The 112,820-nt window shown below is 73.2% G+C and carries 103 protein-coding genes, 3 tRNA genes and 2 pseudogenes (1 of these 108 running past the window's edge); 63 read left to right on the top strand and 45 right to left on the bottom strand.

Annotated features, from left to right (window positions below):
• Positions 1-2,921, top strand: the 3' portion of a protein-coding gene (locus DSZ44_RS04670) for a PDDEXK-like endonuclease domain-containing protein (protein ID WP_181424535.1). The gene continues 1,303 nt to the left of window position 1, outside the view; only the last 2,921 of its 4,224 coding nucleotides appear in the window; the start codon falls outside the window, past its left edge; it ends in the stop codon at positions 2,919-2,921.
• 29 nt (positions 2,922-2,950) lie between these two features.
• A complete protein-coding gene (locus DSZ44_RS04665; RefSeq protein ID WP_146237480.1) occupies positions 2,951-3,187 on the top strand; it encodes a hypothetical protein in 237 nt (78 codons plus the stop codon).
• A 4-nt stretch (positions 3,188-3,191) separates the two neighbouring features.
• On the opposite strand, the gene mscL is transcribed toward DSZ44_RS04665, so the two are convergent.
• Complete coding sequence (mscL, locus tag DSZ44_RS04660) at positions 3,192-3,596, bottom strand: large conductance mechanosensitive channel protein MscL (protein WP_110851452.1); 405 nt, start codon at positions 3,594-3,596, stop codon at positions 3,192-3,194.
• A gap of 170 nt (positions 3,597-3,766) precedes the next feature.
• Positions 3,767-4,429, bottom strand: coding sequence for an SAF domain-containing protein (locus DSZ44_RS04655; protein ID WP_146237479.1), 663 nt, complete (start codon positions 4,427-4,429; stop codon positions 3,767-3,769).
• Between the two features lie 141 nt (positions 4,430-4,570).
• On the opposite strand from DSZ44_RS04655, the gene DSZ44_RS04650 reads away from it, so the two are divergent.
• Positions 4,571-7,174, top strand: coding sequence for a penicillin acylase family protein (locus DSZ44_RS04650; protein WP_110851450.1), 2,604 nt, complete (start codon positions 4,571-4,573; stop codon positions 7,172-7,174).
• A gap of 117 nt (positions 7,175-7,291) precedes the next feature.
• Here the strand turns inward: DSZ44_RS04650 and DSZ44_RS04645 are convergent, their stop codons facing one another.
• The gene (locus DSZ44_RS04645) at positions 7,292-7,936 is read right to left on the bottom strand and encodes a 5-formyltetrahydrofolate cyclo-ligase (protein ID WP_110851449.1); all 645 of its coding nucleotides are present in this window, start codon (positions 7,934-7,936) and stop codon (positions 7,292-7,294) included.
• A gap of 87 nt (positions 7,937-8,023) precedes the next feature.
• Between DSZ44_RS04645 and DSZ44_RS04640 the strand changes: the two genes are divergently transcribed.
• Genes DSZ44_RS04640 through DSZ44_RS04625 form a run of 4 tightly spaced genes read left to right on the top strand, consistent with a single transcriptional unit; the run spans position 8,024 to position 11,910 of the window.
• Positions 8,024-8,986: a UTP--glucose-1-phosphate uridylyltransferase gene (locus DSZ44_RS04640; protein ID WP_110851448.1), complete on the top strand. Its 963-nt coding sequence runs from the start codon at positions 8,024-8,026 to the stop codon at positions 8,984-8,986.
• Positions 8,983-10,197, top strand: a complete 1,215-nt coding sequence (locus DSZ44_RS04635) for a molybdopterin molybdotransferase MoeA (protein WP_110851447.1) — start codon at positions 8,983-8,985, stop codon at positions 10,195-10,197. Before DSZ44_RS04640 ends, DSZ44_RS04635 begins: the two co-directional genes overlap by 4 nt.
• Positions 10,197-10,808 carry a GNAT family N-acetyltransferase gene (locus tag DSZ44_RS04630; protein ID WP_110851446.1) on the top strand — a complete coding sequence of 204 codons (612 nt, stop codon included), beginning with the start codon at positions 10,197-10,199 and terminating at the stop codon, positions 10,806-10,808. Before DSZ44_RS04635 ends, DSZ44_RS04630 begins: the two co-directional genes overlap by 1 nt.
• A gap of 10 nt (positions 10,809-10,818) precedes the next feature.
• A complete protein-coding gene (locus DSZ44_RS04625) occupies positions 10,819-11,910 on the top strand; it encodes a hypothetical protein (RefSeq protein WP_146237478.1) in 1,092 nt (363 codons plus the stop codon).
• Positions 11,911-12,020: 110 nt separating this feature from the next.
• Here the strand turns inward: DSZ44_RS04625 and DSZ44_RS04620 are convergent, their stop codons facing one another.
• Positions 12,021-13,244, bottom strand: coding sequence for an arginine deiminase (locus DSZ44_RS04620; RefSeq protein WP_110851444.1), 1,224 nt, complete (start codon positions 13,242-13,244; stop codon positions 12,021-12,023).
• A 148-nt stretch (positions 13,245-13,392) separates the two neighbouring features.
• Here DSZ44_RS04620 and DSZ44_RS04615 point away from each other — a divergent pair.
• A tRNA-Ala gene (locus tag DSZ44_RS04615) sits at positions 13,393-13,465 on the top strand.
• Between the two features lie 84 nt (positions 13,466-13,549).
• On the opposite strand, the gene DSZ44_RS04610 is transcribed toward DSZ44_RS04615, so the two are convergent.
• Positions 13,550-14,533 carry an NAD(P)/FAD-dependent oxidoreductase gene (locus DSZ44_RS04610; protein WP_110851443.1) on the bottom strand — a complete coding sequence of 328 codons (984 nt, stop codon included), beginning with the start codon at positions 14,531-14,533 and terminating at the stop codon, positions 13,550-13,552.
• 83 nt (positions 14,534-14,616) lie between these two features.
• On the opposite strand from DSZ44_RS04610, the gene DSZ44_RS04605 reads away from it, so the two are divergent.
• Together DSZ44_RS04605 and DSZ44_RS04600 are read left to right on the top strand one after the other, a co-directional pair.
• On the top strand, positions 14,617-15,177 hold the full coding sequence (locus tag DSZ44_RS04605; protein WP_110851442.1) for a helix-turn-helix domain-containing protein: 561 nt from the start codon (positions 14,617-14,619) through the stop codon (positions 15,175-15,177).
• Between the two features lie 167 nt (positions 15,178-15,344).
• Positions 15,345-16,982, top strand: coding sequence for a catalase (locus tag DSZ44_RS04600; protein WP_110851441.1), 1,638 nt, complete (start codon positions 15,345-15,347; stop codon positions 16,980-16,982).
• Between the two features lie 70 nt (positions 16,983-17,052).
• Here the strand turns inward: DSZ44_RS04600 and DSZ44_RS04595 are convergent, their stop codons facing one another.
• The gene (locus DSZ44_RS04595) at positions 17,053-18,069 is read right to left on the bottom strand and encodes a cation diffusion facilitator family transporter (RefSeq protein WP_110851440.1); all 1,017 of its coding nucleotides are present in this window, start codon (positions 18,067-18,069) and stop codon (positions 17,053-17,055) included.
• On the bottom strand, positions 18,066-18,536 hold the full coding sequence (locus tag DSZ44_RS04590) for a transporter substrate-binding domain-containing protein (RefSeq protein ID WP_110851439.1): 471 nt from the start codon (positions 18,534-18,536) through the stop codon (positions 18,066-18,068). Before DSZ44_RS04590 ends, DSZ44_RS04595 begins: the two co-directional genes overlap by 4 nt.
• Positions 18,537-18,657: 121 nt before the next feature.
• On the opposite strand from DSZ44_RS04590, the gene DSZ44_RS04585 reads away from it, so the two are divergent.
• The 3 genes from DSZ44_RS04585 to DSZ44_RS04575 are packed head-to-tail and all read left to right on the top strand — an operon-like array spanning position 18,658 to position 20,665.
• A complete protein-coding gene (locus DSZ44_RS04585; RefSeq protein ID WP_110851438.1) occupies positions 18,658-19,227 on the top strand; it encodes a TetR/AcrR family transcriptional regulator in 570 nt (189 codons plus the stop codon).
• On the top strand, positions 19,206-19,916 hold the full coding sequence (locus DSZ44_RS04580; RefSeq protein ID WP_258369222.1) for an ABC transporter ATP-binding protein: 711 nt from the start codon (positions 19,206-19,208) through the stop codon (positions 19,914-19,916). Before DSZ44_RS04585 ends, DSZ44_RS04580 begins: the two co-directional genes overlap by 22 nt.
• On the top strand, positions 19,913-20,665 hold the full coding sequence (locus DSZ44_RS04575) for an ABC transporter permease (protein ID WP_110851437.1): 753 nt from the start codon (positions 19,913-19,915) through the stop codon (positions 20,663-20,665). Before DSZ44_RS04580 ends, DSZ44_RS04575 begins: the two co-directional genes overlap by 4 nt.
• 22 nt (positions 20,666-20,687) lie before the next feature.
• Here DSZ44_RS04575 and DSZ44_RS04570 read toward each other — a convergent pair whose 3' ends face one another.
• From DSZ44_RS04570 to DSZ44_RS04540, 7 genes are all read right to left on the bottom strand, one after another.
• The gene (locus tag DSZ44_RS04570; RefSeq protein ID WP_110851436.1) at positions 20,688-21,713 is read right to left on the bottom strand and encodes a diacylglycerol/lipid kinase family protein; all 1,026 of its coding nucleotides are present in this window, start codon (positions 21,711-21,713) and stop codon (positions 20,688-20,690) included.
• Positions 21,714-21,758: 45 nt separating this feature from the next.
• Complete coding sequence (locus tag DSZ44_RS04565) at positions 21,759-22,346, bottom strand: tetratricopeptide repeat protein (RefSeq protein ID WP_110851435.1); 588 nt, start codon at positions 22,344-22,346, stop codon at positions 21,759-21,761.
• 108 nt (positions 22,347-22,454) lie between these two features.
• Entirely contained in the window at positions 22,455-22,967 is a 513-nt protein-coding gene (locus DSZ44_RS04560; protein ID WP_110851434.1) for a mycothiol transferase, read from the bottom strand.
• Positions 22,964-23,887 (bottom strand): glycine betaine ABC transporter substrate-binding protein, encoded by a 924-nt coding sequence (locus DSZ44_RS04555; RefSeq protein WP_110851433.1) that lies wholly within the window; start codon positions 23,885-23,887, stop codon positions 22,964-22,966. The genes DSZ44_RS04560 and DSZ44_RS04555 overlap by 4 nt, the downstream gene beginning before the upstream one ends.
• Positions 23,884-24,582, bottom strand: a complete 699-nt coding sequence (locus DSZ44_RS04550; RefSeq protein ID WP_110851432.1) for an ABC transporter permease — start codon at positions 24,580-24,582, stop codon at positions 23,884-23,886. Before DSZ44_RS04550 ends, DSZ44_RS04555 begins: the two co-directional genes overlap by 4 nt.
• On the bottom strand, positions 24,579-25,259 hold the full coding sequence (locus tag DSZ44_RS04545) for an ABC transporter permease (RefSeq protein ID WP_110851431.1): 681 nt from the start codon (positions 25,257-25,259) through the stop codon (positions 24,579-24,581). Before DSZ44_RS04545 ends, DSZ44_RS04550 begins: the two co-directional genes overlap by 4 nt.
• Positions 25,259-26,074 carry an ABC transporter ATP-binding protein gene (locus DSZ44_RS04540; protein ID WP_110851430.1) on the bottom strand — a complete coding sequence of 272 codons (816 nt, stop codon included), beginning with the start codon at positions 26,072-26,074 and terminating at the stop codon, positions 25,259-25,261. Before DSZ44_RS04540 ends, DSZ44_RS04545 begins: the two co-directional genes overlap by 1 nt.
• A gap of 227 nt (positions 26,075-26,301) precedes the next feature.
• Between DSZ44_RS04540 and DSZ44_RS04535 the strand changes: the two genes are divergently transcribed.
• Both DSZ44_RS04535 and DSZ44_RS04530 read left to right on the top strand, forming a co-directional pair.
• The gene (locus tag DSZ44_RS04535; protein WP_110851429.1) at positions 26,302-27,747 is read left to right on the top strand and encodes a dihydrolipoyl dehydrogenase family protein; all 1,446 of its coding nucleotides are present in this window, start codon (positions 26,302-26,304) and stop codon (positions 27,745-27,747) included.
• Between the two features lie 173 nt (positions 27,748-27,920).
• Positions 27,921-29,282 (top strand): alpha-amylase family protein, encoded by a 1,362-nt coding sequence (locus DSZ44_RS04530; protein WP_110851428.1) that lies wholly within the window; start codon positions 27,921-27,923, stop codon positions 29,280-29,282.
• Between the two features lie 118 nt (positions 29,283-29,400).
• Here the strand turns inward: DSZ44_RS04530 and DSZ44_RS04525 are convergent, their stop codons facing one another.
• From DSZ44_RS04525 to DSZ44_RS04510, 4 genes are read right to left on the bottom strand one after another with little or no spacing between them, the layout of a single operon-like run.
• Positions 29,401-30,690 carry a D-arabinono-1,4-lactone oxidase gene (locus DSZ44_RS04525; RefSeq protein WP_110851427.1) on the bottom strand — a complete coding sequence of 430 codons (1,290 nt, stop codon included), beginning with the start codon at positions 30,688-30,690 and terminating at the stop codon, positions 29,401-29,403.
• Positions 30,691-30,712: 22 nt separating this feature from the next.
• Entirely contained in the window at positions 30,713-31,300 is a 588-nt protein-coding gene (locus tag DSZ44_RS04520; protein WP_110851426.1) for a methylated-DNA--[protein]-cysteine S-methyltransferase, read from the bottom strand.
• Positions 31,297-31,785 carry an RNA polymerase sigma factor gene (locus DSZ44_RS04515; RefSeq protein ID WP_110851659.1) on the bottom strand — a complete coding sequence of 163 codons (489 nt, stop codon included), beginning with the start codon at positions 31,783-31,785 and terminating at the stop codon, positions 31,297-31,299. The genes DSZ44_RS04520 and DSZ44_RS04515 overlap by 4 nt, the downstream gene beginning before the upstream one ends.
• A gap of 39 nt (positions 31,786-31,824) precedes the next feature.
• Positions 31,825-33,645: a dolichyl-phosphate-mannose--protein mannosyltransferase gene (locus DSZ44_RS04510; RefSeq protein WP_110851425.1), complete on the bottom strand. Its 1,821-nt coding sequence runs from the start codon at positions 33,643-33,645 to the stop codon at positions 31,825-31,827.
• Between the two features lie 42 nt (positions 33,646-33,687).
• On the opposite strand from DSZ44_RS04510, the gene rsmI reads away from it, so the two are divergent.
• Positions 33,688-34,611 (top strand): 16S rRNA (cytidine(1402)-2'-O)-methyltransferase, encoded by a 924-nt coding sequence (gene rsmI, locus DSZ44_RS04505; protein ID WP_110851424.1) that lies wholly within the window; start codon positions 33,688-33,690, stop codon positions 34,609-34,611.
• 168 nt (positions 34,612-34,779) lie between these two features.
• Here rsmI and DSZ44_RS04500 read toward each other — a convergent pair whose 3' ends face one another.
• Positions 34,780-35,268 carry a universal stress protein gene (locus tag DSZ44_RS04500; RefSeq protein WP_110851423.1) on the bottom strand — a complete coding sequence of 163 codons (489 nt, stop codon included), beginning with the start codon at positions 35,266-35,268 and terminating at the stop codon, positions 34,780-34,782.
• An 88-nt stretch (positions 35,269-35,356) separates the two neighbouring features.
• On the opposite strand from DSZ44_RS04500, the gene DSZ44_RS04495 reads away from it, so the two are divergent.
• A complete protein-coding gene (locus DSZ44_RS04495; protein WP_110851422.1) occupies positions 35,357-35,932 on the top strand; it encodes an isochorismatase family protein in 576 nt (191 codons plus the stop codon).
• A gap of 3 nt (positions 35,933-35,935) precedes the next feature.
• On the opposite strand, the gene DSZ44_RS04490 is transcribed toward DSZ44_RS04495, so the two are convergent.
• Entirely contained in the window at positions 35,936-36,340 is a 405-nt protein-coding gene (locus DSZ44_RS04490; protein ID WP_146237477.1) for a PH domain-containing protein, read from the bottom strand.
• A 204-nt stretch (positions 36,341-36,544) separates the two neighbouring features.
• Here DSZ44_RS04490 and metG point away from each other — a divergent pair, with 204 nt between their 5' ends.
• The 9 genes from metG (at position 36,545) to DSZ44_RS04445 (ending at position 48,485) form a co-directional block, all read left to right on the top strand.
• Positions 36,545-38,347 carry a methionine--tRNA ligase gene (gene metG, locus DSZ44_RS04485; RefSeq protein WP_110851420.1) on the top strand — a complete coding sequence of 601 codons (1,803 nt, stop codon included), beginning with the start codon at positions 36,545-36,547 and terminating at the stop codon, positions 38,345-38,347.
• Entirely contained in the window at positions 38,344-39,258 is a 915-nt protein-coding gene (locus tag DSZ44_RS04480) for a TatD family hydrolase (protein ID WP_110851419.1), read from the top strand. Before metG ends, DSZ44_RS04480 begins: the two co-directional genes overlap by 4 nt.
• 174 nt (positions 39,259-39,432) lie before the next feature.
• Positions 39,433-40,485, top strand: a complete 1,053-nt coding sequence (locus DSZ44_RS04475; RefSeq protein WP_146237476.1) for a resuscitation-promoting factor — start codon at positions 39,433-39,435, stop codon at positions 40,483-40,485.
• Positions 40,486-40,702: 217 nt separating this feature from the next.
• Positions 40,703-41,980 carry a resuscitation-promoting factor gene (locus DSZ44_RS04470; RefSeq protein WP_110851417.1) on the top strand — a complete coding sequence of 426 codons (1,278 nt, stop codon included), beginning with the start codon at positions 40,703-40,705 and terminating at the stop codon, positions 41,978-41,980.
• A 115-nt stretch (positions 41,981-42,095) separates the two neighbouring features.
• Positions 42,096-42,992 (top strand): 16S rRNA (adenine(1518)-N(6)/adenine(1519)-N(6))-dimethyltransferase RsmA, encoded by an 897-nt coding sequence (gene rsmA, locus DSZ44_RS04465; RefSeq protein WP_110851416.1) that lies wholly within the window; start codon positions 42,096-42,098, stop codon positions 42,990-42,992.
• A complete protein-coding gene (locus DSZ44_RS04460) occupies positions 42,989-43,912 on the top strand; it encodes a 4-(cytidine 5'-diphospho)-2-C-methyl-D-erythritol kinase (protein WP_110851415.1) in 924 nt (307 codons plus the stop codon). Before rsmA ends, DSZ44_RS04460 begins: the two co-directional genes overlap by 4 nt.
• Before the next feature lie 126 nt (positions 43,913-44,038).
• A complete protein-coding gene (locus DSZ44_RS04455; RefSeq protein WP_110851414.1) occupies positions 44,039-45,208 on the top strand; it encodes a Na+/H+ antiporter NhaA in 1,170 nt (389 codons plus the stop codon).
• 37 nt (positions 45,209-45,245) lie between these two features.
• A complete protein-coding gene (locus DSZ44_RS04450; protein WP_110851413.1) occupies positions 45,246-47,033 on the top strand; it encodes an ABC-F family ATP-binding cassette domain-containing protein in 1,788 nt (595 codons plus the stop codon).
• Positions 47,034-47,114: 81 nt separating this feature from the next.
• Positions 47,115-48,485 carry an FAD-binding oxidoreductase gene (locus DSZ44_RS04445; protein ID WP_110851412.1) on the top strand — a complete coding sequence of 457 codons (1,371 nt, stop codon included), beginning with the start codon at positions 47,115-47,117 and terminating at the stop codon, positions 48,483-48,485.
• Here DSZ44_RS04445 and DSZ44_RS04440 read toward each other — a convergent pair.
• The 4 genes from DSZ44_RS04440 to DSZ44_RS04425 all read right to left on the bottom strand — a co-directional run bounded on the left by DSZ44_RS04440 (position 48,482) and on the right by DSZ44_RS04425 (position 51,924).
• Positions 48,482-48,979 carry a MarR family winged helix-turn-helix transcriptional regulator gene (locus DSZ44_RS04440; RefSeq protein WP_110851411.1) on the bottom strand — a complete coding sequence of 166 codons (498 nt, stop codon included), beginning with the start codon at positions 48,977-48,979 and terminating at the stop codon, positions 48,482-48,484. The two genes, DSZ44_RS04445 and DSZ44_RS04440, sit on opposite strands and share 4 nt — an antisense overlap.
• A gap of 116 nt (positions 48,980-49,095) precedes the next feature.
• Entirely contained in the window at positions 49,096-50,319 is a 1,224-nt protein-coding gene (locus tag DSZ44_RS04435; RefSeq protein ID WP_110851410.1) for an ABC transporter permease, read from the bottom strand.
• On the bottom strand, positions 50,316-51,236 hold the full coding sequence (locus DSZ44_RS04430; protein ID WP_110851409.1) for an ABC transporter ATP-binding protein: 921 nt from the start codon (positions 51,234-51,236) through the stop codon (positions 50,316-50,318). Before DSZ44_RS04430 ends, DSZ44_RS04435 begins: the two co-directional genes overlap by 4 nt.
• Positions 51,237-51,309: 73 nt before the next feature.
• A complete protein-coding gene (locus DSZ44_RS04425; RefSeq protein WP_110851408.1) occupies positions 51,310-51,924 on the bottom strand; it encodes a TetR/AcrR family transcriptional regulator in 615 nt (204 codons plus the stop codon).
• Positions 51,925-52,048: 124 nt separating this feature from the next.
• Between DSZ44_RS04425 and DSZ44_RS04420 the strand changes: the two genes are divergently transcribed.
• From DSZ44_RS04420 to pth, 6 genes are all read left to right on the top strand, one after another.
• Positions 52,049-52,120: transfer RNA gene (locus DSZ44_RS04420), tRNA-Gln, on the top strand.
• A 177-nt stretch (positions 52,121-52,297) separates the two neighbouring features.
• Positions 52,298-53,845 carry a bifunctional UDP-N-acetylglucosamine diphosphorylase/glucosamine-1-phosphate N-acetyltransferase GlmU gene (glmU, locus tag DSZ44_RS04415; protein WP_373681231.1) on the top strand — a complete coding sequence of 516 codons (1,548 nt, stop codon included), beginning with the start codon at positions 52,298-52,300 and terminating at the stop codon, positions 53,843-53,845.
• A complete protein-coding gene (locus DSZ44_RS04410) occupies positions 53,842-54,822 on the top strand; it encodes a ribose-phosphate diphosphokinase (RefSeq protein ID WP_110851406.1) in 981 nt (326 codons plus the stop codon). Before glmU ends, DSZ44_RS04410 begins: the two co-directional genes overlap by 4 nt.
• A gap of 283 nt (positions 54,823-55,105) precedes the next feature.
• The gene (locus tag DSZ44_RS04405; RefSeq protein WP_146237475.1) at positions 55,106-56,023 is read left to right on the top strand and encodes a type IV toxin-antitoxin system AbiEi family antitoxin; all 918 of its coding nucleotides are present in this window, start codon (positions 55,106-55,108) and stop codon (positions 56,021-56,023) included.
• Positions 56,024-56,232: 209 nt separating this feature from the next.
• A complete protein-coding gene (locus DSZ44_RS04400; protein WP_258369221.1) occupies positions 56,233-56,853 on the top strand; it encodes a 50S ribosomal protein L25/general stress protein Ctc in 621 nt (206 codons plus the stop codon).
• 64 nt (positions 56,854-56,917) lie between these two features.
• Positions 56,918-57,511: an aminoacyl-tRNA hydrolase gene (pth, locus tag DSZ44_RS04395; protein ID WP_110851404.1), complete on the top strand. Its 594-nt coding sequence runs from the start codon at positions 56,918-56,920 to the stop codon at positions 57,509-57,511.
• 3 nt (positions 57,512-57,514) lie between these two features.
• On the opposite strand, the gene DSZ44_RS04390 is transcribed toward pth, so the two are convergent.
• A complete protein-coding gene (locus DSZ44_RS04390) occupies positions 57,515-58,135 on the bottom strand; it encodes an L-threonylcarbamoyladenylate synthase (RefSeq protein WP_110851403.1) in 621 nt (206 codons plus the stop codon).
• Between the two features lie 145 nt (positions 58,136-58,280).
• On the opposite strand from DSZ44_RS04390, the gene mfd reads away from it, so the two are divergent.
• From mfd to DSZ44_RS04340, 11 genes are all read left to right on the top strand, one after another.
• On the top strand, positions 58,281-61,874 hold the full coding sequence (gene mfd / locus DSZ44_RS04385) for a transcription-repair coupling factor (protein ID WP_110851402.1): 3,594 nt from the start codon (positions 58,281-58,283) through the stop codon (positions 61,872-61,874).
• 202 nt (positions 61,875-62,076) lie between these two features.
• The gene (locus DSZ44_RS18190; RefSeq protein ID WP_181424534.1) at positions 62,077-62,235 is read left to right on the top strand and encodes a hypothetical protein; all 159 of its coding nucleotides are present in this window, start codon (positions 62,077-62,079) and stop codon (positions 62,233-62,235) included.
• Positions 62,236-62,334: 99 nt separating this feature from the next.
• The gene (locus DSZ44_RS04380) at positions 62,335-62,886 is read left to right on the top strand and encodes a hypothetical protein (RefSeq protein WP_110851401.1); all 552 of its coding nucleotides are present in this window, start codon (positions 62,335-62,337) and stop codon (positions 62,884-62,886) included.
• The gene (locus DSZ44_RS04375; protein WP_258369219.1) at positions 62,883-63,542 is read left to right on the top strand and encodes a nucleoside triphosphate pyrophosphohydrolase; all 660 of its coding nucleotides are present in this window, start codon (positions 62,883-62,885) and stop codon (positions 63,540-63,542) included. Before DSZ44_RS04380 ends, DSZ44_RS04375 begins: the two co-directional genes overlap by 4 nt.
• 79 nt (positions 63,543-63,621) lie before the next feature.
• Positions 63,622-64,896 carry a phosphopyruvate hydratase gene (gene eno, locus DSZ44_RS04370; protein ID WP_110851656.1) on the top strand — a complete coding sequence of 425 codons (1,275 nt, stop codon included), beginning with the start codon at positions 63,622-63,624 and terminating at the stop codon, positions 64,894-64,896.
• Positions 64,897-65,003: 107 nt separating this feature from the next.
• Complete coding sequence (locus tag DSZ44_RS04365) at positions 65,004-65,642, top strand: FtsB family cell division protein (RefSeq protein ID WP_110851400.1); 639 nt, start codon at positions 65,004-65,006, stop codon at positions 65,640-65,642.
• Between the two features lie 39 nt (positions 65,643-65,681).
• Positions 65,682-66,209, top strand: coding sequence for a DUF501 domain-containing protein (locus DSZ44_RS04360; RefSeq protein ID WP_110851399.1), 528 nt, complete (start codon positions 65,682-65,684; stop codon positions 66,207-66,209).
• Positions 66,206-67,138, top strand: coding sequence for a Ppx/GppA phosphatase family protein (locus DSZ44_RS04355; protein ID WP_110851398.1), 933 nt, complete (start codon positions 66,206-66,208; stop codon positions 67,136-67,138). The genes DSZ44_RS04360 and DSZ44_RS04355 overlap by 4 nt, the downstream gene beginning before the upstream one ends.
• A 38-nt stretch (positions 67,139-67,176) precedes the next feature.
• Positions 67,177-67,971 (top strand): uracil-DNA glycosylase, encoded by a 795-nt coding sequence (locus DSZ44_RS04350; protein WP_110851397.1) that lies wholly within the window; start codon positions 67,177-67,179, stop codon positions 67,969-67,971.
• Between the two features lie 31 nt (positions 67,972-68,002).
• A tRNA-Leu gene (locus tag DSZ44_RS04345) sits at positions 68,003-68,076 on the top strand.
• Positions 68,077-68,390: 314 nt separating this feature from the next.
• The gene (locus DSZ44_RS04340; protein ID WP_258369218.1) at positions 68,391-69,791 is read left to right on the top strand and encodes an NAD(P)/FAD-dependent oxidoreductase; all 1,401 of its coding nucleotides are present in this window, start codon (positions 68,391-68,393) and stop codon (positions 69,789-69,791) included.
• Positions 69,792-69,887: 96 nt separating this feature from the next.
• Here DSZ44_RS04340 and DSZ44_RS04335 read toward each other — a convergent pair whose 3' ends face one another.
• Entirely contained in the window at positions 69,888-70,748 is an 861-nt protein-coding gene (locus tag DSZ44_RS04335) for an ABC transporter permease subunit (RefSeq protein ID WP_110851395.1), read from the bottom strand.
• Positions 70,745-71,695: an ABC transporter ATP-binding protein gene (locus DSZ44_RS04330; RefSeq protein WP_110851394.1), complete on the bottom strand. Its 951-nt coding sequence runs from the start codon at positions 71,693-71,695 to the stop codon at positions 70,745-70,747. Before DSZ44_RS04330 ends, DSZ44_RS04335 begins: the two co-directional genes overlap by 4 nt.
• A gap of 254 nt (positions 71,696-71,949) precedes the next feature.
• Between DSZ44_RS04330 and DSZ44_RS04325 the strand changes: the two genes are divergently transcribed.
• Together DSZ44_RS04325 and DSZ44_RS04320 are read left to right on the top strand one after the other, a co-directional pair.
• Entirely contained in the window at positions 71,950-72,834 is an 885-nt protein-coding gene (locus DSZ44_RS04325; RefSeq protein ID WP_110851393.1) for a Bax inhibitor-1/YccA family protein, read from the top strand.
• A gap of 91 nt (positions 72,835-72,925) precedes the next feature.
• Positions 72,926-73,897 (top strand): acetylxylan esterase, encoded by a 972-nt coding sequence (locus DSZ44_RS04320; RefSeq protein WP_110851392.1) that lies wholly within the window; start codon positions 72,926-72,928, stop codon positions 73,895-73,897.
• A 44-nt stretch (positions 73,898-73,941) separates the two neighbouring features.
• Here the strand turns inward: DSZ44_RS04320 and DSZ44_RS04315 are convergent, their stop codons facing one another.
• Entirely contained in the window at positions 73,942-77,031 is a 3,090-nt protein-coding gene (locus DSZ44_RS04315) for an efflux RND transporter permease subunit (RefSeq protein ID WP_110851391.1), read from the bottom strand.
• A gap of 78 nt (positions 77,032-77,109) precedes the next feature.
• On the opposite strand from DSZ44_RS04315, the gene DSZ44_RS04310 reads away from it, so the two are divergent.
• Both DSZ44_RS04310 and DSZ44_RS04305 read left to right on the top strand, forming a co-directional pair.
• Positions 77,110-77,622 carry a MarR family winged helix-turn-helix transcriptional regulator gene (locus DSZ44_RS04310; protein WP_110851390.1) on the top strand — a complete coding sequence of 171 codons (513 nt, stop codon included), beginning with the start codon at positions 77,110-77,112 and terminating at the stop codon, positions 77,620-77,622.
• A 9-nt stretch (positions 77,623-77,631) separates the two neighbouring features.
• Positions 77,632-78,036 (top strand): FKBP-type peptidyl-prolyl cis-trans isomerase, encoded by a 405-nt coding sequence (locus DSZ44_RS04305; protein WP_110851389.1) that lies wholly within the window; start codon positions 77,632-77,634, stop codon positions 78,034-78,036.
• A 104-nt stretch (positions 78,037-78,140) separates the two neighbouring features.
• Here the strand turns inward: DSZ44_RS04305 and msrA are convergent, their stop codons facing one another.
• Entirely contained in the window at positions 78,141-78,830 is a 690-nt protein-coding gene (gene msrA / locus DSZ44_RS04300) for a peptide-methionine (S)-S-oxide reductase MsrA (RefSeq protein WP_110851388.1), read from the bottom strand.
• Between the two features lie 149 nt (positions 78,831-78,979).
• Between msrA and DSZ44_RS04295 the strand changes: the two genes are divergently transcribed.
• Together DSZ44_RS04295 and ilvA are read left to right on the top strand one after the other, a co-directional pair.
• A complete protein-coding gene (locus DSZ44_RS04295; protein ID WP_110851387.1) occupies positions 78,980-80,335 on the top strand; it encodes an AI-2E family transporter in 1,356 nt (451 codons plus the stop codon).
• Positions 80,332-81,549, top strand: coding sequence for a threonine ammonia-lyase (ilvA, locus tag DSZ44_RS04290; RefSeq protein ID WP_110851386.1), 1,218 nt, complete (start codon positions 80,332-80,334; stop codon positions 81,547-81,549). Before DSZ44_RS04295 ends, ilvA begins: the two co-directional genes overlap by 4 nt.
• A 57-nt stretch (positions 81,550-81,606) precedes the next feature.
• Here the strand turns inward: ilvA and greA are convergent, their stop codons facing one another.
• Both greA and DSZ44_RS04280 read right to left on the bottom strand, forming a co-directional pair.
• Positions 81,607-82,092, bottom strand: a complete 486-nt coding sequence (gene greA, locus DSZ44_RS04285) for a transcription elongation factor GreA (RefSeq protein ID WP_110851385.1) — start codon at positions 82,090-82,092, stop codon at positions 81,607-81,609.
• A 175-nt stretch (positions 82,093-82,267) separates the two neighbouring features.
• Positions 82,268-82,684 (bottom strand): DUF4307 domain-containing protein, encoded by a 417-nt coding sequence (locus DSZ44_RS04280; RefSeq protein ID WP_181424533.1) that lies wholly within the window; start codon positions 82,682-82,684, stop codon positions 82,268-82,270.
• A 95-nt stretch (positions 82,685-82,779) separates the two neighbouring features.
• Here DSZ44_RS04280 and mca point away from each other — a divergent pair, with 95 nt between their 5' ends.
• Complete coding sequence (gene mca / locus DSZ44_RS04275; protein ID WP_373681225.1) at positions 82,780-83,652, top strand: mycothiol conjugate amidase Mca; 873 nt, start codon at positions 82,780-82,782, stop codon at positions 83,650-83,652.
• Positions 83,649-83,888, top strand: coding sequence for a hypothetical protein (locus DSZ44_RS04270; protein ID WP_110851383.1), 240 nt, complete (start codon positions 83,649-83,651; stop codon positions 83,886-83,888). Before mca ends, DSZ44_RS04270 begins: the two co-directional genes overlap by 4 nt.
• A 1-nt stretch (position 83,889) precedes the next feature.
• On the opposite strand, the gene trhA is transcribed toward DSZ44_RS04270, so the two are convergent.
• Entirely contained in the window at positions 83,890-84,588 is a 699-nt protein-coding gene (trhA, locus tag DSZ44_RS04265) for a PAQR family membrane homeostasis protein TrhA (RefSeq protein ID WP_110851382.1), read from the bottom strand.
• 143 nt (positions 84,589-84,731) lie between these two features.
• Here trhA and DSZ44_RS04260 point away from each other — a divergent pair, with 143 nt between their 5' ends.
• Together DSZ44_RS04260 and phoH2 are read left to right on the top strand one after the other, a co-directional pair.
• Positions 84,732-85,493: an isoprenyl transferase gene (locus DSZ44_RS04260; protein WP_110851381.1), complete on the top strand. Its 762-nt coding sequence runs from the start codon at positions 84,732-84,734 to the stop codon at positions 85,491-85,493.
• 170 nt (positions 85,494-85,663) lie between these two features.
• Positions 85,664-87,142, top strand: a complete 1,479-nt coding sequence (gene phoH2 / locus DSZ44_RS04255) for an RNA 5'-3' helicase PhoH2 (RefSeq protein ID WP_373681224.1) — start codon at positions 85,664-85,666, stop codon at positions 87,140-87,142.
• Positions 87,143-87,317: 175 nt separating this feature from the next.
• On the opposite strand, the gene DSZ44_RS04250 is transcribed toward phoH2, so the two are convergent.
• Complete coding sequence (locus DSZ44_RS04250) at positions 87,318-88,229, bottom strand: carbohydrate kinase family protein (RefSeq protein ID WP_110851380.1); 912 nt, start codon at positions 88,227-88,229, stop codon at positions 87,318-87,320.
• A complete protein-coding gene (locus tag DSZ44_RS04245) occupies positions 88,226-88,441 on the bottom strand; it encodes an exodeoxyribonuclease VII small subunit (protein ID WP_110851653.1) in 216 nt (71 codons plus the stop codon). Before DSZ44_RS04245 ends, DSZ44_RS04250 begins: the two co-directional genes overlap by 4 nt.
• 144 nt (positions 88,442-88,585) lie before the next feature.
• Here DSZ44_RS04245 and adhE point away from each other — a divergent pair, with 144 nt between their 5' ends.
• A complete protein-coding gene (gene adhE, locus DSZ44_RS04240) occupies positions 88,586-91,276 on the top strand; it encodes a bifunctional acetaldehyde-CoA/alcohol dehydrogenase (RefSeq protein ID WP_110851379.1) in 2,691 nt (896 codons plus the stop codon).
• Positions 91,277-91,298: 22 nt separating this feature from the next.
• Here the strand turns inward: adhE and xseA are convergent, their stop codons facing one another.
• Positions 91,299-92,534 (bottom strand): exodeoxyribonuclease VII large subunit, encoded by a 1,236-nt coding sequence (gene xseA, locus DSZ44_RS04235; RefSeq protein WP_110851378.1) that lies wholly within the window; start codon positions 92,532-92,534, stop codon positions 91,299-91,301.
• Positions 92,531-93,163: a GNAT family N-acetyltransferase gene (locus DSZ44_RS04230; RefSeq protein WP_110851377.1), complete on the bottom strand. Its 633-nt coding sequence runs from the start codon at positions 93,161-93,163 to the stop codon at positions 92,531-92,533. Before DSZ44_RS04230 ends, xseA begins: the two co-directional genes overlap by 4 nt.
• A gap of 154 nt (positions 93,164-93,317) precedes the next feature.
• Between DSZ44_RS04230 and DSZ44_RS04225 the strand changes: the two genes are divergently transcribed.
• From DSZ44_RS04225 to DSZ44_RS04200, 6 genes are all read left to right on the top strand, one after another.
• On the top strand, positions 93,318-94,355 hold the full coding sequence (locus DSZ44_RS04225) for a 4-hydroxy-3-methylbut-2-enyl diphosphate reductase (protein WP_110851652.1): 1,038 nt from the start codon (positions 93,318-93,320) through the stop codon (positions 94,353-94,355).
• Between the two features lie 86 nt (positions 94,356-94,441).
• A complete protein-coding gene (locus DSZ44_RS04220) occupies positions 94,442-96,097 on the top strand; it encodes an AMP-binding protein (RefSeq protein ID WP_110851376.1) in 1,656 nt (551 codons plus the stop codon).
• A gap of 97 nt (positions 96,098-96,194) precedes the next feature.
• On the top strand, positions 96,195-97,823 hold the full coding sequence (locus DSZ44_RS04215) for a peptide ABC transporter substrate-binding protein (protein ID WP_110851375.1): 1,629 nt from the start codon (positions 96,195-96,197) through the stop codon (positions 97,821-97,823).
• Between the two features lie 21 nt (positions 97,824-97,844).
• Positions 97,845-98,771, top strand: a complete 927-nt coding sequence (locus DSZ44_RS04210) for an ABC transporter permease (protein WP_110851374.1) — start codon at positions 97,845-97,847, stop codon at positions 98,769-98,771.
• A complete protein-coding gene (locus DSZ44_RS04205) occupies positions 98,764-99,738 on the top strand; it encodes an ABC transporter permease (protein WP_110851373.1) in 975 nt (324 codons plus the stop codon). The genes DSZ44_RS04210 and DSZ44_RS04205 overlap by 8 nt, the downstream gene beginning before the upstream one ends.
• Positions 99,735-101,429 carry a dipeptide ABC transporter ATP-binding protein gene (locus DSZ44_RS04200; RefSeq protein ID WP_258369214.1) on the top strand — a complete coding sequence of 565 codons (1,695 nt, stop codon included), beginning with the start codon at positions 99,735-99,737 and terminating at the stop codon, positions 101,427-101,429. The genes DSZ44_RS04205 and DSZ44_RS04200 overlap by 4 nt, the downstream gene beginning before the upstream one ends.
• 41 nt (positions 101,430-101,470) lie before the next feature.
• Here the strand turns inward: DSZ44_RS04200 and DSZ44_RS04195 are convergent, their stop codons facing one another.
• The 4 genes from DSZ44_RS04195 to DSZ44_RS04180 all read right to left on the bottom strand — a co-directional run bounded on the left by DSZ44_RS04195 (position 101,471) and on the right by DSZ44_RS04180 (position 104,952).
• Positions 101,471-102,682 (bottom strand): DNA recombination protein RmuC, encoded by a 1,212-nt coding sequence (locus DSZ44_RS04195; RefSeq protein WP_110851372.1) that lies wholly within the window; start codon positions 102,680-102,682, stop codon positions 101,471-101,473.
• Positions 102,683-102,722: 40 nt separating this feature from the next.
• Positions 102,723-103,295 (bottom strand): PH domain-containing protein, encoded by a 573-nt coding sequence (locus tag DSZ44_RS04190; RefSeq protein ID WP_110851371.1) that lies wholly within the window; start codon positions 103,293-103,295, stop codon positions 102,723-102,725.
• 33 nt (positions 103,296-103,328) lie between these two features.
• Positions 103,329-103,670 (bottom strand): cupin domain-containing protein, encoded by a 342-nt coding sequence (locus DSZ44_RS04185; RefSeq protein ID WP_110851370.1) that lies wholly within the window; start codon positions 103,668-103,670, stop codon positions 103,329-103,331.
• 178 nt (positions 103,671-103,848) lie between these two features.
• Positions 103,849-104,952: a DUF418 domain-containing protein gene (locus DSZ44_RS04180; protein ID WP_110851369.1), complete on the bottom strand. Its 1,104-nt coding sequence runs from the start codon at positions 104,950-104,952 to the stop codon at positions 103,849-103,851.
• 81 nt (positions 104,953-105,033) lie between these two features.
• Here DSZ44_RS04180 and DSZ44_RS04175 point away from each other — a divergent pair, with 81 nt between their 5' ends.
• Together DSZ44_RS04175 and ychF are read left to right on the top strand one after the other, a co-directional pair.
• Positions 105,034-106,683, top strand: coding sequence for a gamma-glutamyltransferase (locus DSZ44_RS04175; protein ID WP_110851368.1), 1,650 nt, complete (start codon positions 105,034-105,036; stop codon positions 106,681-106,683).
• A gap of 168 nt (positions 106,684-106,851) precedes the next feature.
• Positions 106,852-107,937: a redox-regulated ATPase YchF gene (ychF, locus tag DSZ44_RS04170; protein ID WP_110851650.1), complete on the top strand. Its 1,086-nt coding sequence runs from the start codon at positions 106,852-106,854 to the stop codon at positions 107,935-107,937.
• Between the two features lie 324 nt (positions 107,938-108,261).
• On the opposite strand, the gene DSZ44_RS04165 is transcribed toward ychF, so the two are convergent.
• Together DSZ44_RS04165 and DSZ44_RS04160 are read right to left on the bottom strand one after the other, a co-directional pair.
• Entirely contained in the window at positions 108,262-108,672 is a 411-nt protein-coding gene (locus DSZ44_RS04165) for a (R)-mandelonitrile lyase (protein WP_110851367.1), read from the bottom strand.
• Entirely contained in the window at positions 108,656-109,573 is a 918-nt protein-coding gene (locus tag DSZ44_RS04160; RefSeq protein ID WP_110851366.1) for a helix-turn-helix transcriptional regulator, read from the bottom strand. The genes DSZ44_RS04165 and DSZ44_RS04160 overlap by 17 nt, the downstream gene beginning before the upstream one ends.
• A gap of 176 nt (positions 109,574-109,749) precedes the next feature.
• Between DSZ44_RS04160 and DSZ44_RS04155 the strand changes: the two genes are divergently transcribed.
• The gene (locus DSZ44_RS04155) at positions 109,750-110,769 is read left to right on the top strand and encodes a zinc-dependent alcohol dehydrogenase family protein (RefSeq protein ID WP_110851365.1); all 1,020 of its coding nucleotides are present in this window, start codon (positions 109,750-109,752) and stop codon (positions 110,767-110,769) included.
• 207 nt (positions 110,770-110,976) lie between these two features.
• Here DSZ44_RS04155 and DSZ44_RS04150 read toward each other — a convergent pair.
• The 3 genes and pseudogenes from DSZ44_RS04150 to DSZ44_RS04140 all read right to left on the bottom strand — a co-directional run.
• Positions 110,977-111,183 (bottom strand): annotated as a pseudogene (locus tag DSZ44_RS04150) (integrase core domain-containing protein); the annotation flags it as partial.
• Positions 111,184-111,199: 16 nt separating this feature from the next.
• Positions 111,200-112,276, bottom strand: a complete 1,077-nt coding sequence (locus tag DSZ44_RS04145) for an IS110 family RNA-guided transposase (protein WP_110851364.1) — start codon at positions 112,274-112,276, stop codon at positions 111,200-111,202.
• 219 nt (positions 112,277-112,495) lie between these two features.
• Positions 112,496-112,820: pseudogene (locus DSZ44_RS04140) on the bottom strand (transposase); the annotation flags it as partial.

Below are 112,820 nucleotides of genomic sequence, written 5' to 3'. Positions count from 1 at the left end.
GCGCCGAGCTCGTCTCCGTGCGTGAGCGGCTCGCCGCCTACGTCAGCGCCCTGCACGCCGCGCGCCAGCCCTGGGGCTGCTCGGCGCACGCCGCCCTGCTCGCCCTCGCCGAGCTGACGGCCGCCCGGCCGGGGCCGCGCACCGAGGTCCGGCTCCCCGCCGGCACGGTCCGCGAGCTCGCCGGTGACCGCCGTGAGCACGCCCGCGAGCGTCTGGTCCGCGCCGCGTCGCTCGGGGCCTTCGACCTGCGCCCGCACGACACACCCTGGTACGGCGCGCGGCTCGACAGCGCCGACGCCGCCGTCCAGGCCCTGGAGCGCACCCAGCGGCTCACCGGCACCGAGCTGCCACGGGTCCTCGCGGACGTCGAGCGCACCACCCGCGAGACCGGCCTCACCGAGGCCGGGACCCTGCGCGGGTGGCTCGAGCAGCTCGAGATGCTCGACGGTGTCCGCTCCGCGCTCGACGTCTTCGTCCCGCAGGTCTTCGAGCGTTCCGCCGCCGACATGGTCATCGCCACCGCCACGCGCGCGTGGCGCAAGGAGCACGGCGTCACGATGTCGTGGGGCACCCGGCGGCGGCTGCGCAAGCAGGCCAAGGACCTGCTGCGTCCCGGCCGTCCCGTGACCGATCTGCACGCCGAGCTCGTCCACGTGCAGGAGCAGCGCGAGGTGTGGCGCCGCCACTGCCCCACGGGCGGCTGGCCCCGACTTCCCGAGGCCCTGTCCGAGATGGCTCGCCACGCGCGCGCCGTCGAGGCGGACGTCCTCGCCCTCCAGGACGTCGTAGGCCCCGGCGCGGGCAAGCCCGACCTCCTCGAGCTGCCGCTGGCCGACCTCGCCGCGCTCATGGCGGCCCTCGGGGGCGACGGCGAGGCGGTCCGCCTCATGCCTGAGCGCACCGCGGTGCTCGCGGACCTCGAGGCCCTCGGCCTCGGCGAGCTCGTCGCCGACCTCACCGAGCGGCGTGTCGTCGCGGCCCTCGCCGGCGCGGAGCTCGACCTCGCCTGGTGGACCTCGGTGCTCGAGGAGATCCTGCGCACCGACCCCGCGCTCGCCGGCTACGACGGGCCGGGCCTCGTCGCCCTGGCCGAGCGGTTCCGCGAGCTCGACGCCTCCCACGTGCGCACGCTGCCCGGCCCGGTCCGCCGAGCGGTCGTCCGGCGGCTGCGGGCCCTCGTGCGCGACCGCCGTGACGAGGCCGCGCAGCTGGAGGCCGAGCTCGGCACCGGCGTCGACCTGCGGCGCACCTACGCCCGCCACCCCGAGCTCCTCGGTGCGGTCCGGCCCGGCTGGGTGGTGCCACCCGTGCTCGTGCCCCAGCTCCTGCCGCCCACGCGCAGTGTCGACCTCGTCATTCTCGACGGCGTTCACCACCTGCCCACCGAGCAGGCCGTCGGCGCGATCACCCGCGGCGGCCAGGTCGTGCTCGTGGGGGACTCCCGCCGCGGCGGTGACGGGCTCGTCTCCGAGCTCGCCCCGCTCCTGCCCGTCCTCACGCTGCCGACCGACCGCGCGGAGCGCGAGGAGTCGATCGCCGCGTTCCTCGCCCGCCACGGGTACGAGGACGTCATCCAGCCCGTCCCCGACCCGCCGTCGCCCGGCCGCATCACCCTCGAGCTCGTCGAGGGCTTCGGGATGCCCGCCCCCGGGGTGGACGCCGTCGAGAGCGTGCAGGCGGAGGTGGACCGCGTCGTCGACCTCGTCATCGAGCACGCCCTGACGACCCCCGAGCAGTCGCTCGCCGTCGTCGCGCTCAATGCCCGGCACGCCGACCGCGTGCGCGAGGCGGTCATCTCCGCCGTCTCCGGCTCCTCGGCCGTGGCCCGCTTCTTCGCCGCGGACCGCGAGGAGCCCTTCGTCGTCGTCGACGCGGACGGCGCCGGCGGGCTCCGGCGCGACACCGTCGTCCTCACCCTCGGCTACGCCAAGACCCCGCACGGACGGGTGCTCCACAGCTTCGGCGCGGTCAGCGGCACCGACGGCAAGGCCTGCCTCATCGACGCGCTCGACGCCGTCCGGGAGCGACTCGTCGTCGTCTCCTGCCTCAAGCCCGGCGACATCGACCGCAGCCGGCTCCACACACCCGGCCCGCTCCTCCTCGCCGACCTCGTCGACTGGGCCGCCGACCCCCAGCCCCCGCAGGACGTCGACGGCGTGGGTGCGGCGCCCGACCCGCTCCTCGTCGATCTCGCCGAGCGGCTGTGGCGGCTGGGCCTGACGGTCGTGCCGCAGTACGGCGTCGCGGGCGGGGTGCGGATCCCGCTCGCGATCGGGCACCCCGACCTGCCCGGTGAGCTGCTCGTCGCCGTCCTCACCGACGACGCCGCGTACGTCGCCGAGCCCAACCTGCGCCGTCGCGAGCGGCACTGGGTGCAGCGGCTGGTGTCCCGCGGCTGGCGGGTGCACATGGCCTTCTCCACCGCCGTCTTCACCGACCCGCAGCGGGAGGCGGAGGCGATCGTCGCGCTCGCGCTCGACGTCGTCGACTCCCGACGGCGTGCGGCCGACCCGGTCCGCCCGCCGGCGGCGGCGCTGCCGGTCGAGGTCGCCGACACGGACGAGGACGCCGCGCCGGAGGAGCCGGTGGCGGAGACCGGTCAGCCGAGTGCCACCACGCCGGAGCCGGACCCGGCACCGGGGGCGGAGGAGCCCGTCGCGGCGGAGGCCGAGCCGGACGAGGAGCACGGTGAGGACCCGACGCCGTCCGAGCGTGGCCCGCGCCCGCCGGTGACGCCCGGTCTGCCCGTGGGGGCGTACTCCGACGACGAGCTCGACGACCTCGCCGCGTGGATCGCCACCGACAGCGCCGAGCGTGACGAGGACGCCCTCGTGGAGGCGCTGCGCGAGGAGCTTGCGCTCACCCGCCGCGGGGTCGAGGTGGACGCCGTCCTGCGCGCCGTCGCCGCGCGCCACCGCTGATGGCCCGCCGCGGCGGGCACCGGCGCGTGGTGGCCCCGCCCACCCGTCTGGGAGCGAGCGAGGAGGGCGCGCTCGTCCCCACCGAGCCGGCGCCGCGGCCCACCACGCACGCACCGGACGAGCAGGCGGCGGTGCCGCGGCGCCCAGCGGCGGAGCCCGTCCTGCCGAGCCGGTCCGCCGAGGACACCGACGCGGCCTGGGGCGAGCTGCCCGAGCGTTCGGACGACGCCCGCTACCTGCGCGACAAGCCGCCCCACTGGCAGTAGCGCGCTACGGGCGGCCGCTCTGCGCCTTGAGGAGGTCGCGGATCTCCTGGAGCAGGAGGACGTCCTCGGCAGGGGCCTCCGGCTCGGGCTCGTGCCCGCGCTTGCGCCGCTCCTGGAAGGAGTTCATCGGGACGACGAAGATGAAGTAGACGACGGCGGCGGTGATGAGGAAGACGACGACGGCGTTGATGATCGCGGCAAGGTCGACGAACGTGTCCTCCCGGCCCGCGATGATGGGGAAACCGACGGTGCCCTCGACCTGAGTGCCGCCGATCGCGTTGACCACCGGCGTGATGATGCTCGTGACGACGGTGTTGACGATCGTCGTGAAGGCCGAGCCGATGACGACCGCGACCGCCAGCTCGATGACGTTGCCGCGGGTGATGAAGTCCCTGAATCCCTTGAGCACGGCCTAGCTCCTCCCAGCCCGGGTCCCTCCCGGCGCACCGCACCCTAGCCCGTGGCGGCTCGTTGCGGCACGCGCGGGAGCGCGTCCGCGCGGGTCGGTCGAGCACCCAGCTGAGGGCAGGAGCAGGGTCCGGAGCCACGAGATCGAGCGTGAGATCGACAGGCCCGCCCCTAGCCGGGCAGGACCACGCGCAGCGGCGCCCACGCGCTCGCTCCCACCACCTCGGGGGCCGCACCTCGCGGGACTGCGACGAAGACGAGCGACTCCGGCTCCTGCCCGCCGAGAAGGCCACCGCCCCCGCCCTCCTCGAGCGCCACGACGAGCGCGCCCGCGGCGACCACCTCCGCCCCGCCCTCGCTCGCCGCGGCGTCCGCCGTCGCCGCGAGCAGGTCCACCCGGTCCCCGGGCCGGAGCGTCCGGGCCACCGCGGCGTCCGCCAGCCGCACGGGCACGACCACGTGACCGGGGGCGGTGCCCGTCGCCAGGCCCGGACCCACGAGGACCTCCGCCGCGAGCGGGAACCCGGCCGGCAGCCCGACCGCCAGGCGTTCACCGACCGCCTCCGTCGGGGCCTGCAGCATCCGGGCGGCCACCAGCTCGCGCGGCAGCTCCACGCTGAGGACGTCGGTCGCCTCCAGCGGCGCGCCCGCAGGCACGTCCCGTGCCAGCACGAGGACGGCCACGGTCGCGGGCGCCGGGGGCCGCACCTCCTGCACCACCACAGCCACCGCGCACACGGCGCCCACGGCGAGCAGGGCGTGTCGCCAGCGCCACAGCACACGGCGCACACGCACCCGGCGGCGGCGTGACGGGGGAAGGGGCGGGGAGGGCATGAGCCGACGGTAGGAGCGGCCCCCGACGGCGGTCCGACGGGCTGGTCCCGCCTGTGGACGGGTGGTGCGCCACCGGAGCCGGGGGAGGAGCGACGGCGCGGACAGACCGCCGTCGTCGGTGGTTGCGGTTACCCTCGGCAGGTGCGTGGCTTCCACCTTCTGCAGCGCCTGGCGATCGTCGTCGCGGCCGTCCTCGTCGTCGTCCTCGTCGCCGGCGTCGCGCTCGCGGCCGTCCTGGTGCGCCGACCGCTGCCCGACTACGGGGGCGAGACCACCCTGCGGATCCTGTCCTCGGAGGTGGAGGTGCTGCGCGACGAGCGGGGGGTGCCGCACATCTACGCGGACACCGACACCGACCTCGTGCGTGCCCAGGGCTACGTCCACGCCCAGGACCGCTTCTTCGAGATGGACTACCGGCGCCACGTCACCGCCGGCCGTGTCTCCGAGCTCGTCGGGGAGAACGAGAGCGCCCTGGCCGCGGACCAGGTCATCCGCACCCTCGGCTGGCGTCGCGTCGCCGAGCAGGAGTGGGACCTCCTCAGCGAGGAGAGCCGCGCACTGTTCGAGGCCTACGCGGAGGGTGTCAACGCCTACCTCGACTCCCGCGAGGCAAGCCAGCTCGGTGTCGAGTACACCGTCCTCGGCCTCGTCACCGACCTCGGCGACGTCGCGCCGTGGACCCCGATCGACTCCCTCGCCTGGCTCAAGGCGATGGCCTGGGACCTGTCCGCGAACAACGACCAGGAGCTGGGCCGCGCCACGGCGGTGCGCGCCCTCGGTGGCGACATCTCCCGCGTCGGGCAGCTCTACCCCCCGTTCCCCGAGACGCAGAACCTCCCGATCATCCCGCCGCCGGACGCCACCGAGCCCGAGGCGAGCGTCGAGGACGCCTCCTGGCCTGCGCCCACCGGCGCCATCGACGCCGTGGAGAGCGCCTACGCGGCGGTCCGCGCCACCCCCCGCCTCCTCGGCGAGGGCGAGGGGATCGGCTCGAACTCCTTCGTCGTGTCCGGGGAGCACACCGCCACCGGCTCGCCCGTGCTCGCCAACGACCCGCACCTGGGCATCAGCGCCCCGGGCATCTGGCACCAGGTGGGCCTGCACTGCCGCGAGGTCACCACCCTGTGCACCTTCGACGTCGCGGGCTTCGACTTCGCCGGCATGCCCGGCGTCATCATCGGGCACAACGCCGAGCTGGCGTGGGGGCTGACGAACCTCGGCGCGGACGTCGTCGACTTCTTCCTCGAGCGCGTGTACGACGACGGCACCTACCTCCGCGGGGGCGAGCGCGTCCCGCTGACACGGCGCACGGAGACCATCGCCGTCAACGGTGGCACGGACGTGTCCCTCGCCGTCGCGTCCACCGCCCACGGGCCGATCGTGTCGGGCGTCCTGCCCGAGACGGCCACCGCGAACAGCTCCCCGGTGCCCGACGGCTCGCCCTCGCCGGGATTCGGCGGCTACGCCGTCGCGATGTCGTGGACGGCGCTGACCCCCGGCCGGACCGGGGACGCGATCTTCGCGCTCAACCGCGCGACGAACGCGGAGGACGTCGCCGCGGCGGCCGCGCTCTTCGAGGTGCCCGCGCAGAACATCGTCTTCGCCACGACCGACGGTGACATCGGTTACCAGGCTCCGGGCCGCATCCCGGTGCGGCAGGACGTGCCCGACGGTCCGGTCCCCTCCGACGGCAGCTGGCCCCGACCCGGCTGGGACGGGCGCTACGACTGGGCGGGCTACGTGCCCGCCGCCGACATGCCGCGCGCTCTCAATCCCGAGGAGGGCTTCATCGTCGCGGCCAACCAGGCCGTGCGCCCCGCCGGCCAGGGGCCCTTCCTCACCGGTGACTGGGACTACGGCTTCCGCTCCCAGCGGCTGCGTGAGCTCATCTCCGGCGCCATCGCCGACGGCACCGCGATCGACGCCGAGTGGGCCAACGAGGCGATGAACGACGAGGCCAGCGCCTACGCCGAGCACATCGTGCCGGCGCTCCTGGACGTCACGGTGCAGGACCGTTTCGTGCGCGAGGCCGTCGACCTTCTCGAGGAGTGGGCCGAGGAGGGCTACCACCAGAGCGGGGACTCCGCGGCCGCGGCCTACTTCGCCGCCGTGTGGTCCAACCTCCTGGACCTCACCTTCGCCGACGACCTGCCCGCCACGCTCGCCCCCGACGGCGGGAGCCGCTGGCTCGTCGTCGTCGACCGGCTCCTCGAGGACCCGACGAGCACGTGGTGGGACGACCGGCGCACCATCAACCTCGTCGAGAGCCGCGACGAGATCCTGCTGCAGGCGCTCGTCGCCGCCCGCAACGAGCTCACTCAGACGCTGGGCAAGAACCCCGCCGACTGGCAGTGGTCGCGGCTGCACGTCGCGGCACCTGAGCACCCGGTCCTCGGCGACGACGTGCCGGCGCCCGTCTCCTGGTTCGCCAACCCCAGCCCCAGAGGCGTGGGCGGCGGCTCGAGCATCGTCAACGCGACCGGCTGGAACGCCAGCGCCGAGGTGGACGGGCGACGCGACTACCGGGTGACGAGCGTGCCCTCGATGCGCATGGCCGTCGAGCTGGGCGACCTCGACCAGTCCCTGTGGGTCAACTTCACCGGTGTCTCCGGGCACCCGGCCGACGACCACTACGACGACCAGTTCGGCGCCTGGGCCGCCGGGGAGACCTTCCCCTGGCCCTTCACGCGCGCCGCGGTCGACGAGGCCGCGACCAGCACCCGCACCCTGCGCCACCCCGGCTGACCCGCGCCGCGGGCGCCCGCGCGTCCCCCAACGTCGCAGGTGGTCAGCTGGGCGACGCCCTGAGGCGCCGAGGCGTCGTCGGACCCACCAGCTGCGGAGCTCTGGGCGTGGCGGTGCTCAAGGGGTGGTGTGGGCGAAGGGGGAGCCGTCGATGAGGAACCAGCGCTCCTCGGTGATGACGGCGTCCACCGGGATGTCGTGCGCGGCGCGCGGCAGGGGCGCATCGACGATGAGCTCGGCCTCGTGGACCATGGCGAGCACCGGGGTGTCGGGCGCGCGGTGGAGCAGTGCGCGGTCGTACCAGCCGCCGCCCTGGCCCAGCCGGATCCCGTCCTGGTCGACAGCGAGCGCCGGGGCGATGACGACCTCCGCCTCGGCGAGCGCCTCCGGCGGGAACACCTCACCCGCGGGCTCGAGCGGGCGGCCGGGCGCGCGCTGGGCCAGCTCCTCGCGGCTCGTGTACTCGCCCCAGCAGCGTGCCAGGCCCGGTCCGAGCACCGGCAGGAGCAGCCGCACCCCGCGCTCGTGGAGGGCGTCGATGAGCAGACTCGTGTCCGGCTCGGTGGACGCCGAGACGTAGGCGGCGACGCAGCGGGCGTCGCCGACCGCCTGGACGCCGTGCTCGGCGAAGGTCGCCGCGGCCTCCTCGCGCTGCCGGGGGGAGCGTGCCGCGCGAGACGTCCGGACGGTCTCGCGCAGGGCGTTCTTGGCGTCCTCCAGCTCCAGTCCGGTCGTGCTGGGGAAGCGGATCGCCGTCGACATGTGTGCAGTCTTCCACGCCGGGGCCGCCGCGTGGCAGTGCCGCGCCTCCCTCCGGCGGACCTGACCCGTGCTCGGTAGCCTTCGACCATGACAGAGCAGAACATCACCCCGGTCCGCAAGGCTGTCGTCCCCGTGGCAGGGCTCGGCACCCGCTTCGTGCCCGCCACCAAGGCGGTGGCCAAGGAGATGCTGCCGGTCGTGGACCGGCCGGCGATCCAGTACGTCGTGGAGGAGGTGGCGGCGGCGGGCATCGAGGACCTCCTGCTCGTCACGGCGCGCGGCAAGTCCGCGATCGAGGACCACTTCGACCGCAACGTCGAGCTCGAGGCGGCGCTGGAGGCCAAGGGCGACGACGACCGTCTCGCCGAGGTCCGCCGCCCCACCGCGCTCGCCGACATCCACGCCGTCCGCCAGGGCACGCCTAAGGGCCTGGGCCACGCCGTCCTGTGCGGCCGCGAGCACGTGGGCGACGAGCCCTTCGCCGTGCTCCTCGGGGACGACCTCATCGACGCCCGCGACCCGATCCTGCCGACGATGATCGACGTCCAGCAGCGCCTGGGCGGCTCGGTCATCGCGCTCCTCGAGGTCGAGCCCTCCCAGATCAACCTCTACGGCGCCGCCGCCGTCGAGCCCGTCTCCCTCGCGGGGATCCCCGACGGCGACGTCGTCACGGTCACCGAGCTCGTCGAGAAGCCCCCCGTGGAGGAGGCTCCCTCCAACCTCGCCCTCATCGGCCGCTACGTCCTGTCCCCGGCCGTCTTCGACGTCCTGGAGAAGACCGAGCCCGGACGCGGCAACGAGATCCAGCTGACCGACGCGCTGCAGACCCTCGCCCGGATGCCCGCGAGCGAGGGCGGCGGCGTCCACGGCGTCGTCTTCCGCGGCCGCCGCTACGACACCGGCGACAAGCTCGACTACCTCAAGGCCGTCGTCCAGCTCGCCGTGGACCGCGAGGACCTGGGGCCGGACTTCTCCGCATGGCTCGAGCAGTTCGTCGCCGGCCGGCACGTCGAGCTCAGCTCCGACCCCTCCGCGAGCCACCCCCGGTGAGAAGCGTCCAGGAGCACCTCGCCGCCTGCCTGGCCGCCGTCGGCCCACAGCCGCCCCTCGAGGTGGTCCTCGCCGACGCCGTCGGCTGCGTGCTCGCCGAGGACGTCCTCGCGCCGCGCGACCTGCCCCTCGCGGACGTCGCGGCCCTGGACGGCTACGCGCTGCGGGCCGGTGACGTCGCCACGGCCGCGCCGTCGTCGCCGGTGACGCTGCGGGTGCTCGACGAGGTCCGCGCCGGCAGTGTCGAGCGCACCCGGCTGCCCGCCGGTGCCTGCGTGCGCATCGCGTCCGGTGCACCGCTGCCGGTGGAGGCCGACGCCGTCGTGCCGGTCGAGCGGACCGACCGCGGCACCGCGAAGGTCGAGATCCGCACCGCTGCGGCGGCCGGTGAGAACGTCAACCGGCGCGCCCAGGACGTGCGCGCGGGGGAGGTGGTCCTGCCCGCGGGGGAGCGGGTCGGCGCCCGCCAGGTCGCGCTCCTGTCCGCCGTCGGCCGCGGGCGGGTGACGGTGCACCCGCGCCCGCGCGTCGTCGTCGTCTCCGTCGGTGACGAGCTCGTCGAGCCGGGCCAGCCGGCCGCCGCCGGGCAGGTGTACGACGCCAACGGGCACGCCCTGGCCGCCGCGCTCCATGACGCCGGCGCGGCCACCTACCGGGTGGCGGCGGTCCCGGACCAGCGCGGGCCGCTGCGCGAGACCCTCGAGGACCAGCTCGTGCGCGCCGACCTCGTCGTCACCACCGGCGGGCTCAGCCACGGCTCCAACGACACCGTCAAGGAGGTGCTCGCCCCGCTCGGGACGGTCCGCTTCGACAACGTCGCCATGTGGCCCGGGCGCCAGCTGGGCCTGGGCCACATCGGTGACGGCACCCCGATCTTCGCGCTGCCCGGTCATCCCGTGGCCGCGCAGGTCGCCTACGAGGTCTTCCTCCGGCCGGCGGTGCTCTCGATGGCCGGTTACACTGACCTCTACCGCCCCACCGTGACGGCGACGGCGACCACCGGCTGGTACTCCCCGTCCGGACGGCGCGAGTTCGTCCGCGTCACGCTCGCCGGCTCCCCGCGCGAGGGCTATCGCGCCACACCCGTCGGCTCCCCGAGCACCCTCCGCCTCAGCGCGCTGGCCCGCGCCAACGCGCTGGCCGTCGTGCCCGAGGACCTCACCGACGTCACCGAGGGCACCAGGCTCTCGTGCCTCCTGCTGGACGCCTGATGCTCGAGCACGAGGGCGTCCGGCTGCGGCTCCTGCGCTACGGGGACCGCGCCGCGTGGGAGCGGGTGCGCCGGGAGAACGTCGACTGGCTGCGTCCGTGGGAGGCGACCAGTCCCGTGCCGGCGCCGCCCGTGGGCTTCCGGGACTACGTCGCCCAGAGCCGCCGCCAGGGCAGACGGGGGGAGGCGCTCACCTTCGTCATCGAGGCCGACGGCGAGCTCGTGGGCCAGCTGTCGGTCTCCTCGATCGTCCTCGGGGCACTGCGCGGCGCCTCCATCGGCTACTGGGTGAGCCAGGACGTCGCCGGGCGCGGGATCACCCCCACCGCCGTCGCGATCGCCGTGGACTACTGCTTCACCGTGCTGCGGCTGCACCGCATCGAGATCAACGTCCGGCCGGAGAACACGGCCAGCCTGCGAGTGGTGGAGAAGCTCGGGTTCCGCGACGAGGGGATGCGCGAGCGCTACCTCCACATCGACGGCGACTGGCGCGACCACCGCACCTTCGCGCTCGTCGCCGAGGACGTCCCCGAGGGGCTCCTCGAGCGCTGGACCCGCACGCGCGGGAGACACGCCGCCGACGATCCCGACGGTGGTCCGCCGCCCGGATAGTTTCGTGCCTGTGGATGTTCAGGGGTGGGTGGTCGTCGGACTGGCCCTCATCCTGTTCGGGTACCTGGTCCCTCATCTCGTGCACAGCCGCCACCAGCTGGCGGAGTCACGGGTGGAGGACCGCTTCTCCGGCACGCTGCGCGTGGTGACCACCGGGGCGACGGCGAGGCGGTCGTCGGTCGGGGAGCACCACGGCACCCGGGAGAGCAGGCCGTACCTCCACGATCCACGACGACGAACGGAGGCACCCGCCGTGAACAGGCCCACCACCCCCAGCGAGCGGGCCGCCGCCGAGGCGCGGCGACTGGCCCAGCTGCGCGCGGCGCGCGCTGCCGAGATCAGCCGTCGCAAGGCGGCCGCCCGGCGCCGGCTCGTCCTCACGGTCGTGCTGCTCCTCGCGAGCGTCGGCGGCTGGCTCGGCTTCGGCCTCAGCAGCCTGCCGATCGCGCTCGGTGTGGTGCCGACGGTCCTGCTCGCCGGCGTCCTCGTCCTGGGTCGCCGCGCCGCGAAGGTCGCCGCTCGCCGCAACGCCGCCGACCGCGCCGCCATGGCCCGCCTCGCGCCGCAGCCCGCTCCGCGCACCCGCCTCGCACCTGCTGCCCGTCCGGCCGCGGCGCCGGCCGGCGGCAGCCCCGCTGCGGGTGGCGCGTCCGCCGCCGCGCACGGCGAGGCCCCCGCGGAGGACGCAGCCACCGCAGAGCCCGCCGAGGCGCCCGTGGCCGAGGAGCCGTCCGCGTCCGACGAGAACCCGGCACCCGCCGTCGTCGCGGAGGTGGCCGGCGTCGCGCCGGCCGGGCAGTCCGGGACGCGCAGCTGGACGCCGGTCCAGGTGCCGGTCCCTACCTACACGCTCAAGGCCTCCGCCCCGCGCCGGGACATCGCCCCCTACGAGGCGCCCGAGCCGCAGCCCGTGGCCGAGGAGGCGCCCGCGGCGCCCGCAGCTCCGGCCGAGCCCGTGGTCGTCGTCTCCGGGCTGGCCGGCTCGCCCTACGCCCCCGTCGCCGACCCGGAGCCGGAGGCGGCCCCCGCGGCCGACGCGCTGCCGGCCCGAGGCCTGGACCTCGACTCCGTCCTCGCCCGCCGTCGCGCCGTCGGCGCCTGAGCCCCACCCTTCGCGAGTACGCACATACGGTCACCGCGACCGCCCCGTGGGGCGGCGCTGGTGACCGTATGTGCGTACTCGCCGGGGGGTGGGGGTGGGGGTGGGGGAGCTCAGATGGCTTCGCGGACGGTGGGGCAGCTCATGCACCGGGGCCCGCCGCGGCCGCGGCCGAGCTCGGAGCCGGGCACCTCGATGACCTCCACGCCGTGGGAGCGCAGGTAGGCGTTGGTCGTCGTGTTGCGCTCGTAGGCGACGACGACGCCGGGCTCGAGCGCCAGGACGTTGCACGCGTCGTCCCACTGCTCCCGCTCGGCGCTGAGGGAGTCCTGCGCGGGGGTGAGGATGCGCAGGGAGTCCACGCCCAGCGCCTGGGCGATCGAGGTGTGCATGTCCTCGGGCGGGTGGTCGGTGACGACGATCTCGCCGTCGGCGTCCCCGGGCGTGATCCGGTAGGACGGCAGCGCGCCGAGGCCGGCGTACTCGGTGAAGGTGTGGTCGTCGACCATCGTCATCACCGTGTCGAGGTGCATGAAGGCCCGCTCGTGCGGCAGCGCCAGCGCCACCACCTCGGTCGCTGACCCGGTCTCGAAGAGTCGCTGCGCCACCCGTTCCACGCCCTGCGGCGTGGTCCGCTCGCTCATCCCGACGAGGACCGCGCCGCGACCCAGCACGAGGACGTCCCCACCCTCGACGTTGATGCCGGTGCGTCCGCCGGCCCCGCTCCACAGGTGGAAGTCCACACCCCTGAAGTCGGGGTGGAAGCGGTAGACCGCCTGGTAGTGGAGGGACTCACGCAGCCGGGAGCGTTTGCGCATGTTGCTCACGCCCACGCCGTCGTACACCCACGCGGAGGCGTCGCGGGTGTAGAGGTGGTTGGGCAGCGGCGGGACGACGAACTCGTCCGCGCCCAGGACGTGCAGCGCCACGGAGCGTGGCTCGTCGATCCGCTCGAGGAGCTCGCGCTTGGTCAGGCCGCCGACGAGGAGGGTGGTGAGCTCGCCGTCGTCGAGGGTGTTGACCATGTCGAGGACGGGGCCGACGCCCGCGGCGCCGAGGAGCGCGGGGCCGAAGGTCTGCTCGACGATGAGGGACCGTGCCGCCGGGACGGCGAGGGTCTCGCGCAGCAGGTCGGTGAAGTAGCGGACACGCACGCCCTGGTCACGCAGCGCGCTGGCGAAGGCGTCGTGCTCCTCCTCGGCGCGTTCCACCCACAGGACGTCGTCGAAGAGCAGCTCCTCCCGGTTCTGCGGGGTGAGGCGGCGCATCTCGGGGCCGGGCCGGTGGAGGATCACCTCGTGGAGGCGGCCGACCTCGGAGTCCACGTGATAGGTCATGGCGTCCTCGGCGTCGGGGTCAGGGGCGTCCCTCAACGTACTGCGCGGCGCGGTGCCCGGCCCGCCGATCCTGTGACCCACGTCAACGCGGCGCCGGGTTCACTCCCTCCCGACGGCGGTGCTAAAGTTGGCGGTGCTCGCAGAGCATGGGGCTATGGCGCAGTTGGTAGCGCGTCTCGTTCGCAATGAGAAGGTCGGGGGTTCGAATCCCCCTAGCTCCACCCGGTGAAGGCCGCTGAGCCGCACGAGAGTGCAGCTCAGCGGCCTTCTGCTTTCCCTCAGCGCGCCCGGCGGGCGGCCTCCCGTCAGGTCAGGGCCGCGCGTGCCGTCACGGCCGCATCGGCGTCAGCCGCCACGAGGTGCGCGTTGATGTGCGCCCCGGCCATGGCTCCCGCGGCGGCCGACGCCCCCACCTGGGCCATCGGGTCGGTGAGGTTGCCCGCCACCCACACGCCCGGCACCTCGGTGGTGCCGGCCATGCCGGAGACGACCCTGCGGCCGATCCCGCCGGGCAGCTCCTCCACCGCGAGCCCGAGCGCCTCCAACCCCTCCAGACGCGGCTGCAGCGCGGTGCCCACCGCCAGGACGCGCCGGTCCACCACGGCGCCGCCGGCCAGCAGAACGCCCGCGATCGCGCCGTCGATGTCTGCGACGACCTCCGTGACCGGTTCCTCGACGACCCGCACGTCCAGCGCCGCGAGCCGCGCCCGTGCCTCGCCCTCGAGCTCGGTGCCGCGGGTGAAGTAGACGAGGTCGTCGGTCAGCTGGCGGAAGAGCAGCGCCTGGTGCACGGACGCCGGCCCGACGGCGAGGATCCCGATCGGCTCGTCGCGCACCTCCCAGCCGTGGCAGTAGGGGCAGTGGACGACGCCGTGGCCCCAGTGGTCGGCGAGGCCCGGGACGTCGGGGAGCACGTCCCGCGTCCCGGTCGCCACGAGGAGGCGGCGCGCCGTCAGCTCCCGACCGTCGGTGAGCGTGACGGCGAAGCGCAGGTCCCCCTCGGGGGAGGACTCGGTCGGGGACGCGGCGGCGACCGTCCCGGTGACGACCGCGCCGCCGTACCCGCGGACCTCCTCGCGGCCGCGCCGGTAGAGCTCGGCGGGCGGCGTCCCGTCGAGGCCGAGCAGCCCGTGGACGGCCTCGGCGGGAGCGTTGCGCGGCGTCCCGCCGTCGACGACGACGACGGCCCGGCGCGAGCGGGCGAGCATGAGCGCCCCGTTGAGCCCGGCGGCCCCGCCGCCGATGACGACGGCGTCCACGGTGCGGTCAGGCAGGGTGTCGGCAGACATGTGGCTCTCCTTCGGTGGGCCCCGGCTGGGCCCTCTGGCTCGACCGTAGCCACGCCTTGCGTGCCGGGCATAGCATCGTGCTCATGACGCAAGAGATCGGTGCCGTGGAAGGCCTCGTGCGCAAGCGGGTGCGCGCCCTTCGCCTGGCCCACGGCTGGTCCCTCGACGAGCTCGCCCGCCGCGCCACCCTCAGCCCCTCCACGCTCTCGCGCATCGAGAACGGCCAGCGTCGTCTCGCGCTGGACCAGCTCGTCGCCCTCGCACGCGCGCTCGACACGACCCTGGACCAGCTCGTCGCGAGCGACGTCGAGGACGTCGTCGTGAGCCCCGTCGTCGACCCCCACGGCTGGCGGCGCTGGCCCGTCCGGGCCCAGCCCGGGCTGAGCGTCGTGCGGCAGCGGCTCACCGTCCCGCCCGACCCGGCGAGGATGCGCGCGCATGCCGGTCAGGAGTGGCTCGTCGTCCTGTCCGGCACCGCCGTCCTCCTGCTCGGTGAGCGGCGCTACCGGCTGGAGGCGGACCAGGCGGCCGAGTTCCCCACGATGCTGCCCCACGCGCTCGGGTCCGAGCACGGGCCGGTCGACGTCCTGGCGATCTTCGACCGCGCCGCGCGCCGCGACCATCAACGGACCACGACGGACTGAGCCGGCGCCGGGGACGGCATCGTCGTCGCGGCCGACGGGCGGGCTGCGGGTGCCCGTGCCAGCCTGGACCGACACGTCCGTACGGCTGGGGGCAGCGAGTCGGACCGTGGGCCGCCCGGAGGGACGCGGTTCCGCGCCGCGGGCTCGTCCCCCGGAGAGGAACAGCGATGACCGACGACGAGCAGCGCGACGAGCTCACCACCCGCCAGGGCCACCCGGTGGCCAACAACCAGCAGACCCGGACGGTGGGCTCCCGGGGCCCGGCGACCCTCGAGAACTACCAGTTCCTCGAGAAGATCTCCCACTTCGACCGGGAACGGATTCCCGAGCGCGTGGTCCATGCCCGCGGCAAGGTCGCCTTCGGGTACTTCGAGGCCACCGGCCAGTGGGGCGACGAGCCGATCGCGAGGTACACCCGCGCCACGCTGTTCCAGGAGGCGGGCAAGCGCACCCCGCTGGCGATCCGCTTCTCCACCGTCATCGGCGGGCGGGACTCCTCCGAGACGTCGCGGGACCCCCGTGGCTTCGCCGTGAAGTTCTACACCGAGGACGGCAACTGGGACCTCGTCGGCAACAACCTCGGCGTCTTCTTCATCCGCGACGCCATCAAGTTCCCCGACGTCATCCACGCCCTCAAGCCGGACCCCGTGACGTTCCGGCAGGACCCGGGCCGGATCTTCGACTTCATGTCGCAGACCCCCGAGTCGATGCACATGCTCGTCAACCTCTTCTCCCCGCGCGGGATCCCCGCCACCTACCGCCACCAGCAGGGCTTCGGCGTCAACACCTACCGCTGGGTCAACGCGCAGGGCGAGAGCGTCCTCGTCAAGTACCACTGGATGCCCCACCAGGACGTCCGGTCGCTGACCGAGGAGGACGCCGCCGCCATCCAGGCCCACGAGACCGGGCACGCCTCCCTCGACCTGCACGACGCCATCGACCGTGGTGACTACCCGAAGTGGGACCTGCTCGTGCAGGTCATGTCCGACGACGAGCACCCCGAGCTTGGCTTCGACCCGCTGGACGACACGAAGGTGTGGCCGGAGAACGAGTTCCCGCCCCGGAAGGTCGGCACGATGGTGCTCGACGAGAACGTCACCGACCACCACACCCAGAACGAGCAGATCGCCTTCGGCACCGGCGTGCTCGTCGACGGCCTGGAGTTCTCCGACGACAAGATGCTCGTGGGCCGGACGTTCTCCTACTCCGACACCCAGCGCTACCGGGTGGGCCCGAACTACCTCCAGCTGCCGGTCAACTCCCCGAAGGTCCCGGTGCGCACCAACCAGCGCGACGGCCAGATGGCCTTCTACCAGGACCCCACGGGCAACCCGCACATCAACTACGAGCCCTCCCACGACGGCGGACTGCGCGAGGCCACCATCCACGCCCGCGAGGAGGAGGTCGGCCCCGAGCTGCGTGGGCGCCTCACCCGGGCGCAGCTGGAGCGCACCAACGACTACGAGCAGCCCGGCCAGCGCTTCCAGCTCATGGAGCAGTGGGAGCAGGACGACCTGGTCACGAACTTCGTCGACAACATCGGCCAGGCCTCCCGCGGCGTGCAGGAGCGCATGGTCTGGCACCTCTTCATGTGCGACGACGAGCTCGGCCGCCGCGTCGGGGAGGGGCTGGGCATCACCGCCGACGACGTCCGTCACCTCGAGCCGTTGCCTCACCAGCGGCTCACGGAGGAGGAGCTGGAGCGGGCGCGCAACCTCGGCAGCAACGGTCCACGCGACGTGAGCGGGCTGCAGATGACGCACACCGTGCCCGACGCGCGCGGGCTGCCGACCGAGGCCGCGTAGCGCAGATCGGTGCAGGGGAGGCCCGGAGCTCCTGACGAGCTCCGGGCCTCGCTGGTGTGACTCCTGGTGCCTACCTGCCGGCGTCGTGCCGGTCCGGATCGGCGGCCTTCTCCGCCGCGACCGACGGCAGCATCCGCTCCGGCAGCTGCTCGACGGGGACGAGCACCATGTCCTCGATCTTCCAGTCGAGCGCGACGACGGCCCGGCGTGCCTGGGTCAGCTCGGCGAGCGTGGGGGTGTGGCCCGGGACCGGGACGACGAAGGACTCGACGTGGAAGACGTGGCCCTGGTCGCGCACGCGCGAGCGCGCCGTCGCGACCCACGGCACCTCACGGAGGCGTTCGTCGATCTGCCCGATGAGCGGGTGCGGGTCGTGGCCGTCGTAGGTCTCGGCGCGCGCGTCCATGAGGGCGCTGATCGCCACACGCATGTTGCTCACGCCGTCGTGGAGGATGCTGCCGGAGATGAAGAGGGCGGCGGCGGCGTCTGCCCACCACAGGCCCAGGCCGATCCCCACGATCCCGATGATCGCGCCGACCGCGGTCATCCAGTCCGCCTTGTTCATGTCCGCGTCGGCGTACAGGACGCGGTCGTGCAGGCTCTTGGCGAGCGGCATCTTCGCCCGGCCCAGCAGCACGGGCGGGACGGCGGTGTAGGCAAGGACGGCGATCATCAGCCAGCCCGACCACACCACGTGGCCCCCGATCTCGATGAGCCCGACCGGTGGGTGCTCGGCCTTGACCAGGCTCGACGCGGAGTCGAAGACGAGGAAGGCGCCCATGGCGAGCAGTGCCGTCGCCGCGACGAGGTGCCCGATACCCACCGCCCGGTGGTAGCCGTAGGGGTGCTCCGACGTGGGCGGCTTGCGGGTGCGGTGCACCGCCAGGAGGAAGGCGATCGGCGGGATGAAGGACAGCAGGTCCTCCGCCCACGCCGCCTTCATCGCCTGGGAGCTGCCCATCGCGAGGTAGACGGCGGTGACCGCGGTGACCAGGAAGGCGATCGTCAGCCACGCCAGCCGGACCGCGCGGCGCAGGTGGGCCTCCTGCTCCTCGGGGAGCTCGGTGCGTCCGAACGCGGTTCTCACAGGTCCTTCTCCAGGAGGAAGCCCTCGAGCTCGACGAGGAACGCGTTCTCACCCATCGGTGCGGCCATCACGTGGAGCTCCTTCGCGCCGTCGGGGCCGGTGGTCTCGGTGTACCGGTAGGTCAGCGCCGCCTTCTCCGCCCACGGGGACCTCGCGCTGAGCCCGCCGATGACGAGGTCCAACTCGCCGCGCTCGAGCTGGCCGATGAGCTCCTCCTCGCCCCCCGCGGCCCACTGCACCTGCGCGTCGATCGTGCGGGCGAAGTCCTCCACGAGCTCCACCTCGGTGCCGGCAGGCTCACCGCCGGGCCCGTCCGGCAGGTCGGTCCACGGCGGGCTGGGTGAGACCCCGACCCGCAGGATCCCGCCGGTCACGCGGTCCAGGGTGCCGTCCGGGTCGGTCGGGATGGTGGCCGAACAGGCCGTCAGGGTCGCCAGCAGCGCCAGGCACGAGATCGCTCTCCTCACCAGCGTCAGTCAACTCCAGAACGCCGCGTCCGCAACCGAGCCGGGTGACGGCTGGGGCTGAACCCGTCTCGGGGGCAGGCGTTGGTTGTGCGTGCGTAACGTTAGTGACTAACATTGCGGTGTGGATCGATGGAGCCGGACGCACGAGGCCGTGCAGCGCGCGGCGCTGGAGCTCTTCGCGGAGAAGGGCTACGACGCGACGACCACCGCCCAGATCGCCCGCCGTGCCGGGGTGAGCGAGATGAGCCTGTTCCGCCACTTCGCCACCAAGGACGCGCTCCTCCTCGACGACCCCTTCGACCCGCTCATCGGGGAGGCGGTCGTCGCTCGGCCGGCCGACGAGACGCCGATGCGGGCGGTCGTCGAGTCGGTCCGCGAGACATGGGCCGAGCTGAGCGACGAGGTGGTGCCCGTGCTGCGTCAGCGCCTGCGCATCGTCGCCGAGGCGCAGAGTCTGGACGGGGCGCTCGAGCGCAACAGCGCCGCGACGGCCACCGTCATCGCCGACTCCCTCGTGTCCCGCGGCGTCCAGCGCGACGCGGCCCGGGTGGCGGCCGCCGCCGTGATCGCCGGCCTGAGTGCGGCCCTGCTCGAGTGGGCCAGGAACGGCGACCGCCGGCTCGACCAGGCGCTCGACGAGGCGCTCGACGTGCTCGGAGGTGCATCGGCGTGCTCCGACTCGACGACGTGAGCTGCCGGTTCGGGGACGTTCGCGGACTCGCCGGTGTCACGCTCGACGTCCCCGCAGGGCAGATCGTCGCGCTCGTCGGGATGAACGGGGCGGGGAAGACCACGCTCATGCGGCTCGTGCTGGGGATGCTGCGGCCCGAGGAGGGCACGGTGCGGCTGTTCGGCCAGCCGCTTGCGACGCTGCCCGTGACGCAGTGGCGACACGTCGGTGCGTTCGTCGAGGTGCCGCTCGCCTACCCGGAGCTCACCGTGCGGGAGAACCTGCGGATCGCGGGCCTGCTGCGGGGCACCGAGCGGGCTCGTGTGGAGGAGGCGCTCGACCAGTGGCGCCTCGGCCCGGTCGCCGACCGCCGCTATCGCCGTCTGTCCCTGGGCAACAAGCAGCGTGTCGGCCTCGCCGCGGCGCTCCAGCACGATCCGCGGCTCGTCGTCCTCGACGAGCCCACCAACGCGCTCGACCCGGCCTCGGTCATCATGCTGCGTGAGTACCTCGTGCGGCGCGCACGGGACGGTGCCGCCGTCCTCGTCAGCAGTCACCACCTGGACGAGGTGGCGCGCATCGCCGACCGCATCGTCGTCGTCAACTCCGGTCGGCTCATCGGTGAGCTCGACCCGGCGGCGCCCGACCTCGAGCGGCTCTTCTTCGCCCAGGTCCTCGCTGACGATGCACAGCGGGAGGAGCAGGCATGAACGCGGCAGTGCGCAGCGAGGCGCTCAAGCTCGTCAGGTCACCGGTCGGCACCATCGCCACCCTCGCCCTCGTGGTGGGCACGCTCGTCCTCCTCGGCGGGATCACCGCGGCACTGGCCAGCGGTAACCCCGAGCTCACGGCGAAGGTGGGGGTGGGCGCGACCCTGGACTGGGCGGGGCTGCTCGCGTCGGCCGCGCAGATCACCTCTGCGGGTGGGCTGCTGGGCAGCGGCGTCGTCCTCGCCTGGCTGTTCGGCCGCGAGTTCACCGACGGCACGGTCGTCGCCCTCTTCGCGCTCCCCGTGGGGCGCGGTCGCATCGCGCTCGGCAAGCTCGCCGTGTACGCGGTCTGGCTGGTGGGCGTCAACGCCGCCCTCACCGTCGGGCTGCTCGGGCTGGGCGCGGCGCTCGGCTACGGCGCCCCGTCCGCCGACACGTGGGCGGGGCTGGCCCGCCAGCTGGTCCTGGGCGTGCTGGCCGGTGCCAGCGCCACGCCGGTGGCGTGGGTGGCGACGGTGACGCGCTCCCTCCTGGCCGGCGTCGGTGGCGCCATCGGCCTGGTCGTCGTCACGCAGGTGGGCGTGCTGGCGGGCGCCGGCGGGTGGCTCCCGCTCGCGGCGCCGGCGCTGTGGGCGATGAGCGAGGGCACCGCCGTCACCGTCGTCCAGCTCGGTCTCACGCTCGTCGTGGCGGCCGCCTTCGCCTGCTGGACGGCCGTGAGCTGGCAGCGGATGCAGGTCCGCCGTTAGCCGGGCGGGGTGCTGCGTGACGCTACCGCTCCGTGGGTGAGCCCTCGGCGAGGTCCGGGCTGCGGTCCGGCTGGTAGACGCACAGCCACAGCGCACCGGGCCGCACGGTCGCGGTGAGGGTACGCCGCGGCTCGATGACGTCGCCGTCGAGCTCGCAGGGCTGCTCGCGGTCGCTGGTGACCGTGATGCGCGAGCCCCGGAGCACCTCCATCCGGCGCACGCGGTCGCGTCGGCGCAGGACGTCCCAGGCCAGTGTCATCCAGTCCGAGAGGTGGCGTGGGCTGAGGACGGCGACGTCGAGCTGGCCGTTGTCGGGCTCGGCGTCCGCGAGGAGGCGGACGCCGCCCTGGAGGCGGCCGACGTTGCCGATGACGACGGTGCGGGCGCGCCGCCGGAGGGGCGGGTCGTCGTCGATGCGGATCTCCACGCGCATCGGGCGGTCGCGCAGGTGCTTGAGTGCGGACAGGACGTAGGCGGGTGAGCCGATGCGGGCCTTGAGGGTGGTCGAGGCGTCGTCGAGCAGCTTCGCGTCGAAGCCCATGCCGGCCATGACGGCGAAGAGCCGGCCCTCGACCTCCCCGAGGTCCAGGAGGTGGCGGCCCCGGTCGACGGCGAGCCGGACGCCCTCGGTGGGCTCGTCGGGCAGGCCCAGGTTGGCCGCCAGCAGGTTGCCGGTACCGGCGGGCAGCACCGCGAGCGCGGTCTCCGTGCCGGCGAGGCCCTCGATGCACGAGCGGACGGTCCCGTCCCCACCGCTGACGAAGACGACCTCGCAACCGGCGTCGACCGCGTGCCGGGCCTGCCCCGCTCCGGGGTCCTCCGGTGTCGTCTCCAACCACAGCGGAGCGGGCCACGCTGCCTCGGCCAGCGCTGTCTCGATGGTGGTGCGTAGCCCGTCGAGGTCCTCCACCCGTGCCGGGTTGACGACGACGGCCGTCCGGAGCGGGCCGTCGTGCGTGACGCGCTGCCGGTCGGCGGGATCAGTGCTGTCGCTCAGCACCTGACCCCGCGTCGAGTCGAGTGCTTGAGCGTCCGGGGTGGGGGGCATCTCGCCAGTATGTGCGCCGAGGGGTGCCGGTGCCCGCCGGCATGGTCAGCGCGGCCGGTGCTCCTCCTGCGTGCGGTCGAGCCGCTCGTCCATCCCGATGCCCACGAGGTCGTAGTCGTCCGGCTCCTGGCCCTGGCGCTCGCGGATGCGCCACCGCATGAGGCAGAGCATCGCGACGTCGGTGTCGGAGAAGGCCGAGCCCTCCTCGTGGACGAGGATCCCGCGCGTCACCCAGCCCAGGGCTCGTCGGTCCTCGCCGTGGTCGGCCCACACGTCGGCCATGTACTCGTAGGTCGCGGCGTCCGCCGGCCGGCTGCGGCGCAGCTGGGTGTCCAGCACGAGCGCCTCCTCGGTGTCACCGCGCTCGAGGAGCAGGGCCATGAGGTGGGAGCGGGGGTCGAGCTCGCTCATGCCCTCGGCGAGGACGGCACGGCGGTAGACGGCCTCGGCGGACTCCGGGTCGCCGGCGAGCTCGAGCTGCTCCCCGGCCGCCGTGAGCAGCTCGCGAGGGGAGAGCTCGTCCCGGGGGTGCGGCTCGTCGCCCCACTTGATGAGCCGCTCCGCCACGCGCCGGTGGTCGGGCGTGGAGAACTCGAGCTCGTCGACATCGTCCTCGGTGATCGGAGAGCGCATGCGCCCGAGTCTACGGAGCACGTCGCGCTCGTCGCACCGTGTGGGTCCCGGGTCCTGACCGGCAGCGCACGAGGCGCCGACGACCGTCCTCGGCCGCAGGGCCTGGTGCTACGGGCGGGTCCGCTCGAGCACCCCGCGGACGAAGGCCGCCTGGCCGGCGTGCTCCAGGCAGTCGTCGACGACGCTGACCAGTCGCACCCCGAGGGTGACCGGCGGGTCCCACGCCTCGTCGACCACCCGGTCGAGGTCCTCGTCGCGCAGGCCGCCGAGGAACTCGAGGGTCCGCGCGTGGACGGCGTCGTAGTAGGCGAGGACGAGCTCGGGACCGAAGTCGCGCACCTGTCCGACCTCCTCCGCGCTGTGCCCGTAGCCGATGCCGGTCACGGGCAGGTCGAAGCGCCCCTCCCAGCCCTCGGCGGTCCACAGCTCGTCCCGGCCGGCGACGTCGGCCACGTGGTCGTCCTGCACCCGGGTGAGGTGCCACAGCAGCCAGCCGATCGAGTTGGCCTCCGGGTCCAGGCGCTCGGCGAGGACCTCGGCGGTCAGCCCCTCCCCGGCGCGATGGACGGCCTCCTGGACGCGCGAGAACGCGTCGAGGAGCAGGTCGACGGCGGCACTCACGACGTCTCCTCCAGCAGGCCCTGCTCGGTGAGCCAGTCGGTGGCGATGGTGGCGGAGTCGAGCTGCTCGCCCACGCTGCGGGCGTTGAGCGCGATGAGCGCCTCGGTGGTGAGCGCGGCGCTGACCGGGTCGAGCAGCGGCGCCAGCTCCTCGGCGCGGTCGGCTGCCACCAGCGGGACGACGTTCTGCGCGAGGATCATGCTCTCCGGGTCCTCGAGGGTGACGAAGTCACCCGAGGCGAGGTCCGGGTCGGCGGTGTAGATGTCGCCCATCGTGATCGTGCCGTCGCGGATCGCGTCCTTCGTCAGCGGCCCGCCGCTGTCGCCGATGGCGAGGAACTCGACGTCCACGCCGTAGAACTCGCGCAGGCCCTCGGGGCCGTAGGGGCGGCTCTCGAGCTCGGCGTTGCCGCCGATGGTGATCTCGCCGTCGTAGCCGGCGAGGTCGGCGAGGCTCGTGATGCCGTTCTCGGCGGAGAACTCCGCGGTGACGTTGTAGGAGTCGGCGTCCTGCGCCTCGGCGTACTCGAGCACCGCCAAACCCTCGGGGAGTGCGTCGGGCAGCTCGGTGGCGACGTCCTCCGAGCTGCGCGCCTCGGTGTCGGGCACGTAGAACTGCAGGAGGTTGCCGGTGTACTCCGGCAGCACCTGCACCTCCCCGCCCTCCATCGCCTGGAGGTAGACGTCGCGCTGGCCGATCTGGAACTGCCGGGTGACGTCGAGACCGGCGTCCTCGAGCACCTGGGCGTAGATCTCGGCGACGATCTCGTTGGAGTAGTAGGCCTGGGAGCCGACGACGACGGCGCCGGCCTCCGTCGTCGTGCCCTCGCCGGTGGGCTCGGCGAGGGGGTCCTCGGAACCGCAGGCGGCGAGCGTGAGCGCGGTGACGCCGGCGAGCAGCGCCAGGCGGGTGGTCTTCATCGGTGTCCTTCCGTCGACGGGTTGAGCCTGCCCTCTTCTCCCGCCACGCGCACCGCGAGACGGGAGAGCATCGCGAAGACGACGTCGACGACGACGGCGAGGGCGACGATGGCGATCGCGCCCCCGAGCATCTCGTCGTAGCGCCGCAGGGAGATCCCGCGCTGGACGTAGATCCCCAGGCCGCCGAGCCCGACGTAGGCGGCCAGCACGGCAGTGGCGACGATCTGCAGCGCCGCGCTGCGCAGCCCGCCGACGAGGAGCGGCAGCCCGAGCGGCGCCTCGACCCGGAGGAGGACCTGCCACGGCGTCATGCCCATCGCCCGCGCGGAGTCGGTCACCGCGCCGTCGACGTTCTCCACGCCCGCGTAGGTGCCGGCGAGCACGGAGGGGACGGCGAGGACGACGAAGACGACGGTCGCGGCGAGGTCGGCGTCCCCGACACCGACGAGCAGCGTGAGGACGGTGAGCAGGCCGAGGGAGGGCAGCGCGCGGCCCGCGCCGGCGACCGCGACGGCGAGCTGCCGGCCGCGTCCGGTGTGGCCGACGAGGTAGCCGAGGGGGATCGCGACGGCGGCTGAGACGGCGAGGGCGAGCAGGGTGTAGAGGAGGTGCTCACCGGCGCGGTCGAGGACGGTCGTCCCGGTCCACTGCTCGGGCGCCGTGAGCCAGGCCCAGGCGTCGGCGAAGAGCCTCATCCCGCCCCTCCCGCGGTGAGCTGGACCCGGCGGCCGGCCCGGGGCGGGCGGCGGTTCCACGGGAGCAGCAGGCGGCCGAGGAGGACGAGGAGCAGGTCGAAGACGAGCGCGACGGCGACGGTCGCGACGATCCCGGTGACGATCTCGGCGACGATCCCGCGCTGGAGGCCGTCCATGAAGAGGTAGCCGAGGCTGCGCGTCCCGACGAGCACCCCGACGGTCACGAGGCTCACCGTGCTCACCGCGACCACACGCAGGCCCGCGAGCAGCACCGGCCCGGCCAGCGGCAGGTCGACCGCCCAGAAGCGGCCCCAGGCGGAGTAGCCCATCGCGGTGGCCGCCGAGCGGACGGCCGGGTCGACCGCGGCGAGGGCGTCGGCGACGAAGCGGACCATGAGCGCGACGGCGTACACGGTCAGCGCGATGACGACGTTGAGCTCGGACAGGAAGCTGATCCCGACGACCGGCGGGATGAGGACGAACAGGGCGAGGGAGGGGATCGTGTAGAGCAGCCCGACGCCCGCGAGGAGCGGGCCGCGTCCGCGTCGCCACCGCCACGCGAGCACCCCGGGCGGCAGCGCGAGGACGAGCCCGAGGACGATCGGGAGGACGCTGAGGCGGGCGTGCTGGACGACGAGCTCGGTGACGAGCCCGGTGTTCGCGAGGAACCAGTCCATCAGCGGGTGGCGTCCAGCACCCCGGCGGGACGGCCGTCGGCGTCGACGGCGATGCGGCGCCCGTCCTGCTCGACGACCGTGAGCCGCCGCCGACCGCGGTCCGCGCCGATGAAGCTCGCGACGAAGTCCGAGGCGGGCACGGCGAGGATCTCCGCGGGTGTGCCCTGCTGGGCGATCCGGCCCCCCTGCTCGAGGATGACCACGCGGTCCCCGAGGCGGAAGGCCTCGTCGATGTCGTGGGTGACGAAGACGACCGTCTTGGCCAGCTCGCGCTGCAGGCGCAGCAGCTCGTCCTGCAGCTCGGTACGCACGATGGGGTCCACGGCCCCGAAGGGCTCGTCCATGAGGAGGATGTTGGGGTCGGTGGCCAGCGCCCGGGCCACCCCGACGCGCTGCTGCTGCCCACCGGAGAGCTGGCGCGGGTAGCGCTCCGCGAGGTCGCGGTCCAGGCCCACGGTGTCCATGAGCTGCAGACCGCGCTCGCGGGCCGTGGCCCGGGGGACCTTGTTGAGCCGCAGGACGGTGACGACGTTGTCGAGCACCCGCCGGTGGGGGAGCAGGCCGGCGCTCTGCATGACGTAGCCGATGCCACGGCGCAGCTGCACCGGGTCGCGCTCGCGGACGTCGGTGCCGTCGATCTCGACCGTCCCGGCGGTCGGGTCGACCATCCGGTTGATCATCCGCAGGACGGTCGTCTTGCCGGAGCCCGAGGATCCGACGAGGACCGTCGTGCGGTGGGCCGGGATGACGAGGTCGAGCGCGGAGACCGCCTCGGCGTCGCCGAAGCGCTTGGTCACCGTGCGGAACTCGATCATCGGACTCCTCCGTCGGGTTCGGACGACATGGCCCCGAGCCTATGGCGCGGGACGATGTCCGACCGGACGGGACTCAGTGTGGACTTTTCGACCTCTGCGGTCCACAAGCCCACACCGCAGCGGCCCCGGTCTCCCGGACGCGGCTGCGCGCCGCCACTCTGGCCGCGCCCGACAGACCGGGCGTAGGGTCGCAGGACACCACTGGGCCTGCCGAGAGGGTTACCGAGATGTCCGAGACCTACGACGTCGTCGTCATCGGCGCAGGGCCGGTGGGGGAGAACGTCGCCGACCGAGCGGTCCAGGGTGGGCTGAGTGCCGTCGTCGTCGAGGACCGCCTGGTGGGCGGGGAGTGCTCGTACTGGGCGTGCATCCCGTCCAAGGCACTCCTGCGCCCGGCGGAGGCGCGGCGTGCGGCGCTCGCCGTCGACGGTGCCCGGCAGGCCGTGACCGGGGACCTGGACGTGGCAGCGGTGCTCGCCCGCCGCACCTCCTTCACCAGCGACTGGGACGACGCCGGGCAGCTGACGTGGCTCGAGTCCGCCGGCATCGACCTCGTCCGCGGGCGCGGTCGGGTGAGCGGGGAGCGGCAGGTCACCGTCACGACTCCCGACGGCGAGGAGCAGGTCCTCACCGCACGTCACGCCGTCGCAGTCTGCACCGGGTCGCGCCCCGTGGTCCCCGACATCCCCGGGCTGCGGGACGCGCGGCCGTGGACCAACCGCGAGGCCCTCGAGGCGACGGAGGTGCCGGACAGTCTCCTCGTCATCGGCGGGGGCGTGGTGGCCAGCGAGCTGGCCGGCGCCTTCGCCGACCTGGGCGCCCGCGTGACGATGCTCGTGCGCAGCAGCCTGCTGTCCGGCTACGAGCCCTTCGCGGGTGAGATGGTCGGCGCGGCGCTGACGGAGCGCGGCGTGGACCTGCGCGTCGGTGTCTCGGCCACCTCCGTGCGGCTGGTCGGTGAGGAGCGGGAGGTCGAGTGCGACGACGGCACCACCGCGCGCGTGGCGCAGATCCTCGTCGCCACCGGCCGTGAGCCGCAGCCCGACCTCGGTCTGGAGTCGGTGGACCTCGACGGCGGGTGGCTGCCCGTGGACGAGACCCTGCGCGTGCTGGACGGCGACGGTCAGCCGGTCGAGTGGCTCTACGCCGTCGGCGACGCGAACCACCGCAGCCCCCTCACCCACCAGGGCAAGTACCAGGCCCGGGCGGCCGGCGACGTGATCGCGGCGCGGGCGCAGGGCCGCCCGGTCGACGACTCCCCGTGGGGCGTGCACGTCGCCACCGCCGACCACCTCGCCCCCACCCAGGTCGTCTTCACCGACCCGCAGGTGGCCTCGGTGGGGATGACCGCCGCCGCGGCGCAGGACGCCGGGATGGACGTGCGAGTGGTGGACCACGACCTCGGTGCGGTGTCCGGCGCGGCGATCCACGCCGACGGCTACACCGGCCAGGCGCGGATGGTCGTCGACGAGGAGCGGCGCGTCATCGTCGGCATGACCTTCGTGGGCCCGGACGTCGCCGGGCTGCTGCACTCGGCGAGCATCGCCGTCGCCGGCGAGGTGCCGCTCGAGCGCCTGTGGCACGCCGTCCCGGCGTTCCCCACGATGAGCGAGGTCTGGCTCCGCCTCCTCGAGTCCTACGGCCGCCCCCTCCCTTCTCGCGCCGAGCGCTGAGTTGTTACCCCCACTCTTGCGCCGAGCGCTGAGTTGTTACTGAGGAACAACTCAGCGCTCGGCGCGAGAAGGGGGGCGGGCAGGGCAGGGAGCGGACTTTCCGCCCCGCGCCGTGCGCACCGGGCCCGAGTGTGGGCAGGATCGGTGCGGGACGACAGAAGGAGTGGTGACTGGTGACCGAGCCGGACTGGGTGGAGCACGCGGTGCTCTGGCACCTGTACCCCCTGGGCTTCCTGGGCGCCGAGCCCACCCGGGCCGAGCACACCGGGGACATCACCCACCGGCTGCCCGGCCTCCTGCCGTGGCTCGACCACGCCGTCGAGCTCGGGGCCTCCGGCATCCTGCTCGGACCGGTGTTCGACTCCGTCACCCACGGCTACGACACCACCGACCACCTGCGCGTGGACCCGCGGCTGGGCGACGAGGACGACCTCGTCGCGCTCATCGAGGCGGCCCACGCCCGCGGGCTGCGCGTGGTTCTCGACGGCGTCTTCAACCACGTCGGCCAGGACTTCGCGCCGTTCCGGCAGGCGCTCGCGGAGGGCCCGGCCTCCGACGCCGCCCGCTGGTTCCACCTCACGTGGCCGGACCCCGACGCACCCGACGGCGGCGGCACCCCCACCCACGAGGACTTCGAGGGCCACTCCGCGCTCGTCGCGCTCGACCACGCCGAGCCGGCCGTCGCCGCTTACGTCGAGCACGTCATGACGTACTGGCTCGACCGGGGTGCGGACGGCTGGCGCCTGGACGCCGCCTACGCCGTCCCACCGTCGTTCTGGAAGCCCGTGCTCGACCGGGTGCGCGAGCGCCACCCGCAGGCCTACGTCATCGGGGAGGTCATCCACGGTGACTACGCGGCGATCGTCGCCGAGTCCGGGATGGACTCCGTCACCCAGTACGAGCTGTGGAAGGCGGTGTGGAGCTCCCTCAACGACGGCAATGCCTGGGAGCTGGAGCACGCGCTGCGCCGCCACGCCGAGTTCGCCCGGGCCTTCGTGCCGCAGACCTTCGTCGGCAACCACGACGTCACCCGCATCGCCAGCCGCCTCACCGACCCGCGCCACCTCGACCACGCGCTCGCGGTCCTGTTCACCGTCCCCGGCACGCCGTCGGTCTACGCCGGGGACGAGCACGGCTTCACCGGCGTCAAGGAGGACCGCGCGGGCGGCGACGACGCCGTGCGGCCCCCGTTCCCCGCCTCACCCGCGGAGCTGAGTCCGCTCGGCCGCCCGGTCTACGAGCGCCACCAGGAGCTCATCGGCCTGCGCCGCCGCCACCCGTGGCTGCACCGCGCCGACCTCGAGGTGCTCCACGTGTCCGACCCGCTCCTCGTCTATGTCGTCCGCGGCGGTGGCGAGGCGCTCGTCGTCCTCCTCAGCACCGACGACGACGGCGTGCGCTGGGGCCTGCCCGCCGGCGTCCCGGCCGCGGGGGACGCTCCCGTCACCCTGCTAGCCGGCACCGGCGCCATGGACGACGGCGGACGGACAGTCGTCCTGCCCCCGCACGGCTGGGCCGTGGTGAGCTCCGCCTGACCGCCACCCGCCACCGCCACCGCCACCTCGCCGAGTACGCACCTACGGTCATCTCAGCGGCCGGTCTCGGACCCTGGCATGACCGTCGGTGCGTACTCGCGGAGGGGCAAGTGTCGGCTCAGCCGACCCAGGTGCGGACGAAGGCGTTGCTGAACGTGCGCCGCGGGTCGTGCGAGCGCACGACGTCGAGGAAGTCCTCGCGCCGGGGGTAGAGGGACCGGGCCCGCTCGGGGTCCGCGCGGAACTGCTTGCCCCAGTGCGGGCGCCCGCCCAGCACCCCGAGAGCGTCGTCGATGACCGGCAGCGCCGCGCCCACCCGCTCGATGTCCCGCACGAGCGTGAAGTGGACCGCCACGCAGGGCTGGTTGTACATCGGGCTCATCCAGGCGGTGTCGGCTGCGATCGAACGCACCTCGCACACCTGCACCAGCCCGGCCAGCGGCTCGGCGAGCCCCGCGAGCGCCCGCAGCGCCAGCCGGGCGCTGTGCCGGGGCACGAGGTACTCGCACTGGATCTCCGCGCCCGCGCTGGGCAGCTGGTCGGCGCGGAAGTGGGGCAGCCGGTCGCTCGCCGGCCCGGGCACGCCCTGCTGTGCCGTGGCGTTGCCCGGGTCGATGCCCGGGATCGGGTGCGCCTCCGCGGTGAGCGCGGGGCCACCGAGCACGTCCGCGGGCGCCGGGCCCTGCGCCGTCGTGCGCTTGACCCACACCGTCTCGAACGTCGGCGTGCGCAGGGTGGTGAAGCAGCTGACCGAGTAGCCCAGGTCGCTGACCTCGTCGAAGGCGTCGGCGAGCTCGCCGAAGCCGACCGGCCCGTAGACCGTCTGGGCCACCTCGAAGGCCGGGACGGTCTCGAGGGTCACCCCGTGGACGAGCCCGAGGGCGCCGAGGGAGACGGTCGCGGCGTCGAAGGTGTCGCCGTCGACGTCGCGGTCCAGGGTGCGCAGGGAGCCGTCGGCCGCGACGAGCTCGAGACGCGTCACGGCGGAGGCGAGCACCGTGTTGCCGACACCGGAGCCGTGCGTCGCCGTCGCCACCGCTCCCGCCACCCCGATGTGCGGCAGGGAGGCGAAGTTGACGAGCGTGCGCCCCCGTTCCTCGAGGAAGAGCGCGAGGTCGGCGTACCGCGTCGCGGCCGCCACGCGCACCCGACCGGTCAGCGGGTCGAGCTCCGGCTCCGGACCGCTCTCCTCGCCCTCGGTGAGGAGCCGCGGGTGGCGGTAGGCGAGCCGGTCCAGGCTGACGAGCAGGCCCTCGGAGTCGGCGAGGTCGTTGAAGGTGTGCCGGGTGCCGAGCGCGCGCACGTGGTCGGCGTGCGCGACGGCGTCGGCCGCCTCCTCCAGGGAGCGGGGCCGCACCAGCGTGCCCGTGTAGACGTGGTTGCCTGCCCAGTTGATGTTCGTGGCCACGCCTGAGCCTCCCACGGCGGGGTCAGGCCGCGCGCTCGAGGCCGAGGAGCAGCTCCTTGGCGGGCAGGCCGCCGAGGTAGCCGCCCAGGCCGCCGTCGCTGCGCACCACCCGGTGGCACGGCACGACGATCGGCAGCGGGTTGGTCGCGCAGGCGGTGCCGACGGCGCGCACCGCCCGCGGGCTTCCCACGAGCCCGGCGACCTGCGCGTAGCTCTCGGTGTCCCCGTAGCCGATCGTCGCGAGGTGCTCGAGCACGGTGCGGCGGAAGCCGCGGGCGAGCGCGAGGTCGACCTCGAGCGCGAAGTGGGTGCGGGCGCCGGTGAAGTACTCCTCGAGCTGGCGGGCCGCGGTCTCCAGCCGGCCCGGGGCGTGGAGGATGCGGGGGCTGACCTTCTCGGAGAGGGCGGTGAGGACCCGCTCGTGGTCCTCCCCGGCGAAGGCGACCCGCACCAGTCCACGCGGGGTGGCGGCGAGCAGCAGCGGGCCGACGGGCGAGTCGACCGTGCGGTAGGCGACGTCGAGGACGCCCTCGCGGGCGGCGTCGTCGGCCAGGCGGGCGTGCAGGCGCTCGAGCTCGGCGGGCTCGGTAGGCGGGAACAGGGCACTCATCGGCGGTCTCCTCTGCTGGGGGCGCCGTAGCGGCGGCGCAGGGCGGTCATGCCGTCGGCGGCGGCGCGCCGGGCGGCGTCGGTGGTGCCGCCGACGATCGCCGCGACCTCGGCGTAGGGCAGGCCGGCGAGGTGGTGGTAGGCCACGGCCAGGCGCTGCTTCTCCGGCAGCGCGGCGACGGCGGACCACACCTCGGCCGCGTCGCCCGGCTCACCCCCGGCGGCGGCCCGCTCGGGCAGCGCCGGGACGGGCACGGGCCGGCGGGCACGGGCCCGGAGCTGGTCGAGGGCCTTGCGGTGGGCGATCGTCACGAGCCACGCCTCGACGTTCGCGCCCGCCCCGAGGTCCGGGTAGGCACGCAGGGCGGCGAGGAAGGTCTCCGACCACGCGTCGTCGGCGTCGTCGGGGCCGACGACGGCGCGGCACACGCGCAGCACCGTCGCACCGTGGCGGGCCACGACCTGCTCGAAGGGCGGGTTGGTCATCATCACCCCGTAGACGCTGCGGGCGGGCGGAACGTGAGATCAGATCCAGGAGCCGAGCCACATGCGGGCACGCCACATGTCGTAGGACAGGGTCTGGCCGGTCCACACCGGCCAGAACCACAGGAGGGCGGCGACCGCCGCGACGCACACGACGGCGAGGAGGACGTGGCCGAGCCGGGTGCTGCGGGCGGGCGCGGGAGCGTCGTCGTCGGCGACGGTGGTGGCGACGGCGGTGGCGACGGGCGAGGCGGCGGGACGGGACAGCCACGAGTCGTCGGTGAGCGGCGCGGACGGGCCGCCGTCGTCGTCCTCGTCGGGCACCTCTCCGGGCCGGCGGGCGGGACCGTGGAGGGGAGGCAGGAGCCCGCCCACCCACGCGACGGCGACGACGAGCGCGAGGGCGACGTACGGGGCCAGCGCGATGGAGTAGAAGGTGAAGATCGTGCGGTGGGAGTAGGTGAGCCACGGGAGGTAGACGGCCGCGTAGCCGGAGAGGACCACCCAGGCGCGCCAGTCGCGGCGTGCCACGGCCATCCACAGGATCGCGACGAGCGCGAGGAGGCCGAGCCACCAGACCACCGGGTTGCCGACGGAGGAGATCGCCTGGACGCAGCGGTCGGCGCCGCAGTCACCGGGCACGGGGCTCTCCCAGTAGAAGGACGTGGGCCGCAGCTGGAGGAGCCAGCCGGCGGGATGGGCCTCGTAGGAGTGCTCGGAGTCCAGGCCGTTGTGGAAGTCCCAGGCGCGCAGGTGGTACTCCCACAGGGAGTTGAGCGCGTCCGGCAGCCAGGAGCGCGCGACGGTGCCGGTCTCGGCGACCTGGTCCGCGGCCCACGTCCGCAGGTAGGCGCTCGGGCTGGCGAACCACGACGCCCACCCGGCGACGTAGGTGAGCAGCGCGACGGGCACGAGCGCGAGGAAGGCGGGCACCCCGCCGCGGAAGACCCCCGCGCCGAACCACAGCCGCGCTCCCACGGCGCGGCGGGCGCACAGGTCCCACACGACGACGAGGATCCCGAACACCGCGAGCGCGTAGATCGCCGACCACTTGACCCCGCCGCCGAGCCCGAGGAGCACCCCGGCGAGGACGAGCCACCAGCGCATGCCGGTGCGCGGGCCCCAGGGGTCGGAGAGGCGGCCGTCACCGCGCGCGGCGAGGTCGGCCGCGGCGGCGTGGGCGAGGCGCCGCCGGGACTGCTCCCGGTCGAGGAGGACGGCGGCGAGTGCGGCGACGACGAACAGGCCGAGGAAGACGTCGAGCAGCCCGATGCGTGAGCCGGTGAGGTGGAGACCGTCGACGGCGAGGAGGAGGCCGGCGGCGCAGCCCAGGAGCGTGGAGCCGGTGAGGCGGCGGCCGATGCGCGCGACGATCAGGACGGTGAGGGCGCCGGCGACCGCGGCGGAGAAGCGCCAGCCGGCACCGTTGTCCGCACCGAACAGGCGCAGCCCGATCGCGATGAGCCACTTGCCGATCTGCGGGTGGACGACGTAGTCGGCGTCCGCGGTGAGGTCGGAGAAGTCGCCCTCCCGGAAGCGGGCGTTGATCTCCTCGTTCTCCCCCTCCCACTCTCCCTCGTAGCCGAGGGTGAGCAGGGAGTAGGCCTGCTTGACGTAGTAGGTCTCGTCGAACATCAGCCGGGTCGGGTGGTTGAGGTCGACGAGGCGGAGGACCGCGGCGATCGCCGTGACGATCAGCGGGCCGAGCCAGCCCCACAGCCGGTCGGTGGGACCGGGGCGCAGGAGGCGGGAGGCGAGGTCCGTCTCGATCTGCGCCGCGCTGCGGTGGTCCGTCCGCTCGGGCGCCGCCTCCGCGGTGGCGACCGGGCCAGGGCGGTCGGTGTCGTCACGCGGCGCTGTCACGGTGGTGAGTGTAGGTCGTCGCCGGTGGGCCACACTGGGCAGATGAGCGAGCCGGTCGAGGAGCACGAGAACGACGGCGCCGTCACCGCCGACGACGACGCGACCTCCGCCGTCGGCGGCTCGCCCTGGCGCGGGGAGGGCGGGCAGATCGTCCTCGCCGCCACCCCGATCGGCGACGCCGGTGACGCGCCGCCGCGCCTCGTGCGCGCGCTGACGGAGGCGGACGTCGTCGCCGCCGAGGACACCCGCCGCATGCTCGCCCTGGCCAAGCGCCTCGGGGTGTGGGTGGGCGGGGAGATGCTCTCCTTCCACGAGCACAACGAGCGCGAGCGGGCCCCGCGCCTGGTGGAGGAGGCGCGCGCCGGGCGCCGGGTGCTCGTCGTGTCCGACGCCGGCATGCCCTCGGTGTCCGACCCCGGCTACCGGCTGGTCGACGCCGCCGTCGCGGCGGACGTGCCGGTGAGCGTGCTGCCCGGGCCCAGCGCCGTCCTCACGGCGCTCGCGGTCTCCGGGCTGGCGACCGACCGCTTCAGCTTCGAGGGCTTCGCGCCGCGCCGGCCGGGGGAGCGTGACCGGGTGTTCGGCGCGCTGGCCGACGAGCGCCGCACGATGGTGCTCTTCGACTCCCCGCACCGGGTGGGGGAGACGCTCGAGGCGATGGCGCGGGCCTTCGGTGCCGAGCGCCGCGCCGCCGTGTGCCGCGAGCTGACGAAGACCTTCGAGGAGGTGCGGCGGGGCACGCTCGCCGAGCTCGCGGAGTGGGCGGCTGGGGGAGTGCGGGGTGAGGTGACGGTCGTCGTCGCCGGGGCGGAGCCGCGCGAGGCGCGGCTGGAGGACCACGTCGGGGACGTCGTCGCCCGCGCCGCTGCGGGTGAGCGTCTCAAGGACGCCGCAGCCGCCGTCGCCGCCGAGACCGGCCTGGGCAAGCGCGACCTCTACCAGGCCGCCCTAGACGCCCGCCGGTAACAACTCAGCTCTCGCGCACCCGGGGAGTAACAACTCAGCTCTCGCGCACCCGGGGAGTAACAACTCAGCTCTCGCCGCGGGGGTAGTGGTCCTGCGGGGGTAGTGGTCCTGCCGCGCCGAGAGCTGAGTTGTTACCGACAGACACAGTGCACGTGTCGTCGCGCTGGGTCAGCGCACGACGACGACGGGGACCTTCGCCTCGCGGATGCATGCCGCGGCCGTCGAGCCGACGAGCATGTCCGCGATCTTGGACCGCCCCTTGGAGCCGACGACGAGGACGTCCGCGCCGGCCGCCGCCGACAGCAGGGCCTTGCCAGCCTTCCCGAACGCCGTGTGCGCGTGGACGGTGACGCCGGCGTGCTCAGCGGCCGCAACCTCCGCGCGGCGACGTGTCTCGGCGAGCGTCGCGTCCTGCATCTCGACGATCGAGGGCGTCGTCCCGAAGGGAGCGTCGGGAGGCCGCACCGCCGTCGGGATGCTCCAGGCGCGCACGACGTGCAGGTCGGTGCCACGACGAGCCGCCTCACCGACCGCGTAACGCAGGGCCTGCTCGGCGCAGGCCGAGCCGTCGTCACCCACCAGCACCCCGCCGTCGAGCTCCACGGCCGTGTGGATGCCGGCCATGGTCCAGCTGTGGCGCGCGTCGTCGTCGGCCATGCCTCAACTCTACGACCGGGCCACGCGGCGGTCACGGGAATCGCGTCCGTGGAACGATGGGACTGTCCGCCCTGTGTGAGGAGGCCCCATGTCCGAGCGTCGTGCCCTGCTCGTCGTCGACGTCCAGCCCACCTTCTGCGAGGGTGGCGCGCTGCCCGTGGAGGGAGGCAACGCCGTCGCCCAGGCCATCGCCGAGTACGCCGCTGCCCACCGCGAGCGGTACGCGCTCGTCGTGACGACGCAGGACTGGCACATCGACCCCGGTCGCCACTTCGCCACCCCGCCCGAGGAGCCCGACTACGTCGACACCTGGCCGCCGCACGGCGTGGCCGGGACGGCGGAGGCCGAGCTGCACCCGGCGCTCGCGGGCCTCGCCCCGGACGCCTCGGTGAGGAAGGGCCAGTACGCGGCCGCGTACTCCGGCTTCGAGGGCACCGACGGCGAGGGGCGCACGCTCGCGCAGCTGCTCGACGGTGTGGACGCGGTCGACGTCGTCGGGCTCGCCGAGTCGCACTGCGTCAAGGACACGGCGCTCGACGCGGTGCGGGCGGGCATGTCCGTTCGGGTGCTCAGCGACCTCACCGCGCCGGTCACGGCCGAGCAGGGTGAGCTCGCCCGGGCGCAGCTGCGCGAGGCGGGCGTGGAGCTCACGCCCTCGCGCTGACCCCTACTCGTGGGCCGCCGCCCGCAGCTCCTCGAGCTGCGGCACCGCGTCCGTGGGGATGCACGGCAGCGTCCGCGAGGAGCCGTCGGTCAGGTGCATCTCGACCTTCGGGTCGGTCCACTCGCTGTGGACGGCTCTGACCTCGTCGACGGCGGACCACGGGACGTGTCTGGTCCTCACCCCGCCGCACACCTCGACGCCGTCGACGTCGGCGACCGTTCGGGCGCGCCCCGCGACGATGTTCATCGCCGGGATCAGGACCAGCAGGAGGTAGGCGACGCGGGGGAAAGAAGCCACGTCGTCGCAGGTGAGGGTCCAGGTGAAGAGCAGCAGCAGGACGACGAAGCCGATCTGCTGTACACGGAGCTGCTTGCGGCTCGATACCCGCCACTCGACCCGTCGGTCCACCGTGACCTCTTCCTCGTCGACGTTGACGCGCACATCGTCGTACGGCGCGCGGCGCGCGGCGCGCGGCGCGCCGCGAGTCGCGCCGGGAGGGATCCAGCTGTCGGCGGTAAGTGCGCTGTCGGCGGGAAGTGCGCTCTCGGCGGGAAGTGCGCTGTCGGCGGTCGGGCTGGAGGGGTGCGTCGCCGTGGCAACTAGGCTGGCCCCATGACGAGCATCCTCTCGGCGGTGGCCTGGCCCTACGCCTCCGGCCCGCGCCACATCGGGCACGTGGCCGGCTTCGGCGTTCCCTCCGACGTCTTCTCCCGCTACATGCGCATGGCGGGCCACGACGTCCTCATGGTCTCCGGCACCGACGAGCACGGCACCCCGATCCTCGTCGCGGCCGACGCCGCCGGCGTCTCCGCCCGTGAGCTCGCCGACCGCAACAACCGCCTCATCGTCGAGGACCTTGTCGCGCTCGGACTGTCCTACGACCTGTTCACGCGCACAACGACGCGCAACCACTACGCCGTCGTCCAGGAGATGTTCCGCGCCGTCCACGAGAACGGCTACATGGTCGAGCAGACCACCCAGAGCGCGATCTCCCCGTCCACCGGCCGCACGCTGCCCGACCGCTACATCGAGGGCACCTGCCCCATCTGCGGCTACACCGGTGCGCGTGGCGACCAGTGCGACAGCTGCGGCAACCAGCTCGACCCCACCGACCTCATCGACCCGCGCTCGCGGATCAACGGCGAGACGCCGCAGTTCGTCCAGACCCAGCACTTCTTCCTCGACCTGCCCGCGCTGGCCGAGGCGCTCGGGGAGTGGCTCGACGGGCGCGAGGCCTCGGGCACGTGGCGCCCCAACGTCATCCGCTTCTCCAAGAACATCCTCGCCGAGATCCGCCCGCGCGCGATGACCCGCGACATCGACTGGGGCATCCCCGTGCCGCTGGACGGCTGGCGCGACCAGCCCACCAAGCGGCTGTACGTGTGGTTCGACGCCGTCATCGGCTACCTGTCCGCCTCGGTCGAGTGGGCCCGCCGCAGCGGCGACCCCGACGCGTGGCGTCGCTGGTGGAACGACCCGGAGGCCCTGTCCTACTACTTCATGGGCAAGGACAACATCGTCTTCCACTCCCAGATCTGGCCCGCCGAGATGCTGGCGCACAACGGCCAGGGTGAGCGGGGCGGCAAGCCGGGGGAGTACGGCGACCTCAACCTGCCCACCGAGGTCGTCTCGAGCGAGTTCCTCACCATGGAGGGCAAGAAGTTCTCCTCCTCGCGCGGCGTCGTCATCTTCGTGCGTGACGTCCTGGAGCGCTACCAGCCCGACGCGCTGCGCTACTTCATCTCCGTGGCCGGCCCGGAGAACCAGGACAGCGACTTCACCTGGGCGGAGTTCGTGCGCCGCACCAACGGCGAGCTCGTCGCCGGCTGGGGCAACCTCGTCAACCGCACCGCCTCGATGATCCACAAGAACATCGGCCACGTCCCGCCCGCCGGTGAGCTCACCGACGCGGACCGCGCCCTGCTCGACCAGGTCGAGGCCGGTTTCACCACCGTCGGCGACCTCATCGCCCGCCACCGCCAGCGCGCCGCGATCTCCGAGGTCATGCGCCTGGTGGGCGAGGCGAACAAGTACATCACCGACATGGAGCCCTACAAGCTCAAGGACGAGTCCCAGCAGGAGCGCCGGGCCACGATCCTCCACGTCGCCGCGCAGGCGGTGAGCGACCTCAACGTCATGATCAGTCCCTTCCTCCCGCACAGCGCCAACACCGTCGACGCCGTCATCGGCGGCACCGGCGACGTCGCCCCGCTCCCGCGGGTGGAGGAGGTCGAGGACCTCGACGGCGGACCGGGCTACCCCGTCATCACCGGTGACTACACCGGCGTGCCGGCCTGGGGGCGGCGCCCGGTCCGGGTGGGGGAGCCGGTCGCCAAGCCGGTCCCCGTCTTCACCAAGCTCGACGAGTCCGTCGTCGAGGAGGAGCTGGCCCGCCTCGGCGTCGACGCCTCGTGAGCCCCCGCGAGCGCGGCTGGCCGCCACTCCCCGAGGCGCTGCCCGCCGCCGTCGTCGACAACCACACCCACTTCCCCGTGGGCGCGGACGAGGACCCGGGTGTGCGGGACGGCAGCGAGCCGCTCAGCACGGCCGAGCACCTCGAGCGGGCGGCGTCCGTGGGCGTCACCCGCATGGTCCAGGTGGGCTGCGACCTCGACACCCTCGCCGGCAGCGTCGCGCTCGCCGAGGAGCACCCCCAGGTCGTCGCCGCGCTCGCCATCCACCCCAACGAGGCGCCGCTCCACGCGGGGGTGCGCGAGGTGGCACCGGACGGGCTGGACCCCGCCGTCGCTCGCCGGCACGAGACGTCCCTGGACGACGCCGTCGCCCGGGTCGCCGAGCTCGCCCGCCACGAGCGCGTGCGGGCGATCGGGGAGACCGGTCTGGACTTCTTCCGCGGCGGTGAGCAGGCTCGGCAGGTGCAGCGCAGCGCCTTCCGTCAGCACATCGCGCTGGCCAAGGAGCTGGGACTGGCCCTGCAGATCCACGACCGCGAGGCGCACGAGGACGTCGTCGAGGTCCTCCTCGCGGACGGCGCGCCCGACCGGACCGTCTTCCACTGCTTCTCCGGCGATGTCGACCTGGCACGTACCTGCGCCGAGCAGGGCTGGTACGTCTCGGTCGCGGGGCCGGTGACCTTCAAGGCCAACGACACGCTGCGCGCCGCCGTGCGCGAGGTGCCCCTCGAGCTGCTCCTCGTCGAGACGGACTCCCCCTACCTCACCCCGGCCCCCTACCGGGGCCGCCCCAACGGCCCTTACGTCATGCCGCTCACCGTGCGGCGCCTGGCCGAGGAGACCGGCACCGAGCTGACCACCCTGTGCCACCGGCTGACGGCGAACACCGAAGCGGTCTACGGCACCTGGTAGTCGACCTCTTTCGCCACTCCAGTCACATCAGTAACACCAGTACCTTTCCGCACCAGCATGCGGATTGGCTGCCTTCCCCATCAGGTCACGAATCGGTTACGGTCTACCGCAGGTCAGTCACCACCCGGCACGTCTCGACGAGCCGGGTGCCCTCCCTCCAGACAGGACCATGCTGTGTCAGATGCCGTCAGGCGTGCGCGTCACCGCGAGGTGGCGGCGCCCGCTAACCACGTCCGCACCGTCGCCCGGCGCGGTCTGCACGCCGCCGTCCTCGCCGTCATCGCCGGCGGCACCGCCGCCTTCGCCGGCACCACCGCCCCGGACGCCTCCGCCCCGGACCCGGTGGTCATGGCGGGCACCTCCATCGGCGACGGCGCGGTCGACCGTGCCGTCGCCGGCCTCGCCGCCTCACGCTTCGAGGCTCGGACCCCGCTCGAGGGGGTGGCCGTCGAGCTCGTCGTCGACGGCGAGTCCCAGGAGCTGACCACGCGGGCCGCGACGGTCGCCGAGCTCCTCACCAGCGCCGGCGTCCTCGTCGACCAGGACGACGTCGTCTCCGCGCCGTTGTCCACCCCCGTCGGCGCGGGCATGACGGTGGAGGTGACGACGGTCGACGTCGTCGACGAGCACGTGACCGACACGGACGAGCACGAGACGGTCGAGGAGGAGGACGACTCCCTCCCGCGCGGTGAGCGCGAGGTCGTCACCGAGGGCGTCGACGGCGTGACCGCCACGACCTACCGCATCACCATGACCGGTGGTGAGGAGACCGGCCGCGAGGTCGTCGCGCGCGCCGTCGTCTCCGAGCGTGTCGACGAGGTCGTCAAGGTCGGCACCGCCGAGCCGGAGCCCGAGCCCGAGCCTGCCGCGCCCTCCGCGAGCGGCTCCGCGCCCGCCTCGGTGCCGCCTGCGGTCACCCCCACCGGTGGCAGCCCCAAGGCCATCGCCGCCGAGATGGTCGCCGCCCGGGGCTGGGGCACCGACCAGTACAGCTGCCTCGAGACCCTCTGGCAGCGGGAGTCCGGCTGGAACCCCACCGCCGAGAACCCCAGCTCGGGCGCCTACGGCATCCCGCAGTCGCTGCCCGGCTCGAAGATGGCCTCGGCCGGCTCCGACTGGCGCACCAACCCCGCCACCCAGATCACCTGGGGCCTGGGCTACATCAGCGGCCGCTACGGCACCCCGTGCGGGGCCCTGGGCCACAGCAACTCCCACGGCTGGTACTGAGCAGCTGCGCGGCGTATCACGCGGTGAGTGACCTCACGTAGACCGCCGCGTAACGATTGGATTACAGTCATCTGCGGGCCTCAACGGGTCCCGTGTCGCCCCAGGTGACGCACACAGCCGGATCAGACCCCTCCCGCGGCGCTCGAGCCGTGTCGGTCAGGCCGCCCTCGGGCGACCGGCCCTCGTCTGTGCCGGGACGCGCAACCCTAGGAAGTCCGTGCTCTCTCACGACACGCTCGACCAGAACCCCTCCACCCCTCCCGCTGACGCAGCGCCCCGGCGCCGTCGCCTCCGCGCCGCGCTCGCCACGGTCGGTGCCGCCGCCCTCGTCACCGGTGGCGGCGTGGCCGTCGCCTCGGCCCACAAGACGGTCGCGCTCGACGTCGACGGCGTCGAGCAGACCGTGTCGACCTTCGCCGGCTCCGTCGAGGGTCTCCTCGACGAGCACGACGTCGCCGTCGGCGAGCACGACGCCGTCGGTCCCGAGCTCGACGAGACGCTCGACGACGGCATGCTCGTCGTCGTCCGCAGCGCCCGGCAGATCCGGGTCGACGTCGACGGCGAGCAGCGCGCCATGTGGACGACCGCCCAGACCACCGGTGAGGCGATCCAGTCCTTCGGTGAGGCCGGGCGGCAGATCACCGTCGCCGCCTCCCGCTCCAACGACGGCGGTCGCGAGGCGCTCGACATGCCGCTCGTCGACGGCGCACCGGTCGAGGTCGTCGCCGACGGCGAGACCCAGCGCGTGACGCCCGAGGGCGAGGCGCACCTCGACGAGGTCCTCGAGCTCGCGGGCGTCACGGTCGGCAAGCTCGACGGCGTCGTCGTCGGCACGGGCGAGGGCGGCGTCGTCTCCGTCACGGTCACCCGCGGCACCCACGCCCTGGAGACCGACACCGAGGCCGTCCCCTTCGAGACCACCGAGCGCGAGGACGACTCCCTCTACGTCGGGGAGCGACGGGTCGTGCAGGAGGGTGCCGAGGGGCGTCGTGTGCGCGCGAGCCTCGCCGTCCAGGTGAACGGCGAGGAGCGCGTCTCCGAGGCGAGCAGCTACGTCACCGTCGTGGAGCCGGTCGACGAGATCGTCGCTGTCGGGACCAAGGAGCGCCCCGTCGCCCCGCAGCCCTCCGCGCCCTCCCGTGGCTCGAGCGGTGGCAGCAGCTCCGCTGGTGGCAGCAGCTCCAGCAGCTCCGACGAGTCCAGCAGCGGCGGGTCGAGCAGCTCCGAGGAGTCCAGCTCCGGTGGCGCCCCGTCCAGCGGTGTCTGGGCCTCCCTCGCCCAGTGCGAGTCCGGCGGCAACCCCTCCATCGTCAGCAGCAACGGGCTCTACCACGGTCTGTACCAGTTCTCCGTGGGGACCTGGCAGTCCGTCGGTGGCTCCGGTCTCCCCTCGCAGGCCTCGCCCGCCGAGCAGACCAAGCGCGCCCAGATGCTCCAGGCCCGCTCGGGCTGGGGTCAGTGGCCCGCCTGCTCCGCCAAGCTCGGCCTGCGCTGACACCACACCTCGCGCCGACAGCACCGTCCCTGCCAGCAGGCAGGGGCACGCTGTCGGCGCGAGGTCGTTCCCGGGTGCGGCAGCGGCCGGCCAGGCGCCCGCTAGGCTCGACGCCGTGAGCCACGACCCCGCCCCCACGCCGGCCGACCCCCTGCTCGGGCCCGCCGACGTCCGCGCCCTGTCCGGGGCGCTCGGGATCCGGCCCACCAAGACCCTGGGCCAGAACTTCGTCATCGACCCCGGCACCGTCCGCAAGATCGTCCGCACCGCGGGGGTCACGGCCGGCGACGTCGTCGTCGAGGTCGGCCCCGGGCTCGGCTCGCTCACCCTCGCGCTCCTCGAGACGGGCGCCCGCGTCGTCGCGATCGAGATCGACCCCCTGCTCGCCGAGGCCCTGCCCGCCACCGTCGCCGCCCGGCTGCCCGAGGCGGTCGACCGGCTCCTCGTCGTGCGCTCCGACGCCATGGACGTCACCGAGCTGCCGGCCTTCCCCGGTGAGGGCCCGGCGGAGCCGGGCGCACTCGTGGCGAACCTGCCCTACAACGTCGCGGTGCCGGTGCTCCTCACGCTGCTCGAGCGGCTGCCCAGCCTGCGCACGGGCCTGGTCATGGTGCAGGCCGAGGTCGCCGACCGGCTTGCCGCACCGCCCGGGTCCCGCACCTACGGCGTCCCCTCGGCCAAGGCCGCCTGGTACGCCCGGGCGCAGCGCTCGGCGACGATCGGGCGCACCGTCTTCTGGCCGGTGCCCAACGTCGACTCCGCGCTCGTCCGCATCGAGCGGCGCGACCCGCCGTCGAGCACCGCGAGCCGCGAGGAGGTCTTCGCCGTCGTCGACGCCGCCTTCAGCCAGCGCCGCAAGACGCTGCGCTCCGCCCTCGCGGCCTGGGCCGGGTCAGCCGAGCGGGCCGCGGCCGCCGTCACGGCCGCCGGCCTGGACCCCACCCTGCGCGGCGAGCGTCTCGGCATCACCGACTTCGCCCGCATCGCCGAGCACCGCGGGGCCGGCGCGTGAACCACCCGCCCGGTGCCGTCTGCGTCCGCGCCCCCGGCAAGATCAACCTCGCCCTGCGCGTCGGCGCCCCGGACGAGGACGGCTACCACCCCCTCGCCACCGTCTTCCAGGCCGTCAGCCTCCACGAGGACGTCATCGCCACGCGCGCGGACGCGCTGAGCCTGACCGTCGAGGGCCGCGACGCCGAGCGCGTGCCCACCGACGACTCCAACCTCGCCCTCCGCGCCGCCCGGCTGCTCCAGGAGCACACCGGCATCACCGCCGGGGCCCACCTCCACATCGTCAAGCAGGTCCCGGTGGCCGGCGGCATGGGGGGCGGCTCGGCCGACGCCGCCGCCGCGCTCCTCGCCTGCGACCAGCTGTGGGACGCCGGGCTCGACCGCGAGCAGCTCGTCCGGCTCGCCCGCCGGCTCGGGGCCGACGTGCCCTTCGCGCTGACCGGCCTCACCGCGATCGGCTCCGGCCGCGGCGACGTCCTCACCTCCGCCATGGTCGGCGGCAGCTACCACTGGGTCCTCGCCGTCCAGGACACGGGCCTGTCCACCCCCGAGGTCTTCGCGGCCTTCGACGACGACGGCGGAACCCACGCACCCGCCCCGCACCTGGACGACGCGCTGCTCGTCGCCCTGCGCGGCGGGGACCCGCTCGCGCTGGCCCGCCACCTCGTCAACGACCTCGAGGAGGCCGCCCTCGACCTGCGTCCCGAGCTCGGTGACGTCATCGCCGCGGCCGACCGCGCCGGCGCGCTGGCCGCCGTCCTGTCCGGCTCGGGTCCCACGGTCGCCGCGCTCGCCCTCGACGAGCGGCACGCCCGCTCGGTGGCCGCCGTCGTCCAGGAGGCCGAGGTGGCCCGCGAGGTGCTCGTCGTCACCGGTCCCGTCCCCGGCGCCCGCGTCCTCGAGCAGGTGTCCGGCTCCTAGCCGCCGCGTGCCCGCGGGCCCGCGGGCCCGCGGACAGGTAAAGTGTCTCGCGGCGTGCCGGGAAGTCTGGTCGGCGGGCGGTCCGTCGACCGCTCCTTCTCTTGCCCGACCTCACGACAGGACCTCATGCCCTCCTCCGTCACCGCCGCACTCCGGTCGCCCCGCGCCGGCGCCCTGCTCCTGCTCGTCGCGGCCGTCCTCGGCCTCGTCGCCGCGAACTCCCCGCTCGGCCCCTCGCTCGGCGAGCTCCAGCACACCTACCTGTCCGTGCCGGGGACGGCGATCAGCCTGAGCGTCGGACACTGGATCAGTGACGGGCTGCTCGCCGTCTTCTTCTTCGTCGTGGCCATCGAGCTGCGGCACGAGCTCACGGCCGGTGAGCTCAACAGCCCCTCCAAGGCCATGCGGCCGGCCATCGCGGCGATCGGCGGCGTGATCGTCCCGATCGCGGTGTTCCTCCTCGTCGCCGCCGGCTCGGGCCTCGAGAACGGCTGGCCCATCCCGACGGCCACGGACATCGCCTTCGCGCTCGGCATCCTCGCCGTCTTCGGCCGCGGGCTGCCCGCCCGACTGCGCGTCTTCCTCCTCGCCCTGGCGATCCTCGACGACATCATCGCGATCCTCATCATCGCCGTCTTCTTCACGAGCGACCCGAGCCTCGGCCTCATCGCCGCGGCGGCTGCCGGCACCGTGGTCTTCGCGCTGCTCAGCCGTCTCCTCGGCGGACGGGCGCGGGTGCTCGTCGGCGTCCTCATGGTCGTCGTCGCCCTCGTCACCTGGGGCCTGGTGGTCCTGTCCGGCGTCCACGCGACGATCGCCGGCGTGGCCCTCGGGCTCGCGATGGCGTCCCGTCCGGCGGACCGCACCCGGCACGCCCTCGAGCCCTTCTCCAACGGCGTCGTGCTGCCGCTCTTCGCCTTCTCGGCCGCCCTCGTCGTCATCCCCTCCGTCCCGCTGAACGAGCTCTCCCCGGCGTTCTGGGGCATCGTCCTCGCGCTGCCGGTCGGCAAGATCGTCGGCATCATGCTCGGCGGCTGGCTGGGGGCCCGGTTCGTGCGGGCGGGCGGGACCACCCTCGGCGGTATGGAGCTCCTCGCGGCGGGAGCCCTCGGCGGCATCGGCTTCACCGTCTCCCTCCTCATGAACGAGCTCGCCTACGCCGACGTCACCGAGGTCGCCGACGAGGGCACCCTCGCCGTGCTCGTCGGCTCCGGCATCTCGATGGTCATCGCCGCCGTCGTCGTCAGCCGCCTCGCCCGCAGCTACCGGAGGCGAGAGGCCATCACCGGGGCCTGAGGCCGGGGGCCCCGCGACGGGCACCTACCCTTGACGGGTGGCACATCTTCTCGGGGCCGAGGCCCTGCACCTGGAGTACCCGACGCGAGTCGTCTTCGACTCCGTCAGTCTCGGCGTCGACGAGGGCGACCGCATCGGCATCGTCGGCCGGAACGGGGACGGCAAGTCGAGCCTCCTCGGCATGCTCTCCGGACGGATCGAGCCCGACGGCGGACGTGTCACCCGCCGTGGTGGCGTGCGGATGGGCGTGCTCGACCAGTCCGACACCCTCGACCCCGCGCTCACCGTGGGCCACACGATCGTCGGCGACCGCCCGGAGCACGAGTGGGCCGGGGACGCCCGCGTGCGCGACGTCATCGACGGTCTCGTCTCGGACCTCTCCTGGGACGCCGCGGTCGGCACACTGAGCGGTGGGCAGCGCCGCCGAGTCGCCCTCGCCACCCTCCTCGTGGAGGACTGGGACGTCATCGCCCTCGACGAGCCCACCAACCACCTCGACGTCGAGGGCATCAGCTGGCTCGCCGCCCACCTCAAGCGGCGCTGGACGGCCAGCGCGGGCGGCCTGCTCGTCATCACGCACGACCGCTGGTTCCTCGACGAGGTCGCGACGACGACGTGGGAGGTGCACGACCGCGTCGTCGAGCCCTTCGAGGGCGGCTACGCGGCCTACGTCCTCCAGCGGGTCGAGCGCGACCGGCAGGCGGCCGTCATCGAGGGCAAGCGGCAGAACCTCATGAAGAAGGAGCTCGCCTGGCTGCGTCGCGGCGCCCCCGCCCGCACCTCCAAGCCCAAGTTCCGCATCGACGCCGCGAACCAGCTCATCTCCGACGTGCCGCCGCTGCGGGACCGCACCGAGCTGTCGCGCCTCGCCACCGCACGCCTGGGCAAGGACGTCGTCGACCTCCTCGACGTCTCGGTGTCCTTCGACGGCCGGGAGATCCTGCGCGACGTCGAGTGGCGCATCGCCCCGGGTGAGCGGACAGGGATCCTCGGCGCCAACGGTGCCGGCAAGTCCACGCTGCTGGCGCTGGTCGCCGGCACGCTGGAGCCCACCTCGGGCCGGGTCAAGCGCGGCAAGACCGTGCGACTGTCCATGCTCGACCAGCAGTTCACCGAGCTCCAGGAGATCGCCGGCGACCGCGTCCGCGAGGTGCTGGCCCGCACCCGCACCAGCTACGTCGTCGACGGCAAGGAGATGACGCCGGCCCAGCTGCTCGAGCGGCTCGGCTTCGCCCGCGAGCACCTCTCCGCCCGGGTGGGTGAGCTGTCCGGCGGGCAGAAGCGTCGCCTGCAGCTGCTCCTCATCCTGCTCGCCGAGCCCAACGTCCTCATCCTCGACGAGCCGACCAACGACGTCGACACCGACATGCTCGCCGCGATGGAGGACCTCCTCGACTCGTGGCCCGGCACGCTCATCGTCGTCTCCCACGACCGCTACCTCCTCGAGCGGGTCACCGACCAGCAGTACGCCGTCATGGACGGGCGGATGCGCCACGTGCCGGGGGGTGTGGACGAGTACCTCGAGCTGCGCCGTCGGCAGCAGGACGCGTCGACCGCCGCCGCCGGCGGCGCCACGGCCGCGTCCGCGCCGGCCGGCCAACCCAGCAGCGCCGAGCTGCGGGCGGTCCGCAAGGAGATGGCGGCGGCCGAGCGGCGGCTGGAGAAGCTCTCCGCGCAGGTCGAGCGGCTGCACACGCAGATGGCCGCGCACGACCCCGGTGACTACGGCGGGCTCACCGCGCTCGGGGAGGAGCTGCGCACCCTCGAGGCGCAGGTCGCCGAGCAGGAGGAGCGCTGGCTCGAGCTGTCCGAGCAGGTCGGGTAGCCGGCACGAGAAAGGGCTAGGACGACGGCGGGGGTCGTCCTAGTCTCTGAGCCTCGGACCGAACTGGAATAGGGGTCGACGATGACAGCCCTCGCCCACCTGGAGCGGGCCCTGACCGGCCGGCTCCACCGTCCCGACGCCGACGGCTTCGCCGAGCTCACCGCCCGGGAGTTCGCCGCCCTCGACGACCCGCCCGCCGCCGTCGCGCAGGTGCGCACGACGGCGGAGGTCGTCGCCGCCGTCCGCGGCGCCCGAGAGGCGGGCCTCTCCGTCGCTGTCCGCAGCGGCGGCCACAGCTACGCCCACCACAGCGCCGGTCCCCGCGGCCTCGTCCTCGACGTGCGCGGCCTGGACTCCGTCTCGATCGACCCGGACGCGCTCGTCGGCCACGCCGGCGGCGGTGCGACCGCCGGCGCGTACAGCCGCGCGGCGGGGGAGCACGGGCTCGCCACCGGGTTCGGGGATGCCGGGACCGTCGGTGTCGCGGGCATCGCCCTCGGCGGCGGCATCGGGTTCCTCAGCCGCCGGGACGGGCTCACGGTCGACAACGTCCTCGCCGCCGAGGTCGTGCTCGCCGACGGGAGCGTCGTCACCGCGGACCCGGAGCACCACCCGGACCTCTTCTGGGCGCTCCGGGGCGGGGGCGGCAACTTCGGTGTCGTCACGAGCCTGACCCTCCGCCTGCATCCGACGTCGGCCGTCACCGGCGGGATGCTCGTCCTCGAGCCCACCCCCGAGCGCCTCGCCGCCGCCAATCAGGCGGTCCTCGACGCTGCCGACGGGCTCAGCGCGATGATCAACCTCCTCGTCGCCCCGCCCGCGCCGTTCCTCCCCGAGTCGCTGCACGGCAGACCGATCATGCTCGTCCTCGTGTGCTGGTCGGGCCCGGAGGCGGACGCGGCCGAGGCGCTCGCACCCCTCCGGGCGCTCGGTCAGCCGCTCGTCGACGACATCGGCCCCCGCGCGTACGCCGACATGCTGCAGGGCCCGCCCCGGTCACCCCAGCCGCTGCACCCGGTGATGCGGACCGGCTTCACCGACCGCCTCGACGAGCAGTGGGCCGCCACCGCCATCGAGGCGGTGACGACCGCGAGGACGTTCACGGCCCTCAACCTCCGCCCCATGGGCGGGGCGATCGCCCGCGTCCCGGTGGACGCGACCGCGTTCGCGCACCGGCACCACGCCGTCATGGCGTCCGTCGCCGCGCCCACGCCGGACGTCACCGCCCTGCCCACCGCACAGGCGTGGGCCGACGCCACGGCGGGGTCGCTCGGCCTGGTCGGCGCGGGGTACATGAACTTCATGTCGGAGAGGACGGCGGACGACGTCGTCGCGGCCTATCCCGGCGGGATCCTCGAGCGGCTGCGGGAGGTCAAGCGGACCTACGACCCGGGCAACGTCTTCCGGTACAACCACAACGTCACGCCCGCCCCGGCGGGCCCGGGCGGCTAGGAGTCCAGCGGGAGCAGGAGCCGGCGCAGGAGACTGGTGAGGAGCTCCGCCTCCTCCGGCTCGAGCTCGGCGAGCAGCTGCTGCTCGGAGTCGAGGAGGTCGGCCATCGCGGCGTCGACCGTCTCCTTGCCGCGGGGGGTGAGGCGGACGAGGACGACGCGACGGTCCGTCGCCCCGACCGCGCGCACGACGTACCCGTGGGCGACCATCCGGTCGATGCGGTTGGTCATCGTTCCCGAGGACACGAGCGTCTCGTTGAGCAGCCGCCCCGCGGTCAGCTCGTAGGATGCGCCGGCGCGTCGCAGCGCGGACAGGACGTCGAACTCCCAGCCCTCGAGCGCGTGGTCGATGAAGACCCGACGGCGGGCGAGGTCGAGCCGGCGCGAGAGGCGTGAGACCCGGGAGAAGACGTGCAGCGGGCGAGGATCGAGGTCGGGGCGCTCCCGGCCCCACGCCGCAACGATGCGGTCGACCTCGTCCTGACCCTGGAGCATGCCCCGAGATTACTCGACATCGAGATAAATCGGTGGAGGCGCTCACACCCCCGTTCATGCGCGAGAGCCGGACTCCTCGGGCAAGGAGTCCGGCTCTCGACGGTGCGGCGGGGGTGTCAGCCCCGCAGCGCGTCCGTCAGCTTCATCCGCCCACCGGTGTGGAGGACGCCGCGGCGGTAGACGCGCCCGGCGATGAGGACGAGCACCGGGATCGCCACGAGCGCGATGCCGATGGACAGGAGCATCTCCCACGTCTCGACACCGCCGAACACGTGACGCACCGGCATCATGAAGGGGGAGAAGAACGGGATCTGGGACAGGACCCGGACCACGGTGCCGTCCGGGTCGGACGTCACCATGAACATCGCGAGGTAGTACGGCACGAACATGAGGAACATGAGCGGCGTGGTGACCGCCCCGATCTCCTCCTGCCGCGAGATGAGCGCCGCGAAGCCGCCGAAGAGCAGCGAGAACACGGTGAAGCCGAGGAAGAACCACAGGAGGACGAGCAGCAGCGTCCCGCCGAGGTCGATCTGGAAGCCGTCGAGGAGGCCGGTGACCCAGGCGGGGACGGCCGCGGCAGCGCTGAGCACGACCACCTGGACGAGGCTGACGATCCCGATGCCGAGGATCTTGCCGGCGAGCAGCTCGGAGGGCCGGATCGTCGCGAGCAGGATCTCCACCACGCGGGAGGTCTTCTCCTCCACCACGCCCATCGCGATGAGGGAGCCCGAGCCGATGAGGGCGAAGAGGAGCAGCGAGATCGCGAGCACGGCCACGAGGTACTGCGGTCCGAACTGGTCGGCGTCCTCGTCGGTCTGGACGCTCGCGACCTGCGGGCCGGCCGTCGCGAGCGCCTCGTTGAAGGCCTGCGGGTCCCCACCGAGCTCGCTCACCTGGGTGGCGAGGACGTGGGCCTGGACGGCGCTGGTGACGACGGCGAGGAGCTGCTGGTCGGCGTCCTCCTCGACGAGCATCTCCGGACGGGCGGGGTCCCCGCCGAGGAAGGCGTCGAGGTCCTCGGCCAGGCGCGGCTCGGCGTCGTCGCGGCTGAGCTCCTCGACGTCGACCGTGGTGTCGAGGGCCAACCCGGCGGCGACGAGCTGGGGCTCGAGCTCGGCGGTGCCGCTGTCGAGCGCGACGGTGAAGTCCGCGGCGTCGTCGCCCTCCCGGCCGGCGAAGTAGTCGAGGACGAAGATCCCGACGACGATGACGGCGGTCATGATGGCCAGCGAGATGAGGTTCGACTTCGTGAAGAAGCGCGCCTTCACCTCGCGGCGGGCCACCATCCCGACGTTGGCGAGGGTGGAGTTGCGGCTGGTGCGGTCCTTCGTGCTCATGCTGCGTCCTTCTCCTCGGTCTCGCTGACGACGCCACGGAACAGGTCGGCGAGCGACGGCACGACCGGCCCGAACTCGCGCAGCTGTCCGGCGCTGGTCGCGGCGGCCAGCAGCGGTTGCTCGACCCCTGCGTCGTGGCCGGTGAGCTCGACGACCACCTCGCGGCCGTCGTCGGACAGCACCCGGGCCCCGGGCACCGTCCGTGCCCACCCGGCCGAGGCGCCGTCCACGACAGCCCGCCAACGCGCGTTCGGCGTGCGGCGCAGCTCCTCCTTCGTGCCGACGGCGACCATCTGCCCGGCGCGGACGATGCCGACGCGGTCGCACAGACGCTCGACGAGGTCGAGCTGGTGGGAGGAGAAGACGACGGGGACGCCGGCGGCGGCGCGCTCGGCGAGGACGCCGCTCATCACGTCGACGGCCACCGGGTCCAGCCCGGAGAACGGCTCGTCGAGCACGAGGATCTCCGCCTCGTGGACGAGTGCGGCGGCCAGCTGCACGCGCTGCTGGTTGCCCAGGGAGAGCTTCTCGACGTCGTCGTCGCGGCGCGCGGCGACACCCAGGCGTTCGGTCCACTGCTCCATCGAGGCGGTGGCCTGCTTCTCGTTCATACCGTGCAGCCGCGCGAGGTAGACGAGCTGCTCGCCCACCTTCATCTTCGGGTACAGGCCGCGCTCCTCGGGCATGTAGCCGACGCGGCGGCGCATGTCGAGGTCGAGGGGCTGCCCCTTCCAGCGCACCTCGCCGGAGTCGGCGGCGAGCACGCCGAGCGCGATGCGCATCGCCGTCGTCTTGCCGGCTCCGTTGGAGCCGACGAAGCCGAAGATCTCCCCGGCCCCGACGGAGAAGGTGAGGTCCGTGAGGGCGCGGAGCGAGCCGTACGCCTTGTTGAGGTGGTCGAACTCGAGGTGTGGCATGGCCTCTTCCGTGATATCCGGGCGCTGTTCGGCCCGAGTCTAGGGGACCGGTGTGACGCCCGGAACGTGCGGCTCAGGTCGCGGCAGAGTCCGGCAGGCCGGTGAGGCGCGGGTGCTTCTCCAGGGACTGCAGGCCGTTCCACGAGAGGTTGACGAGGTGCGCGGCGACGGTCTCGCGATCGGGGCTGCGTGCCTCGAGCCACCACTGCCCGGTGAGCGCGATCATGCCGACGAGCATCTGCGCGTAGATCGGTGCCGTGCTCGTGGGCAGCCCACGACGGCGGAACTGCTCGGCCAGCAGGTGCTCCACCTGTGTCGCGACGTCCCCGATGAGCGAGGAGAAGGTGCCGGTGGCCTGCGCGACGGGGGAGTCGCGCACGAGGATGCGGAAGCCGTCGGTGTTGAGCTCGATGTACTCGAGCAGGGCCAGCGCCGTCCGCTCGACGATCCGCTTGGGGTGACCGCCCGTCTCCAGTGCGCCGCTCAGCGCCGCCAGCAGCTGCTGCAGCTCGCGGTCGACGATGACGGCGTACACGCCCTCCTTGCCGCCGAAGTGCTCGTAGACGACAGGCTTGGAGACCTTCGCGCGGGACGCGATCTCCTCCACGCTCGTGCCCTCGAAGCCCTTCTCGGCGAAGAGCTCGCGGCTGACGTCGAGCAGCTGCTCGCGGCGCTGGCCGGCGGTCATCCGGGCGCGGGACGTGCGAGATCGGTCACTGGTCACCCGCCCATCATGCCTGCCGGGGCGGGGACCGGCCGAGGACGTCCGCGACGGCCTGGCACACTAGGCGCTGCGCCGCTCCGCGACGCGATCCGCCCTGGTGTAACGGCAGCACACAGGCCTTTGGTGCCTTGAGGTCCGGGTTCGAATCCTGGGGGCGGAGCCCCGCGGACGGTCCCCGCAGGCGGGGAACGGCGGGTCCGTGCGTCTCGCGCCGGGATAGAGTGGTGAGCGCACGAAGCCCGGGGACAACCCCGAGCAGGACCCGACGAGGGAGCCGACACGCGTGAGTGCCCAGCCAGCCGCCGTCATCGTCCTTGCCGCAGGTGAGGGCACGAGAATGAAGTCCCGGACGCCGAAGGTGCTGCACCGCATCGCCGGCCGCAGCCTCCTCGGCTTCGCGCTCCGCGCCGGTGCCGAGCTCGACCCGCGGCGCCTCGCCGTCGTCGTGCGCCACGAGCGGGACACCGTCGCCGCGCACGCCGAGGAGGAGCTGCCCGGCGTCGTCGTCGTCGACCAGGACGCCGTGCCCGGGACTGGCCGCGCGGTCCAGTGCGCGCTCGGGGTCCTCGACGGGCTCGAGGAGGCCGGTGCGGCGCTCCTGTCCGGCGTCGCCGCGTCCGGCGGCGGACGCCTCGAGGGTCCGGTCGTCGTCACCGCCGGGGACGTGCCCCTGCTCGACTCCGCCACCCTGCAGCAGATGCTGGCGGCGCACGAGGCCGACGGCAACGCCGTCACCCTGCTCAGCACCCGCCTGCTCGACCCCTACGGCTACGGGCGAGTGGTGCGCGACGAGAGCGGCGACGTCGTCGCGATCGTCGAGGAGCGCGACGCCACCGCCGAGCAGCGTGAGATCGACGAGATCAACGCCTCCGTGTACGTCTTCGACGCCGACGTGCTCCGTGACGCCCTCACCCGCGTGGACGACGCCAACGACCAGGGCGAGGTCTACCTCACCGACGTCGTCGCCCTCGCCCACGGCGACGGCAAGCGGGTGCGTGCGCTCGTCGTCGAGGACGAGTGGCTCGTGACCGGCGTCAACGACCGCGCCCAGCTCGCGGCGATCGGCGCCGAGCTCAACCGCCGTGTCGTCGCCGAGTGGATGCGGGCCGGCGTCACCGTGGTCGACCCCGCCACCACGTGGGTCGACGTCGAGGTCCGCCTCGGCCGCGACGTCACCATCCACCCCGGCACCCAGCTGCACGGCTCCACGACCGTCGACGACGGCGCGGAGATCGGTCCCGACACCACCCTGCGTGACGTCGTCGTCGGCGCCGAGGCGACCGTCGTCCGCACCCACGGCTTCAGCGCCACCGTCGGCCCGCGCGCCACGGTCGGCCCCTTCGCCTACCTGCGCCAGGACACCGTCCTGGGCGAGGGCGGCAAGATCGGCACGTTCGTCGAGACCAAGGACGCGCAGATCGGCGCCGGCTCCAAGGTCCCGCACCTGTCCTACGTCGGTGACGCGGAGATCGGGGAGGGCACGAACATCGGCGCCGCCTCCGTCTTCGTCAACTACGACGGCGTGAAGAAGCACCGCTCGAAGGTCGGCAACGGCGCGCGCACCGGCTCGGACAACATGTTCGTCGCGCCGGTGACCGTCGGTGACGGCGCCTACACCGGTGCGGGCACCGTCCTGCTCAAGGACGTCCCGCCGGGCGCGCTGGCCGTCAACTCCATGACGCAGCGCAACATCGAGGGCTGGGTGCTGCGGCGCCGGCCCGGTACGCCCTCCGCGGAGGCCGCGAGCAAGGTGCTCGGGGCCGACGAGGATCGTGAGCTCTCCCCCCAGGCACGGGCCGAGCTGGCCCGCGGCAACCACGGCACCGCCGTCCCTCGCGACGGCGACGCCCCCTCCGACACGACCGGGAGCAGCACCGAGCGATGACAGGCATCACCTCACGCGGCGAGAAGCGACTCGTCCTTGTGTCCGGACGTGCGCACCCCGCCCTGGCGAGCGCCGTCGCCGAGGAGCTCGAGACCGAGCTCGTCCCCACCACGGCGTACGACTTCGCCAACGGTGAGATCTACGTCCGCTTCGAGGAGAGCGTGCGAGGCTCGGACGCCTTCGTGCTCCAGTCGCACACGGCGCCGATCAACCAGTGGCTCATGGAGCAGCTGCTCATGGTCGACGCGCTCAAGCGTGCCTCGGCCAAGCGCATCACGGTCATCGCGCCCTTCTACCCCTACGCCCGGCAGGACAAGAAGCACAAGGGCCGCGAGCCCATCTCCGCGCGCTTCATCGCCGACATGTTCAAGACCGCCGGCGCGGACCGCCTCATGTCGGTGGACCTCCACGCCGCGCAGGTGCAGGGCTTCTTCAACGGGCCCGTCGACCACCTGTGGGCGATGCCGATCCTCACCGACTACGTGCGTTCACGGGTCGACACGAGCAACGTCACCGTCGTCTCCCCGGACGCCGGCCGCATCCGGGTGGCCGAGAAGTGGGCCGAGAAGCTCGGCGGGGGACCGCTCGCCTTCGTCCACAAGACCCGCGACATCACCAGGCCGAACCAGGCGGTGGCCAACCGCGTGGTCGGTGAGGTCGAGGGGCGCACCTGCGTGCTCGTCGACGACCTCATCGACACCGGCGGCACCATCGCCGAGGCCGTCAAGGTGGTCAAGGCCGCCGGGGCGCGGGACGTCATCGTCGCCGCCACCCACGGCGTGCTGTCCGACCCGGCCGCGCAGCGGCTGAGCGAGTGCGGCGCCCGGGAGGTCGTCATCACCGACACCCTCCCGATCGACGTGAGCAAGCACTTCCCCCAGCTCACGGTGCTGCCGATCGCGCCGCTCCTCGCGCGTGCGATCCGTGCGGTGTTCGACGACGGCTCGGTGACCAGCCTCTTCGACGGCAACGCGTAGGGCCTCCGGCGTCCGCGGCCCTCCCGGACCGCCTCCGAGAAGCCGCCGTCCGTCGGAGGCCGCCGTCCTCCTCCGGATCGAGTGCACGCGAAAGTGACGGCCGCGGGTCTCGCGACACCCGCGGCCGTCACTTTCGCCTGCGCTCGCGGGTGGGGGGCCTACGGTCGCTGCCCGGGTGGGGACGACCGACCGGGGTGATCCACAGCGACGGAGAGTGGCCAGGGCTCCACAGGACCGCGCTGCCTCCGCGCCGGGTGGGCGGGTGGTGCCCGACTCTGGCTCGATGAACCAGCCGCCTCCCACTCTGATCCGAACGCGCCAGGCTGTCTCGCGAGGTGTCGACCCCAGGAGGAACGCCTCCCAGTACGTCAAGGTCCGGCACGGGACCTATCTGCCACGTACGGAGTGGGAAGCGGCCGGGAAGGAACGGCGGTACGAGCTCTACGTCCGGGCAACTGTCGAGTCCCTGAAGGTCTCGGCGCCCCTGGCCCGCGAGTCCGCAGCGGTCCTGCTCGGGCTTCCCATCGTCGGTGGGTGGCCGACGGTCACCCATGTCGTGGAGGAAGCGGGATCCGGAGGTCGTGGCAGCGCCCACGTGGCGCGCCACGGGACCCGGTACGTGCCCGAGGTCATCCTCGTCGACGGCATCGCCGTGACATCGGCACCGCGCACCGTCGTGGACCTGGCACGGGTGCGGAGCTTCGCCTCCGGACTGGCGAGCGCCGATTACGCTGTGAGGCACGGCCTCGTGACGACCGCGGAGCTCGAGGCCGAGGTTGAGCGGCTCGCCGGGACACGGGGCATCCAGCGTGCCCGTGCCGTCGTCGAGCACGCCGACGGACGCGCAGAGTCCGTCGGTGAGTCACTGAGCCGCGCGCAGATGATCACCTTGGCGGTGCCCCTACCGGTGCTGCAGGAGGAGTTCTTCGACGAGAACGGCTTCATCGGACGCACCGACTTCTGGTGGCCGGAGCTCGGCCTCTGCGGAGAGTTCGACGGCTTCGTGAAGTTCGGACGCGAGCTTCTGGGCTCCGACGAGGATGCGCGCGAAGCCCTCTGGAAGGAGAAGCAGCGCGAGGACCGGTTGCGCCGGGCGGGGAACGACATGGCGCGCTGGACCTGGGACGAGGCCTATCGCCTCGAGACGTTCGCGCGCCTGATGGCATCGGTCGGCCTCGTCCCGGGCGGCGACCGCAGGTGAAGCAGCCGAGCGCGCCGGCGATGCGGGTAGCGGTCGTCACGTTCACCTGCGCTCGATCGGGTGGTTGCGCGTCGGGTATCATCGACAGGTTGCCTCGGCGAGGGAGTTCGGACACCGGCTCCGTGATCGACGCGGTGGCGCCTCCGGGTGCCGCGTGTCCTCCCGTGCCCTGGCGCTGCCGCCGTACCGACGCCCAACAGGAGATCCCCGTGGCCGACACCCATACCCTCAACGCCTCGACCCGCACCGAGTTCGGCAAGGGCGCCGCCCGCCGCACCCGCCGCGCGAACCTCATCCCGGCCGTCCTCTACGGGCACGGTGAGGCCCCCCAGCACCTCGCGCTCGAGTCCCACGCGACCTTCCTCGCGCTCAAGGACAACGCGAACGCGCTGCTCACCCTCGTCATCGACGGCAAGAAGCAGACCGCCCTCGCCAAGGACGTCCAGCGCGACCCGGTCCGCCGCACGATCGACCACGTCGACCTCGTCATCGTCCGCAAGGGCGAGAAGGTCACCGTCGAGGTCCCGGTCCACGTCGTCGGCGAGTCCGCTCCCGGCACGATCCACCAGGTCGAGCTGCAGCACCTCACGGTGACCGTCCCGGCGACGAACATCCCCGAGATCATCGAGGTCTCCATCGAGGGTCTCGAGGACGGCGCCATCCTGCGCGTCAGCGACATCCCCCGCCCCGAGGGCGCGACGATCGACGTCGACCCGGAGCACGAGGTCGTCATCGTCTCCACGCCGCGTGCGTCGGCCGACGACCTCGCCGCCGACGAGGCGTCCGCCGAGGCCGGCTCCTCCGCCGGCGCGGACTCCTCCGAGGCCTGATGCCCTGAGCCCACGTCACGCCCGGCAGGGCGTGACGTGGGCTCACGTCTGTGCAGGGAGAGACATGAACGACACCTGGCTCGTGGCCGGGCTCGGCAACCCCGGCCCGAAGTACGCCGGCAACCGGCACAACGTCGGGCGGATGGTCATCGACCTCCTCTCCCGCCGTGCCGGCAGCTCGCTCACCAGCCACAAGGCGCGCGCCCACGTGGCCGACGCACGCCTCGGCGTGCTTCCGGGTGGGGCGCCCGGACCGCGGGTCGTCCTCGCCATCCCCGGCACGTACATGAACGTCTCCGGCGAACCGGTCAGCGCCCTGCTCCGCTTCTACGACATCCCCCCGGAGCGCCTCCTCGTCATCCACGACGAGCTCGACCTGCCGCCGAGCACGCTGCGTCTCAAGCGCGGCGGCGGCGAGGGTGGGCACAACGGCCTGCGGTCCATCTCCGCCTCGACCGGCACCCGCGACTACGTGCGCCTGCGCGTCGGCATCGGCCGACCGCCGGGCCGGATGGACGCCGCGGACTTCGTCCTGCGCGACTTCTCCCCTGCCGAGCGGCCCGAGCTCCTCGTCACGCTGGAGGAGGCGGCCGACGCCGTCGAGCACGTCGTCACCGAGGGTCTGGAGAAGGCACAGCTGCGCCTCCACACCCCCTGAGGCTCACTCGAAGCGGGAGGTGTCTCCCGCGCCGGCACGCACCACCTCGGGCGTGCCGCCGGTGAGGTCGACGACGGTGGTCGGCTCGACCGATGCCACCGGTGCGTCGACGACGACGTCCACGAGGTGCCCGATCTCGTCGTTGACGACCCAGCCCTCCGACATCGTCTCCGCGCTGCCCGGCAGGATGAGCGAGGAGGTGAGCATCGGCTCCCCGAGCTCGGACAGCAGCGCGAGGGGCACCCGGTGGTCCGGCACGCGCACGCCGACGGTGAGCTTCTTCGGCTGGAGCATCATCCGGGGCACCTCCTTCGTCGCCTTGACGATGAAGGTGTAGGGACCGGGCGTCAGCGACTTCACCAGCCGGAAGGCGGCGTTGTCGAGGATGACGAAGGTGCCCGCCTGCGCGAGGGTGGCGCACATGAGGGTGAAGTGGTGCTTGTCGTCCAGCCGCCGGATCGTGCGGATCCGGTCGAGGGCTTCCTTGCTGCCCAGCCGTGCGCCGAGCGCGTACCCGGAGTCGGTCGGGTAGGCGATGAGGCCGCCGTCGCGCAGCGCCTCGGTGACCTGCGCGAGGCGGCGCGGCTGGGGGTCCTGGGGGTGGAGCTCGATGTAGCGCGCCATCGGCCCAGTGTGCCGCACCTCGGCTCGGCCGGCAGCGGAACGGCACGGCTCACCGGGAGACGGGCGGCGAGCCGCCGTAGAATCGGAGGGTCCCCCGCTCCTGCCAGGATGCGGGGCGCCTGTGCTGCCCACCCGCGAAGGACCCATGCGACTCACCGGACTCATCCCTCCGCTCCTCGCCGACCCCGCCTTCGCCCAGGCGGTCGCCGCGGCCGCGCACGGCGGCGAGCGGACCGTGAGCATCCCGCTCGGAGTCCGTGCTGCCCTCGTCGCGGCGATCACCGAGCGTGAGGGGCGCACCGACCGGCCCGTCGTCGTCGTCACCGCCACCGGCCGTGAGGCCGACGACGCCGCTGCCGCCGTCCGTAACTTCCTTCCGGCCGACGACGTCGCCGTGCTGCCCTCGTGGGAGACCCTCCCGCACGAGCGGCTCTCCCCGCGCAGCGACACCGTGGCCCGCCGCATCGCGGTCTTCCGCCGCCTCGCCCACCCCGGCACCGGCCGCACCGGCCCGATCCGGGTGCTTGTCATGCCGGTGCGGGCGCTGCTCCAGCCGGTCATCAAGGGGCTCGGCGAGCTGCAGCCGGTCGAGCTCGAGGTCGGTGACGAGCACAGCCTCGAGGACGTGGCGGCCGGCCTGTCCGCGGCGGCCTACTCGCGCGTCGACATGGTCGAGGCCCGCGGCCAGTTCGCCGTCCGCGGCGGCATCCTCGACGTGTTCCCGCCGGCCGAGGACCACCCGATGCGCGTGGAGTTCTGGGGTGACACCGTCGAGGAGATCCGCTGGTTCTCCGTCGCGGACCAGCGCAGCCTCGACGTCGCCGACCACGGCCTGTGGGCGCCGCCAGCGCGCGAGATGCTCCTCACCGGAGCGGTCCGCGCCCGCGCCAAGGCACTCGTCGCGGAAATGCCCGGCGCCGCGGACATGCTCGAGCGGCTGAGCGAGGGCATCGCCGTCGAGGGGATGGAGTCCCTGGCCCCGCTCCTCGTGGACGGCCTCCAGCCGGTGCTCGACCTCGTCCCCGACGACGCGCTCGTCCTCATGTCCGAGCCCGAGCGCATCCGCCGCCGCGCGCACGACCTGGTGTCCACCACCGAGGAGTTCCTCGCCGCGGCCTGGGCCTCCGCCGCGGCAGGCGGCACGACGCCCGTCGAGCTGCGCAGCGCCTCCTTCGCGACGCTCGAGGACACCCACGACCTCGCCCGCGGCCGCGGGCTGGGCTGGTGGGACCTCACCAGTCTGTCCGCCGAGATGCCCGACGCCCCCGACGACGACGGCGCAGCGGGCGAGGACACCGCCGCCGTCGCCGCCCGCGACGTCGAGCCCTACCGCGGCGACCTCCCGCGCGCCCTCGCCGACCTGCGCGCCCTCACCCAGGACGGGTGGCGGCTCCTCGTCACCACCCAGGGGCCCGGCCCGGCCCGGCGCATGGTCGAGCAGCTCGCCGACGCCGACGTCCCCGCTCGCCAGGTCGAGGACGTCGTCGAGGAGCCGCCCGCCTCCGTCGTCCTCGTCACGCCGGCGTCCGTCCCGCGCGGCTTCGTCGCCCCCGGGCTGCGGCTCGCGATCGTCACCGAGTCCGACCTCACCGGCCGCGCGGGGACCTCCACCCGCGACATGCGCAAGATGCCCTCGCGGCGCCGGGGCGTCGTCGACCCCCTCGCCCTGCGGCCCGGCGACTACGTCGTCCACGAGCAGCACGGCGTCGGGCGTTTCATCGAGCTCATCCAGCGCACCGTGGGCCGCGGGAAGGAGGCCACCACCCGCGAGTACCTCGTCATCGAGTACGCGTCCTCCAAGCGCGGTCAGCCCGGGGACCGGCTCTTCGTGCCGACGGACTCCCTGGACCAGGTGACGAAGTACTCCGGCGGGGAGGCGCCCAGCGTCAACAAGATGGGCGGCGGGGACTGGGCCAAGACGAAGAGCCGTGCCCGCAAGGCCGTCCGTGAGATCGCCGCCGAGCTCATCCGTCTCTATGCGGCGCGCGCCTCGACCAAGGGGCACGCCTTCGGCCCCGACACCCCGTGGCAGCGTGAGCTCGAGGACGCCTTCCCCTACGTCGAGACGCCCGACCAGCTCGTCACCATCGAGGAGGTCAAGGCGGACATGGAGCGGCAGATGCCGATGGACCGCCTCCTGTCCGGTGACGTCGGCTACGGCAAGACGGAGATCGCCCTGCGTGCCGCCTTCAAGGCGGTCCAGGACGGCAAGCAGGTGGCCGTGCTCGTCCCCACGACCCTGCTCGTCCAGCAGCACTTCGACACATTCTCCGAGCGTTACGCCGGGTTCCCGGTGGAGGTGCGCGCCCTGTCGCGCTTCCAGACCGACAAGGAGGCCGCCGAGACCCGCGAGGGCCTGAGCGCGGGCACGGTCGACGTCGTCATCGGCACCCACCGCCTCCTCACCGGGGAGGCCCGCTTCAAGGACCTGGGGCTGGTGATCATCGACGAGGAGCAGCGCTTCGGCGTCGAGCACAAGGAGACGCTCAAGCAGCTGCGCACCGACGTCGACGTCCTCGCGATGAGCGCGACCCCGATCCCGCGCACCCTGGAGATGGCGATCACCGGTATCCGGGAGATGTCGACGCTGGCGACCCCGCCGGAGGAGCGCCACCCGATCCTCACCTACGTCGGCCCCTACGAGGAGAAGCAGGTGGCCGCCGCGATCCGGCGCGAGATGCTGCGTGAGGGGCAGGTCTTCTTCGTCCACAACCGGGTCTCCTCGATCCAGCGGGCCGCCTCGCGCATCTCCGAGCTCGTGCCGGAGGCCCGGGTGGCCGTCGCCCACGGGCAGATGGGCGAGCACCAGCTGGAGAGGGTCATCCAGGACTTCTGGAACAAGGAGTTCGACGTCCTCGTCTGCACGACGATCGTCGAGACCGGCCTGGACATCTCCAACGCCAACACCCTGCTCGTCGACCGTGCCGACACCTTCGGCCTGTCCCAGCTCCACCAGCTGCGCGGCCGGGTGGGGCGTGGCCGTGACCGTGCCTACGCCTACTTCCTCTACCCGCCGGAGAAGCCGCTCACCGAGACGGCGCACGACCGGCTCACGACCATCGCCGCCCACACCGAGCTCGGGTCCGGCATCCAGGTCGCGATGAAGGACCTCGAGATCCGAGGGGCGGGCAACCTGCTCGGCGGGGAGCAGTCGGGCCACATCGCCGGCGTCGGTTTCGACCTCTACATCCGGATGGTGGCCGACGCCGTCGCGGAGTTCCGCGGGGAGAAGGAGCAGGAGAAGGCCGACGTCCGCATCGAGCTGCCGGTCGACGCGCACGTGCCCCACGACTACATCGAGCACGAGCGGCTGCGTCTGGAGGCGTACGCGAAGATCTCCGCCGCTGACGACGACGCCGCGATCGACGCCGTGCGCACCGAGCTCGCCGACCGGTACGGGCCCGTCCCGGAGCAGGTGGAGCGGCTGTTCGCGGTCGCGGCGCTGCGGACGCGGGCCCGCGCGGTGGGCCTGAGCGACATCACCGCGCAGGGCAGGTACGTCCGCTTCGCGCCGGTCGAGCTGCCGGAGTCGGCCCAGCTGCGCCTCAAGCGCCTCTACCCGGGCACCGTGCTCAAGCCGGCCGTCCGGACCATCCTCGTCCCGTTCCCGACGACGGCGAAGGTGGCGGGCAAGCCGCTGCACGACGCCGCCCTGCTCGTGTGGGCGGGGGAGCTCATCGAGGCGGTGCTCACCTCCTCGGTCGCCGCCGCCGCCCAGGTCGCCACCTCCACACCCTGACCCCACCCCGCTCTCGACACCACCGACGGCTGAGTTGTTCCAGTAACAAGTCAGCTGTGGGCGCATGGGGGCGCGGGGGTGGGCGCATGGGGGCGCGTCTGTGGGCGCTTGGGGCGCGGGGGGCGCAGGGGACGGTGACGGCGTGGCAGCCGGGGGGATGTCAGTGGTCGGTGTGACAGTGGGAGTGACGGAAGGAGACGACATGAGCACTGCCACCGCAGAGCGCACCCGCAGCACGTCCACGGCCGAGGACATCGACCGTGACGGCATCGAGGTCTACTGCCCCGAGGCCCGCGGCGCGACCCGCACCCGCCACTTCTTCTGCGAGTGCTGCGGCGCCACCGACCACGACCTTCTCTGACGAGCAGTCCTGCCCGCCTCGGCGGGCCAGGAGCGCTCCCCGGCTCCCGTACGATGGTGGGGGCTGGTGCGCCGCCGGCCGGACGAGGGAGGTAACACGGTGACATCGACGAGGCTGAGCCGCGGCACCGCCGCAGCCGCCCTGCTGACCGCACTCGCGCTCGGAGGTTGCTCCGCGCACCCCGGTGCCGCCGCCGTCGTGGACGGTGAGCGCATCAGCGAGGCCGAGCTCTCGCGCGCCGTGTCCGACTTCGCCGCCGTCACCGGCCAGCAGGTCGAGCCGGGCGCCATGCTCGGCACCCTCGTCGTCGCCCCCCTCCTCCTCGAGGTCGGCTCCGAGCACGGGGTGGGCGCCTCCGAGGACGAGGCCGTCGCCCTGCTCGACCAGCAGGCCGAGGCCGCCGGACTCCCCGCTCCCGAGGACGGCTACGGCAGCGGTGTCATCGACGTCGCGCAGATGACTCTCGTCAACCAGCGCCTCGCTGCGGCCCCCGAGGGTGCCGCGGCCGCGCAGGCGATCACCGAGCGCATCAGCCAGGCCGACGTCGAGGTCAGCCCCCGCTACGGCGAGTTCGACCCCAGCGGCCAGATCGCCCCGCAGGCCCTGCCCTGGATCGCCACGACCACCACGCCGGCCACCCCCCTCGGGTGACCGGCCAGGGGGAGGCACTGGCCGCCGTCGTCGCGGCCATGGACCGGCTGCGCTCACCCGGCGGCTGCCCCTGGGACGCCGAGCAGACCCACCGGTCGCTCGCGCCCTACGCCGTCGAGGAGGCCTTCGAGCTCGCCGAGGCCGCCGAGTCCGACGACCGTGACGCCCTGCGCGGCGAGCTCGGCGACCTCCTCCTCCAGGTCCTCTTCCACGCGCGCGTCGCGGAGGAGCACCCCAGCGACCCCTTCGGCCTCGACGACGTCGCCCAGGTCCTTCTCGACAAGCTCGTCCGCCGCCACCCCCACGTCTTTGCGGAGGCCGACGCCGCACGCTCGGCAGCCGACGTCGAGGCCGCCTGGCACGAGATCAAGAAGCTCGAGCGGACCGGTGAGGACGTGCTCGCCGGCATCCCGCTCGCGCTGCCCGCGCTCGCCCGCGCCCAAAAGGTGACCCGCCGCCTGCGCCGTGAGGGAACGGCCGACGACGTACTGCTCGACGCGGACTCCTCGCCCGCCGTCGTCGACGAGGAGGCCGCCCTGGGCCGCGAGCTCATGGGCCTCGTCCTGCGCGCCGAGGACGCCGGTGTCGACGCCGAGGCAGCCCTGCGCGCCCACCTGCGCCGGCTCCAGGACGGCCGCGGACAGGGTCCCAGCTGACGGAGGTCCCGGTCGCGTCCGCGGTCGCGGGACTATCGTGGACAGCGACAAGTCTGACGTCGACATGAAGGAGACATCCGTGGCCAGCATCGAGGCCGTAGGAGCACGCGAGATCCTCGACTCGCGTGGCAACCCCACCGTGGAGGTCGAGGTCGCACTGGACGACGGCACCGTCGCGCGCGCGGAGGTGCCCTCGGGCGCCTCGACCGGCGCGTTCGAGGCCGTCGAGCGCCGTGACGGCGACAAGGGCCGCTACCTCGGCAAGGGCGTCCAGGACGCCGTGAACGCCGTCGTCGACGACATCGCCCCCGAGGTCCTCGGACTCGAGGCCAGCGAGCAGCGCATCATCGACCAGACCCTCATCGAGCTCGACGGCACCGCCAACAAGGGCAAGCTCGGCGCCAACGCCATCCTCGGCGTCTCCCTCGCCGTGGCCCGCGCGGCCGCCGAGAGCGCCGGTCTGTCCCTCTTCCGCTACGTCGGCGGACCCAACGCCCACGTGCTGCCGGTCCCGATGATGAACATCCTCAACGGCGGCTCCCACGCGGACTCGAACGTCGACATCCAGGAGTTCATGGTCGCGCCGGTCGGTGCCGCCACCTTCAAGGAGGCGCTGCGCTGGGGGGCGGAGACCTACCACTCCCTCAAGTCCGTGCTCAAGAGCCGCGGCCTGGCCACCGGCCTGGGCGACGAGGGCGGGTTCGCCCCCAACCTGGAGAGCAACCGCGCCGCCCTGGACCTCATCCTCGAGGCCATCGAGAAGGCCGGTTTCACCCCGGGCGAGGACATCGCCCTGGCCCTGGACGTCGCCGCCACCGAGTTCTTCAAGGACGGCGCCTACCAGTTCGAGGGGACGGCCACCACGCCCGAGCAGATGGTCGCCTACTACACCCAGCTCGTGGCGGACTACCCGCTCGTGTCCATCGAGGACCCGCTGAGCGAGGACGAGTGGGGCAGCTGGTCCGACCTCGTCGCCGCCATCGGCACCCGCACCCAGATCGTCGGTGACGACCTGTTCGTCACCAACCCCGAGCGCCTGGCCAAGGGCATCGAGCTCCGCTCGGCCAACTCCCTGCTGGTCAAGCTCAACCAGATCGGCACGCTGACCGAGACCCTGGACGCCGTCTCCCTCGCCCAGCGCAACGGGTTCACCGCCATGGTCTCCCACCGCTCCGGTGAGACCGAGGACACGACGATCGCGGACCTGTCCGTGGCCGTCAACGCCGGCCAGATCAAGACCGGCGCGCCCGCCCGCGGCGAGCGCATCAACAAGTACAACCAGCTCCTGCGCATCGAGGAGGAGCTCGACGAGGCCGGCGTCTACGCCGGACGCTCCGCCTTCCCGCGCGCCTGAGCACCCGCGCACCACGGCCGGCCCGGCCCCCTCACGGGGTGCCGGGCCGGCCGACTCACGTGCACGGGCTACCGGGCGCCGGGCCGAGCGTGAGAGACGATGAGGACATGACAGCGCGCCGCCCGACCGGCCGCCGCGGTACCGGTGGCGCCGCGCGGCCCACCTCCGTGCGCCCCTCCGGCGGGCGACGTGGCGGGTACGCGGACGCCGCCCGGCCGTCCGCACCCAGCCGCCCCGCGGGCCCCAGCCGTGCCACCGGTTCCAGCCGCCCCTCCCCGGCCGCGCCCGCCGCGCGCGCCGCCCAGCAGGACCCGGGCGAGGAGGCGACCAGCCCCACGATCACCCTGCGCGGCCTGGGGCTCTTCGTCGTCGTGCTCGTCGCGTTCATCGTCCTCGCGCCCACCCTGCGCCACGCGGTCGAGCAGCAGGAGCAGCTGCGCCAGCTCAGCGCGGACATCGTCACCGCGGAGAAGCGCAACTCCGCCCTCGAGCTCGAGCTCGAGCAGTGGCAGGACGAGACCTTCGTCCAGGCGCAGGCCCGCGACCGGCTCGGTTACGTCATGCCGGGGGAGCAGACCTTCCGGGTCGTGGACCCCGAGACGGTCCTCGGGGAGGACGCCGAGGCCGAGACCGAGGCGTCCGGCGTGCCCGGGATGGCCGACGCCCCGTGGTACCTCGCGCTGTGGGAGTCGGTGTCGATGGCCGGCCAGGCTGTCCCGGGCGAGAAGCCACCGCCGGAGGGCTGAGGTTTCGTCGCCCGCCGGTCCGTGGGGGACAATCGCCCGGTGACCGACGCGCACCCCGTCTCCCCGACCGTGACGCCCGAGGACCTCGACGTCCTGGCCGAGCAGCTCGGCCGGCCCCCTCGTGGCGTCGTCGACATCGCTGCCCGGTGCGTGTGCGGCCGCCCGGTCGTCGTGCGCACCGCGCCGCGCCTGGACGACGGCACGCCCTTCCCCACGACCTTCTACCTCACCGCCCCCGGCGCCGTGCGGGCCGTGAGCACGCTCGAGGCCGAGGGCGTCATGCGCGAGATGACCGAGCGCCTGGCGCAGGACGAGGAGCTCGCCGCCGCCTACACCGCGGCCCACGAGGACTACCTCGCACGCCGTGCCGAGCTCGGCGAGGTCCCGGAGATCGCCGGCGTCTCCGCCGGTGGGATGCCCACCCGGGTCAAGTGCCTGCACGTCCTCGTCGGCCACGCCCTCGCCGCAGGCCCCGGGGTCAACCCGCTGGGGGACGAGGCGCTGCAGCTCATCGGTCCGCGCTGGCGGGTCGACCGGTGCAGCTGCACCGAGGGGAGCGAGCGATGACGCGCGTCGCCGCCATCGACTGCGGGACGAACTCCATCCGGCTCCTCATCGCCGACGTCTCGCGCCGCGGGCCGCTCGTGGAGGTGACGCGCCAGATGGAGGTCGTGCGCCTCGGGCAGGGCGTGGACCGCACCGGCATGCTCGACCCCGCCGCGCTCGGGCGCACCCTCACCGCGGTGCGCCGCTACGCCGAGATCTGCGCCGAGCACCGTGTCGAGTCGATCCGGTTCGTCGCGACGTCCGCCACCCGCGACGCCGGCAACCGCCACACCTTCGTCGACGGCGTCCGCACCCTGCTCGGCGTCGAGCCCGAGGTCGTCAGCGGTCAGGAGGAGGCCGCGCTGTCCTTCGCCGGCGCCGCGAGCGTCATCGGCTCCGAGCAGCCGCGCCCGCTCCTCGTCGTCGACATCGGCGGCGGCTCCACCGAGCTCGTCGTGGGCGACGACGTGCCCCGCACCGGCGTCTCCCTCGACATGGGCAGCGTCCGGCTCACCGAGCGGCACCTGCGCGCCGACCCGCCCACCGGCAAGCAGGTGAGGGCGGCCCGGCAGGACGTGCGGGACGCGCTCGCCGAGGCGGCCAGGGAGATATCGCTCGCCGAGGTGCGCACCGTCGTCGGGGTCGCGGGATCGGTCACCACGGTGACCGCGCACGCGCTCGACCTGCCCGAGTACGACCGCTCCCGCATCGACGGCGCCGAGCTGCCCACCCCCGCCGTGCTGGCGTCCTGCGAGGCGCTGCTCCACGCCACCCGCGAGGAGCGGGCAGCGATGGGCTTCATGCACCCGGGGCGGGTCGACGTCATCGGCGCCGGTGCCCTGATCTGGGGCGAGGTCGTCAGCGCTGTCCAGCGCGCGACCGGGAACCTGCCCACGGTCCGCACGAGCGAGCACGACATCCTCGACGGGATCGCGCTCAGCCTGCGCTGACCCGGCCCCCCCGCGCGCGGATCGGCCATCATGGCGGCATGAGCCATGTCCCTCCCGGGAGCGGGTGGCCGGGAGACCGCGCCACCCCGCAGACGCCCGTGGCGCGCTCCGCGGCCGGGGTGCGCCGGCTGGCGGCAGGCAGCGGGGACCTTGCCACCCTCGACGCCCGCTCCACCGTCTGCCGCGCCTGCCCGCGCCTGGTCGACTGGCGCGAGCACGTCGCCGACGTCAAGCGCCGGGCCTTCGCCGAGGAGACCTACTGGGGCCGGCCCGCGGCCGGCTTCGGGGACCCTGCCGCCCACCTGCTCGTCGTCGGTCTCGCCCCTGCCGCCCACGGGGCCAACCGCACCGGCCGGCTCTTCACCGGGGACCGCTCCGGGGACTGGATCTTCGCGGCACTGCACCGCGCCGGCTACGCCAACCAGGCGACGTCCGTCGCCGCTGACGACGGCCTCGAGCTCACCGGCGCGCGCATCGTCCCCGCCGTCCGCTGCGCCCCGCCCGACAACCGCCCCACCCCGGACGAGCGGGCCGCCTGCGCCGGCTGGCTGCACCGGGAGATCACCCTCCTGGAGCCGACGACGACGGCGGTGCTCGCCCTGGGCGGGATCGCCTGGCAGGCCGCGCTGGTCGCGCTCGTCGCGCTCGGCTGGCAGGTCCCACGGCCGCGGCCGGCCTTCGGGCACGGCGCCGAGGCGGACGTGACCTCCCCGGGCGGACGGACCGTTCGGCTCATCGGGTCCTACCACGTCTCCCAGCAGAACACCTTCACGGGCCGGCTCACCGAGGCCATGCTCGACGACGTCCTGGCGCGCTGCCGCGCGACGGCGTGAGGCCGGCGCCCGCCTAGGATGTTCGGGCGTCGCCCCCATAGCCCAATCGGCAGAGGCAGCCGACTTAAAATCGGCTCAGTGCGGGTTCGAGTCCCGCTGGGGGCACCGGGGACCGGACACAGTCGTCCTTTGGTCCACGCGCAGCCGTTCTCGCGGTGGATGGCTGCGTGCCGGGACGCGGCGCACACTTGTCGCACCAGCTCGGGCGGGCGGCTCGAGGAATGGAGACCACGATGGACGTGTCCGCAGTGCTCGACGGCACGCGGCAGGAGGAGCAGGACGGCACGGACAACGGCGTCCGCCCTACCACCTCCCGCCACGACGAGAACGTCGAGGAGTTCATCTGACCCGGGCGTGAGATGCGGGACAGTACGGGCCCGCGCCGCGCGAAGCGGACATCGGCCACCTACGATCGACGTATGACTGCCTCGACCGGAACGGCCCCTGCCAGCACGCCGCGCCCGCGCCGCACCAAGCGCATCCTCATCCTCGGAGGCGGGTACATCGGCCTGTACACCGCGCTCGGCCTGCGTAAGCGGATGAGCCGCGAGGAGGTCGAGATCGCGATCGTCGACCCGCGCTCCTACATGACCTACCAGCCCTTCCTGCCGGAGGCCGCCGCCGGGGCCCTCGAGCCGCGCCACGTCGTCGCGCCGCTGCGCCGGGTGCTGCGCGGCTGCACGCTCGTCACGGGCAGCGTCTCGGAGATCCGGCACGGTGAGCGACGCGTCGTCGTCGAGCCGGTCGAGGAGGGCGAGCCCTACGAGCTGTCCTACGACGAGCTCGTCGTCGGTCTCGGCGCCGTGGCCCGCACCCTGCCGATCCCCGGCCTCGCGGACTTCGCCGTCGGCTTCAAGTGGGTCGAGGAGGCCACGGCGCTGCGCAACCAGGTGCTCGGCAAGATGGACGTCGCCTCGTCCACCTGGGACCCCGGGATGCGCCGCCGCAAGCTCACCTTCGTCTTCGTCGGCGGCGGCTTCGCCGGCGTCGAGGCGCTGGGGGAGATCGAGGACATGGCCCGCGCCGCCGCCAAGAACTTCGACGGCATCCGCCGCGAGGACATGCGCTTCGTCCTCGTCGAGGGCGCCGGCCGCATCCTGCCCGAGGTGGGCGAGGAGCTCGGTGGCTACGCCCTCGAGCAGCTGCGGGCCCGCGGCATCGAGATCCACCTCAACACCTTCCTCGAGTCCTGCGTCGACGGGAACATCAAGCTCTCCACCGGCGAGGAGTTCGAGGCGGACACCGTGGTGTGGACCGCCGGCGTCAAGGCCAACCCCGTCCTCGGCAGCTCCGACCTCCCGCTCGACGAGCGCGGCCGGGTGCGCGCGCTGCCGACCCTCCAGGTGGTCGACGACGACGGCGTGGTCGAGGGCGCGTGGGTCGCGGGTGACTGCGCCGCCGTGCCGGACCTCACCGGCGAGCACGGTGCCACGACCGGCCCCACCGCCCAGCACGCCGTGCGCCAGGCCAAGCACCTCGCACAGAACCTCGTCCGCGCGCTGCGCGGTGAGCCGCTCGAGGACTACAAGCACAAGAACATCGGGACCGTCGCGTCCCTCGGACTGGGCAAGGGCGTGGCGAACGTCGGCGGGCTCAAGCTCCGCGGCCCGGTCGCCTGGTTCATGCACCGCAGCTACCACATGTGGGCGATGCCCACCTTCAACCGCAAGGTCCGCATCGTCCTCGACTGGACCACCGCGCTCTTCTTCCGCCGCGAGCTCGTCGCCCTGGGCTCCCTGCAGAGCCCGCGCGCGTCCTTCGTCGCAGCGGCGACGGGCGACCAGAAGAAGCAGCCCTCGCCGTCCGCGGCGAAGGAGTAGTTGTCGAGCTCTCCTGCTGAGACGGAACTGCGCGCCTGACATGTCAGGCGCGCAGTTCCGTCTCTGCGGAGCGGTCGAGGTGAGCGACCGCGGCGCTCAGGCGTCCCGGCGACGCAGGAGCAGCGCCGCGGCCAGCAGGGCGACGACGACGTAGACCATGAAGACGCCGTACCCGACCCACGGGTCGAGCAGCTCCGGCATGCCCGGCATCCCCGACATGGCCTCGCCGGGTCCGCCGGCGGTGATGATCCGGTCCCCGGCCGTCGTCGGCAGGTAGGGGTAGATGTCGCGCAGCCAGTCCAGGCCGTTCATCGCGACCTGCAGGACCGTCGGCAGGATGAGCAGGATCCCGACGACGACGGCGATCGCTCCCGCCGAGTGGCGCACGAGCGTGCCGATCGCCAGGCCGAAGAGCCCGACGGCGGCGAGGTACAGCCCGGTGCCCCAGAACATCCGCAGGGTGTCGGGGTCGCTGAGCTCCGCCGCGCCGCCGGCGTCGGCGAGCATCGGCATCGTCAGCACGTAGGCGAGGGCGATCCCGACGACGCCGACGACGAAGGACACGACCGCGACGAGCACCGCCTTGGCCGCGAGGACGGGCAGGCGGGTGGGCACCGCGGTGAGCGAGGAGCGGATCATCCCGGTGGAGTACTCACCGGTGACGACGAGGACACCGAGGACGGCGATGACGAGCTGGGCCATCCCGTAGGCGGTGCCGAGCACCGTGAGGCCGTCCAGCCCGACCTCCGCGGGCGCGAAGGACTCGTCGGACGCCACGGCGCGCGCGGCGACCGCCATGAGCAGGGAGAGCATGAGCATCGCGAGCAGCGTCAGCGCGATGGTCCAGTAGGTCGAGCGCAGCGACCAGAGCTTGATCCACTCCGAGCGCAGGACGCGGCCCAGACCCACCGGGCGGACGGTGACCGTGCGCGTGGCGGCAGACGTGGTGGCGCTCATCGGGCGGCTCCTTCGCTGAGGGTGGAGGTGCCGTTGCCGTGCTGCGGCTCGGAGCGGTACTCGACCTCGTCCTGGGTGAGGGTCATGTACGCGTCCTCGAGCGAGGCACGGACCGGCGTGAGCTCGTGCAGGGGGATGGCGGAAGCCGCGGCGAGGTCACCGATCTCCTCGGCGGTGCGGCCGGTGACCTCCATGAGGCCCGGCTCGGCGGCCCGCAGCGTGGCACCCGCCCGGGCGAGCAGGTCGCCGAGCTCGCTCGCACGCGGCGAGCGGACCCGGACGGTGACACCCCGGGTGGCGTCGATGATCTCCTGCACCGGCCCGGCGGCGATGATCCGACCACGGCCGATGACGAGCAGCTGGTCCGCGGTCTGGGCCATCTCGCTCATGAGGTGGGAGGAGAGGAAGACGGTGCGCCCCTCGGCCGCGAGCTGGCGCACCATCGTGCGCACCCACTTGACGCCCTCCGGGTCCAGGCCGTTGACCGGCTCGTCGAGGATGAGGGTGCGCGGGTCGCCGAGCATGGCGGAGGCGATGCCCAGACGCTGACCCATGCCGAGCGAGAAACCCCCCACCCGCTTGCGGGCCACGGCCTGCAGGCCGGTCATCTCGATGACCTCCCGCACCCGGTCCGTCGGGATGCCGTGCGTGGCGGCGAGCGCGCGCAGGTGCTGGTAGGCCGACCGCCCGGTGTGGACGGCCTTGGCGTCGAGCAGTACCCCGACCTCCTTCAGCGGGGTGCGGTGCTCGGCGTACGGGCGGCCGTTGACGGTCACCGTGCCCGACGTCGGCCGGTCCAGTCCGACGACCATCCGCATCGTCGTCGACTTCCCGGCCCCGTTGGGGCCGAGGAAGCCGGTGACGGTGCCCGGCCGCACGGTGAAGCTCACCCGGTCGACGGCGGTCTTGTCCCCGTACCGTTTGGTGAGCTCATGGGCTTCGATCATGCCTACCTCCTTGTCCGGCTCCCACCGTAGAGGGCGGCAGGGGTGCGCCGCGACGCCCTGAGGAGGGAGATTGCGCCGCGGCGGCCTCCCGCTCGTGGGGGAGGAGGTGCTCCGCCCCGCGCACGAGGCGGGAACACGGCAGGGCGGGGGGACGTTGAGAAGAGTGCGGGCCGTCCCACGGCACCCCCATAGGATGGGCCGCGGACACACCATGGCGTCGGCTTTCTGCCCGCGCTGCGACCAGGAGGCACTGAGTGAGCAATCCAGTCTTCGAGAACAGCCCGTACTTCGGCGAGCGACGCCAGCAGCGGGCGACGACCCCGAACGGCTACCCCGCCCACCCCGGCTACGCGCCGCAGGGCGGGACCACCTACCAGCAGCCGCCGGCGGCGGACCCCTACCAGGTGCAGCACCTCGAGCAGGCCTACCAGCAGCCGGCCGCCGGCCCCGCCCAGACCGGCCGGATGACCTACGACGACGTCATCATCAAGACCGGCGGGCTCCTCGCGCTCGTCGTCGCGATGGGCGCCCTCAACTGGTTCGTCCTCGACGGCCACCCGCTGGCCACCTTCGGCGGTCTCGCCGTCGGCCTGGTCCTAGGACTGGTCAACGCCTTCAAGCGCGAGCCCAGCCCGGCGCTCATCGCCGTCTACGCCGCGGCCGAGGGCCTCTTCCTCGGTGGCATCTCGATGCTCTTCGAGAGCCTCTACCCGGGCATCGTGCTCCAGGCGGTCCTCGCGACCGGTGCCACCTTCGTCGCCACCCTCCTGCTCTTCTCGAGCGGCGCGGTCCGCGTGACCCCGAAGCTCACCCGCTTCGTCCTCATCGCGATGGTCGGCTACGCGCTGTTCTCCCTGGTCAACCTCGGCATCATGCTCTTCGGCTCGGGCGACTCCGCCTTCGGCCTGCGCACGAGCGTGGAGATCATGGGCATCCCGCTCGGCGTCATCATCGGCGTCTTCGCCGTCGGCCTCGCGGCCTTCTGCCTCATCATGGACTTCGACGCGATCAAGCGGGGAGTCGAGGGCGGCATCCCCTCGCGCTACGCGTGGTCGGCCGCGTTCGGCCTCATCGTCACGCTCGTGTGGCTCTACCTCGAGTTCCTCCGCCTCATCGCCATCCTCCGCGGCGGCGAGTAGCCCCGCCCTTCTCCCGCGCCGAGAGCCGGATCCCCCCGAGGGGTCCGGCTCTCGGCGTCTGCCGCCCCGCGGCGGCGCTAGGCTTCCGGCCGTGCCCCTCTTCGACATCGACGCCGCCGAGCTGCCCCACTACCGTCCGGAGGTCGCCGAGCCGGCCGACTTCGACGACTTCTGGGCCCGGACGCTGGCCGAGACCCGCGCCCACGACCTCGCCGTGGAGCTCACGCCGGTGGACGCCCACCTCAGCGCGATCGAGGCCGCCGACCTCACCTTCTCCGGCTTCGGCGGCCACCGGGTCAAGGGCTGGTACCTGCGACCCGCCGGACGCGCGGACGAGCAGCTGCCCGCCGTCGTCGAGTACCTCGGGTACGGGGGCGGGCGCGGGTTCGCCCACACGCGTCTGACCTGGGCTGCCGCCGGCTACGCCTACGTCGTCATGGACACCCGCGGGCAGGGCACCGCGCCGACGAACGGCTTCGGCGCCACGCCCGACCCCGCGGGCGCCGGCGTCGCCGCCCCCGGCACGCTCACCCGCGGCATCGAGGACCCCCACGACCACTACTACCGGCGCGTCTACACCGACGGTGTCCGCGCCGTCGAGGCCGTGCGTGCGCTGCCCGGCGTCGACCCGGCGCGGGTCGCGGTCACCGGGGTGAGCCAGGGCGGGGCGATCACCACCGCCGTCGCCGGCCTGATCGACGTCGCCGCCGCGATGCCCGACGTGCCGTGGCTGTCCCACGTCCGCCGGGGTGTGGAGTCCGCGCCGGCCGGGCCCTTCGCCGAGGTGCGCACCTACCTGTCGGCCCACCGGCACCGCGTCGAGGACACCTTCCGGACGCTGTCCTACATCGACGGCGTCAACCACGCCAAGCGGGCCCAGGCGCCCGCCCTCTACTCCGTCGCCCTCATGGACCCCGTCTGCCCGCCGTCGACGGTCTACGCCGCGGCCAACCGGTGGGGCGGGCACGTCGACATCGAGGTCTACCCCTTCAACGAGCACGAGGGCGGCACCGAGTTCCAGCGGGAGCGCCAGCTCGAGTGGCTCGCCGACCGGCTGGGCTGAGGACGACGGGAGCCGGGCACCAGGTGCCCGGCTCCCGTCCTCGGTCAGGCGCCCGCTGACTCCACGAGGTCCGGCTGCTTCTCGGCCCGCCGCGCGCGCTGCTTCTCCAGACGCCGCTCGACGAGGAGGTAGAGCACCGGCACGAGCAGGAGCGTGAGGAACGTCGAGGTGATGAGGCCGCCGATGACGACGAGAGCGAGCGGCTGGGAGACGAAGGCGCTCCCGCCGGTGATGCCGATCGCCATCGGCACCAGTGCGGCGATGGTGGCCGCCGCCGTCATGAGGATCGGCGCGAGGCGGTGGCGACCGCCCTCGACGATCGCCTCGTCAAGCCCCATGGCCTGCTTGCGGTACTGGTTGATGAGGTCGATGAGGACGATCGCGTTCGTCACGACGACACCCACGAGCATGAGCGCACCGATGAGGCCCGGCACGTCGAGCTGACTGCCGGTGACGACGAGCATCCCGACGGCGCCGGTGGCCGCGAAGGGCACCGACACGAGGAGGATGAGCGGCTGCACGAGGGAGTTGAAGGTCGCGACCATGACGAGGTAGACGATGGCGATCGACAGCGCCAGGGCCAGGCCCAGGTTGGCGAAGGCCTCCTCCTGCTCGGCGCTGACACCGGCCACCTCGGCGACCACGCCGTCGGGCAGGTCGAGGGAGTCGACGGCGGCCTGGAGCTCGCTCGTCACCGTGCCGAGGTCCGAGGCGGTGGACGTCGCGCTGATCGTCGCGCTGCGCAGGCCGTCCGCGCGGGTGATGGACACCGGCTGCTCGACCTCACGGACCTCGGCCACCTCCGACAGCGGCACCGGGCCGAGCGCCGTGGTCAGCGGCAGGGCCTGCAGCTCCTCGCGGGTGGTCGGCGTCTGCCCGACGTCCATGACAACGTCGCTGCGCCCGTCCTCGGTGTTGATCGAGGCGACCGTGGTGCCCTGGAGGGCCGTGGACACGGTCTGCCCCACCTGGGCCTCGCTGAGCCCGAGCGCGGCGGCGGCGTCGCGGTCCACCTCGACGAGCAGCGTGGGCAGCTCGGCGGCGAGGTTCGAGGCGACGTCGGTCGTCCCGTCGATGCCCTCGACGGCGGCGAGGACGTCGGCGGCGGCGGACTCCACGGCCTCGCCGTCGGCGCCGCTCACGACGACCTCGAGGCTGCCGGAGAAGCCGGCCATGCCGGTGGCGACGGTGAGCTCACCGGCGGTGTCGAGCTCGGCGAGACGCGAGCGCAGCTCGTCCTCGGCGGCCACGGCGTCGGCGTCGAGGTCCAGGGTGATGGAGAAGGTCGTCTCGCCGCCCGCCCCGAAGAAGGCCATGGCGGAGTCACCGGCCCCGCCGGTCACCTGGTAGGTGTCGACGGCGTCGAGCTCGGCGACGACGGCCTCGACCTCCTGCGCTGCCGCGTCGGCGGCCTCGAGGGAGGTGCCCGGCGGCAGCGCCTGCGTGACCGACAGGGTGTTCTGGCCCGTGTCGCCGATGAACTCGGTCTCCAGCTGCGTCGCCAGGCCCACCGTGCCGCCGAGGACGGCGACGGCGAGGAGGACCGCGACCCACGGCCGGGCGAGAGCGGTGCGCAGCGTGCGGACGTAGGTCCGCTGGAGGGCGCCGGAGCGCTCCTTGGCCTCGGCGGCCTCGCGCACGGCCGCGGCGTCCTCGCCGGGCCTGGGCCCGCGGACGAACCAGTACGCGAGCACCGGCACGATCGTCAGGGCGACGAAGAGCGAGGCGAGCAGCGCGAGCGCGGCGGTGAAGGCGAAGGGGCGGAAGAGCTCACCGACCATGCCGCCGACGAGACCGATCGGCACGAAGACCGCTGCCGTGGCGATCGTCGCGGAGGTGATGGCGCCGGCCACCTCGCGCACGGCGTCGAGGATCGCGGTACGGCGGTCCTTGCCGTAGGACAGGTGCCGGTTGATGTTCTCGATGACGACGATCGAGTCGTCGACCACGCGCCCGACCGACACCGTGAGCGCCGCGAGCGTGAAGAGGTTGAGGGTGTAGCCCACCGTCCGCAGGCCGATGAGCGCGACGATGAGGGACAGCGGGATCGACAGCGCGGTCACGCCGGTGGGCCGCCACGTGCGCAGGAAGAGCAGGATGACGACGACGGCGAACACGAGCCCGAGCAGGCCCTCCGTCGCGAGGTCCTTGATGGAGTCCTGGATGAAGGGCGCCTGGTCGAAGACGACGGTGATCTCGGCGCCGTCGCCGAGGGCCGTCTCGAACTCTCCGAGGAGGTCCTGGACCTCCTGGGAGACGTCGACCGTGTTGCCGTCGGGCGTCTTGGTGACGGCCAGGCCGAAGCTCGGGTCGCCGTCGGTCCGGTTGAAGGAGGTCGCCTCGGCGCGCTCGGCGCTGACCTCGGCCACGTCCCCGACCGCCACGGGGCCGGACTCCGTGGCGATCGGCAGCGCGGCGATCTCCTCGGCGGAGGTGAGCCGGGTGCCGGTCTCGACCGACAGGGTGCGGTCGTCCTCGGTGATGGTGCCGCCCGGCACGACGGCGCCGTTCGCGCGCAGCGTGTCGGCGATCGCGCTCGGGTCCACCCCCGCCCCGGCGAGGGCGGCGAGGTCGACGTCGATGCGGACGAGTGGGTCCTGGACGCCGCTGAGCTGGACGTCGCGCACGCCCTCGAGGCGCTCGAGCTCGGGCACGACGACGGTGCGCAGCACCTCGGCGGCCCGCTCCTGGTCCCCGCTCGTGGCGGCGGCGAGCTGGACGACCGGGAGGTCGTCGATGCCGCCGCTGACGACCTGCGTGTCGGCGGACTCGGGCAGGACCGGCTCCAGGCGCGTGATCGCCGCCTGGAGCTCCTGCTGGGCGTTGGTGACGTCGGTGCCGTAGGCGAGCTCGAGGAGGACGACGGAGGAACCGGCGCTCGACGTCGACGTCGTGCCCTCCAGGCCGGCGACGACGCCGGCGGCCTGCTCGACGACGTCGCTCACCTGCTGCTCGACGACCTCGGGCGAGGCGCCCGGGTAGGTCGTGACCGCGCCGACGACCGGCAGGTCCAGCGGGGGGATGAGCTCCTGCTTGAGCGTCGTCGTCGCCCACAGGCCGCCGAGGACGGCGAGGACGGTGGCGAGGGCGACGAGGGCGCGGTTGGCAAGGCTGAACCGGGCGAGTGACGACACGAGGTCTCCGTCTGACGGCGTGGGGTAAAGTGACGGGCAGGCCCAACACTTAGGCAAACCCGAAGTAAGGTAGCACGCGTGAGCCAGCAGTGCCCGAGCGAGCACGACCGCCTCATCGACGAGGTGAGGGCGGCCGGGGAGATGGTCGCGAAGTTCTTCGTGCACGAGCAGCTCGGCCCCATCCTCGGCTCGACGCTGACGATGCAGCAGCTCAAGCTCGTCGCCCTGCTCGCGACCCACGGCCCCCTCGGCGGGCACGACCTGGCACGCCACCTCGACGTCTCCATGCCGACGGTCTCCGGCATCGTCGACCGGCTCGTCGAGCGCGGCATGGTGGAGCGCCGCGCGGACCCGCGCGACCGACGGGTGCGCCTGACCGCGCTGAGCCCGGCCGGGGAGGCCTTCATCGCCGAGCACGACGCCGCCGGGTGGCGGGTGGGGATGGAGATCCTCCATGCCATGGCGCCCGAGGACCTGCGGGCGCTCGCGCGGGGCCTGGCGGCCATGTGGGCGGCGGTCGAGGCCAAGGTGGCGAGCGAGGGCGGGTGCCTGCCGGACGGCTGCGCGGGCGGGCCGCGGACCGCCCCGTAGTCTGGTGCGATGAGCGCAAACCTCCCCATCGCGTCCGGCTCCTTCGGCGACGAGCCCACCCTGACCTTCCCGGGCACCCCGGCACCCGACGGCCTGCAGGTGGCCGTCCTCGAGGCCGGTGACGGTGCGGCCGTCGAGGCGGGCGACACGATCGTCGTCAACTACCACGGCCAGATCTGGGACGGAGCGGTCTTCGACAGCTCCTACGCCCGCGGCCAGACCATCTCCTTCCCCATCGGGATGGGCATGGTCATCGGTGGCTGGGACGACGGCCTCGTCGGCAAGGCGATCGGCTCACGCGTCCTGCTGTCCATCCCGCCGGAGCACGGCTACGGCTCCCGCGGTGTCCCGCAGGCCGGCATCGGCGGCGAGGACACCCTCGTGTTCGTCGTCGACATCGTCGGCGTCGAGTAACCGCCACCTCTCCTCACGACCGTGCGCCCGCCGGGTGCACCATGCGCCTCGTCTTCCGGGCGCGAGGTGCACCCGACGGGCGCACAGTGCGTAAGGGGCGGACCTCAGGCCGGGGGCAGGACGTCCTGCTGGGCCGGGACCTGGTCCTGGCGCAGCAGCCCGACGGGGCAGCTGAAGCCGTTCGGGCCGTGGTTGCAGTACCCGCCCGGGTTCTTGTGCAGGTACTGCTGGTGGTAGCCCTCGGCGGGGTAGAACGTGCCGGCAGGTGCGAGCTCGGTGGAGATCGGGCCGTGGCCGGCCTCGGCCAGGACGCGCCCGAAGGCGTCCCTGGTGAGCTCGGCGGCGCGCTGCTGCTCCGGCGTCGTCCAGTAGACCGCCGAGCGGTACTGGGTGCCGAGGTCGTTGCCCTGCCGGTTCGGCGTCGTCGGGTCGTGGTTCTCCCAGAAGGCCTTGAGCAGGCGCTCAGGGTCGGTGCGCGCCGGGTCGTAGGCGACGAGCACGGCCTCGGTGTGCCCGGTCCGGCCGGTACACACCTCCTCGTAGGTGGGGTAGGGCGTGAAGCCGCCCATGTACCCGGCCGCCGTCGTCACGACGCCGTCGAGCGTCCAGAAGATCCGCTCGGCTCCCCAGAAGCAGCCCATGGCGACGTAGAGCACCTCGGTGCCCTCCGGCCAGGGACCGCGCATCGAGGTGCCCAGCACCTCGTGGCGCTCGGGCACGGTGTAGCCGGGTGCCTGGCGCCCGGGCAGCGCCTCCTCGGCGGTGACCATGCGGGGCTCGGGACGGAAGAACATCGTGACCTCCAGCAGTAGAGACGCCGACTGCCGCGGGGGGACGGCAGCCGGCGCTCATCTACAACACCACCTCCCCCTGGGTATTCCCTGGGAGCCGCGGCCGGTCCTCTAGGCTGTGGTCGGCTCGTCCACCACGTCGATTGGGGCTCATGTCCGAGAACACGCCGCCCGGGTGGCTCTCCCGGCTGATCCCCGCCCGGCGCAGCGACTCGCTCGAGGCATCGCCCGTGGTCGCGCGCGTCGTCCACGAGTCCCGGCTCGGTGAGGACGACCCCGCCGAGCTCGCCGTCCCGCTGCCGGTCCGTGCGGCTGCCGCCTGGTCCTGGCGGGTGCTCGCCATCGCCGCCGCGGCCGCCCTGGTCGGTTACCTCGTCATCGTCTTCAAGACGGTCGTCGTCGCCTTCGTCGTCGCGATCCTGCTGGCGGTCCTGCTCGACCCGGTCTCCTCGTGGCTGCGCAAGCGGCTGCGCTTCCCGCGCACGCTCGCGTCGATGGTCACGCTGCTCGGCACGCTCGCCCTCGTCGTCGGCCTGCTCACGCTGGCCGGCCGCTCGGTGCTCGCCGGCTTTTCCGACCTCGCCGACCAGGCCACCCAGGGTTTCGAGGAGCTCCTCAGCTGGCTCTCCGACGGCCCCCTCGGGATCGACGAGTCGCAGCTGCGGACGTGGCTGGACGAGGGGATGGCGCAGCTGGAGGCCAACTCCAGCGCGCTCGTCTCGGGGGCGCTGGCGGCGACGACGTCGGTCACCCAGGTCGCCACGGGCGGCATCATCTCCCTCTTCTGTCTCTTCTTCTTCCTGCGGGAGGGGCGGCGCATCTGGCAGTGGTTCGTCCGCCTCGTTCCCACCCGGGCCCGCAACCGTGCCAACGAGGCCGGCATCCGTGGCTGGATCACCCTGGGGCACTACGCGCGGACCCAGATCCTCGTGGCCCTGGTGGACTCGATCGGTATCGGCCTCGGCGCCGCGATCCTCGGCCTGCCGCTCGTGCTGCCGCTGTCGATCCTCGTCTTCCTCGGCTCCTTCATCCCGATCGTCGGTGCGCTCGTCACCGGCTCGGTCGCGGTGCTCGTCGCGCTCGTCGACCAGGGCGTCCAGACCGCCGTCATCATGCTCCTCATCGTCCTGCTCGTGCAGCAGATCGAGGGCAACCTCCTGCAGCCCTGGCTCATGGGCAACGCCGTCTCCCTCCACCCCGTGGCCGTGCTGCTCGCCGTCACCGCGGGCACGGGGGTGGCCGGCATCCTCGGCGCCCTGCTCGCCGTGCCGGTGGCGGCCGTCGTCAACACGGTGGTCCTCTATCTCCACGGTCACGACAAGCACCCGAGCGTGGCCACCGACTGGTACCGCCCCGGCGGTCCACCGGGAACCCTCTTCCGATCGATCGCGGACTCCTTCCCGGACGACGAGGACGACGGCGACGAGGACGCGACCGCGACCGCATCCGTTCCCACCGCGGACCCGACAGACGACGACGAGCGCGCAGGAGGTCCTCCGTCCCCGTGAGTGAGATCACCCTTGCCGACGTCGAGGACGCCGCCGCGCTGCTGAGCGGCATCACCACCCGCACCCCCGTGGAGAGGAGCGGGGCGCTCACCGGCGTGGCCGGGACACCGGTCCTCCTCAAGTGCGAGAACCTTCAGCGCACCGGGTCCTTCAAGCTGCGCGGCGCCTACGTCCGCCTGTCCCGGCTCACCCCCGAGGAACGGGCACGCGGGGTCGTCGCCGCCAGTGCCGGCAACCACGCCCAGGGCGTGGCGCTCGCCGCGCGCGAGCTCGGCATCTCCGCCGTCGTCTACATGCCGCGCGGCGCCGCCCTGCCCAAGCTGGCGGCCACCCGCGGCTACGGCGCCGAGGTGCGTCAGGAGGGCGCGGACATCGCCGGCGCGCTGACGGCCGCGCAGCGGGAGGCGGCCGCGACCGGGCGCGTCTTCATCCCGCCCTTCGACCACCGCGACGTCGTGCTGGGGCAGGCGACGATGGGCCTGGAGATCCTCGACCAGGTGCCGGACGTCCGCACGATCCTCGTCCCCACCGGGGGAGGGGGACTGCTCGCCGGGATCGCGGCCGCCGTCCACGCCCGCGGGGCGGACGTGCGGGTCGTCGGGGTCCAGGCGACGGGGGCCGCGGCGTTCCCCGCCTCGCTCTCCGCCGGTCGGCCGGTCCCGCTGGAGGGAATGAGCACGATCGCCGACGGCATCGCCGTCCCGGTCCCCAGCGAGCTCACCCTCGGGATCGTGCGGCGCCACGTCGCCGAGGTCCGCACGGTGAGCGAGGAGGCGATCGCGCAGGCGCTGCTCCTCCTCAGCGAGCGCGCCAAGCTCGTCGTCGAGCCGTCCGGGGCGGTGGGTGCGGCCGCGCTGCTCGACGGGTCGGGTGACCTCGAGGGGCCCGTCGTCGTCGTCCTGTCCGGTGGCAACGTCGACACGCTCGTGCTCCACCGGATCCTGCGTCACGGCCTCGTGGCGGCCGGTCGCTACCTCCAGATGGAGGTCCGCGTCCCGGACCAGCCCGGGTCGCTGGCCGGGCTGCTCGGCGTCCTGGCCGAGACGGGCAGCAACGTCGTCAGCATCCGGCACGACCGCACGGCCGCGGACCTCGGGGTCGCCGAGGTGCAGATCGGCGTGGAGCTGGAGACCAAGGGCACCGCGCACTGCCACGAGGTCGTGACCGCCCTGCGGGAGGCGGGCTACGGCGTCGTCTTCCAGTCCGTCCGGTAGGACGCGGGAGCGGGGTGCGGGTGGCCGCAGCCTCCCGCACCCCGCTCCGGCGAGGCCTCAGCCCGTGAAGGGCTTGACCTCGACGATCTCGACGGCGATCGACTTGCCGTTGGGCGCGGTGTAGCTCACCGAGTCGCCGGCCTTCTTGCCGACGATGGCGGCACCGAGCGGGGACCGCTCGGAGAGCACCTCGACGTCGACGTCCTGGGCGGCCTCGCGGGAGCCGAGGAGGAAGATCTCCTGCTCGCCGGCGACCTTCGCGGTGACGACCATGCCGGACTCGACGACGCCGTCGTCGGCCGGGGCCTCCCCGACCTGCGCGTTGCGCAGCAGCTCGGTGAGCTGGACGATCCGGCCCTCCATCTTGCCCTGCTCCTCGCGGGCGGCGTGGTACCCGCCGTTCTCCTTGAGGTCGCCCTCGGCGCGGGCCGCCTCGATGCGCTCGGTGATCTCGGCGCGGCCGGGCCCCGTCAGGTGCTCGAGCTCTGCCTTGAGGCGGTTGTACGCCTCGGCGGTCAGCCAGGTGGTCGCTGTCTCGGCCACGTCTCCTCCTTCATCCAACACAAAAAATCATGAGCCCCGGCCGCTGGTCGGGCCGAGGCTTTCGGGCGTACGCGCTGGCCGCGACGGGCGACGCTGCGCTGCTCGCCGCGCGGGGCGATGGCGCCAGGATAGCAAATCCCGCCAGACGGACGGCAGAAGAGCGACGTGCCGCCCCTCAGGAGGTCGTCTCGCGGCAGCCCGAGACCCGGGCGCCCGTCGCCGGCTCGGTCGTGGCGACGCGGGCGGTGACCAGGGTGCTGCGCTCCGCCGCCGGGCCGACCGCCACGCGGGCCACCCCGACCTGCGCGAAGGAGTCGTTGAGGGCCAGGACCGTGCACTCCGCCGTCGTGCCGGGGTCCATGTGGGCGACGAAGGTGACCTCGACGGCGGAGTCGTCGACGACGGTGAAGGCGGCGTCCTCGGTCCGCACCGCCTCGTCGGTCGAGACGACGGCGAGCACGACGAACGCCGTCACGGCGAGGACGCCGAGGACGGCGAGAAGGACCCGACGACGGCGCCGGGTCGCGGCGTCGGGCGCGGCCCCGTAACGCTCCTCGAGGGCGGCGCGCTGCTCGTCGTCAGGGGTGCTCACGTCCCCCATTGTCGTCCATGGCGCGCGTCACGGGCGTTGCCCCCGGGCACCGTGGCGGGCGAGAATCGGTGCCGGTCCAGATCAGGAGGAACACAGTGAGCGAGCAGTTGCGCCTCATGGCGGTGCACGCGCACCCCGACGACGAGTCGAGCAAGGGTGCCGCGACGATGGCGCGGTACGTGGCCGAGGGCCACCGGGTGCGGGTGGTGACGTGCACCGGCGGTGAGCGCGGCGACATCCTCAACCCGAAGCTCGCCCACGACACGACGATCCTCGCCGACATGCCCGCCTACCGCCGTCGGGAGATGGCGGCGGCGGCCGAGGCGCTGGGGATCGAGCACGTGTGGCTCGGCTTCGTCGACTCCGGGCTGCCCGAGGGTGACCCGCTGCCGCCGCTGCCTGAGGGCTGCTTCGCGCTCGAGCCGCTGGAGGTGCCGGTCGAGGCTCTCGTGCGGGAGATCCGCACCTTCCGTCCCCACGTCATGACGACGTACAACGAGGAGGGGGGCTACCCCCACCCCGACCACATCCGCACCCACGAGGTCTCCGTCGCGGCCTTCCACGCCGCCGCCGACCCCGAGCAGTTCCCCGACGCCGGCCCGGCGTGGGAGGTGTCCAAGCTCTACTACGACGTCGGTTTCTCCCTCGACCGGATCCGGGCGATCTCCGACGCCATGCACGAGCGCGGGCTCGTCTCGCCCTTCGAGGACTGGCTCGAGCGTGCCGCCACCCGGCCCCAGCGGACCGTCACCACCCGGGTCCGCTGCGAGGAGTACTTCGACCGCCGCGACGAGGCGCTGCGCGCCCACGCCACGCAGATCGACCCCGACGGCTTCTTCTTCGAGGTGCCGCGCGACGTGGAGCGGGAGGTGTGGCCGGTGGAGCAGTTCGAGCTGGCCGAGTCCCGCGTGCCGGTCGAGATCCCCGAGGACGACCTCTTCGCGGGGCTGCGTAGGCTGAGCGCGTGACCCTCGTCCTCCTCGCGCTGTCCATGCAGACGCCGACGCCTCCCGCGCCCGACCCGGAGATGACGATCTACACCGTCACGCCCGGCATCGCGGGCTTCATCGTGTTCGTCGTGCTCGCCTTCGTCGGCTGGCTGCTGTTCCGCTCGTTGACCAGGCACGTGCGCAAGGTCGACCACGAGGGCCGCCGCCGGGCGCAGGACGAGGCCGAGGGGCCGGAGGCCGGCCCGGGGCGCTGACTCAGGCGGCGGCGACGGCGAGCGCGACGGCGGCGTAGTGGCACCAGTAGCCACCCACAGTGCCGACGTGGAAGATCTCGTGGAAGCCGAACCAGCGAGGGCTCGGGTTGGGTCGCTTGGTGCCGTAGACGACGGCGCCCAGGGTGTAGCAGGCGCCGCCGGCGATGACGAGCCACATGATCGTCGGGCTGCCCGCGCGGGAGAAGTCGGGCAGGAACCACACGGCCACCCAGCCGAGGGCGACGTAGATCGGCACGTACAGCCAGCGTGGGGCGCCGAGCCACAGGACCCGCATGAGGATGCCCGCGACGGCGCCCACCCACACGACCGTGAGCAGCACCCGCGCCGTGCCGGCCGGCAGCAGGAGGACCGCCAGCGGGGTGTAGGTGCCGGAGATGAGCAGGAAGATGTTGGAGTGGTCCAGGCGCCGCAGCACCGCGGCCGTGCGCGGGGACCAGGTGCCGCGGTGGTAGATCGCGCTCGTCCCGAAGAGGAGGACGGCGGACACGCCGAACACGGCCGTCGAGACGGTGGCCGCGCCGGCGGGCGCGAGCGCGACGAGGACGATGCTCGCGACGAGGGCCAGGGGTGCCGTGCCCGCGTGGACCCAGCCCCTCAGGCGTGGCTTGACGGCCTCGGCGACCGACCCGGCCGTGCCGGCGACCTCGGTGCGACGGGCGGGGGGAGTGTCGGGTGTCAACCGGCACCTCCTTCCGGGGACGGACGGACAACCTACGCTGCCGTAACTTACGCCAGCGTAGTGGACGGGACCACCGTGCCGTGCCCACCGTCGGAGTAGCCTGAGCCCGTCGTCCCGCCCCGTCGTCAGGAGTGCCCCAGGACATGCGGCCCCACCGCCTGCTGTACGGACTGTACGAGCGCCGTCTCGCCCGCCGCCTCGACCGGTCCGCCACCCCGCGGCACGTCGGGGTGATCCTCGACGGCAACCGGCGCTGGGCCAGGGCGCTGGGCAACCCCGCCTCCCACGGCCACCGCAAGGGCGCCGACAAGATCACCGAGGTGCTCGGCTGGTCGGAGGACGCCGGGGTGCAGATCGTCACCCTGTGGATGCTGTCGACCGACAACCTCCAGCGCGACGCCGACGAGGTCGCCGAGCTGCTCGAGATCATCGCCTCGGCCGTCGACACGCTCGCCGACTCCGGCCGGTGGCGGCTGCGGGTCGTCGGGGCGCTGGAGCTGCTGCCGGAGGCCGTCGCCGAGCGGCTGGCCCGCGCCGTCGAGCGCACGGCCGACGTGGGCGGCATGCACGTCAACGTCGCCGTCGGCTACGGCGGGCGCTACGAGATCACCGCCGCCGTGCGCTCCCTGCTGCACTCCTACGCCGAGCGCGGGCTGAGCCTGGAGGAGGCGGTCGAGGCGCTGAGCGTCGAGGGCATCGCCGAGCACCTCTACACCAAGGGGCAGCCCGACCCGGACCTCGTCATCCGCACCTCCGGCGAGCAGCGGCTCGGCGGCTTCCTCCTGTGGCAGAGCGTCCACAGCGAGTACTACTTCTGCGAGGCCTACTGGCCCGACTTCCGCCGCGTCGACTTCCTCCGCGGCCTGCGCGACTACACCCAGCGCGAACGCCGCCTCGGCCGCTGACCCCCGCCCCCGACGTCGCAGCTGGTCGCTGATGGTGGGTGAGGGGCGCAGGGATGAACGTCGGGTGAACTCTCCTCCGCCTTGGGAGTGTCGTGGGCCTCTTGCGTCCGTGCGGGCCTAGCGTCGGGTGTGACGGGCAGCACACCCGCTGCCCTCCGGGAGGCCCACCGATGGATGCGACGTTCGCAGGGGCCGCCGGCCCCGCCGGCAGGCCGCTCGCCCTACTCACCGCGCCCGGCACGGTCACCGCCGGTGCGCCGGAGGGAACCGTCATGACCCTGACCCACCCGGACCCGCTCGCCGACCTCGCCCAGGCGCAGCTGTCCGACACCGCCGTGCGCCTCACCTACGTGCTCGACACCTCCGTCCTGCTCTCCGACCCGCACGCGATCGGGCGCTTCGCCGAGCACGACGTCGTGCTGCCGGTCGTCGTCGTCACCGAGCTCGAGGGCAAGCGGCACCACCCCGAGCTCGGCTACTTCGCGCGCACCGCGCTGCGCATCCTCGACGACCTCCGCGTGCGCCACGGCCGCCTGGACGTTCCCGTCCCCGTCGGCACCTCCGGCGGCACGCTGCGCGTCGAGCTCAACCACTCCGACCCCGACGTGCTGCCCTCGGGCCTGCGCCTGGGTGACAACGACACCCGCATCCTGTCCGTGGCGGCCAGCCTCGCCGCCGAGGGGCACGAGGTCGCCGTCGTCTCCAAGGACCTGCCCATGCGGGTCAAGGCCTCCGCGCTGGGCATCCCGGCCCAGGAGTACCGCGCCCAGCAGGTCGTCGCCTCGGGCTGGACCGGGATGACGACGGCGGACCTCACCGACGAGGAGATGGCCACCCTGTGGGGCGAGGAGCAGCTCGACACCGCCGGGCTCGCCATGGCGGGCCACCTCACCGAGGAGCTGTGCCACACGGGCGTCGTCCTCCACTCCGGCCGCGGCTCGGCCCTGGGCCGGGTGACACCGGACGGACGCCTGCGACTCGTGCGCGGGGACCGGGAGGTCTTCGGGGTCCACGGCCGCAGCGCCGAGCAGCGTGTCGCGATCGACCTCCTCACCGACCCCGACATCGGGATCGTCTCCCTCGGCGGCCGCGCCGGCACCGGCAAGTCCGCCCTCGCGCTGTGCGCCGGGCTGGAGGCCGTCCTCGAGCGGCGCGAGCACCGCAGGGTCGTCGTCTTCCGCCCGCTCTACGCCGTCGGCGGGCAGGAGCTCGGCTACCTGCCCGGCACCGAGGCCGAGAAGATGGGGCCGTGGGCCGAGGCCGTCTTCGACACCCTCGGCGCGCTCGTGGACCGCAACGTCCTGGACGAGGTGCTCGCCCGCGGGATGCTCGAGGTGCTGCCCCTCACCCACATCCGGGGACGCTCGCTGCACGACGCCTTCGTCGTCGTCGACGAGGCACAGTCCCTCGAGCGCAACGTGCTCCTCACGGTGCTGTCCCGCATCGGGCAGAACTCCAAGGTGGTCCTCACCCACGACGTCGCCCAGCGCGACAACCTCCGGGTGGGGCGCCACGACGGCGTCGCGGCCGTCGTCGAGATGCTCAAGGGCAACCCGCTCTTCGCGCACGTCACGCTCACCCGCTCCGAGCGCTCGGCCATCGCCGCCCTCGTCACCGAGGTCCTCGAGGAGGGCCCCCCGGTCATCTGACCCTCACCCCAACCCCCCTCCTCGCCGACAGTGCACTTGTCGCCCACAGTGCAGTTACCGCCCAGATTGCCGGCGGTAACTGCACTGTCGGCGGAATGGGGGGCGCGCTAAGTGCGCTGTCGGCGGGAAACGGGGTGCGGTAGGTGCGCTGTCGGCGTGAGAGGGGTGGGCGGGGTTACGCGAGCTCGGCGGCGGTGGGCGGGTTCGCGCCGGCGCGGGAGACGGTGACGGCGGCGACGGCGGCGGCGCGCTCGAGCACCGTCCGCAGCGTCTCGGCGTCGATGTCGCGCAGGCGCTCGCGGCGGTCCGCGCCGACGAGGTCCGCGCGGACGAGGCCGTCGATGATCCCGCCCATGAAGGAGTCACCCGCGCCCACGGTGTCGACGACGGTCGTGGGCGGCGCGGGGACGCTGACGGTCAGGCCGCCGGCCGCGTAGGCCTCCGAGCCCTCACCGCCCTTCGTCACGACGACGACGGCGGGACCCAGGGCCAGCCACCCACGGGCGAGGTCGGCGACTGGCTCGCCCGGCGCGAGCCACGCGACGTCCTCGTCGGACACCTTGACGACGTCGGAGCGCGCGACGAGCGCCTCGACCCGCTCCCGGGCCTCGGCGGCGGAGCCCATGATCGCGGGGCGCGCGTTGGGGTCGTAGGTGACGGTGGCCGTCGCGGCGACGGCGTCGAGCAGGCGGGCGGTGCGCGCGGCGGCCGGCTCGAGGACGGCGCTGATCGAGCCGGTGTGGACGAGGCGCGGGGCGCGCCCGTCGAGGTTCGGCAGGTCGCAGGTGATGTCGAACTCGTACTCGGCCGCGCCGGTCCCGTCGAGGCGCGCGAGCGCGGTCGAGGTGCGCTCGGCGCCGTCGGAGCCGGGGACGACGCCCACGCCGTCACGCTCGAGGTGGGCCCGCACCCGGTCCCCTCGCTCGTCGCGCCCGAACCAGGTGGCCAGCTCCACCGCGTGGCCGAGCCGGGCCAGGCCGACCGCGACGTTGGCCGGGCTCCCGCCGACGTGCTCGGCGGGCTCCTCACCGGCGCGGTCGACGATGTCGATGAGGCTCTCGCCCAGGACGAGGAGCGGGGCGCTCACTGCTCCCCCTCGGTCGCCTGCTGCGCCTTGGCGAGGCGCTCGCGGGCGCCGTCGAGCCACTGCTGGCAACGGGCGGCGAGGGCCTCACCCCGCTCCCACAGGAGCATCGACTCCTCGAGCGTCGCCGCGCCCGTCTCGAGGCGCCGGACGACGTTTTGCAGCTCCTCGCGGGCCTGCTCGTAGCTGAGGGACTCGACCTCGGGGGTGCTCATGAGCGCCCATTCTGGCAGAGCCGCGAGGCCCGCCGGGCGCACGCCGGGACCTTGGCCTCTGGAGGCGCGGCAGGCCCGTCCGTAGCGTCGTCAGTGGGTCGACGGGGACCCGGTCAGCACTCAGTCCGAGACACGGAGTCCACGATGAGCATCGACACGACCCCCGCAGCACAGTCCGACACGGGCACCACACTCCGCCCGCAGATCGACCGGCTCGTCGCCCGCGCGGCGCAGGCCGCGTCCGCCTACGAGTCCTTCACCCAGGAGGACGTCGACCGCATCGTCAAGAAGGCGTCGGTGGCGGCGCTCAACCAGCACGGCGTCCTCGCCCGCCTCGCGGTCACGGAGACCGGCCGGGGCGTCTTCGAGGACAAGGCGGTGAAGAACATCTTCGCCTGCGAGCACGTGACGAACTCGATGTCGGGCATGCGGACGGTCGGCGTGGTGAACCGCGACGAGCTCAACGGCATCGTCGAGATCGCCGAGCCCGTGGGGGTGGTCGCCGGGATCACCCCGGTGACCAACCCGACGTCGACGGCGATCTTCAAGGCGCTCATCACCCTCAAGACCCGCAACCCGATCATCTTCGCCTTCCACCCCGCCGCGCAGGAGTCCTCGGTCGCGGCTGCGCGGGTGGTGCGGGACGCCGCGGTGGCTGCCGGGGCGCCGGAGCACTGCATCCAGTGGGTCACCGAGCCCTCGGTCGAGGCCACCCGCGAGCTCATGCACCACCCGGGAGTCGCGATGATCCTCGCGACCGGGGGGAACGCCATGGTCAAGGCCGCCTACTCCTGCGGGAAGCCCGCCCTCGGCGTGGGGGCCGGCAACGTCCCGGCGTGGATCGAGGCCAGCGCCAAGCTGCCGCGCGCGGTCAACGACATCGTCCTGTCCAAGGCCTTCGACAACGGCATGGTGTGCGCCTCCGAGCAGGCCGTCATCATCGACGACTCCGTCTACGACGCCGCGCTCGACGAGTTCGCCCGGCTCCACGCCTACCGGGTCACCCCGGCCGAGAAGGCGATGCTCGAGCGGTTCGTCTTCGGGCAGGAGGCGGGGGACACGGCGTGCTCGGGGGCGCGGCTCAACGCCGCCGTCGTCGGACGCAGCCCGCAGTGGATCGCGGAGCAGGCGGGCTTCGCGGTGCCGGCCGACACCTCGATCATCCTCGTCGAGGTCAGCGGCGTGGGGCCCCACGAGCCGCTCACCCGCGAGAAGCTCTGCCCCGTCCTCGCGGTCCTGCGCGCCGCGGACCGGGAGCACGGCATGACGCTGGCCGAGCAGATGGTCGAGCTCGACGGGCTCGGCCACAGCGCCGCCGTCCACACCGAGGACCGGGCCACCGTCGAGGAGTTCGGCTCCCGGGTCAAGGCGGTGCGGGTCATCTGGAACTCCCCGGCGTCCCTCGGCGGCATCGGCAACATCTACAACTCCTTCCTGCCCTCCCTCACCCTCGGCTGCGGCAGCTACGGCGCCAACTCCGTCTCGGGCAACGTCTCGGCGGCCAACCTCCTCAACATCAAGCGGATCGGCCGGCGGAACAACAACCTCCAGTGGTTCAAGGTGCCCGCCAAGACGTACTTCGAGGCCAACGCGATCCGCTACCTCGAGGACATGCCCGACGTCCACCGCGTCACCGTGGTCACCGACGCGACGATGACCCGCCTCGGCTTCGTCGACAGGGTCCTGGACGTCCTCGGCCGCAGGCCCGGGAAGGTCGCCCTGCAGATCATCGACGACGTCGAGCCCGAGCCGTCCATCACCACCGTCGAGCGGGGCGCGGACGCGATGCGGGAGTTCCGGCCCGACACGATCATCGCGCTCGGCGGCGGTTCACCGATGGACGCCGCCAAGGTCATGTGGCTGCAGTACGAGCACCCCGACGTCGTGTTCACCGACATCCGGGAGAAGTTCTTCGACGTCCGCAAGCGGGCCTTCAAGTTCCCTCCCCTCGGGGAGAAGGCCAAGCTCGTGTGCATCCCGACGACGTCGGGCACCGGCGCGGAGGTGACGCCCTTCGCCGTCATCACCGACCCGGCGACCGGTGTGAAGTACCCCCTCGCCGACTACGCGCTCACCCCGACGGTCGCGATCGTCGACCCCGCGCTCACCGGGGAGATGCCGGCGTCCCTCGCCGCGGACTCCGGCTTCGACGCCCTCACCCACGCGACCGAGGCCTACGTGTCCGTCTACGCGAACGACTTCACCGACGGGATGGCGCTGCACGCGATCCGGCTCATCTTCGCCAACCTCGCCGACTCCGTGAACGGAGGTCCCCGGGCGGACGAGGCGCGGGAGAAGATGCACAACGCCGGCACGATCGCCGGGATGGCCTTCGGCAACGCCTTCCTCGGGATCGTCCACGCCATGGCGCACACGGTGGGCTCGACCTTCGGTCTCATCCACGGGCGCACCAACGCGACCCTGCTCCCGCACGTCGTCCGGTACAACGGGACGGTCCCGACCAAGCTGACGAGCTGGCCCAAGTACGAGTCCTACGTGGCGCCGGAGCGCTTCCGCGAGATCGCCGAGGCACTCGGGCTGCCGGCCCGGACCGCCGAGGAGGGCGTCGAGTCCTACGCCCGGGCGGTGGAGGAGCTGCGGGCCGCGGTGGGGATCCCCGGGTCCTTCGCGGCGCAGGGCGTCGACGAGCGCGCCTTCCTCGAGGGCCTGGACGACCTCGCGATGCGGTCCTACGAGGACCAGTGCGCACCCGCCAACCCGCGCATGCCGATGCTCGAGGACATGAAGGACCTCATGGCCGCCGCCTACCACGGCACGTCCTTCACGCAGGTCCGCGAGGCGCGGCTCGCGGCGGAGGCGCAGGCACTCGCCTGACGGGCGGGCCGGCCGCCCGCACTCACGGGTGCGGGTGGCCCTCCCGGACCTCGAGCGCGAGCCGCCCGCCGGCCACGCGCGCGTCGAGCACGTCCCCTGGGGCCACGGCCGCGGGATCGTGGACCACCGCGCCGTCGGCCGTGCGCAGCACCGCGTAGCCACGCTCGAGGGTGGCGAGCGGGGACAGCGCCCGCAGGTGGCCGCGCAGCGACTCGACCGCGGCCGCGTCCCGGTCGAGGCGCGCGGCTGTCGCCTGCCGCACGGAGGCGGCCAGGCGGGTGACCTCCTCGGCGCGGACGGTGACCATCGTCGTCGGGTCGGTGAGGACCGGGCGGGAGCGCAGCGCGTCCAGGCGCACCTGCTCGCTGTGCAGCCGCCCCGCCACGGAGGCGCGCAGCCGCTGGCAGGCGGCGAGCAGACCGCGCCGCTCCTCGGCGACGTCGGGCACCACCCGCTTGGCGGCCGCCGTGGGTGTCGAGGCGCGGTAGTCGGCGACGAGGTCGAGCAGCGGGGTGTCCGTCTCGTGCCCGATGGCGGACACGAGCGGGGTGCGGCACGCCGCGGCGGCCCGCACGAGCTGCTCGTTGGAGAAGGGGAGGAGGTCCTCGACCGAGCCGCCACCGCGGGCGACGACGATGACCTCGACGGACGGGTCGGCGTCGAGCTCGGCGATGGCGCGACCCACCTGCGCGACCGTGCCCGGCCCCTGGACGGCGACCTCCCGGATCTCGAAACGCACGCCGGGCCACCGGGCCCGGGCGTTGACGACGACGTCGTGCTCGGCCTTGGACTCGCGGCCGCACACGAGGCCCACGGTGCCGGGGAGGAAGGGCAGCGGGACCTTGCGCTCGGCGGCGAAGAGCCCTTCCGCCGCGAGCACGCCCTTGAGGTGCTCGATGCGCGCGAGCAGCTCACCCAGGCCGACGGCGCGCACCTCCCGGGCGTGCAGCGAGAGGGAGCCGTTCTTCTGGTAGAAGTCCGGTTTGGCGTGGACGACGACGCGTGAGCCCTCGGCCACCTCCGGCAGGTCCCGGGCGAAGATCTTCACCGTCATCGACGTGTCGACGTCCGCGTCGCGCAGGGTGAGGAAGGCCATCCCGGCGCCCGGCCGGCGGTTGAGCTGGACGATCTGCCCCTCGACCCACACTGGGGACATCCGCGCGACGTACTCGGCGATCTTCGCCGACAGCAGCCGCAGCGGCCACGGCTGGTCCGGCGAGGTCTGGGCGGCCCGCTCGGGCAGCGGTGCGGCGTTCACGAGGCCACCGCCGCCGGGGCCAGCCGACGTGCCATGACGAGGCTGTCGGGACGCTCGGCGACCACCGTGAAGCCGAGCCGCCGGTAGAAGGCGACCGCGCCGTCGTTGGCGCTCGCGACCTCCAGGTGGACACCGGGCACGCCGCGGTCCTCGAGGGCCGCGAAGAGCCGGGTGAGCAGGGCACGTCCGGCGCCGACGCCGCGGGCCGGCTCGAGGAGGTCGACGTGCAGGTGCGCGGGGTGCTCGGCGAGCCAGGGGCCCTCCGTGCGCACGCCGTCCTCGATCATGCGCACCAGCCGGGCGTCGGCACTGCCGGGCCGGGGCGGGCGGGCGCGGTAGTGGGCGCGCAGCGGGGGCCACCACCGCTCCTCGCAGGCGGCCTCGAAGGTGGCGGTGTCCGCCGTCGCGACGGCGTAGCCCACGGGACCGCCGCTCCCCGCGGCCCGCAGCACGAGGGTGAGCTCGGGCTCGAGCTCGAGGTAGGGCCCGAGGTAGACGTGCCCGAGGAGGTCGCGGTCCTCGTGGTCCGGACCGGCGTCCGCGCCGACGTTCCCGGTGCGCAGGCACACGTCGTAGAGCGCGGCACGGTCGGCCGGCCGGTAGTCGTCGATGTACAGGTCGGGTCGCATCGCTCACAGCATGACACCGGGGGCAGACGTTCCCGTCCCCGCAACGTAGCCTGTCAAGGTGACTACCGTGCCTTCTGACGCTTCCCTGGGCGCTGGGGCGCCCGGCCGCCGCGAGGTCCAGTCCCTCGCCGGCGCGTCCGCCTTCCCCGACGACGTGCCCGCGCGCACGCCCGGAGCCGCCGCCGTTCCCGGCCGCCGGATCCTCCTCGCTGCGCCGCGCGGCTACTGCGCGGGCGTGGACCGCGCCGTCGACGCCGTCGAGAAGGCGCTCGAGCACTACGGCGCGCCGGTCTACGTGCGCAAGGAGATCGTCCACAACAAGTACGTCGTCGAGACCCTCACCTCGCGCGGCGCGATCTTCGTCGACGAGACCGACGAGGTGCCCGAGGGGGCGCGCGTCGTCTTCTCCGCCCACGGTGTCTCGCCGGCCGTCCACGCCGCCGCGGCTGCCCGCAACCTGGCGACGATCGACGCCACCTGCCCGCTCGTGACGAAGGTGCACAAGGAGGCCGTGCGCTTCGCCCGCGACGACATGGACATCCTCCTCATCGGTCACGACGGCCACGAGGAGGTCGAGGGCACGCAGGGTGAGGCGCCGGACCACATCCAGGTCGTCAACTCCCCGGACGAGGTGGACAAGGTCGTCGTGCGCGACCCCGAGAACATCGTCTGGCTGTCCCAGACCACGCTGTCGGTCGACGAGACGATGGAGACGGTCCGCCGGCTGCGTGAGCGCTTCCCGGCCCTCCAGGACCCGCCGAGCGACGACATCTGCTACGCCACCCAGAACCGCCAGGTGGCGGTGAAGAAGATGGCGCCGGACTGCGACGTCGTCATCGTCGTGGGCTCGGCGAACTCCTCGAACTCGGTGCGGCTCGTCGAGGTGGCCCTCGAGGCCGGTGCCCGCGCCTCCTACCGGGTGGACCGGGCCCAGGAGATCGACGACTCGTGGTTCGAGGGGGCCAGCACCGTCGGGCTCACCTCCGGCGCCTCGGTGCCGGAGATCCTCGTGCGCGACGTCATCACCCACCTCGGACGGCTCGGCTACGGCGAGGTCGAGGAGGTGCGCACGGCGACGGAGGACATCATCTTCTCCCTGCCCAAGAACCTGCGCGCCGACCTCAAGGCGTCCGGCGACCAGCCGGACCGGCCGCGGCGCGGCGGCCGCCGCGCGCTGCCCGTCCAGTCCTGACGGGACCATCGGCGCGCGAGGTTACGCGTCCGTAGGTTACGTTGGCGCAGGGGCCCCGACCTCGGCACCGCGCGAACGAAGGACTCATGACCACTGACGACTTCACCGTCCCGGAGATCACCGTCCCCGGCCTCCTCGCCGACGCCGTGGAGCGGGTGCCGGACAACGTCGCCCTGGACTTCCTCGGGGCGACGACGACGTACCGAGAGCTCGCGGCGCAGGTCGACCGCGCCGCCGCGGTGCTCGCCGCCGCCGGCGTGCGCGCCGGCGACCGGGTCGCCCTCGTGCTGCCCAACTGCCCCCAGCACGTCGTCGCCTTCTACGCCGCGCTCCGGCTCGGGGCGGTGGTCGCCGAGCACAACCCGCTCGCCTCCCCGGCCGAGATCAGGGCCCAGCTCGACGCGCACGGCGCCCGCGTCGTCGTCGCGTGGGAGAAGTCCCTGGCCAAGGTGTGCCCCGGCGGCGACCTGCAGGGACGTACCGTGCTCGCCGCCGATCTCACCGCCGCCCTCCCGCGCCGCTCCCGGTTCCTGCTGCGCCTGCCCGTCCCCGCCGCCCGGGCGCAGCGGGCGGAGATGCGCGGTCCCGTCCCGGGCGGCGTGCTCGGCTGGGAGCGGGAGCTGCGTCGCGCCGCCCCGCTGCCCGCCGACGCCGCGGGCCCCGAGCCCCACGACACCGCCGTCCTCCTCCACACGGGCGGCACGACCGGCACGCCCAAGGCCGTCGTCCTGACCCATCGCAACCTCATCGCCAACGTCACGCAGAACGCGACGTGGATCTCCGAGCTGCGCTACGGCAGCGAGGTGTTCTCCGCCGTCCTGCCCTTCTTCCACGCCTTCGGGATGACGCTGTCTCTCACCACCGCGGTGCGGCTGGGCGCCGCCCAGCTCGTCTTCCCGCGCTTCGACCCGGACATGGTCCTCGCCGCGGTGCGGCGCCGGCCGGTCACCTTCTTCGGTGGGGTGCCACCGATGTTCGCCCGGCTCGCGGACGCCGCCGAGGAGAAGGGCGCCGACCTCAGGGCCGTGCGCTTCGCGATCTCCGGCGCGATGTCCCTCGCCCCCGAGGTGGCCGCCCACTGGGAGCGCGTCACCGGCGGCCTCATCATCGAGGGCTACGGCATGACCGAGACCTCCCCGGTCGCGCTCGGCAACCCGCTGAGCCCGCAGCGGCGTCCCGGCGCCCTGGGCCTGCCCTTCCCCGGCACGGAGATCCGCGTCGTCGACCCGGAGGAGCCGGAGGTCGAGGTCCCCACCGGCGAGGTCGGGGAGCTCCTCATCCGCGGGCCGCAGGTCTTCGCGGGCTACTGGGCCAACCCGGAGGCGACCGCCGAGGTCATGCTCGACGGCGGGTGGCTGCGCACCGGCGACCTCGTCCGGCTCGGCGCGGACGGCTTCGTCACGCTCGCCGACCGCCGCAAGGAGCTCATCATCACCGGCGGCTTCAACGTCTACCCCTCGCAGGTGGAGGACGCGGTCCGCTCGATGCCCGGCGTGCGGGACGTCGCCGTCGTCGGCGTCCCCGACGGCCCGCGCGGCGAGCGTGTCGTCGCCGCTCTCGTGCTCGAGCCCGGAGCCAGCGTCGACCTCGCCGCGGTGCGCCGCTGGGCCGAGGACCGGATCTCCGCCTACGCCATGCCGCGCGCTGTCACGGTGCTCGAGGACCTGCCGCGCTCCCAGCTCGGCAAGGTGCTGCGCCGGGTGGTGCGCGAGCAGCTGCTCGGCTCCCGCCAGCCCTCCTGAGAGCTCGAGGCCTTCCCACCGGACGGCTCCCCGGCATATCGTGCGACGCACGTGACCCGCGTCACGTCCCAGCGACCACGACCCCGGGGGGCTCGTCATGTCCAGGATCCGCGCCAGCCGTACCGCCGCGGCGGCACTCGCCGCCTCTCTCCTCCTCGCCGCCTGCTCCGGGTCGGACGACGGCGGCGAGGGTGACGCCACCTCCGCAGACCCGGACGCCGGCGCCGGGGTCGTGTCGATCAACGGCACGGAGCCGCAGAACCCGCTCGTCCCCACCGCGACCAACGAGGTGGGAGGTGGCGACATCCTCGACCTCCTCTTCGCCGGTCTGGTCCGCTACGAGACCGACGGGACCGTCGTCAACGAGGTCGCCGAGTCGATCGAGACCGAGGACAACCAGAACTTCACGATCACCCTCGCCGAGGGCTGGACCTTCTCCGACGGCACCCCTGTCACGTCGAGCAGCTTCGTCGACGCGTGGAACTACGGCGCGCTGCTGAGCAACGCCCAGAACAGCAGCTACTTCTTCGAGAGCATCGAGGGCTACTCCCAGGAGGAGGACTCCGAGCTCACCGGGCTCGAGGTCGTCGACGACCGCACCTTCACCGTGCGGCTCAGCCAGCCGGAGTTCGACTTCCCGCAGCGCCTGGGCTACTCCGCCTTCTACCCGCTGCCCGAGTCGGCCTTCGAGGACATGGAGGCCTTCGGGGAGGACCCGGTCGGCAACGGTCCCTACCAGCTGGCCGAGGAGGGGGCCTGGGAGCACAACGTCCAGATCGACCTCGTGCCCAACGAGTCCTACACCGGCGGCACGCCCGCGCAGAACGACGGCGTGCGCGTCGTCTTCTACGACAACCTCGACACCGCCTACAACGACCTCATCGCCGGCAACCTCGACATCATGGACGAGATGCCGTCCTCGGCCCTGGGGAGCTTCGAGGAGGAGCTGGGCGACCGTGCCGTCAACCAGCCCGCCGCGCTCAACCAGACGCTGTCCGTGCCGTCCTACCTGCCGCAGTTCGAGGGTGAGGCCGGGCTGCTGCGCCGGCAGGCGATCTCGCTGGCCATCGACCGGGAGCAGATCGCCGAGACGATCTTCTCCGGTGCCGTGACGCCGGCGGTCGACTTCACGGTGCCGTCGATCGAGGGCTTCACACCGGACGTGCCGGGCAACGACCTCGCCCAGTACGACCCCGAGCGCGCGGCCGAGCTGTGGGCCGAGGCGGAGGCCATCGAGCCGTGGGAGGGCACCCTCACCATCAGCTCCAACGCCGACGGCGACCACCAGGCCTGGATCGACGCCGTCGCCAACTCGATCCGCAACACCCTGGGCATCGAGGCGGAGTTCGAGGCCTACCCGCAGTTCTCCGAGTTCCTCGACGCCCGCGACAACCAGGAGATCTCCGGGGTGTTCCGCGCGGGCTGGCAGGCCGACTACCCCTCGCTCGTCAACTTCCTCGCACCGATCTACTCGACCGGGGCGGGCTCGAACGACGCCTTCTACTCCAACCCCGAGTTCGATGACCTCATGCGGCAGATCGACGCCGCCGAGTCCACCGAGCAGGCCAACGAGCTCGTCACCCAGGCGCAGGCGATCCTCTTCGAGGACCTGCCCGGCATCCCGCTGTGGGTGGAGAACGCGGTCGGTGGTCACTCCGAGGCCGTGGACAACGTCGAGTTCGCCTGGAACCGGCAGGTCGAGCTGCCCCAGGTCACCAAGGGCTGACGCCCGGAAGCAGAGAACGGGATGGTCAGGTACGTCGGGCGGCGGCTCCTCCAGCTCGTCCCCGTGTTCCTCGGCGCCACGCTCCTCATCTACGCGATGGTCTTCGCGCTGCCGGGGGACCCGGTGGCGGCGCTGGGTGGGGAGCGGGGCCTGCCGGAGGCCGTGCAGCAGCAGATCCGCGAGCAGTACAACCTCGACGAGCCCTTCCTCGTCCAGTACCTCCTGTTCCTGCGGGGCATCCTCACCCTCGACCTCGGCATCACCTTCTCGGGGCGGGAGGTGCTCGACGTCGTCCAGGACGCGCTGCCGGTGACCTTCCGGCTGGCCGTCATGGCGCTGGCCTTCGAGGCCGTGTTCGGCGTGGTGCTCGGACTCGTGGCGGGGCTGCGGCGCGGCGGGGTGTTCGACTCGACCGTGCTCGTCCTCAGCCTCCTCGTCATCGCGGTGCCGACCTTCGTCATCGGCTTCGTGCTGCAGTTCGTCGTCGGCGTCCAGCTGGGCTGGCTGCCGGTGACGGCGGGCAACGACCCGGGCTTCCGCTCCCTCCTCATGCCGGCGGCGGTGCTCGGCGCGGTGTCCCTCGCCTACGTGCTGCGCCTCACGCGGACCTCGGTCTCGGAGAACCTCACCGCCGACTACGTCCGCACGGCCCGTGCCAAGGGTCTGGGTCGTCACCGGGTGATCTCCGTGCACGTCCTGCGCAACTCGCTCATCCCGGTCGTCACCTTCCTCGGCGCCGACCTCGGCACGCTCATGGGAGGGGCCATCGTCACCGAGGGCATCTTCAACATCAACGGGGTGGGCGGCACCCTGTTCCGGGCGATCATCCAGGGCGAGAACGTCACCGTCGTCTCCCTGACGACCGTCCTCGTCGTCGTCTACATCCTCGCGAACCTGCTCGTCGACCTCCTGTACGCCGCCCTGGACCCGAGGATCCGCTATGGCTGAGCTACCCCACCGCGGGGCTCCGGCCCCCCGCGCGTCACGGCGCGGTCAGGAGCACTTCTTCGCCGAGCTCGACGAGGCCGGGCTCGGTGCCGTCGACGCCGTCGCCGACAGCGGTGCGCCGTCGACGATGTGGGGCGAGGCGTGGTCCAAGCTGCGCCGTCGCCCGCTGTTCTGGGCGTCCGCGGCGATCATCCTCCTCGTGTGCACGGTGGCCCTGTTCCCCTCGCTGTTCACCTCCCAGGACCCGCGCTACTGCGAGCTCGCCCGCTCCCTGGGCGGGCCGGAGGCCGGCCACCCGTTCGGCTTCGACCGGCAGGGCTGCGACCTGTACTCGCGGGTCGTCTACGGGGCGCGCTCCTCGGTGACCGTGGGCGTGGTGACGACGGCGATCGTCTTCGTCCTCGGGACGGCCATCGGGTCACTGGCCGGCTTCCTCGGCGGCTGGTTCGACACGCTCCTCTCGCGGCTCACCGACATCTTCTTCGCCATCCCGCTCGTGCTCGCCGCCATCGTGTTCATGCAGGTGACGGCGAGCCGGACGATCTGGACGGTGGCGCTCGTCCTCGCCGTCTTCGGCTGGCCCCCGGTGGCGCGGATCGCGCGCGGAGCGGTGATGAACGTCAAGAACAACGACTACGTCACCGCCTCCCGGGCGCTGGGGGCGGGGCGGTCCACCGTCCTGCTGCGCCACATCCTGCCGAACGCGGCGGCGCCGATCATCGTCTACGTGACGGTGGCGCTGGGTACCTTCATCGTCGCGGAGGCGACGCTGAGCTTCCTCGGCGTCGGGCTGCCGCCGTCGATCGTGTCGTGGGGTGGGGACATCTCCCAGGCGCAGGCCTCGCTGCGGAGCCGGCCGGGTGTGCTGTTCTACCCGTCCGGGGCGCTGGCGCTGACGGTGCTCGGCTTCATCATGATGGGCGACGCCGTGCGTGACGCCCTCGACCCGAGGGTGCGTGACCGGTGAGCGAGAACCTGCGCCCGGACGAGCCGCTGCTCGAGGTCCGCGACCTCGAGGTGAGCTTCCGGTCCACGACCGGCATGGTGTCCGCCGTGCGCGGCGCGAACCTCACCGTCTACCCCGGCCAGAGCGTGGCGATCGTCGGGGAGTCCGGCTCGGGCAAGTCGACGCTCGCCAACGCGGTCATCGACCTGCTGCCCGGGACCGGCAAGGTGACCGGCGGGTCCATCTCCTTCGACGGGCGTGACATCACCGGGCTGGGCCGCAAGGACATGGAGCGGCTGCGCGGCCGGGAGATCGGCATGGTCCCGCAGGACCCGATGACCAACCTCAACCCGGTGTGGAAGATCGGCTTCCAGGTCCGTGAGGCGCTCGCCGCGAACGGCGTGGCCACCGGGCGGGCGGCCAGGGAGCGGGCGAACGAGGTGCTCGCCGAGGCGGGCCTGGACGACGCCGAGCGGCGCTCGCGGCAGTACCCGCACGAGTTCTCCGGCGGGATGCGCCAGCGCGCCCTCATCGGGGTGGCGCTCGCGGGCAACCCGCGCCTCCTCATCGCCGACGAGCTCACCTCCGCCCTGGACGTCACCGTCCAGCGGCGCATCCTCGACCACCTCGCCCGCCTCACCCGTGAGCGGGACGTCGCGGTCCTCTTCATCACCCACGACCTCGGGCTCGCGGCCGAGCGGGCCGAGCACCTGGTGGTCATGCGCCGCGGGCTCGTCGTCGAGTCGGGCCCGGCAGCGCAGATCCTCACCGACCCGCGCCACCCCTACACGCGCCGGCTCGTCGACTCCGCGCCGTCGCTCACGTCCCGGAGGATCCAGACCGCCCACGAGCGCGGTGAGCAGAGCCAGCAGGAGCACACGCACGGGGACGTCAGCACGCGGCCACCCATCCTCGTCGCGGAGAACCTCGTCCGGGAGTTCTCGCTGCGCGGGGCGCTGCCGGGCGCGGGGAGCACCTTCCGGGCCGTCGACGACGTCTCCTTCACCGTCCCGCGAGGCGCGACCATGGCGCTGGTGGGGGAGTCCGGCTCGGGGAAGTCGACGGTGGCCAACATCCTCCTCAACCTTCTCGAGCCGACGTCGGGACGCGTGACCTTCGAGGGCACCGACCTGTCCACGCTGACCAGGCGGGAGTTGTTCGACTTCCGCCGCAAGGTGCAGCCGATCTTCCAGAACCCCTACGGCTCCCTGGACCCGATGTACTCGATCTTCCGCACGATCGAGGAGCCGCTCCGGCTGCACGGCGTGGGCAGCCGCAAGGCGCGTGCCGCACGGGTCGCGGAGATGCTCGACCTCGTCGCGCTGCCGCGCTCGACGATGCGCCGCTACCCCGGAGAGCTCTCGGGCGGGCAGCGCCAGCGCATCGCCATCGCCCGCGCACTCGCGCTGGAGCCCTCGCTCGTCGTCTGCGACGAGGCGGTGTCCGCACTCGACGTGCTCGTCCAGGCGCAGATCCTCACGCTGCTCGGCGACCTGCAGGACGAGCTCGGCCTCACCTACCTCTTCATCACCCACGACCTCGCGGTGGTCCGGCAGATCGCGGACACGGTCGCCGTCATGGAGAAGGGGCGCATCGTGGAGATGGCGACGACGGACGAGGTCTTCGAGCGGCCGCAGCAGGACTACACCCGCGAGCTGCTCGGGGCGATCCCCGGCGCGCACCTCGACCTCGGAGGCGGCGGACGCGGCTGAGGCTCGGCCGCGATGCCCTCTTCCGGCGCGGAGCTGGGGACTCAGCGGCCGAGCGGGAGCTGCTCGGGCAGCTCGCCGGCGAGCGGGTCGGTGAGCTCGCTCGCGGTGAAGCGGCGGACCTGGGCGCGATCGGCGTCCACCTCGCGCACCTCCAGGCCGCCGGCGTCCAGCCCCTCGAAACCACGGGCCGTGACGAGCAGGCGCGACTCCACCGATCCGACGACCTTGTTGTAGTGCTGCACGGCGCTCTCCAGGGTGCGGCCGAGCTGGCCGACGTGCCCCGCCACCGTGCCGAGCCGCTCGTAGAGCGTGCGGCCCAGCTCGAGGAGCCGCTTGGCATCCTCGGTGACCGAGGCGGAGGACCAGATGGTTGCCGTCGTGCGGAGCAGGGCGAGGAGCGAGGAGGGGGAGGTGGGGGCCACACCCTGGCGCAGCGCGTGCTCGAGCAGCGCCGGGTCCGCCTCGAGGGCGGCGGAGAGCAGCCCCTCGGAGGGCACGAACATGACGACGAGCTCGGGGCTGCCCGCGAGCTGCTCGTGGTACCGGCGCGAGGCGAGGGCATCGACGTGCCCGCGCAGGGCCCGGGCGTGGGCGGCGAGGAGGCGCGCGCGGCGGTCCGCCGCCTCCGGATCGTCCACGGCGGTGATGGCGCTGGCCTCGAGGTAGGCGTCGAAGGGCACCTTGGCGTCGATGACGAGGTACTTCTCCTCGGGCAGCCGGACGACGACGTCCGGCCGGCCCGCCCCGGCCCCAGCACGAGCCCCGGGCAGCGAGGCGACGGTGGCCTGCTCGAGGAAGTCGACGTGCCGGAGCATCCCGGACGCCTCGAGGACGCGGCGCAGCTGGACCTCGCCCCACTGGCCGCGGGTGGTGCCCGAGCGCAGGGCGCCGGCGAGGCTGGCGGTGGTGGCACGCAGCTCGGCGTCGCTGCGCTGGGCGGCGTGGAGCCGCTCGGCGAGCACCGTGTACTGCTCGGTGCGCTCCCGCTCGAGCTCGGCCACGTGCTCCCCGACCTGCGCGAGGGTGGCCCGCACCGGGGCGAGGGCGCGCAGGACGTCGTGGTCGCGGCTGGCGCGCTCGCGCAGGTCCGCGCACTCCTCGGCCAGTGCCTCCGCCCGTGCCCGCGCGGCCGCAGCCTCCTGCCGGGCGCGGGACGTGGCCGCCTCGGCGCGCACCCGGCCCAGGAGCAGACCGAGCACGAGCCCGGTGGCGAGGGTGGCTACGGCCAGGAGGATCGCCGTCGTCGTGTCCATGCCCCCAGGGTGGCAGGGGCCACTGACATCGGCGGGGAGGTCAGAGCAGGAGCGAGACGAGTGCCAGGCCCGCCGTCGTCATGAGGAGCCCGGCCGGGAGGATCTCCAGGTGCCGTTCGGGCCGCGCAGCCGCCCCCGCGAGGTGCCCGGTCCGGTGCTCCTCGACGATCCCCGCGACGACGTCGGGGTCCGCGCCGCCAGCCTCGACGCTGTCGAGGCGGTGCAGGGAGGACACGACCGGGACGTCCCGCTTCGCTCTGGTCCAGCGGCCGATGGCGCTGCGGGCGGGCAGGGCCCAGGCCCCGACCTTCCGGTCGTGGGTGGTGATCTCCAAGCCCCACCGGGTGCGGGTGCCGGTGATGGCCGCCCAGGGCAGCCAGGTCGTGCTGATGACGTTGACCACCCGCACGCCGTCGGGCTCGACGAGGACGACAGGGCGCCAGAACGCCGCCCAGCCGAGGGCGGCGAGCAGGAGCGGCAGGGCGCCGTAGCGGAGCACCTCGGCCGCTCCGCCGTTGACGGCGAAGGCGGCGAGGACGGCGGCCGCCACCACCCAGGTGGCGACGGCGTAGCCGCGGCTCGCTGCGGCGCGGAAGACGATGGCGGGCTGCACCGGTCCATCCTCGCAGGCGCCGCCGTGCCGCCGTCACGCCCGCTGCGGGGGCTCCCCGGGCTGGCTGGTGACGGTGGTGAGGAGGAAGACCGAGTCCTCGAGGGCGACGACGGCGTGGCGCTGGTGGGTGAGGGCGTGCAGCTCGCCCGCGGTGAGGACCGGGTCGTCCTCACCGGTCACCCGGACCCTGCCCACGAGCACCTGGAGGCTGGCGGCGTGCGGTGCGTTGTGCTCGGCCAGCTCAGTGCCCTCGCGCAGGGCGATGATCGACTGGCGCAGCACGCCGTCGCGGAGGACGAGCTCGGCGCTGCGGCCGTGCTCGTCGGCACGGGCAGCCTGCATGTGGGAGCTCACCAGCGGCATGAGGTCGGGCATCGGTCCTCCTCGGAGCGGACGGGTGCCCCCACCGTGGCACAGCCGGTGGGTGCGCGCACGGGACACCGCCTGCGCCGTAGGCCGGCCCACCTCCCCGCCATGCGCCCGCTGGACCCACCGTGCGCCCGGTCTACCGGCAGCATGGTGGACCGGCGGGAGCGGGGTCGCGTGGCGGGAGTCAGGCGGGCCGGGTCCGCCAGGTCCACGGCGCCCGCAGCGCGAGCTCGAGCGGTCCGCGACGGTGGCTGCGGCGCCACAGGGTCGCCCCCACCGCGGCGAGGAGCACCATGACGGTGCTGATGAGGACCCCCTGGCCGAGCGTGTGCGGGAGCGGACGCAGCCACGCGAGGACGAGCAGGTGCAGGACGTAGAAGCTGAGCGACAGCTGGCCCAGGAGCGCCAGCGGCCGGAGCAGCCGTGACCCGAGCCTCCGCTCCACGGTGAGGCAGCCGAGGAGGACGAGGACGGACACCGCCGTCGCGCCGACGATCCACAGCGGCATCTGCCCGTGCGGGGCGTCGGTGAGGAGCAGCTCCCACGAGGTGTCCCCGACGGGGCCGCCGCGCCCCCAGGCCGCGACACGGGCCACGAGCGGGCATCCGAGCCCGAGGACGGCCGCGACCACCGCCGTCCGTCGCTGCAGGACCGGTGAGGTGAGGTCCCGCCGTCCCAGCCACATCCCCAGCGCGAACGGGGCGAGCCACGTGACGAGCGGGTAGGGGCCGGTGAGGACGACGGCGGTGAGCACCTCGACGGGTCCGTCACCGAGCTGCGGCGGTCGCCCGTCGAAGGGCGTGCCGGCGCTCACCTGCGGTGCGAGCCACAGCACCGGGCCGGCCAGTGCGCCGAGCGCAGCGACGAGGAGGAGCACACCGCCGCGGGCGCGGACGAGCGCGCCGGCGAGGACGAAGAGCAGGGCGTAGACGGCGAGGATGACGTTGACCTCGTGGCCCAGTCGCTGCAGCGCGAGGCCGCCCACGAGGAGCAGGGCACAGCGCCAGCCCAGTGCCGCCCACAGCGGCCCACGGGGGGCCGCGGCCTCGCGCACCCGCCGGGTCATGAGCGAGAACCCGATGCCGGCGAGCAGGACGAAGAGCACCGAGGCGCGGCCGTGGGGCAGCAGGTAGAGGTAGCCGCCGAGGCCGGTGGCGTCCGTCGGGCCGACGTTGACCGAGACCATGCCGACGATCGCCAGCGCCCGTGCCGCGTCGACCGCGAGCACGCGCCGGCGGCTGCCGGAGGAGGCGCCCGTCCGCGTGAGGGGGTCGGCGGTGTCGGCCATGCCCGCCTCCGCTCCCTCGCCGGCGGGATGCGCCCGCCGGATCTGCTCCTACCGTAGATACCCGGACCAAGGAGGCAACCCGTGCCCGCACCGACCGCACGCCTCGCTCTCGCCGGTCTCGCCGCCCTCGCCCTCGTCGCCTGCACGAGCACGGAGCCCGAGCCGTCACCCGCCACGACCGTCCCGACGACGGCGCCCCCGACCACGATGGCGCCCGAGCCCAGCCCCACCCCGACGGCCGAGCCGCAGTACGGGGTGGCGGCCGGTGACCCGGCCGCCGTCGCCGCGGGGATGAGGATCCTCGAGGAGGGCGGCAACGCCGTCGACGCGGCGGTCGCCGCCGCCTTCGCCGTCGCCGTCGTCGAGCCGTACGCGTCGGGCATCGGCGGCGGTGGGGCGAGCATCGTCGTGCCCGAGGGCGACGGCGAGCGCGCCGTCACCTACGACTACCGGGAGGTCGTGGCCGACGACGGCGTGGTCCCGGCGTCGGGGACCGGCATCCCCGGCTTCGTGGCCGGGATGGGCACCCTTCATGAGGCCCACGGCCAGGCCGAGTGGGCCGAGGTCCTCGCCCCGGCGATCGAGCTCGCCGCCGAGGGGCACCCCGCCTCGGGGATGCTCGCCGTGCGGCTGCGGGAGGATGTGGGGCCGGGGATCGTCGCCGAGCTGCCGCAGCTGCGCCCGGGCGGTGAGCCGCTCGGGGAGGGGGAGCTGCTCGTCCAGGAGGAGCTGGCGCGCACGATGCGGACGCTGGCCGAGGACGGACCGCAGGCCTTCTACACGGGGGCGCTCGCGGACTCCCTCACCACCGTGCCAGGCATCGACGCCGGGTCCCTCGCCGGGTACGAGGTGGTGAGCGGGGAGCCGGTGCGCGGCGCCCTCGGCGAGCACGAGGTGCTCGCGGCGCTGCCCCCGCTGCCCGGGGCACCGCTGGTCCAGATGCTGCAGGTGGCCGAGGCGCTGGACGTCGCGGCGACCGAGCCCGGCTCGGTGCCCTTCGTCGAGGGCGTCTCCGCCGCGTGGACCGTGGCCGACGAGTCGGCCGGCACGGTGCTCGGAGACCCCGCTTTCGTCGACGTCCCCGTCGCCGAGCTCGTCGACCCGGAGCGCAACGCCCGGCTCGCGGCGCGGGTCGCGCCGGACGCCGCCTCCCGGACGTCGGCGGACGACGCGCAGAACACCACCCACATCAGCGTCGTCGACTCCGCGGGCACGGCGGTGTCGATGACGAACACGCTCACCCACTGGTTCGGCTCCGGCACCTACCGGGAGGGCTTCTTCCTCAACGACCAGCTCTCCCGCTTCGGCGCGATCGAGTCCCCGGCCAACCGGCCCGAGGCGGGCAGGAAGTCGGTCAGCTGGTCCGCGCCCCTGGTCGTGCTCGACGACGACGCCAGGCCGGTCCTCGTCATCGGCTCACCCGGCGGCCGGCTCATCCCCAACATCCTCACCGGGGTGTACGCACGGTGGGCGTGGCACGGGCAGTCGCTGGAGGAGGCGGTCCTCGCGCCGCGGTTCCACCTCGAGGGGCGGACGATGCGGCTGGAGGAGGGGACGGCGCAGGAGGTGGTCGACGGGCTCGCAGCCCAGGGCTACGCCGTCGAGATGGTGCCGCCCTCGGCGTACGCTTTCGGCTCGGTCAACGCGCTGGTGGTGGACCCGGAGACCGGTGCGCTGACGGGTGCGGCCGACCCGCGCCGCGAGGCGGCCGTGGAGGTCGCCGGCGGCTGACCGGCCCTTCCTCAGCCTGCCGCAACCCGCTCGGCTCAGCGCCGAGCGCCCCACTCCCGACCGTGCGCCCGCTGGTACCACTGTGCTCCCGGTCCAGCGGGAGCATGGTGGACCGCCGGGCGCATGGTCGGAGACTGGCTCGTCGCCCGGCACGTAGACTCGTTGCCCGTGGCCCTCACCATCGGAATCGCCGGACTGCCCAACGTCGGCAAGTCGACCCTCTTCAACGCCCTGACCCGCGCGACGGTGCTCGCCGCGAACTACCCGTTCGCGACGATCGAGCCGAACGTCGGCGTCGTGCCGCTGCCCGACCCGCGGCTCGACAAGCTGGCGGAGGTCTTCGGCTCGCAGAAGATCCTCCCCGCGACGGTCTCCTTCGTCGACATCGCCGGCATCGTCCGTGGCGCCTCGGAGGGGGAGGGGCTGGGCAACCAGTTCCTCGCCAACATCCGTGAGGCGGAGGCCATCTGCCTGGTGACGCGCGCGTTCAGCGACCCCGACGTCGTCCACGTCGAGGGCAAGGTGTCCCCGGCCGACGACATCGAGACCATCGTTACCGAGCTCGTGCTCGCCGACCTCCAGACCGTGGAGAAGGCCATCCCGCGCCTGGAGAAGGAGGTCCGCGGCAAAAAGACCGACGCCGCCGTCCTCGACACCGCCCGCGCGGTCCTCGCCCTCCTCGAGGAGGGCACGGCCGTCTCCACCGGCGCGGAGAAGGCGGGGCTCGACATGGAGCACGTCGCCTCCTTCCAGCTGCTGTCCGCCAAGCCCTTCATCTACGTCTTCAACACCGACGACGAGGGCCTGGCCGACGAGGCCATGCAGGCGGAGCTGCGGGCGCTCGCCGCACCGGCCGAGGCGATCTTCCTCGACGCGAAGTTCGAGTCCGAGCTCGTCGAGCTCGAGCCCGAGGAGGCGGCCGAGATGCTCGCCGACGCCGGCCAGGACGAGGCGGGCCTGGACCAGCTGGCCCGCGTCGGCTTCGAGACCCTCGGCCTGCAGACCTACCTCACCGCCGGCCCCAAGGAGGCCCGCGCCTGGACGATCCCCAAGGGCGCGACCGCCCCCGAGGCCGCCGGCGTCATCCACACCGACTTCCAGCGCGGCTTCATCAAGGCCGAGATCGTCTCCTTCGACGACCTCGTCGCCGCCGGCTCGATGGCCGAGGCCAAGGCCAAGGGCCAGGTCCGCATCGAGGGCAAGGACTACGTCATGCAGGACGGCGACGTCGTGGAGTTCCGCTTCAACGTGTGAATCAGTGCGTTTGTGCAGGTCAGCGCGCTGCTAGGTGCTCCCAGTCCGCACACAGTCCGCAACAGATCTAGCCGGATGGCTCGAGCGAGCCGTTCCGGAGGCAACATCTCTGGAGCCGGTGCCGACTGCTGGCGCGTCTCGGCGCGACCTGGGCGACCGTGTGACACGTCCCCTCGACGTGTTGGTCGCGGCAGCTCCGGACGTTGGGCTCGACCCATACTGCCTTCGGGAGCTCCAGCAGCTACCTCGTGCCGAGTGCGGCTTGCTGGGACGAAACGCTTGGCGTGTCGGTGCCCCCGCACAACGACGCAGCACTTCCGCCGGTCAGTCGTGCGCCGGAGCGGTGGTGTACTCCTCGTCGGTGACGTGCTCGAGCCAGGTCACGACCTCGCCCTGATCGTCGGCCTCCTGGATGGCGACGTGCGCCATGAAGCGGCCGGGGGTGGCGCCGTGCCAGTGCTCTTCGCCGGGCTCGATGTAGACGACGTCGCCGGGGCGGATCTCCTGCGGCCGGCCGCCGCGGCGGGCGACGTACCCGATGCCGTCGGTGACGTAGAGAGTCTGCCCCTTGGGGTGGTGGTGCCACGCGGTGCGGGCACCGGGTGTGAAGCGGACGTGGGCGCAGCCGACTGCGGACTGGTCGTCGGGGTTGCGGATGCTGTCGATGTAGGCGTCGCCGGTGAACCAGTCGGCGGGGCCGGCGGCGGTGTCGGTGGAGTTAGGGGTGAGCTTCATGGTTGTCGTGGGACTTCTTCCTTGGGGGGTCGGTGGGGACGGACGCCTGCTCCGACGCCGCCCAGGAGGCGAGCAGCCGGAGGCGTTCGGCGGAGGGTGAGCCGGGCTCGGCGGTGTAGACGAGGAGGACGAGTCCGGGTTCGGCGGTGATCGCGAGCTCTTCGTAGGCGAGGGTGAGCTCGCCCACGACCGGGTGCTGGAAGCGCTTGGTGCCGGTGCCGTGGGTGCGGACGTCGTGTGCGGCCCACAGGCGGCGGAAGGTCTCGCTGCGGGTGGAGAGCTCGCCGACGAGGTCTTGCAGACCCCGGTCGTGTGGGTCGCGGCCGGCTTCGGTGCGCATGATGCCGACGCACATCTGGGCGAAGAGCTCCCAGTCGGGGTAGAAGTCGTGCGAGGCGGGGTCGAGGAACTGGAACCGCGCCAGGTTTGGGGTCCTGCCGCCGTCGCCGATGACGGGCGAATAGAACGCGCGGCCGAGGCGGTTGGTCGCGAGGAGGTTCTGGTGCGGGTCGCGGACGAAGGCGACGCCGTCGGTGATGGCTTCGAGCGCCCACTGCAGGCTGAGCCGCGAGGCGGCCTTGGTGGGCGCACGACGGCGGGGCCGGCCGCTGGTGGGGATTCCGTCGGCGGCACGGGCGAGGTCGTGAAGGTGGGCGCGCTCGGTCTCGTCGAGCTGCAGGGCGCGCGCCAGCGCCTCCAGGACGCTGGAGGAGGCGCCGGCGATCTGGCCGCGCTCGAGCCGGGCGTAGTACTCCACGCTGAGGCCGGCAAGCGTCGCGACCTCGCTGCGACGCAGGCCCGGCACGCGGCGGCTGCCGGTGGTGGCGAGCCCGACCGCGTCGGGGGTGATGCGCGCACGCCGGGTGGTGAGAAACTCCCGCACCTCTTGTCGGTTGTCCACGTTACCGAGGATAGGCCGCTCCCTGACGCGACCGGGGCCGCGAAGGGTGCCCTGTGAGTGCGCCTCACGGCAGGGACTCCCATACGCGCAGACATGCCGGTTTACTCGAGGACGAGGCAGCAAAGTACGACGACCAGCAGCACGACCAGCAACGAGAAGAAGAGGAGCCCAGCGCCATGCGCCAGGTTGTCATGCACGCACCCGGGGACGTGCGGGTCGAGGACCGCGAGGACCCCACGATCATCGAGCCCACCGACGCGATCATCCGGCTCAGCGCCACCTGCATCTGCGGCAGCGACCTGTGGCCCTACCGGGGCGCTGAGCCCGTCGAGCACCAGGTGATGGGCCACGAGTACGTCGGCGTGGTTGAGGAGGTTGGCGACGAGGTCCGCACCGTCAAGGTAGGTGACTTCGTGGTGGGCTCGTTCTGGGCCTCCGACAACACCTGCGAGATCTGCCGGGCCGGCTACCAGGCCTACTGCGTGCACCGCGTGCCCATGGGCGCCATCGGCACCCAGTCCGAGCTGGCCCGCATCCCGCTCGCCGACGGCACGCTCGTCGCGACGCCCGGCATGCCCGACCCGGACCTGATCCCGTCGCTCATGGCGGCCTCCGACGTGCTCGGCACCGGCTGGTTCGCCGCCGTCGCCGCCGAGGCCGGGCCCGGCAAGACCGTCGCGGTCGTGGGTGACGGCGCGGTCGGCCTGCTCGGCGTCCTCGCCGCCAAGCAGCTCGGCGCCGAGCGGATCCTCGCCATCAGCCGCCACGCCGACCGGCAGGCGCTGGCCCGCGAGTTCGGCGCCACCCACATCGTCGAAGAGCGCGGCGAGGACGGCGTCGCGAAGGTCAAGGAACTGACCAACGGGCTCGGCGCACACCCGGTCATCGAGGCCGTCGGCACCCAGGAAGCCATGATGCAGGCCATCCACTCCACCCGCCCTGGCGGGCACGTCGGGTTCGTCGGCGTCTCCCACGACGTCGCCATCCCCGGTGACGAACTGTTCATGGCCGGCGTCCACATCCACGGCGGACCCGCACCCGTACGGCAGTACCTGCCCGAGCTCATCCAGCTCGTCTGGGACCGGAAGATCGACCCGGGCAAGGTCTTCGACCTCACCCTGCCGCTCGACAAGGCAGCCGAGGGCTACCAGGCGATGGACCAGCGCACCGCCACCAAGGTGCTCCTGCTCCCATGACCTTCACCAGGCTCGCACGCCCGACCGCAACCGGAATGGCTCTCGCCCTGTCCATGACCCTGGGGGCCTGCGCGTCGGAGAACGACCCGGGTGGTCCCGAACGGACCCCGTCGGGGACCACCAGCGCGCCGAGCTCCACAGGAAACCCGACAGCCGGCGACCGGACCGGCAGCCCGGGACTGCTGCACGGATAGGTGACAGGTTGGGTCACGCTGCCTGAGTGGCTGGCGTGGTCATGATCGTCTCGTACTCGATGGGGGTCAATCGGCCGAGAGCGGCCTGTCGTCTGCGGCGGTGGTAGGTCCGTTCGATCCAGGTCACGATTGCGATCCGGAGCTCTTCGCGGGTGCTCCAGGGGCGGCGGTCCAGGACGTTCTTCTGGAGCAGGCTGAAGAAGCTCTCCATGGCGGCGTTGATGCTCCTATAGCTGTCAAGCGGCCTGCTGGAGCTCGTTCCTTGCGTCTCGTATGGGCCGCATGGCGGCCCAGAGTTCGCGGGCGAGGAGTCGCTTTAGGCAGCGGATGATCTCGGCTTTGGTCTTGCCCTCGGCGCTGCGTCTGGCGACGTAGGCCTTGGTGGGCTCGTGGTGCTGCATGCGGACGATTACGACTCGGTAGAGCGCCGCGTTGGCTTGGCGGTGACCGCCGCGGTTGAGTCGGTGGCGGGTGGTCATGCCTGAGGAGGCCGGGACCGGTGCGACGCCGCAGAGCCGAGCGAATGCCGCTTCGGACCTGACGCGTTCGGGGTTGTCGCCGGCGACGATCAGCATCTCGGCGGCGGTGTCGGGTCCGACGGCGAACGCCTCCGTGAGGCCGGGTGCTGCCTGGGAGGTGAGTTCCTTCAGGAGCTTCTCGTGCTCGCTGATCTCGGCGTTGAGCTGCTGCCAGCGTCTGGCGATCGCTCGTAGCGTGTGTTTCGTGGAGGCGGTGATGGTGGTGACCTTGCCCGGTCGCAGGCTCGCGCACCGGTTGATCAGCGCCATCCGCGACAGGTGCTGCAGCTCCTGACGGAGGTCGTCGGGGGCGTTCACGATGACCTGCTTGAGGCTGATCATCGCCGCGGTTCTGGCCTTGACGGCGATGTCCTTGGCGACCTTGATCTGACGGATCATCTCCACGACACCGTCGTGGGACTTCGGCACGGCGGTGGCAAGTCCGGCGAGGACGGCTTTGGCGGCGTTTTCGGCATCCAGGGTGTCGGACTTGCCCCGCAGCCGGCGGTCCCGTCGATCGGTACGCACCACTTCCAGGGCGCCGATGCCACGTCGTCGGACCGCGCCAGCCAGTCCTGCGCCGTAGGAACCGGTGCCCTCGATGCCGAAGGTCAACTTCCCGCCGAACGCGGCAGCCCACTCGATCAGCTGGGTGTAGCCGCCGGCATCAGCCACGAACGAGCGACTGTCCAAGATGGTGCCGAGCTCATCGATCGCGACTGCGACGTGGACGTACTTGTGGGTGTCGACACCGACGACGACTCGACGGTGCGAGGGAACCTGTTGCATGCTCATGATGCTTGCTCCAACCGGGTGAGCGACGCTGGCCGGTCGGGTGGACGGGACTGTGATGGGACTGTTGCGATCAGGCTCCTATGAGGTCACGCCCGCCCGGCCAGCACCTAGTGAGTGATGCGCCCCTCGGCGGACGACAGATCAACAGCCAGGACACCCAGACTTCGAGGTCAGTCATAAGCAGAGTCAGGCCGCCGAGAGGTGATCGAGAGTCTCACAGTCCCCGGCTGCGCCGACTCTGCCCATGGATCCGACCATGTCGTGGCGGTTGAGGGCGTGGACGAACTTCCGGCTGCGGAATTGCGACCCGCGGTCCGAATGCACGATGCAGCCGGCGACGTCACCGCGCCTGGCGACGGCGTTGTCGAGCGCGGCCACCGCGAGGCGTGACTTCATCCGTGAGTCGATGGAGTAGCCGACGATCCGGTTGGAGTAGACGTCCTTGATCGCGCACAGGTAGAGCGTGCCCTCGCCGGTGCGGTGCTCGGTGATGTCGGTGAGCCACAGCTCGTTGGCAGCGGTGGCGATGAACTCGTGCCGCTGG

The sequence above is a fragment of the Georgenia satyanarayanai genome (genome assembly GCF_900116375.1).
Lineage (GTDB): Bacteria > Actinomycetota > Actinomycetes > Actinomycetales > Actinomycetaceae > Oceanitalea > Oceanitalea nanhaiensis.
Note: the sequence above shows the minus strand (reverse complement) of the source record. Positions and strands in the feature narration are given on the sequence as shown.

What these genes read in the sequence shown, in the direction of transcription:
- DSZ44_RS04655 (WP_146237479.1), bottom strand. Translation starts at nt 4,429, where the DNA reads ATGCCCTCCCCGCCCCTTCCCCCGTCACGCCGCCGCCGGGTGCGTGTG.
- DSZ44_RS04645 (WP_110851449.1), bottom strand. Translation starts at nt 7,936, where the DNA reads ATGTCGACGGCGATCCGCTTCCCCAGCACGACCGGACTGGAGCTGGAG.
- DSZ44_RS04640 (WP_110851448.1), top strand. Translation starts at nt 8,024, where the DNA reads ATGACAGAGCAGAACATCACCCCGGTCCGCAAGGCTGTCGTCCCCGTG.
- DSZ44_RS04630 (WP_110851446.1), top strand. Translation starts at nt 10,197, where the DNA reads ATGCTCGAGCACGAGGGCGTCCGGCTGCGGCTCCTGCGCTACGGGGAC.
- DSZ44_RS04620 (WP_110851444.1), bottom strand. Translation starts at nt 13,244, where the DNA reads ATGACCTATCACGTGGACTCCGAGGTCGGCCGCCTCCACGAGGTGATC.
- DSZ44_RS04610 (WP_110851443.1), bottom strand. Translation starts at nt 14,533, where the DNA reads ATGTCTGCCGACACCCTGCCTGACCGCACCGTGGACGCCGTCGTCATC.
- DSZ44_RS04605 (WP_110851442.1), top strand. Translation starts at nt 14,617, where the DNA reads ATGACGCAAGAGATCGGTGCCGTGGAAGGCCTCGTGCGCAAGCGGGTG.
- DSZ44_RS04600 (WP_110851441.1), top strand. Translation starts at nt 15,345, where the DNA reads ATGACCGACGACGAGCAGCGCGACGAGCTCACCACCCGCCAGGGCCAC.
- DSZ44_RS04575 (WP_110851437.1), top strand. Translation starts at nt 19,913, where the DNA reads ATGAACGCGGCAGTGCGCAGCGAGGCGCTCAAGCTCGTCAGGTCACCG.
- DSZ44_RS04570 (WP_110851436.1), bottom strand. Translation starts at nt 21,713, where the DNA reads ATGCCCCCCACCCCGGACGCTCAAGCACTCGACTCGACGCGGGGTCAG.
- DSZ44_RS04565 (WP_110851435.1), bottom strand. Translation starts at nt 22,346, where the DNA reads ATGCGCTCTCCGATCACCGAGGACGATGTCGACGAGCTCGAGTTCTCC.
- DSZ44_RS04555 (WP_110851433.1), bottom strand. Translation starts at nt 23,887, where the DNA reads ATGAAGACCACCCGCCTGGCGCTGCTCGCCGGCGTCACCGCGCTCACG.
- DSZ44_RS04550 (WP_110851432.1), bottom strand. Translation starts at nt 24,582, where the DNA reads ATGAGGCTCTTCGCCGACGCCTGGGCCTGGCTCACGGCGCCCGAGCAG.
- DSZ44_RS04545 (WP_110851431.1), bottom strand. Translation starts at nt 25,259, where the DNA reads ATGGACTGGTTCCTCGCGAACACCGGGCTCGTCACCGAGCTCGTCGTC.
- DSZ44_RS04540 (WP_110851430.1), bottom strand. Translation starts at nt 26,074, where the DNA reads ATGATCGAGTTCCGCACGGTGACCAAGCGCTTCGGCGACGCCGAGGCG.
- DSZ44_RS04535 (WP_110851429.1), top strand. Translation starts at nt 26,302, where the DNA reads ATGTCCGAGACCTACGACGTCGTCGTCATCGGCGCAGGGCCGGTGGGG.
- DSZ44_RS04520 (WP_110851426.1), bottom strand. Translation starts at nt 31,300, where the DNA reads ATGAGTGCCCTGTTCCCGCCTACCGAGCCCGCCGAGCTCGAGCGCCTG.
- DSZ44_RS04515 (WP_110851659.1), bottom strand. Translation starts at nt 31,785, where the DNA reads ATGACCAACCCGCCCTTCGAGCAGGTCGTGGCCCGCCACGGTGCGACG.
- rsmI (WP_110851424.1), top strand. Translation starts at nt 33,688, where the DNA reads ATGAGCGAGCCGGTCGAGGAGCACGAGAACGACGGCGCCGTCACCGCC.
- DSZ44_RS04500 (WP_110851423.1), bottom strand. Translation starts at nt 35,268, where the DNA reads ATGGCCGACGACGACGCGCGCCACAGCTGGACCATGGCCGGCATCCAC.
- DSZ44_RS04495 (WP_110851422.1), top strand. Translation starts at nt 35,357, where the DNA reads ATGTCCGAGCGTCGTGCCCTGCTCGTCGTCGACGTCCAGCCCACCTTC.
- metG (WP_110851420.1), top strand. Translation starts at nt 36,545, where the DNA reads ATGACGAGCATCCTCTCGGCGGTGGCCTGGCCCTACGCCTCCGGCCCG.
- DSZ44_RS04455 (WP_110851414.1), top strand. Translation starts at nt 44,039, where the DNA reads ATGCCCTCCTCCGTCACCGCCGCACTCCGGTCGCCCCGCGCCGGCGCC.
- DSZ44_RS04445 (WP_110851412.1), top strand. Translation starts at nt 47,115, where the DNA reads ATGACAGCCCTCGCCCACCTGGAGCGGGCCCTGACCGGCCGGCTCCAC.
- DSZ44_RS04440 (WP_110851411.1), bottom strand. Translation starts at nt 48,979, where the DNA reads ATGCTCCAGGGTCAGGACGAGGTCGACCGCATCGTTGCGGCGTGGGGC.
- DSZ44_RS04435 (WP_110851410.1), bottom strand. Translation starts at nt 50,319, where the DNA reads ATGAGCACGAAGGACCGCACCAGCCGCAACTCCACCCTCGCCAACGTC.
- DSZ44_RS04430 (WP_110851409.1), bottom strand. Translation starts at nt 51,236, where the DNA reads ATGCCACACCTCGAGTTCGACCACCTCAACAAGGCGTACGGCTCGCTC.
- DSZ44_RS04425 (WP_110851408.1), bottom strand. Translation starts at nt 51,924, where the DNA reads ATGACCGCCGGCCAGCGCCGCGAGCAGCTGCTCGACGTCAGCCGCGAG.
- glmU (WP_373681231.1), top strand. Translation starts at nt 52,298, where the DNA reads ATGAAGTCCCGGACGCCGAAGGTGCTGCACCGCATCGCCGGCCGCAGC.
- DSZ44_RS04410 (WP_110851406.1), top strand. Translation starts at nt 53,842, where the DNA reads ATGACAGGCATCACCTCACGCGGCGAGAAGCGACTCGTCCTTGTGTCC.
- DSZ44_RS04405 (WP_146237475.1), top strand. Translation starts at nt 55,106, where the DNA reads ATGAACCAGCCGCCTCCCACTCTGATCCGAACGCGCCAGGCTGTCTCG.
- pth (WP_110851404.1), top strand. Translation starts at nt 56,918, where the DNA reads ATGAACGACACCTGGCTCGTGGCCGGGCTCGGCAACCCCGGCCCGAAG.
- DSZ44_RS04390 (WP_110851403.1), bottom strand. Translation starts at nt 58,135, where the DNA reads ATGGCGCGCTACATCGAGCTCCACCCCCAGGACCCCCAGCCGCGCCGC.
- mfd (WP_110851402.1), top strand. Translation starts at nt 58,281, where the DNA reads ATGCGACTCACCGGACTCATCCCTCCGCTCCTCGCCGACCCCGCCTTC.
- DSZ44_RS18190 (WP_181424534.1), top strand. Translation starts at nt 62,077, where the DNA reads ATGAGCACTGCCACCGCAGAGCGCACCCGCAGCACGTCCACGGCCGAG.
- DSZ44_RS04365 (WP_110851400.1), top strand. Translation starts at nt 65,004, where the DNA reads ATGACAGCGCGCCGCCCGACCGGCCGCCGCGGTACCGGTGGCGCCGCG.
- DSZ44_RS04355 (WP_110851398.1), top strand. Translation starts at nt 66,206, where the DNA reads ATGACGCGCGTCGCCGCCATCGACTGCGGGACGAACTCCATCCGGCTC.
- DSZ44_RS04350 (WP_110851397.1), top strand. Translation starts at nt 67,177, where the DNA reads ATGAGCCATGTCCCTCCCGGGAGCGGGTGGCCGGGAGACCGCGCCACC.
- DSZ44_RS04340 (WP_258369218.1), top strand. Translation starts at nt 68,391, where the DNA reads ATGACTGCCTCGACCGGAACGGCCCCTGCCAGCACGCCGCGCCCGCGC.
- DSZ44_RS04335 (WP_110851395.1), bottom strand. Translation starts at nt 70,748, where the DNA reads ATGAGCGCCACCACGTCTGCCGCCACGCGCACGGTCACCGTCCGCCCG.
- DSZ44_RS04330 (WP_110851394.1), bottom strand. Translation starts at nt 71,695, where the DNA reads ATGATCGAAGCCCATGAGCTCACCAAACGGTACGGGGACAAGACCGCC.
- DSZ44_RS04305 (WP_110851389.1), top strand. Translation starts at nt 77,632, where the DNA reads ATGAGCGCAAACCTCCCCATCGCGTCCGGCTCCTTCGGCGACGAGCCC.
- msrA (WP_110851388.1), bottom strand. Translation starts at nt 78,830, where the DNA reads ATGTTCTTCCGTCCCGAGCCCCGCATGGTCACCGCCGAGGAGGCGCTG.
- DSZ44_RS04295 (WP_110851387.1), top strand. Translation starts at nt 78,980, where the DNA reads ATGTCCGAGAACACGCCGCCCGGGTGGCTCTCCCGGCTGATCCCCGCC.
- DSZ44_RS04260 (WP_110851381.1), top strand. Translation starts at nt 84,732, where the DNA reads ATGCGGCCCCACCGCCTGCTGTACGGACTGTACGAGCGCCGTCTCGCC.
- phoH2 (WP_373681224.1), top strand. Translation starts at nt 85,664, where the DNA reads ATGGATGCGACGTTCGCAGGGGCCGCCGGCCCCGCCGGCAGGCCGCTC.
- DSZ44_RS04245 (WP_110851653.1), bottom strand. Translation starts at nt 88,441, where the DNA reads ATGAGCACCCCCGAGGTCGAGTCCCTCAGCTACGAGCAGGCCCGCGAG.
- adhE (WP_110851379.1), top strand. Translation starts at nt 88,586, where the DNA reads ATGAGCATCGACACGACCCCCGCAGCACAGTCCGACACGGGCACCACA.
- DSZ44_RS04230 (WP_110851377.1), bottom strand. Translation starts at nt 93,163, where the DNA reads ATGCGACCCGACCTGTACATCGACGACTACCGGCCGGCCGACCGTGCC.
- DSZ44_RS04220 (WP_110851376.1), top strand. Translation starts at nt 94,442, where the DNA reads ATGACCACTGACGACTTCACCGTCCCGGAGATCACCGTCCCCGGCCTC.
- DSZ44_RS04215 (WP_110851375.1), top strand. Translation starts at nt 96,195, where the DNA reads ATGTCCAGGATCCGCGCCAGCCGTACCGCCGCGGCGGCACTCGCCGCC.
- DSZ44_RS04210 (WP_110851374.1), top strand. Translation starts at nt 97,845, where the DNA reads ATGGTCAGGTACGTCGGGCGGCGGCTCCTCCAGCTCGTCCCCGTGTTC.
- DSZ44_RS04205 (WP_110851373.1), top strand. Translation starts at nt 98,764, where the DNA reads ATGGCTGAGCTACCCCACCGCGGGGCTCCGGCCCCCCGCGCGTCACGG.
- DSZ44_RS04195 (WP_110851372.1), bottom strand. Translation starts at nt 102,682, where the DNA reads ATGGACACGACGACGGCGATCCTCCTGGCCGTAGCCACCCTCGCCACC.
- DSZ44_RS04185 (WP_110851370.1), bottom strand. Translation starts at nt 103,670, where the DNA reads ATGCCCGACCTCATGCCGCTGGTGAGCTCCCACATGCAGGCTGCCCGT.
- DSZ44_RS04180 (WP_110851369.1), bottom strand. Translation starts at nt 104,952, where the DNA reads ATGGCCGACACCGCCGACCCCCTCACGCGGACGGGCGCCTCCTCCGGC.
- DSZ44_RS04165 (WP_110851367.1), bottom strand. Translation starts at nt 108,672, where the DNA reads ATGAAGCTCACCCCTAACTCCACCGACACCGCCGCCGGCCCCGCCGAC.
- DSZ44_RS04155 (WP_110851365.1), top strand. Translation starts at nt 109,750, where the DNA reads ATGCGCCAGGTTGTCATGCACGCACCCGGGGACGTGCGGGTCGAGGAC.
- DSZ44_RS04145 (WP_110851364.1), bottom strand. Translation starts at nt 112,276, where the DNA reads ATGAGCATGCAACAGGTTCCCTCGCACCGTCGAGTCGTCGTCGGTGTC.